Origin of the sequence: Actinomadura sp. NPDC049382 (genome assembly GCF_040677125.1) — a bacterium.
GTDB classification, from domain to species: domain Bacteria; phylum Actinomycetota; class Actinomycetes; order Streptosporangiales; family Streptosporangiaceae; genus Spirillospora; species Spirillospora geliboluensis.
The window spans coordinates 1-99,163 of sequence record NZ_JBFARO010000024.1 but is presented as its reverse complement, the minus strand read 5'-3'; the positions used below and the strand labels follow the sequence as shown (position 1 = coordinate 99,163).

At 73.2% G+C, this 99,163-nt stretch carries 84 protein-coding genes and 1 tRNA gene; 39 read left to right on the top strand and 46 right to left on the bottom strand.

Annotated elements, in window-relative coordinates:
* The 6 genes from AB0K34_RS17645 to ychF all read right to left on the bottom strand — a co-directional run.
* Window positions 1-1,902: type IV secretion system protein (locus AB0K34_RS17645; RefSeq protein WP_364549692.1), on the bottom strand; the 1,902-nt coding region annotated here is incomplete at its 3' end.
* Window positions 1,899-4,388, bottom strand: coding sequence for an ATP-binding protein (locus tag AB0K34_RS17640; protein ID WP_301175219.1), 2,490 nt, complete (start codon window positions 4,386-4,388; stop codon window positions 1,899-1,901). The genes AB0K34_RS17645 and AB0K34_RS17640, both read right to left, overlap by 4 nt.
* Window positions 4,389-4,611: 223 nt before the next feature.
* The gene (locus tag AB0K34_RS17635) at window positions 4,612-7,641 is read right to left on the bottom strand and encodes a TcpE family conjugal transfer membrane protein (RefSeq protein ID WP_364549690.1); all 3,030 of its coding nucleotides are present in this window, start codon (window positions 7,639-7,641) and stop codon (window positions 4,612-4,614) included.
* 42 nt (window positions 7,642-7,683) lie between these two features.
* Window positions 7,684-7,953 (bottom strand): hypothetical protein, encoded by a 270-nt coding sequence (locus tag AB0K34_RS17630; RefSeq protein WP_301177715.1) that lies wholly within the window; start codon window positions 7,951-7,953, stop codon window positions 7,684-7,686.
* 75 nt (window positions 7,954-8,028) lie between these two features.
* A complete protein-coding gene (locus AB0K34_RS17625) occupies window positions 8,029-9,054 on the bottom strand; it encodes a conjugal transfer protein (RefSeq protein ID WP_301177713.1) in 1,026 nt (341 codons plus the stop codon).
* A gap of 474 nt (window positions 9,055-9,528) precedes the next feature.
* Complete coding sequence (gene ychF, locus AB0K34_RS17620; RefSeq protein WP_138639179.1) at window positions 9,529-10,620, bottom strand: redox-regulated ATPase YchF; 1,092 nt, start codon at window positions 10,618-10,620, stop codon at window positions 9,529-9,531.
* Window positions 10,621-10,763: 143 nt separating this feature from the next.
* Here ychF and AB0K34_RS17615 point away from each other — a divergent pair, with 143 nt between their 5' ends.
* Both AB0K34_RS17615 and AB0K34_RS17610 read left to right on the top strand, forming a co-directional pair.
* Window positions 10,764-12,161, top strand: a complete 1,398-nt coding sequence (locus tag AB0K34_RS17615; protein WP_301177712.1) for a DNA recombination protein RmuC — start codon at window positions 10,764-10,766, stop codon at window positions 12,159-12,161.
* A 125-nt stretch (window positions 12,162-12,286) separates the two neighbouring features.
* Window positions 12,287-12,772, top strand: coding sequence for a DUF6542 domain-containing protein (locus AB0K34_RS17610; RefSeq protein ID WP_301177711.1), 486 nt, complete (start codon window positions 12,287-12,289; stop codon window positions 12,770-12,772).
* A 26-nt stretch (window positions 12,773-12,798) separates the two neighbouring features.
* Here the strand turns inward: AB0K34_RS17610 and AB0K34_RS17605 are convergent, their stop codons facing one another.
* Complete coding sequence (locus AB0K34_RS17605) at window positions 12,799-13,764, bottom strand: 4-hydroxy-3-methylbut-2-enyl diphosphate reductase (protein WP_301177710.1); 966 nt, start codon at window positions 13,762-13,764, stop codon at window positions 12,799-12,801.
* Between the two features lie 155 nt (window positions 13,765-13,919).
* On the opposite strand from AB0K34_RS17605, the gene AB0K34_RS17600 reads away from it, so the two are divergent.
* Window positions 13,920-14,879 (top strand): hypothetical protein, encoded by a 960-nt coding sequence (locus AB0K34_RS17600; RefSeq protein ID WP_301177709.1) that lies wholly within the window; start codon window positions 13,920-13,922, stop codon window positions 14,877-14,879.
* A 71-nt stretch (window positions 14,880-14,950) separates the two neighbouring features.
* On the opposite strand, the gene AB0K34_RS17595 is transcribed toward AB0K34_RS17600, so the two are convergent.
* Window positions 14,951-15,376 (bottom strand): MarR family transcriptional regulator, encoded by a 426-nt coding sequence (locus AB0K34_RS17595; protein WP_338072601.1) that lies wholly within the window; start codon window positions 15,374-15,376, stop codon window positions 14,951-14,953.
* A gap of 40 nt (window positions 15,377-15,416) precedes the next feature.
* Between AB0K34_RS17595 and xseA the strand changes: the two genes are divergently transcribed.
* Together xseA and AB0K34_RS17585 are read left to right on the top strand one after the other, a co-directional pair.
* Entirely contained in the window at window positions 15,417-16,631 is a 1,215-nt protein-coding gene (gene xseA / locus AB0K34_RS17590) for an exodeoxyribonuclease VII large subunit (RefSeq protein WP_301177708.1), read from the top strand.
* 10 nt (window positions 16,632-16,641) lie between these two features.
* Window positions 16,642-16,875, top strand: coding sequence for an exodeoxyribonuclease VII small subunit (locus AB0K34_RS17585; RefSeq protein ID WP_138639174.1), 234 nt, complete (start codon window positions 16,642-16,644; stop codon window positions 16,873-16,875).
* Between the two features lie 37 nt (window positions 16,876-16,912).
* Here AB0K34_RS17585 and AB0K34_RS17580 read toward each other — a convergent pair whose 3' ends face one another.
* A complete protein-coding gene (locus AB0K34_RS17580; protein WP_301177707.1) occupies window positions 16,913-17,737 on the bottom strand; it encodes a DUF4245 domain-containing protein in 825 nt (274 codons plus the stop codon).
* A 20-nt stretch (window positions 17,738-17,757) separates the two neighbouring features.
* Window positions 17,758-18,423, bottom strand: coding sequence for a TetR/AcrR family transcriptional regulator (locus AB0K34_RS17575; protein WP_138639173.1), 666 nt, complete (start codon window positions 18,421-18,423; stop codon window positions 17,758-17,760).
* Between the two features lie 194 nt (window positions 18,424-18,617).
* Between AB0K34_RS17575 and glpX the strand changes: the two genes are divergently transcribed.
* The gene (glpX, locus tag AB0K34_RS17570; RefSeq protein ID WP_138639172.1) at window positions 18,618-19,652 is read left to right on the top strand and encodes a class II fructose-bisphosphatase; all 1,035 of its coding nucleotides are present in this window, start codon (window positions 18,618-18,620) and stop codon (window positions 19,650-19,652) included.
* Between the two features lie 9 nt (window positions 19,653-19,661).
* Here glpX and AB0K34_RS17565 read toward each other — a convergent pair whose 3' ends face one another.
* A complete protein-coding gene (locus tag AB0K34_RS17565) occupies window positions 19,662-20,276 on the bottom strand; it encodes a DUF1707 domain-containing protein (protein ID WP_240808231.1) in 615 nt (204 codons plus the stop codon).
* An 85-nt stretch (window positions 20,277-20,361) separates the two neighbouring features.
* Between AB0K34_RS17565 and AB0K34_RS17560 the strand changes: the two genes are divergently transcribed.
* The 3 genes from AB0K34_RS17560 (at window position 20,362) to AB0K34_RS17550 (ending at window position 23,435) form a co-directional block, all read left to right on the top strand.
* Complete coding sequence (locus tag AB0K34_RS17560) at window positions 20,362-21,315, top strand: ABC transporter ATP-binding protein (protein WP_138639171.1); 954 nt, start codon at window positions 20,362-20,364, stop codon at window positions 21,313-21,315.
* Window positions 21,312-22,112, top strand: coding sequence for an ABC transporter permease (locus AB0K34_RS17555; protein ID WP_138639170.1), 801 nt, complete (start codon window positions 21,312-21,314; stop codon window positions 22,110-22,112). Before AB0K34_RS17560 ends, AB0K34_RS17555 begins: the two co-directional genes overlap by 4 nt.
* Window positions 22,113-22,205: 93 nt before the next feature.
* Window positions 22,206-23,435 (top strand): MFS transporter, encoded by a 1,230-nt coding sequence (locus AB0K34_RS17550; protein WP_171069243.1) that lies wholly within the window; start codon window positions 22,206-22,208, stop codon window positions 23,433-23,435.
* A gap of 339 nt (window positions 23,436-23,774) precedes the next feature.
* Here AB0K34_RS17550 and AB0K34_RS17545 read toward each other — a convergent pair whose 3' ends face one another.
* A complete protein-coding gene (locus tag AB0K34_RS17545) occupies window positions 23,775-24,005 on the bottom strand; it encodes a hypothetical protein (protein WP_176195278.1) in 231 nt (76 codons plus the stop codon).
* Window positions 24,006-24,034: 29 nt separating this feature from the next.
* Window positions 24,035-25,573, bottom strand: coding sequence for a PLP-dependent aminotransferase family protein (locus AB0K34_RS17540; RefSeq protein WP_364549685.1), 1,539 nt, complete (start codon window positions 25,571-25,573; stop codon window positions 24,035-24,037).
* A gap of 113 nt (window positions 25,574-25,686) precedes the next feature.
* Here AB0K34_RS17540 and AB0K34_RS17535 point away from each other — a divergent pair, with 113 nt between their 5' ends.
* The 4 genes from AB0K34_RS17535 to AB0K34_RS17520 all read left to right on the top strand — a co-directional run bounded on the left by AB0K34_RS17535 (window position 25,687) and on the right by AB0K34_RS17520 (window position 31,259).
* Window positions 25,687-26,628: an EamA family transporter gene (locus AB0K34_RS17535; RefSeq protein WP_138641981.1), complete on the top strand. Its 942-nt coding sequence runs from the start codon at window positions 25,687-25,689 to the stop codon at window positions 26,626-26,628.
* A 1-nt stretch (window position 26,629) separates the two neighbouring features.
* Entirely contained in the window at window positions 26,630-28,270 is a 1,641-nt protein-coding gene (locus AB0K34_RS17530; protein ID WP_301178082.1) for a fumarate hydratase, read from the top strand.
* A 167-nt stretch (window positions 28,271-28,437) separates the two neighbouring features.
* On the top strand, window positions 28,438-29,700 hold the full coding sequence (locus AB0K34_RS17525) for a serine/threonine-protein kinase (protein WP_138641983.1): 1,263 nt from the start codon (window positions 28,438-28,440) through the stop codon (window positions 29,698-29,700).
* A gap of 137 nt (window positions 29,701-29,837) precedes the next feature.
* Complete coding sequence (locus AB0K34_RS17520) at window positions 29,838-31,259, top strand: class II fumarate hydratase (protein WP_301178081.1); 1,422 nt, start codon at window positions 29,838-29,840, stop codon at window positions 31,257-31,259.
* A gap of 66 nt (window positions 31,260-31,325) precedes the next feature.
* Here the strand turns inward: AB0K34_RS17520 and AB0K34_RS17515 are convergent, their stop codons facing one another.
* The 4 genes from AB0K34_RS17515 to AB0K34_RS17500 form a co-directional block, all read right to left on the bottom strand.
* Window positions 31,326-32,255 carry a lytic transglycosylase domain-containing protein gene (locus AB0K34_RS17515; protein ID WP_364549682.1) on the bottom strand — a complete coding sequence of 310 codons (930 nt, stop codon included), beginning with the start codon at window positions 32,253-32,255 and terminating at the stop codon, window positions 31,326-31,328.
* Window positions 32,256-32,780: 525 nt separating this feature from the next.
* Window positions 32,781-34,193, bottom strand: coding sequence for a PhoH family protein (locus tag AB0K34_RS17510; protein WP_138637005.1), 1,413 nt, complete (start codon window positions 34,191-34,193; stop codon window positions 32,781-32,783).
* A 75-nt stretch (window positions 34,194-34,268) separates the two neighbouring features.
* Entirely contained in the window at window positions 34,269-35,156 is an 888-nt protein-coding gene (locus AB0K34_RS17505; protein ID WP_138637006.1) for an isoprenyl transferase, read from the bottom strand.
* A 179-nt stretch (window positions 35,157-35,335) separates the two neighbouring features.
* The gene (locus AB0K34_RS17500; protein ID WP_138637007.1) at window positions 35,336-35,857 is read right to left on the bottom strand and encodes a hypothetical protein; all 522 of its coding nucleotides are present in this window, start codon (window positions 35,855-35,857) and stop codon (window positions 35,336-35,338) included.
* Between the two features lie 116 nt (window positions 35,858-35,973).
* On the opposite strand from AB0K34_RS17500, the gene AB0K34_RS17495 reads away from it, so the two are divergent.
* Window positions 35,974-37,512 carry an MFS transporter gene (locus AB0K34_RS17495; protein WP_301177893.1) on the top strand — a complete coding sequence of 513 codons (1,539 nt, stop codon included), beginning with the start codon at window positions 35,974-35,976 and terminating at the stop codon, window positions 37,510-37,512.
* Window positions 37,493-38,131 carry a TetR family transcriptional regulator gene (locus AB0K34_RS17490; RefSeq protein ID WP_364549679.1) on the top strand — a complete coding sequence of 213 codons (639 nt, stop codon included), beginning with the start codon at window positions 37,493-37,495 and terminating at the stop codon, window positions 38,129-38,131. Before AB0K34_RS17495 ends, AB0K34_RS17490 begins: the two co-directional genes overlap by 20 nt.
* Window positions 38,132-38,338: 207 nt before the next feature.
* On the opposite strand, the gene AB0K34_RS17485 is transcribed toward AB0K34_RS17490, so the two are convergent.
* The 4 genes from AB0K34_RS17485 to AB0K34_RS17470 form a co-directional block, all read right to left on the bottom strand.
* On the bottom strand, window positions 38,339-39,529 hold the full coding sequence (locus tag AB0K34_RS17485) for a C40 family peptidase (protein WP_364549677.1): 1,191 nt from the start codon (window positions 39,527-39,529) through the stop codon (window positions 38,339-38,341).
* A gap of 205 nt (window positions 39,530-39,734) precedes the next feature.
* Window positions 39,735-41,720 (bottom strand): thioredoxin domain-containing protein, encoded by a 1,986-nt coding sequence (locus AB0K34_RS17480; protein ID WP_301177895.1) that lies wholly within the window; start codon window positions 41,718-41,720, stop codon window positions 39,735-39,737.
* Between the two features lie 42 nt (window positions 41,721-41,762).
* Window positions 41,763-43,121 carry an NAD(P)/FAD-dependent oxidoreductase gene (locus tag AB0K34_RS17475; protein WP_364549675.1) on the bottom strand — a complete coding sequence of 453 codons (1,359 nt, stop codon included), beginning with the start codon at window positions 43,119-43,121 and terminating at the stop codon, window positions 41,763-41,765.
* Between the two features lie 7 nt (window positions 43,122-43,128).
* Entirely contained in the window at window positions 43,129-44,082 is a 954-nt protein-coding gene (locus AB0K34_RS17470; protein ID WP_364549673.1) for a ribonuclease Z, read from the bottom strand.
* Between the two features lie 80 nt (window positions 44,083-44,162).
* Between AB0K34_RS17470 and AB0K34_RS17465 the strand changes: the two genes are divergently transcribed.
* The gene (locus tag AB0K34_RS17465; RefSeq protein WP_301177898.1) at window positions 44,163-44,636 is read left to right on the top strand and encodes a pyridoxamine 5'-phosphate oxidase family protein; all 474 of its coding nucleotides are present in this window, start codon (window positions 44,163-44,165) and stop codon (window positions 44,634-44,636) included.
* 3 nt (window positions 44,637-44,639) lie between these two features.
* On the opposite strand, the gene AB0K34_RS17460 is transcribed toward AB0K34_RS17465, so the two are convergent.
* The 3 genes from AB0K34_RS17460 to mca all read right to left on the bottom strand — a co-directional run bounded on the left by AB0K34_RS17460 (window position 44,640) and on the right by mca (window position 46,483).
* Window positions 44,640-45,305: a helix-turn-helix domain-containing protein gene (locus tag AB0K34_RS17460; protein WP_364549671.1), complete on the bottom strand. Its 666-nt coding sequence runs from the start codon at window positions 45,303-45,305 to the stop codon at window positions 44,640-44,642.
* A gap of 78 nt (window positions 45,306-45,383) precedes the next feature.
* Window positions 45,384-45,602 carry a hypothetical protein gene (locus tag AB0K34_RS17455; protein ID WP_364549669.1) on the bottom strand — a complete coding sequence of 73 codons (219 nt, stop codon included), beginning with the start codon at window positions 45,600-45,602 and terminating at the stop codon, window positions 45,384-45,386.
* 17 nt (window positions 45,603-45,619) lie between these two features.
* The gene (mca, locus tag AB0K34_RS17450) at window positions 45,620-46,483 is read right to left on the bottom strand and encodes a mycothiol conjugate amidase Mca (RefSeq protein ID WP_138637021.1); all 864 of its coding nucleotides are present in this window, start codon (window positions 46,481-46,483) and stop codon (window positions 45,620-45,622) included.
* A gap of 176 nt (window positions 46,484-46,659) precedes the next feature.
* Between mca and AB0K34_RS17445 the strand changes: the two genes are divergently transcribed.
* Both AB0K34_RS17445 and greA read left to right on the top strand, forming a co-directional pair.
* Complete coding sequence (locus tag AB0K34_RS17445) at window positions 46,660-47,043, top strand: DUF4307 domain-containing protein (RefSeq protein ID WP_138637014.1); 384 nt, start codon at window positions 46,660-46,662, stop codon at window positions 47,041-47,043.
* Window positions 47,044-47,254: 211 nt separating this feature from the next.
* Window positions 47,255-47,755 (top strand): transcription elongation factor GreA, encoded by a 501-nt coding sequence (gene greA, locus AB0K34_RS17440; protein ID WP_138637015.1) that lies wholly within the window; start codon window positions 47,255-47,257, stop codon window positions 47,753-47,755.
* A gap of 71 nt (window positions 47,756-47,826) precedes the next feature.
* On the opposite strand, the gene AB0K34_RS17435 is transcribed toward greA, so the two are convergent.
* The gene (locus AB0K34_RS17435) at window positions 47,827-48,303 is read right to left on the bottom strand and encodes an Lrp/AsnC family transcriptional regulator (protein WP_171069039.1); all 477 of its coding nucleotides are present in this window, start codon (window positions 48,301-48,303) and stop codon (window positions 47,827-47,829) included.
* Between the two features lie 134 nt (window positions 48,304-48,437).
* Between AB0K34_RS17435 and hppD the strand changes: the two genes are divergently transcribed.
* From hppD to AB0K34_RS17410, 5 genes are all read left to right on the top strand, one after another.
* Window positions 48,438-49,529, top strand: a complete 1,092-nt coding sequence (gene hppD / locus AB0K34_RS17430; RefSeq protein ID WP_171069040.1) for a 4-hydroxyphenylpyruvate dioxygenase — start codon at window positions 48,438-48,440, stop codon at window positions 49,527-49,529.
* Between the two features lie 353 nt (window positions 49,530-49,882).
* Entirely contained in the window at window positions 49,883-50,497 is a 615-nt protein-coding gene (locus tag AB0K34_RS17425) for an RDD family protein (protein WP_364549666.1), read from the top strand.
* Between the two features lie 77 nt (window positions 50,498-50,574).
* Entirely contained in the window at window positions 50,575-51,495 is a 921-nt protein-coding gene (locus AB0K34_RS17420) for an RDD family protein (protein ID WP_364549664.1), read from the top strand.
* 61 nt (window positions 51,496-51,556) lie between these two features.
* Window positions 51,557-53,167: a M1 family metallopeptidase gene (locus AB0K34_RS17415; protein ID WP_364549662.1), complete on the top strand. Its 1,611-nt coding sequence runs from the start codon at window positions 51,557-51,559 to the stop codon at window positions 53,165-53,167.
* 134 nt (window positions 53,168-53,301) lie between these two features.
* The gene (locus tag AB0K34_RS17410) at window positions 53,302-54,726 is read left to right on the top strand and encodes a M1 family metallopeptidase (RefSeq protein WP_364549660.1); all 1,425 of its coding nucleotides are present in this window, start codon (window positions 53,302-53,304) and stop codon (window positions 54,724-54,726) included.
* A 33-nt stretch (window positions 54,727-54,759) separates the two neighbouring features.
* On the opposite strand, the gene ilvA is transcribed toward AB0K34_RS17410, so the two are convergent.
* The 3 genes from ilvA to AB0K34_RS17395 are packed head-to-tail and all read right to left on the bottom strand — an operon-like array spanning window position 54,760 to window position 58,159.
* Window positions 54,760-55,983 carry a threonine ammonia-lyase gene (gene ilvA, locus AB0K34_RS17405; RefSeq protein WP_301178003.1) on the bottom strand — a complete coding sequence of 408 codons (1,224 nt, stop codon included), beginning with the start codon at window positions 55,981-55,983 and terminating at the stop codon, window positions 54,760-54,762.
* A 26-nt stretch (window positions 55,984-56,009) separates the two neighbouring features.
* Window positions 56,010-56,960 (bottom strand): ROK family protein, encoded by a 951-nt coding sequence (locus tag AB0K34_RS17400; protein WP_138637922.1) that lies wholly within the window; start codon window positions 56,958-56,960, stop codon window positions 56,010-56,012.
* Complete coding sequence (locus AB0K34_RS17395; protein WP_364549657.1) at window positions 56,957-58,159, bottom strand: FIST N-terminal domain-containing protein; 1,203 nt, start codon at window positions 58,157-58,159, stop codon at window positions 56,957-56,959. The genes AB0K34_RS17400 and AB0K34_RS17395 overlap by 4 nt, the downstream gene beginning before the upstream one ends.
* Before the next feature lie 243 nt (window positions 58,160-58,402).
* Between AB0K34_RS17395 and AB0K34_RS17390 the strand changes: the two genes are divergently transcribed.
* Genes AB0K34_RS17390 through AB0K34_RS17380 form a run of 3 tightly spaced genes read left to right on the top strand, consistent with a single transcriptional unit; the run spans window position 58,403 to window position 62,576 of the window.
* Window positions 58,403-59,836: a sigma 54-interacting transcriptional regulator gene (locus tag AB0K34_RS17390; protein ID WP_301177672.1), complete on the top strand. Its 1,434-nt coding sequence runs from the start codon at window positions 58,403-58,405 to the stop codon at window positions 59,834-59,836.
* 58 nt (window positions 59,837-59,894) lie between these two features.
* A complete protein-coding gene (locus AB0K34_RS17385) occupies window positions 59,895-62,009 on the top strand; it encodes a hypothetical protein (protein WP_364549655.1) in 2,115 nt (704 codons plus the stop codon).
* 27 nt (window positions 62,010-62,036) lie between these two features.
* Complete coding sequence (locus tag AB0K34_RS17380) at window positions 62,037-62,576, top strand: hypothetical protein (protein WP_364549653.1); 540 nt, start codon at window positions 62,037-62,039, stop codon at window positions 62,574-62,576.
* A gap of 27 nt (window positions 62,577-62,603) precedes the next feature.
* Here the strand turns inward: AB0K34_RS17380 and AB0K34_RS17375 are convergent, their stop codons facing one another.
* Both AB0K34_RS17375 and AB0K34_RS17370 read right to left on the bottom strand, forming a co-directional pair.
* Window positions 62,604-63,743 (bottom strand): alpha/beta hydrolase, encoded by a 1,140-nt coding sequence (locus AB0K34_RS17375; RefSeq protein ID WP_364549651.1) that lies wholly within the window; start codon window positions 63,741-63,743, stop codon window positions 62,604-62,606.
* A 91-nt stretch (window positions 63,744-63,834) separates the two neighbouring features.
* Window positions 63,835-64,983 carry a cystathionine gamma-synthase gene (locus AB0K34_RS17370; protein ID WP_364549649.1) on the bottom strand — a complete coding sequence of 383 codons (1,149 nt, stop codon included), beginning with the start codon at window positions 64,981-64,983 and terminating at the stop codon, window positions 63,835-63,837.
* Window positions 64,984-65,135: 152 nt separating this feature from the next.
* On the opposite strand from AB0K34_RS17370, the gene AB0K34_RS17365 reads away from it, so the two are divergent.
* Window positions 65,136-67,301 (top strand): MMPL family transporter, encoded by a 2,166-nt coding sequence (locus AB0K34_RS17365; RefSeq protein ID WP_364549647.1) that lies wholly within the window; start codon window positions 65,136-65,138, stop codon window positions 67,299-67,301.
* A 142-nt stretch (window positions 67,302-67,443) separates the two neighbouring features.
* Here AB0K34_RS17365 and AB0K34_RS17360 read toward each other — a convergent pair whose 3' ends face one another.
* Window positions 67,444-68,820 carry a cystathionine beta-synthase gene (locus AB0K34_RS17360; RefSeq protein WP_364549645.1) on the bottom strand — a complete coding sequence of 459 codons (1,377 nt, stop codon included), beginning with the start codon at window positions 68,818-68,820 and terminating at the stop codon, window positions 67,444-67,446.
* 183 nt (window positions 68,821-69,003) lie between these two features.
* Between AB0K34_RS17360 and AB0K34_RS17355 the strand changes: the two genes are divergently transcribed.
* The 3 genes from AB0K34_RS17355 to AB0K34_RS17345 all read left to right on the top strand — a co-directional run bounded on the left by AB0K34_RS17355 (window position 69,004) and on the right by AB0K34_RS17345 (window position 72,093).
* Window positions 69,004-70,116 carry an SGNH/GDSL hydrolase family protein gene (locus AB0K34_RS17355; RefSeq protein ID WP_364549643.1) on the top strand — a complete coding sequence of 371 codons (1,113 nt, stop codon included), beginning with the start codon at window positions 69,004-69,006 and terminating at the stop codon, window positions 70,114-70,116.
* Between the two features lie 338 nt (window positions 70,117-70,454).
* The gene (locus AB0K34_RS17350) at window positions 70,455-71,675 is read left to right on the top strand and encodes an acetyl-CoA C-acetyltransferase (RefSeq protein ID WP_138637930.1); all 1,221 of its coding nucleotides are present in this window, start codon (window positions 70,455-70,457) and stop codon (window positions 71,673-71,675) included.
* Window positions 71,676-71,865: 190 nt separating this feature from the next.
* On the top strand, window positions 71,866-72,093 hold the full coding sequence (locus AB0K34_RS17345) for a DUF4287 domain-containing protein (protein WP_089325573.1): 228 nt from the start codon (window positions 71,866-71,868) through the stop codon (window positions 72,091-72,093).
* 141 nt (window positions 72,094-72,234) lie between these two features.
* Here AB0K34_RS17345 and AB0K34_RS17340 read toward each other — a convergent pair whose 3' ends face one another.
* The 4 genes from AB0K34_RS17340 to AB0K34_RS17325 all read right to left on the bottom strand — a co-directional run bounded on the left by AB0K34_RS17340 (window position 72,235) and on the right by AB0K34_RS17325 (window position 76,043).
* Window positions 72,235-73,059 (bottom strand): Bax inhibitor-1/YccA family protein, encoded by an 825-nt coding sequence (locus AB0K34_RS17340; RefSeq protein ID WP_364549640.1) that lies wholly within the window; start codon window positions 73,057-73,059, stop codon window positions 72,235-72,237.
* A 283-nt stretch (window positions 73,060-73,342) separates the two neighbouring features.
* A tRNA-Leu gene (locus AB0K34_RS17335) sits at window positions 73,343-73,415 on the bottom strand.
* A gap of 166 nt (window positions 73,416-73,581) precedes the next feature.
* Entirely contained in the window at window positions 73,582-74,988 is a 1,407-nt protein-coding gene (locus tag AB0K34_RS17330; RefSeq protein WP_301178182.1) for an NAD(P)/FAD-dependent oxidoreductase, read from the bottom strand.
* A 233-nt stretch (window positions 74,989-75,221) separates the two neighbouring features.
* Window positions 75,222-76,043: a uracil-DNA glycosylase gene (locus AB0K34_RS17325; RefSeq protein WP_301178183.1), complete on the bottom strand. Its 822-nt coding sequence runs from the start codon at window positions 76,041-76,043 to the stop codon at window positions 75,222-75,224.
* A 151-nt stretch (window positions 76,044-76,194) separates the two neighbouring features.
* Here AB0K34_RS17325 and AB0K34_RS17320 point away from each other — a divergent pair, with 151 nt between their 5' ends.
* Window positions 76,195-76,950, top strand: a complete 756-nt coding sequence (locus tag AB0K34_RS17320) for a DUF2510 domain-containing protein (protein WP_301178184.1) — start codon at window positions 76,195-76,197, stop codon at window positions 76,948-76,950.
* Window positions 76,951-76,981: 31 nt separating this feature from the next.
* Here AB0K34_RS17320 and AB0K34_RS17315 read toward each other — a convergent pair whose 3' ends face one another.
* From AB0K34_RS17315 to eno, 4 genes are all read right to left on the bottom strand, one after another.
* Window positions 76,982-77,929 (bottom strand): Ppx/GppA phosphatase family protein, encoded by a 948-nt coding sequence (locus AB0K34_RS17315; protein WP_301178185.1) that lies wholly within the window; start codon window positions 77,927-77,929, stop codon window positions 76,982-76,984.
* Window positions 77,926-78,468, bottom strand: coding sequence for a DUF501 domain-containing protein (locus AB0K34_RS17310; protein ID WP_301178186.1), 543 nt, complete (start codon window positions 78,466-78,468; stop codon window positions 77,926-77,928). Before AB0K34_RS17310 ends, AB0K34_RS17315 begins: the two co-directional genes overlap by 4 nt.
* Window positions 78,469-78,486: 18 nt before the next feature.
* Window positions 78,487-78,960, bottom strand: coding sequence for a septum formation initiator family protein (locus tag AB0K34_RS17305; RefSeq protein WP_138634062.1), 474 nt, complete (start codon window positions 78,958-78,960; stop codon window positions 78,487-78,489).
* 76 nt (window positions 78,961-79,036) lie between these two features.
* Window positions 79,037-80,320: a phosphopyruvate hydratase gene (eno, locus tag AB0K34_RS17300; protein ID WP_364549637.1), complete on the bottom strand. Its 1,284-nt coding sequence runs from the start codon at window positions 80,318-80,320 to the stop codon at window positions 79,037-79,039.
* Window positions 80,321-80,521: 201 nt separating this feature from the next.
* On the opposite strand from eno, the gene AB0K34_RS17295 reads away from it, so the two are divergent.
* The 4 genes from AB0K34_RS17295 (at window position 80,522) to AB0K34_RS17280 (ending at window position 84,743) form a co-directional block, all read left to right on the top strand.
* On the top strand, window positions 80,522-81,574 hold the full coding sequence (locus AB0K34_RS17295) for an ABC transporter substrate-binding protein (RefSeq protein WP_301177739.1): 1,053 nt from the start codon (window positions 80,522-80,524) through the stop codon (window positions 81,572-81,574).
* Complete coding sequence (locus AB0K34_RS17290) at window positions 81,571-82,365, top strand: ABC transporter ATP-binding protein (protein WP_138634071.1); 795 nt, start codon at window positions 81,571-81,573, stop codon at window positions 82,363-82,365. The genes AB0K34_RS17295 and AB0K34_RS17290 overlap by 4 nt, the downstream gene beginning before the upstream one ends.
* Complete coding sequence (locus AB0K34_RS17285; protein ID WP_301177738.1) at window positions 82,355-83,251, top strand: ABC transporter permease; 897 nt, start codon at window positions 82,355-82,357, stop codon at window positions 83,249-83,251. Before AB0K34_RS17290 ends, AB0K34_RS17285 begins: the two co-directional genes overlap by 11 nt.
* 175 nt (window positions 83,252-83,426) lie before the next feature.
* A complete protein-coding gene (locus AB0K34_RS17280; RefSeq protein ID WP_364549635.1) occupies window positions 83,427-84,743 on the top strand; it encodes an ATP-binding protein in 1,317 nt (438 codons plus the stop codon).
* Between the two features lie 32 nt (window positions 84,744-84,775).
* On the opposite strand, the gene AB0K34_RS17275 is transcribed toward AB0K34_RS17280, so the two are convergent.
* The 7 genes from AB0K34_RS17275 to mfd form a co-directional block, all read right to left on the bottom strand.
* Window positions 84,776-85,132 (bottom strand): tetratricopeptide repeat protein, encoded by a 357-nt coding sequence (locus AB0K34_RS17275; protein ID WP_138634080.1) that lies wholly within the window; start codon window positions 85,130-85,132, stop codon window positions 84,776-84,778.
* A gap of 124 nt (window positions 85,133-85,256) precedes the next feature.
* Window positions 85,257-85,469: a hypothetical protein gene (locus AB0K34_RS17270; RefSeq protein ID WP_138634083.1), complete on the bottom strand. Its 213-nt coding sequence runs from the start codon at window positions 85,467-85,469 to the stop codon at window positions 85,257-85,259.
* A 125-nt stretch (window positions 85,470-85,594) separates the two neighbouring features.
* The gene (locus AB0K34_RS17265; RefSeq protein WP_364549633.1) at window positions 85,595-86,539 is read right to left on the bottom strand and encodes an NADP-dependent oxidoreductase; all 945 of its coding nucleotides are present in this window, start codon (window positions 86,537-86,539) and stop codon (window positions 85,595-85,597) included.
* Between the two features lie 123 nt (window positions 86,540-86,662).
* Entirely contained in the window at window positions 86,663-89,137 is a 2,475-nt protein-coding gene (locus tag AB0K34_RS17260) for a penicillin-binding protein (protein ID WP_364549631.1), read from the bottom strand.
* 103 nt (window positions 89,138-89,240) lie between these two features.
* Window positions 89,241-90,233, bottom strand: coding sequence for a MazG family protein (locus AB0K34_RS17255; protein ID WP_364549629.1), 993 nt, complete (start codon window positions 90,231-90,233; stop codon window positions 89,241-89,243).
* Window positions 90,234-90,238: 5 nt separating this feature from the next.
* Window positions 90,239-90,895, bottom strand: coding sequence for a hypothetical protein (locus AB0K34_RS17250; RefSeq protein ID WP_138634093.1), 657 nt, complete (start codon window positions 90,893-90,895; stop codon window positions 90,239-90,241).
* Between the two features lie 46 nt (window positions 90,896-90,941).
* The gene (gene mfd / locus AB0K34_RS17245; protein WP_364549627.1) at window positions 90,942-94,502 is read right to left on the bottom strand and encodes a transcription-repair coupling factor; all 3,561 of its coding nucleotides are present in this window, start codon (window positions 94,500-94,502) and stop codon (window positions 90,942-90,944) included.
* A 161-nt stretch (window positions 94,503-94,663) separates the two neighbouring features.
* On the opposite strand from mfd, the gene AB0K34_RS17240 reads away from it, so the two are divergent.
* From AB0K34_RS17240 to AB0K34_RS17225, 4 genes are all read left to right on the top strand, one after another.
* The gene (locus AB0K34_RS17240) at window positions 94,664-95,680 is read left to right on the top strand and encodes a methyltransferase domain-containing protein (protein WP_364549625.1); all 1,017 of its coding nucleotides are present in this window, start codon (window positions 94,664-94,666) and stop codon (window positions 95,678-95,680) included.
* A gap of 121 nt (window positions 95,681-95,801) precedes the next feature.
* Window positions 95,802-97,283: an adenylyl-sulfate kinase gene (gene cysC / locus AB0K34_RS17235; RefSeq protein ID WP_364549623.1), complete on the top strand. Its 1,482-nt coding sequence runs from the start codon at window positions 95,802-95,804 to the stop codon at window positions 97,281-97,283.
* A gap of 121 nt (window positions 97,284-97,404) precedes the next feature.
* Window positions 97,405-98,331, top strand: a complete 927-nt coding sequence (locus AB0K34_RS17230; protein ID WP_301178268.1) for a sulfite exporter TauE/SafE family protein — start codon at window positions 97,405-97,407, stop codon at window positions 98,329-98,331.
* A gap of 117 nt (window positions 98,332-98,448) precedes the next feature.
* On the top strand, window positions 98,449-99,163 hold a 715-nt coding region (locus tag AB0K34_RS17225), incomplete at its 3' end, for a hypothetical protein (RefSeq protein ID WP_364549621.1).

The following is a 99,163-nucleotide window of genomic DNA, read 5'->3' as shown; positions in this document are numbered from 1 at the left end:
TCCCGAGTTCCCGCCGCCGTCCGCCGCGCGGTCGCCGAGCGCGCCCGCGCGGGTCGGCAGGTTCAGCGGCGGCGCGCCGCGCCGGGACCGTCCCTGCGAGGCCGCGATGGCCCCGCCCGCGCCGCGCGGCTTCGCCGCGAGCACCGGTGCCTCCTCCGGCGACGGGCCCTCGCCCGCGCCCGCACCCGTCCGCCGGTCGGCGACGGCGACCGCGGTGCCGGTCGCGGCATCGCCCTGCGCCCCGGCGGCGGCCTCGGACGTCGCCTCGCGCTTCGCCCACTTGCCCAGCCGGTACCCGGCCGCGCCCGGCACGACGGCGGCCGCGACGCCGGTGGTGCTGCGGCGCGCCTCCGTGACCGACTTGTTGAGCTGCGCCTCGCTCTTCTCCCGCGACCCGACGGCCGAGTACCCGACCGCCGAGAACAGGTGCTGGAACGGTTTGCGGTAGATGAACGCCGCGAACGTCACCAGCGCGATGAGCAGCACCTGCAGGCCCCACGGCAGCGTCTCGCCGAGGATCAGGCTGTACGCCCACAGCAGCAGCGACAGCACACCGATCAGCGCCGCCTGTTTCAGCAGCATCGACAGCAGGAGTTCCAGCCATCGGACGGCGATGACCCGTCCGATGCCCGGATGTATCCCGATCCCGAGGAAGATCGGCCCGGCGACGAGCAGCAGCAGGAACGCGATCTTCACGACGATCAGCGCGATCGCGATGACCATGATGAGGAGCCCGGCGACCAGTGCCGCGAACAGCCCCCCGAACGCGACCGCGAGCCGGTTCTGCCAGTTCTTGCCCTGGAACAGCGAGTAGGACTGCGGGTAGTTGTCCTTGATGTTCTTCGTGACGTCCTTGTAGGCGTCGGCCTTCTTGCCGAGGTCGACCTTGTTGCCGCCGTACGTCTCCGGCAGGTCGACGGCCTGCGACCACAGCAGCTTGTCGGCGTTCTCCTTGACGATCTTCGCGTTGGGGTCGGTCGTGCCGAACTCGCCCTGCAGCCACGGCTTGCAGACCAGCGCCACCCACAGCCCGTTGGCGTTGCGCGTCGTCGCGTCGAGGTTCTGGGAGGTCGCCGGATCGGGCTTGCCGTCCGGCCTCGGTATACAGGTCCCGCCCTTGGTGTCGCTCTGGGGCAGCGCCGCGTTGAAGGCGGCGCTGGTCGCCTCGGACGTCTTCGTCCCGAGCGTGGTGAAGTCCGCCGGGCGCGCGATCAGCCAGACGAGCGCCACCATCGCGGCGACCATCCAGATCACGCCCTCGGTGACCTTGCTGGCCCGCTTGCGGACCAGCCCCCACCACGCGAGCCACATCGCGCCGAGGATGACCACCCACGACCAGTACCGCGCGTTGAACGTCTTGCCGATGTTGCTGATGACGCCGTCGACGGTGTCCTTCAGCCAGCCGAGCAGCGAGTCGGACGCCGCCGCCTGGTAGACGCTGATCGTCGTCCGGTCGACCGCCCGGACGATGGTGAACGTAGTGTTGGCGAGGGCGTTGCCCATCAGCGCCATGCCGTCCGAGCAGCCCATGTCGACCGCGTACCAGGTCTGCCCTGCCGTGCCGTACCGGTCGTAGTAGGTCAGCTGCTCGACCGGTGTCTTCTGCAGCTTCTCGTTCGGGTAGTCGGGCGGCTTGATCATGCCGTCCGTCCCCGACCCGTACTGCTCGGGGGGCGGGTTGTCCGCGGGACGGCACGCGTCGTTGGGCGACGGGAAGATCGGGTTGGCGCCCGCCATCGGGGACAGCCCGACCGTGAAGAGCGCCATCAGGAGCAGCACCACCGCGGAGCGGCGGGCGCGCGGACGGCGCCGGCGGCGGCCGGGGCGGTCGAGGACGGCGCGGTCGAGCCCTTCGCCGGGCGAACGCTGCAGGCGCGCCGTCCCGTGGCGGGGACTCCTCATCGGGTGACCTCCTCGGCCTCGGCCCCCGCGGCGGTGAGTTCGGACGTGCCCGGACGGGACCGGGTCGGGTTGGTGTCCAGCCAACGCTGCAGTTCCTCGGAGATCAGGTCGACGCCGATGCGCCCCGCTCGGCCGTCGAGGTCACGGAAGATGCATTCGCCGTTGCCGAGGTTGCGCAGCACGGCCTTGTGCTCGTCGGACGCCTCGACGCCGAGCAGCGACATGACGTTGCCGACCTCGACCCGTTCGGTGGAACGGAACGAGAACACCGACGACAGGCAGTTCGTCACCTGTTCGTTCAGCAGGTCCCCCGCGTTCTGGGAGACCAGGATCAGGGCGGTGTTCCGGGAGCGTCCCATGCGGGACACCTCCGGCACCAGCTTCGCGCCCTCGGGCGTCGAGGTGATCGCCCACGCCTCGTCCAGGAAGATCGCCTTCGGCAGCCGCCGGTCGAGGCCGTGCATGAGCCGCCGCGCGAACTGCGACACGAGGTACATCAGCGCCACCGACAGCCGCTGCTCGTAGGAGTAGTCCTCCCGCGAGATGGCGACGTCGGGCAGCGTCAGGCCGCCGAGCGTGAACACGGTCGTCCAGCCCTCGGTGTCGATGCGCTCCCCGCCGGACGGGTCGAAGCACAGCCGCGCGAGCCGCATCTCCGACATCGACCGGAGCACCGCGCCGAGGTTCTTGGACGCCGGGTCGGCCGCGGCCTCCAGATGGTCGACGACGCGCCCGAGCGACGGCCGCTCCGCGTTGGCGACCGCGCCGACCGCCTGGATCATCGCGGACTCGCGCTCCTCCGACATCCGCGGCAGCAGCAGCCGCAGCGTCTCGGTCGCCATCGTCTTCATCGTGGCGAGGTCGTCGCCGAACGAGAACGGGTCGAGCAGGCCGGGCGCCGCCGAGCCGAGCGGCAGGATGCGCGCCTTGCGCCCGCGCGCCTTCAGCAGCTCGACGAGCGACTCGGCGTCGCCCTTCGGGTCGATCGCCGCGATCGTCACGCCGCGCAGCGCCATCTGGTAGATCAGCAGCAGCGCCAGCGTCGTCTTGCCGCCGCCCGGCTCACCCGTGATCGCGACCGCGGTCGGCCGGTTGCGGGCCGCCGCGACGAGCGGGTCGAAGTGCACGATGGACCGGGCCCGGCCGAGCGTCTCGCCGATGTAGGGGCCGATCCAGCCCTCCTGCTCGTCGTCCGGCCGGTCGCCGAGGTCGACGGTCGCGACCGGCATGCCGCCCGCGATCGTCCGCAGCGGCTGCCGCTGCGCGTAGGCGTTCAGCCGGATCTGGTCGCCGGGCAGCGACTCCAGGAACAGCGAGAACTGGTCGCCGGTCGAGTTGACGACGTCGATGCCGATGTCGCGGTAGTGCTCGACGACCGCGTCCACCCGCTGGGCGAGCAGCTCCTCGGTCGGTGCGGACACGATCAGCCGGTGCCAGCCGTACACGAACGGCAGCCGCTCCTTGGTGATGCCGTGCTCCAGCATCCGGGCCGCGTCGATCTGCTCGGCGAGCGCGATCGGCGCCTCCGCGCCCGCCTCCCGGATGTGCTGGTCCATGTCGCGGGCGTGCGCGAGCTTGCGGGAGACGTCCTTGGACGCCTTCGCCGGCGGGATCAGCTTCATCCGCGCGCTGATCTCGACGGGGAACGGCAGCGAGTCCGAGTAGTGGAACCAGGGCTCGCCGTCCGGGAACGGCATCATGTCCGGGAACCGGGCGAACGACAGGTACGCGACGTACGACGCGGCCGTCGCGCCCCCGCCCGCGCCCGTGAAGTTCGGCTGCTCGATCCGCAGATAGGAGCGCCCGTTGTGGATCGCGCCCTCGACCAGCGACTCGATCTCGCCCTTGCCCCACGTCCGGCGCGGGACGGCGGACGGCGGCGGATCCGCCAGCGACCCCGACACCGCGTGCTGGAACAGCCACGCGACCTCCGTCGAGGTGGCGTGCCTGGCGTACAGGGCGGACCCGCCGAGCGCGCGCCCGACCCGTTCGGCCTGCTCCGTCCAGCGCGCGATCTCCTTCTTGTCGATCGCGTCGTCGTGCACGCCGAGGACGCTCTCGCTGCGCTTGTAGAACCCGAGCAGCTGCGCGAGGACGCCGCCGGACAGCTGCGCGCCCATCCCGCGCGGCCCGAGCCGCACCCCGAGGTAGACCTCCTTGGTCCAGAAGTCCTTCGCCCACACGTGCGCGTAGGTCTCCTCCAGGTACTCCCGCCATCCGGGGCCGCCGTCGGACGTCCGGTCCAGGGCGAGCGCCCACTCGGCCGCCGGGTACGTCCGGTGCGCGATCCGCAGGTGGATCTCGGCGTCCTGCATCCGGATGCCCGCGAGCGCGATCGTGATGTTCGTGGCGAGCGCCTCGCGCTCCTCCCCGGTGGTGAACTCGTACGACACCGTGGGGAGCCGGAAGTACGCCCAGGCGGCGCTGTCGGTGAACAGCACCCGGTCGTCGAAGTACCGGACGGCCAGCCGGCTGGACTTGCTCATGCCGTCCTCCCGCCCTCGGCCCCGACCGGTGCGCGCCGCTCGGCCGGACCGCCGCGCGCACGCCGTCCCGGACGAGGAGCACTCACTGATTCTCCCGGCGCCCGGGCGGCCGTGCAGGGCTGCCCGGGAGAGTGTTCACGGTCCGGACGGTCATGAACGTCAAGCCCGTCCGCCAGGGACGCCCGTTTCACTAGGGTCTCCGCTCGATGCCCGCGAGGGGCGCTCATCGGGTGGCCTCCTGCTCCTGCTGAAGCTCCTGGTAACGCTCGGGCATGACGGTGAAGCCGCCGGCGACGACACCGGCCAAGGCAAGGTAGGCACGCCGCGTCGGCGTCCGCAACGACTTCAGCTCGTTGCGCGGCGCGCGGTCCATGCTGAGGTGATCATCCCACGGGATGCGCACCAGGGCCCGGCACCTGCCGCGCGCCACGGCCTCGGCCTGCTCGACGTCGTCCATGCTGCGGCGGCTCACCCCGTTGATGACGGTCACGGCGCGGGACCGCAACTCCTCGTAGCCGTGGCCGTCCAGCCATTCGAACGTCATCGCGACGGCGCGCGGCGCGTCGGCGCTGGCCGGCGCCACGAGCACGATCTGGTCGGCGTACGGCAGGACCCGCGCGACCACGGCGGCGGCCGCGTCCAGCAGCGTCACCGAGTAGAACTTGTCGATCGTGCGGATCGCGAGCGCGTAGTCGCGGTCGTCGAGCGCCTGCAGCGGGTTCTTGCCCGCCGCGATCACGTCGAGCCCGGACTTGGCCTGCGAGGTGTACCGGCGCATCGCGGTGAGGCTGCCGACCTGGTCGGCGCGCGTGATGAGCCCGGTCAGCGTCTCGTTGGTGTCGCTGCGCGTCCGGCGGGCCAGCGCGCCCGGCCCGGGGTTCACGTCGATCGCGACGACGGGCTCCCCGTTGTGCTGCGCGAACGTGTGCCCGAGCATCAGCGCGGTGACGGTCTGCCCCGCGCCCCCGGTGCACCCGAGGACGACCACGTGCCGCGTCCCGTGGAACGGCTGCTGGAGCCGCTGCTGGTACTCGGCGTCGACCTCGCCGTGCCCGCCGCCGACGGCGTGGATGAGCCGCCGGAACCCGCCGGTGCTGACCTCGTGCTCCGGCCCCGGCGGCGTGATCGCCGGACCGGACGGCGGCGGCGCGGGCGGCGGCGGCAGCGGCCGCGGCCGCACGGGCGAGGCCGGCTGCGACCGCACCTCACGCGGCGGCGCCTGCTCCTCCACCGGCGGCGCCGGCGGCGGCACCTGCTGCGCCGCCGCAGGCTCGACAGGCTGCGGCGGGGTCTCGGCGGCCGGACGCTGCGGCCGGGACAACCCCTCCGACCACGGCTTAGGCGGCTCCCGCCGTGGCGCGGGCGGCACCGCTCGAGGCGGCGCCCCGAACGCCCCAGGCACCATCGGCACATCGGGCCGCGTCACCGGCGGCGCCCAAGGCGGCGGAGGAGGCACCGGCGCCCGAGGCCCGGCAACCTTCTTGTCCCCCGGCTCCCCACCGGACGCACCGCCCCCGGGAGCCGTCTCCTGGGCCCGCTGCCCGGACTCCACACCGGAACCGTCCGCAGGCACGGCCCCCGCAGGACTCGGCGCAGCGCCCGCCGCAGCAGCACCGGCCACCGGAACACCAGTCGGACGGCCAGGCTGCGCGGGGCCGGACTGCCGCGTCCCCTCAGACGGCACCGTCCCCGGCGCGGGAACGCCGGCCGGATCGGTGCTGCTCGACTGCCGCCCTCGCTCGGACGACGCCGGCTCTGACGTAGGCCCGCCCGTTGCAGCAGGGCCAGGTGCCGGAACACCGGTTGCGCGGATGGGATGCGTGGGGCTCTGCTGCCGGGTCGACTCAGGCTGCGTCGGCTCCGGGGAAGCCCCGCTCGCCGCACCGGCGCCGGCCGTGGGAACACCGGTCGCGGGGGTGGAGCCAGGCCGCGTTACCTCGGACGGCGGCGTCTCCGGGGCAGGACCGCCTGATGCAGCACGACCCGCCGCCGGAACACCGGCCGCAGGAGTGGCCCCCGGCTGCCGGGTCGTCTCGGGCAGCGCTGCCTCTGAGGCAGGACCGCCTGATGCGGGACGACCTGCCGCCGGAACACCGGTCGCAGGAGTGGAGCCCGGCCGCGTTGCCTCGGGCGGTGTTGCCTGGGGGGCGGGGGCGGGGCGGCCTGGCGTTGGGACGCCGGTCGCGGGTGGGGGGCCCGGCTGCCGTGTTGGCTCGGGGGGCGCTGTGTGCGGGGCGGGGCCGCCTGCTGTTGCACGGCCTGTCGCCGGGACGCCTGTTGCGGGGGTGGAGCCCGGCTGTCGTGTTGCTGCGGGCGGTGTCGTCTGCTGGGGAGGCGTGTTCGGCGCTGTGGGGTCGGCGGTGGGGGCGTTGGGCGCGGGTGCTGCGCTTCCGGGCGGGGCCGGGGCGTGCCGGGGTGGTGTGGGGGGGTGTGCGGGCTCGCGGGGGCCGTTGGCTATCTCTTCGGCGGCGCGGCGGATGTCGGCGGGGTGCTGCTGGGGGATGTCGGGACGGGTGGCGGGGGCGGCCTGCCAGATCTCGGCGGGGGCGCCGGGGCGGCGGACGCCGGAGGCCAGGGCGCGCTTGCCGGAGCCCGCCGGGGTCTCCAGCTGGGGGGTCGCCGGGGGGCGTTCCATGTCGGCGGTGGGGAGGGGCAGGACGTCGTCCTCGTGGAAGTTGTCGCGGGTGGTGCGGCGCCAGGGCTTGGGCGGGGCCGCGGCGGGCTGCTCCTGCTGGGCGGCGTACTCGACGAGGGGCGGGGGCGCCGCGGCGGTCGCGGGGCGGGGCAGGCGGGCCGGGAGCGGGGTGGGCTCGGGGTCGGCGTGCCGGCGCTTGCGGCGGGTCTTGATCGCGGCGCGTTCCGCCGCGGCGACCGGGGCGGGGCCCTCGGCGCGGCGCCAGACGCGGGCGACGATCACCACTTCGCGGGGTTCGCGGATCGGGGTGAGACGGCACCAGGTGCGGGGCTCGGCGAGGTAGCGGCTCTGCGAGAGCAGCAGCTCGGTCAGGCGCTTGCCCTCGATGACGGGGCGCGTCGCCAGCCAGGTCAGGACGCCCGGCGGGACGATGTACAGCACGTGCCAGGGCGACTCGAACGGGACGCCGACCAGCCTGAGCAGCAGGATCCAGGGCACGAACACGCCGAGGAAGACGCCGATCTGGACGAGCGGCAGCGGCATGGGCAGCCGCAGGTCGTACAGCTTGTACAGCCGCTTCTCGATGCGCCAGATGTTCGTGTACGTGGGCAGATCCACGCCCCTACTCCCCTCCCTGCGCGAGCGCCGAGCCTCCCCGGGTCAGGAGACGTCCACACCGAGGGCCGTGGCGATCGCCTTGGCCGTGGTCTCGATGATCTTCGGCACGTAGAAGATCACTCCGATGCCGATCGCCAGCACGATGAATTGCACGAATCGCGTGATCTCGCGGGTGAACAGGAAGAAGATCGCCACAATGGAGACGATCACGAGGAACAGCGGGCCGAATATCTGGCGGAGCCAATCGGCCAGCTGGTCGGTTTTGAGTTCGTCGTCGGGCGCCGCCAGGAGATCGAGCGGAATCGACGCCATGAGGTGATGCAGCATCGATGTTCTACCTTCCTCGGTCGGCGGATGCGGGGGTTCGGTTCTTCAATTCGCGGCCTCTCATGACGCGTTCGGTTCGGTGCTGCCGCGAATGTCGCGCACGAGCCAGGTCGTGCCCTTCTTGACCATGGTGAGCTGGTAGCTCTGCTCCAGCTCGCCGCCGCCGCCCCCGGCTGGCTGCCACACCACGGTCGCGGTGACGGACCGCTCGCCCTGGGCGCCCTTCGGCGCGATGACCTCCTTGACCTGCACGAACGTGACGGACTTGGCGAGGCCGGTGATGGTCGTCCCGGCGGAGAAGCGGGACAGGGCCTCCTGGTTGCCGGACGCGTACTCCGGGAAGAAGGTGCCGAGGAAGGGCTTGAGCTCGTTCTCGAGCGCGGTGTCGCGGTCGTCGAGGCCGCCCTGGGGAAGCTGCGCCTTGGTCGGCGGGGGAAGCAGGGCGGGGCGGGCGGACACGACCAGGGACCCGCTCTTGTCGGCGTAGACGGGAACGGCGAGCCGCAGCCACCGGTCGGCGGTGCGGGCGAGCAGTGTCACGGTCGCGTTGTTGGCGTCGCGGGCGTCGACTCCGGCGACCTGGACGGACTGCACCTGCATCTTCCCGACGCCGTTCCAGCCGAATTGCGCGTCGGCGCCGTCGGGCAGGAAGGTGCGCAATTGCGCCTCGCGGGCGGGCGCGGTCTTCTGGTCGTAGTTGAGATAGACGTTGGCGAACTGGATGGCGAACGCGCCCGCGGCGCTGCTGGGGAACCCGGCGCTGCGCGGCGGCTTGGACGGGGACGCGGCGCCGCCGCCGGAGTCGCCCGCGGTGAAGCGCTCGAAGGGGGCGCGGACGCCGTTGACGAGGATGACGAGGATCAGCGCCCACAGCACGGCGCGGCCGACCCACACCCACCAGCGCCCGCCGGACCCGCCCCAGCGGCCGCCCCGCGGGCCGCCGGCGCCGGACCCGCCGCGGCGGCCGTCCCGCTCGGACAGGTCCCACGAGGGGTCGACGGAGGACGCGAGCGCCCGGGCGGGCGCCGCGGTCTCCTCGACTACGGCGGTGTCACGGCCGCGTCCCACGGCCGACCTGCGAGCCATCCTGCCTCCGCTCGCGCCTCGCCCCCGGTCGGCGCGGTCCTGTGTGCCTGGTCATGTTCCGGTGGCTTTTCCGAACCCACCTTCGGGCCCAGGGTAACCACGGGCGTCAATTGTTCCAGCGCATCGCAGCGAAGCACAGCCCCGGCACGCGGTTGTGGATAATGCAATCCACCTCAACAGGAACGGGGAAGATTGCCAAACGGTGACGATCCCCTATCCAAGGCTCCGAAGAGTGCGCAGGTCCAGGTTCCGGACAAGCGGCGCGACTCGGTCGTTGCTTGGTGACCGGGTGGCGGTGACGGCCGCAATCCATTCCCGAAAGAAACCGACAAACTGGCTGATACGCGACATCACACAGCAAAACGGCAGCTCACCGGCCTCGTCCGCCCCAATGGCACCACGGAGACCGGCTGTTGCCAAAATCACACTGGTCACGGCCCTTGCCGGACCGTGACGCGCCCTCCACCGGGCCGGTCAGACGTTGAAGCGGAACTCCACGACGTCGCCGTCCTGCATCACGTACTCCTTGCCCTCCATCCGGACCCTGCCGGCGGTGCGGGCGGCGGCCATCGAGCCGGCCTCGACGAGGTCGTCGAACGAGACGACCTCCGCCTTGATGAAGCCGCGCTGGAAGTCGGTGTGGATGACGCCGGCGGCCTCCGGGGCGGTGTCGCCCTTGCGGATCGTCCAGGCGCGCGCCTCCTTGGGGCCCGCCGTCAGGTACGTCTGCAGCCCGAGGGTGCCGAACCCGATGCGGACGAGCTGCGACAGGCCCGACTCCTCCTGCCCCATGCCCTGGAGCAGTTCGAGGGCCTCGTCGTCCGGCAGCTCGATCAGCTCCGCCTCGATCTTGGCGTCCAGGAAGATCGCCTCGGCGGGCGCCACCAGGTCGCGCAGGCGCGCGCGCAGGGCCTCGTCGGTCAGCTCGCTCTCGTCGAGGTTGAAGACGTAGAGGAACGGCTTGGCGGTGAGCAGGTGCAGCTCGCGCAGCAGTGCCAGGTCGATGCCGGCCTTCTCCGCCCCCGCGAAGAGCGTCACGCCGTCGTCGAGCAGCTTCTGCGCGGCGTTCACGGCGTCGACGACGGCGAGCTTGTCCTTGTCCTTCTTGGTGCGCGCCTCCTTGTCGAGGCGCGGCAGCGCCCTCTCGATCGTCTGGAGGTCGGCCAGGATCAGCTCGGTGTTGATCGTCTCGATGTCGCGGGACGGGGCGACGTCGCCGTCCACGTGCGTGACGTCCGGGTCCTCGAAGGCGCGGATGACCTGGCAGATCGCGTTGGTCTCGCGGATGTTGGCGAGGAACTTGTTGCCGAGCCCCTGCCCCTCGGACGCGCCCTTGACGATGCCCGCGATGTCGACGAACTCCATCGTCGCCGGGATCACCTTCTGCGAGCCGAAGATCTCCGCCAGCGTGTGCAGGCGCGGGTCGGGCACCCCGACCACGCCGACGTTGGGCTCGATGGTCGCGAACGGGTAGTTGGCGGCCAGCGCGTCGTTCTTGGTCAGCGCGTTGAACAGGGTGGACTTGCCGACGTTGGGCAGCCCGACGATTCCGATGGAGAGGCTCACGGCGGTCAAGTTTATGGGCGCCCGGGCGCGCCGCGTACTGCCCGGAACGTCCGCGGGTTCCGCCGAATGTCCGGGACGGGGCGTCCCGCGGCATCCCGGCGCGTCGCGATCGCGCTTCGGCGCCGCGCTGTCACGATGAGCGGATGGACCTCGCGCTGTTCGCCGGCCTGCTCCTCGGCGCCGTGTTCGGCGCCGTCGCCGGGTACGCGCTGGCGACGGGCCGGCAGGGCGCGCTGATCGCGCGGGCGCGGGCGGCCGAGGAGAAGCTCGCCTACGCCGAGGACCGGATGGCCGAGCATTTCGAGAACCTGTCCGCGAAGGCCCTGGACGCCAGCAACCAGCGGTTCCTCGAACTGGCGGACGCGCGGCTCAAGGCCGCGGGCGTGGAGGCGGCGGGCGAGCTGCAGCGCCGCCAGCAGGCCGTCGAGCACCTGGTCGCGCCGCTCAAGGAGACCCTCGCCAAGGTGGAGGAGCAGCTCCGCGAGGTGGAGACGGGCCGCCGCGAGTCGCACGCGATGCTGGCCAAGCAGGTCGACTTCGTCCGGCAGAGCTCCGACCAGTTGCGCCGCGAGACCCAGTCGCTGGTGCGTGCGCTGCAGCGGCCCGAGGCGCGCGGCCGGTGGGGCGAGCTGCAGCTGCGGCGGGTCGTGGAGCTGGCGGGCATGGCGCACCACTGCGACTTCGACGAGCAGGCCAGCGCGGTCACGGCCGACGGGACGGTCCGTCCCGACATGGTCGTGCGGCTGGTCGGCGGCAAGAGCATCGTCGTCGACTCCAAGGTCTCGCTGGCCGCGTACCTGCAGGCCGCCGAGAGCGGCGACCCGGTCCGGCTGGACGCCCACGCCCGCCACCTGCGCGACCACGTCGAGCGGCTGGCGGCGAAGTCGTACTGGCAGGCGTTCAGCCCCGCCCCGGAGTTCGTCGTCCTGTTCATCCCCGGGGAGGCGTTCCTCGCCCCCGCGCTCGACCGCGACCCGGGCCTGCTGGAGTACGCGATGCGGCGGCGGGTGCACATCGCCACGCCGACCACCCTCATCACCATGCTGCGGACGGCGTCCTACGCGTGGCAGCAGGCCGCCCTCTCAAAGAACGCGCGCGCGGTCTTCGAGCTGGGCAAGGAGCTGTACGAGCGGCTCGGCACGATGGGCCAGCACGTCGACGAACTGGGGCGCGCCCTGACCGGGGCCATCAAGTCCTACAACCGGACGGTCGGTTCGCTGGAGACGCGCGTCCTCGTCAGCGCCCGCAAGCTGAACGAGCTGGGCGTGGTCGAGGACGGCTTGGAAGGGCCCCGTCCCGTGGAGGAGAGCCCCCGCGCGCTCTCCGCAGCGGAACTGACCGCCGAGGAGCACCGCCTGGAGGACGACCCCCTGGAGGACGATCCCCGGGAGGACGAGCGTGCTCAGCCCGCCCCGGCGCCCGAAGCGGTAGGTTTCGGCTCACAGGCCATTCCCGAGCAGGCCGACCGGCGCGACGCGCACGAGCGGGGCGAACCGGGCGGTGCGGGGCGCCGGTTCCCCGGAGCGAAGGGGTGGCGATGAGTTCATCGACGATACGCGGTGCGCAAGGCGGCGCCCCGCCGGCTCCGGAGGGTGCAGTGGGACGTCAGCACGGCGCCGCGGCACCGCGCTCGCGCGCGCGCTCGGCCGGCGCCGGAAGCCCGGTCATGCTGACCGGCCGCGGCGGCATCGTCGTGATGTTCGCCGCCGGGGTGCTGTGCGGGCTGCTGTCGCGCTGGTTCGGGGTGCCGCTGCTCGCCGGCGCCGGGTTCGCGATCGGGTGCGCGCTCGCCGCGTTCGCGACGCGCCCGGCCGACCTGCTCACGCTCGTCGTCAGCCCGCCGCTGGTGTTCTTCGCGGCGACGTTCACGGTCGTGTTCGCCACCGCGCTCGGCGACGGCTCGCTGCTGCGCGGCGTCACGGTCGGGGTGCTGACCGCGCTGGCGGCCACCGCGCCGTGGCTGTTCTTCGGGACGCTGCTGGTCCTCGTGATCTGCCTGGCGCGCGGGCTGATGACGAACGTCCGCGAGCTGCGCGACAAGCTCGCCGGGATGCGCCTGTTCGAGAAGGAGGAGAACGAGAACCCCGTCCGGTGGGACGAGTCCCCCGTGACGACGGGCGAGCGCCGCCTCCACCACGGCGAGGTGGACTGAGCGGCGCCCGCCGCGCGATGCCGCGTCTAGACGGGCGTGATGCGGAGGTCCTTGCGGAGCTCCTTCGGGAGGGAGAAGCGCATGTGCTCGGAGACGGACTCGATCTCCTCCGCCTCGCCGAAGCCGCGCTCGGCGAGCCAGGCGAGCACCTCCTGGACGAGCTCGTCCGGGACGGAGGCGCCGCTCGTGACGCCGACCGTGGTGACGCCCTCCAGCCAGGCGGGGTCGATGTGCTCGGCGTAGTCGACGAGGTGGGCGTCGTCGGCCCCGTGCTCCTTGGCGACCTCGACGAGCCGCACGGAGTTGGAGGAGTTCGTCGACCCGACCACGATGACGAGCTGCGCCTGCGCCGCCATCTCCTTCACGGCGACCTGCCGGTTCTGGGTGGCGTAGCAGATGTCGTCGGACGGCGGGTCCATCAGGTTGGGGAACCGCTCGCGGAGCTTCTCGACGGTGGCGACGGTCTCGTCGACCGACAGCGTGGTCTGGGAGAGCCACGCGACCTTGTCGGGGTCGCGGACGGTCACGTTGGCGACGTCGTCGGGGCCGTCCACGAGGTGGATGTGGTCGGGCGCCTCGCCGGTGGTGCCGATGACCTCCTCGTGGCCCTCGTGGCCGATGAGCAGGATGTCGTAGTCGTCGGCGGCGAAGCGGACCGCCTCCTTGTGGACCTTGGTGACCAGCGGGCACGTCGCGTCGATCGTGCGCAGGTTCAGGCCCGCGGCCTCCTGGTGCACGGCGGGTGCGACGCCGTGCGCGGAGAACACCACGATCGCCCCCTCGGGCACCTCCTCGGTCTCGTCCACGAAGATCGCGCCGCGCTCCTCCAGCGTCTTGACGACGTGGACGTTGTGGACGATCTGCTTGCGGACGTAGATCGGCGCCCCGTACTTCTCCAGGGCGATCTCGACCGTCTGGACGGCCCTGTCGACGCCTGCGCAGTAACCACGCGGCTTGGCGAGCAGGACACGGCGCTGGCTGTTGGCGGTCATGCCCCTATCGTACGAGTCACCGGATCGTGGGAGTGACCTGGCTGTGACCGACTCCACGGTGTCTTTGGACAGAAATCCACTAACCCGGGGTGACCGCGATCGCACCCGTGGGGCAGAGTGAAGTTCACCAGACGAGGCAGGAAGAGGAAGAGTCGATGACGAAATCGCCGCGCCGCCTCAAGGAGCAGGTCCGGGACACGGTGGGCGAGCAGGTTCGCGATCTCCCGCTGCACGCCGTCCGCCTGGCCATGTTCGGCGTCGGCCGGGCCCTGCTGCTCGGCGACCGGGTCACCAGGGACTACAAGGAGATCACCCAGGGCGGCGGCGTGAAGCCGGTGCTCGGGCGGCTGCGCGACGACGTGCAGGGCACGGCCGAGAAGGTCGTCGAGCGCGTCGTCGAGCGGGTGCGCGGCGAGGAGCCGGAGCCCGAGCCCGAGCCGGTCCGCCGCACCCGGCCCGCGGGGCGGACGGCCGCCGCGCGCGGCGAGGGCACCCGCACCGCCGGCGCGGAGATCTCCGTCGGCAAGCCCGGGGCCGCGACCAAGCCCAAGGCCGAGCCGAAGGCGGAGACCGAGGCCGAGACGGGCACGCGGCACCGGCCGAAGCACGCGCGTCCGGGCCCGCCGCCGAAGCCCGCGAAGCCCGGCGCGCTGGGCCGGCGGCACGCCAAGTCCGCGGAGGAGGCGCCGGCGGACGAGCGGGCGCCGCTCGCGAAGCCGGCCCCGTCGCCCGAGCCCGCGGAGCCGGCGCCCGAGCCCGCGCCGCAGGCCAAGCCCGCGCCGGGCGCGAAGCCGGCCGAGCCCGCGAAGTCCGAGGAGGCGCCCGCGGAGGCGTCCGACGAGGCGACCGCCGAGGCCGTCGCCAAGGACGAGAAGGCGTTCGAGCCGAAGCCGGAGACCAAGCCCGCCGCCCCGGCGGAGGCGGAGCACATCGCCGCGGACCTGCCCGTGCCCGACTACGACGCCGCCACGCTGCCGCAGCTGCGCGCGCGCCTGCGCGGCCTGACGGTCGAGCAGGTGAAGCTGCTGCGCGAGTACGAGCGCCAGCACGCCGCGCGCGAGGACATCATCCGCATGTACGAGCGCCGCATCGCCAAGCTCAACGGCCTCAACTGAACCGAGGGCACCGAGAACACCGGACGAGCGCACCGCGAGCCCCTGGGCAGGCCCCGGGGGCTCTCGGCGTCTCAGGGGCCGGTGAAGAGCTTGTCGAAGGCGGGCAGCGCCGCGGCGATCCGCGCGCGCTCGTCGCCCGACAGGTGCGCGAGCCGGTCGGCGAGGAACGACAGCCGCCGCTCCCGCCCGGCGGCCAGCAGCTCCCGGCCCGCCCCGGTGAGCCGCGCCGTGACCACGCGGGCGTCGGCGCCGTCCCGGCCGCGCGCGACGAGCCCGTCCCGCTCCAGCCGGTTGATCTGGGCGGTCATGGTCGGCAGCCGGACGCCGTGCTCGGCGGCGAGCTCGGTCATCCGGCGCGGCCCGTGCTCCAGCGAGCCCAGCACGGACAGCTGCTGGCTGGTGACCGGCTGGTCGGCTCCGGCCTGGCGCAGCATCAGCACGACGTGGCGCAGGCGCAGGTTGAGCTGCTCGGCGAGCTCGCGGTCGGATGCGGTCACGGATCACTCTCCTCGGGGTCGTAGTCAGTAGTGTTCCTGCATGGCGATGGAGACCACGGCCGAATCCCCGGTTCCGGTGCGGACGGTCCTGCAGGCGGTGAGCGGCTGGATCGGCCGGCTCGGCCGGATCTGGGTCGAGGGCCAGATCACCGACCTCAACGCCCGCGGCGGGACGGTGTACCTGACGCTCCGCGACCCGGTGGCGAACATGTCGGTGCGGGTCGTCGGGCCGCGCGCCGTGGTCGAGGCGGCGGGCCCGGCGGTGACCGACGGCGCCCGCGTCGTGGTGCACGCCAAGCCGGACTTCTGGATCAACCGGGGGACGTTCTCGCTCAGCGCGCTGGAGATCCGCCCGGTCGGCGTCGGCGAGCTGCTGGCCCGGCTGGAGCGGCTGAAGCAGGTGCTGGCGTCCGAGGGGCTGTTCCGGCCGGAGCGCAAGCGGCCGCTGCCGTTCCTGCCGGGGAAGATCGGGCTGATCTGCGGGCGCGACTCCGACGCCGAGCACGACGTCCTGCAGAACGCCCGGCGGCGCTGGCCCGCGGTCGCGTTCCGGGTGGAGAACACCGCGGTGCAGGGCTCGTACGCGGTCGGCGAGGTGATGGAGGCGCTGCGGGCGCTGGACGCCGATCCCGAGATCGATGTGATCATCATCGCGCGGGGCGGCGGCGCGATGGAAGACCTGCTGCCGTTCTCCGACGAGGCGCTGGTGCGGGCGGTGTCGGCGGCGCGCACCCCGGTGGTCAGCGCGATCGGCCACGAGCAGGACTCCCCGATCCTGGACCTCGTCGCGGACGTGCGGGCCTCGACGCCGACGGACGCGGCGAAGAAGACCGTCCCGGACGTGCGGGAGCAGCTCCAGCTCGTCCGGCAGCTGCGCGACCGGGGGCGGCGGTGCCTGTCGGGGGCCGTCGAGCGGGAGCTGGCGTGGCTGCGCGCGGTGCGGTCGCGGCCCGCGCTGGCCGACCCGGTGCGGGAGATCGAGCGGCAGTCCGAGCAGGTCGCGGCGCTGCGGGACCGGGCGCGGCGGTGCCTGTCGGGGGCGCTGGACCGGGCCGGGGACGAGCTGTCGCACACCCGCGCCCGGCTGCTGGCCCTCTCCCCCGCCGCGACGCTGGAGCGCGGCTACGCGATCGTCCAGCGCGAGGACGGGGCGGTGGTGCGGGAGTCGGCGGCGGTCAAGGACGGCGAGGCGCTGCACGTCCGGCTGGCCGACGGGCGCCTCGGCGTGACCGTGGCCGGCCGCGAGGGGTCTTAGGGTGGGGCAGGTGGCGGACGACAAGGAGACGGCGGAGAAGCCGTCGTACGAGCAGGCACGGGACGAGCTGACCGAGGTCGTCAAGCGGCTGGAGGCGGGCGGGCTGACGCTGGAGGAGTCCCTCGCGCTCTGGGAGCGGGGCGAGCGGCTCGCGGCGGTCTGCGAGGAGTGGCTGGAGGGCGCCCGCGCGCGGCTGGCCGCCGCCCTCGACCGCCCGGAGAACGGCGACGCCGCCCCGTTCTGAGGCGCGCGGGCCCGGGCGTCCACCCCGGGCCCGGCCGTCAGGAGCCGGGTGTCGGCGCCGTCGAGGGCGCCAGCTTCGCGCCGCCCTTGGCCTGCGCCTTGAGGGCCGCCGCGAGGACCGCCAGCTCCTCGTAGGACGCGGTGCCGGTCACGACGACGCTGCTGCCGTCCGGCAGGGTGCGGGCGAGGGTGTTCGCCTTCTTGTCCTTGCGGTGGTACTTCGTCCAGGTGACGTCGCCGACCTGCTGCGTCCCGGTCGGCTTGCCGCTGTTGGCCATGCGCGGGACGTACTCGGACGCCTTCTCGTCGCTCTGCTCCAGCGCCGCGTACTCGTCGCTCGGCGTCACGAACCCGAGGTGCCACGCGACGGGCGTGTCACCGCCCGCGCCGAGGCCGGTGAGCCGGGAGCTGTTCGGGCGCCAGCCGGCGGGCAGCCCTTCGGGGGCCCACACGGTGAAGGGCGCGTCGTTGCGCATCGCCCACAGCTGCGAGCTGTAGTCGACGGTCGGCAGGACCTCCTCGTCGCTGCGCGGCGACACCACGTAGACCGCCAGCACCAGCACCAGGCACGCGGCCATCGCGATCGCGAAGCCGCTGAGGCCGGTCGTGAGCCGCTTGTGCACGCCGGGGCTGACCTCGACGACGGGACGTCCCGCCGGCGCCCCCTGCTCGTCCCGGCCGCCCTGCTCCGCCTGGACGCCCTGCTCCGCCTGGACGCCGTGTTCTTCCTGGCCGCCCTGCTCCTCCCGGGCGCCGGTCTCCGCGGTCTCGGCCGCGGACGCCGCGCCGCCCGCGGTCTCCGCGGCGCTCTCGGGCGCGCTCTCCGGCGTGGCGGGGGCAGGGGACGGGGTCTTGTCGGTCACCCCTCCAGGATCCCCCACGGTCAGCGCTGCTCGGTACCGGGGTTGCGGATCGTGCCGACGATGCCCATGATCTTGTCGGCGAGGCGGCGGGCGGCGACCTCGTCGTCCAGCAGCGAGATCTCGGATACGGCGCCCGCCATCGCGCCGGTCAGCACGGTGACGAGGGCCTCGTCCACGCCGCCGTCGGCGGTGTGGAACAGCGCGGCGTTGCGCCGCGCCCACTTGTTGAGCCGCTGGCGCATGACGCGGTCGAACCCGGGCGGGCCGTCGCCGGAGATGAACAGCCGGGCGACGTCGCGCTCGTCGAGGCAGCCGTTCAGGTAGGCGCCCGCGCCGGCGATGAACTGCCGCATGGGGTCGGTCTCGCCGGCCTCGCGGACGGCGTTGATCGCGTCGCGGGTGCGCTCCTGCTGGCGGCCCTGGAAGTCCTCGAACAGCGTGAGGTACAGGTCCGCCTTGCCGTTGAAGTGGTGGTACAGGCTGCCGACGCTGGCGCCGGCCTTGGCGACGATGTCGGTCACCGCGGCCTGGGCGAAGCCCGACGCACAGAAGACGTCCCTCGCCGCGGCCAGCAGGGCGCCGCGGGTGGCGGCGCCGCGGTCGGAGGTCCGCGCGGGGGAGTCGGCGGACCGCGCGCCCCCGCCGCGGGCCGCCTCGCCGGACGAGACGTCGATGTCGCTGCTCATGACGCCTGAGATTACGCCCTCTCCCATGGGGAAACGATCCCTTGCCCGCGGGACCGTCAAATACCGGTGGCGCGGGCGGTCGGTACCGCGGGTGCCGGTACGCTCCGTTTCCCGGCTGGTCTGGTCCAATTTGTGACCCGCCGTCCGGTCACCGGAGAATCCGAGGCACCACCGAACGAAGGGGCTGCCCCGTCATGTCCGATGAGACCACCGTTTCCTCCCCGCTCACGACCGAGCCGTCCGCGCCGGACCGCAACCTGGCGATGGAGCTGGTCCGGGTGACCGAGGCCGCCGCGATGGCCGCCGCCCGCTGGGTCGGCCGCGGGGACAAGAACGGCGCCGACGGGGCCGCCGTGAACGCCATGCGCCAGCTGATCAACACGGTGTCCATGCGCGGCGTCGTCGTGATCGGCGAGGGCGAGAAGGACCACGCGCCGATGCTGTTCAACGGCGAGGAGGTCGGGGACGGCTCCGGCGCCGAGTGCGACGTGGCGGTCGACCCCGTGGACGGGACCCGGCTGACCGCGCTCGGCATGAACAACGCGATCGCGGTGCTGTCGGTGGCCCCGCGCGGGTCGATGTTCGACCCGTCCGCGGTGTTCTACATGGAGAAGCTGGTGACCGGCCCGGAGGCGGCGGACGCCGTCGACATCGAGCGCCCGATCGCCGACAACATCCGCGCGATCGCCCGCGCGAAGGGCTCCTCGCCGAACGACGTGACCGTGTGCATCCTGGACCGGCCGCGGCACGAGGGCATCGTGAAGGAGGTCCGCGAGGCCGGCGCGCGGATCAAGTTCATCCTGGACGGCGACGTGGCCGGCGCGATCATGGCGTCCCGGCCGGGCACCGGCGTCGACCTGCTGCTCGGCATCGGCGGCACCCCGGAGGGCATCATCGCGGCGTGCGCGATCAAGGCGCTCGGCGGGGTGATCCAGGGCCGGCTGTGGCCGCAGGACGAGGCGGAGAAGCGCAAGGCGGAGGACGCCGGGCACGAGCTCGGCCGGGTGCTGACCACCGACGACCTGGTGACGTCCGACGACGTGTTCTTCGCCGCCACCGGGATCACCGACGGTGAGCTGGTCGACGGCGTCCGCTACAGCAAGGGCACGGCGGTGACGCACTCGCTGGTCATGCGCTCACGCAGCGGGACGATCCGGACGATCTCCAGCGAGCACCACCTCGCCAAGCTCCGCGCTTACAGCGCGATCAACTTCGACACGGCGGTCTGACCGGCGGCGCTAGGCGCGGCGGCCCCGGCCGAGGCGATCGCGGACGCGGGTGCGCAGCGACCGCTTCGGCGCGCGGGCGCGCACCGAGGCGAAGATCATGGTGCCGCAGACCTCGACGGTGGGCCCGTCCTGCGCGGGGCGGGCCCGCAGGTCGCGGGTGCTGAGGATGCTGCGGCCGGTGACCCGCACGCCGACGCCCTCGGGGACGAGGAGCCGGATCCGGCCGCCGAGCACCAGCGGGTCGACCACGATGTGCCGGCGCTGCAGGACGGCCTCGCGCAGGTCGAGCTCGACCGTCCCGAACAGGGCCAGCACGGGCAGCTTCACGGGCACGACCCAGCGCCCCTCCCGGCGGGTGCGGCCGAAGAGGACCGTGACCGGGCGGTCGTCCACGAGGATGGGCTGCGCCTCCTCGGGGCCGAGGTCGCCGGTGAGGCCGGTCAGCTCGCCGAGGGTGCGGGCGGCGTAGGCGCGGGCGGTGCGCTCGGAGTGCTCGGCCATGCTGAGCCGCCCGTCGGCGACCGCCTCGCCGAGGACGGCGACGACGCGTTCCCGGTCGGCGTCGGACGCGCGCAGGTCGCGCACGCTGGTGGCCTTCGCGGCCGGGCGCTGGGGAACGTCCACATCTAGAAGATTAACCGCCGTCCGGCGCGGGGGCCGCCGAAAAACCTGTGGGGTTGTGTCCGGGCCTGTCCTTACTGTGAGGGGTATGACCTTGCAACGTGCCCAGATCGCCGCTGCCCGGGACGGGGCCGGCACGGCGGCGATCAGCCTGCGGGGCGTCGTGAAGCGGTTCGGCGACTTCACCGCCGTGGACGGGCTGGACCTGGAGGTCCCCACCGGGATCTGCCTGGGGCTGCTGGGCCCGAACGGCGCCGGGAAGTCGACGACCATGAAGATGCTGACCGCGCAGGCGATCGCCGACGAGGGCAGCATCGAGGTGCTCGGCTTCGGCGTCCCGCGCGAGTCCAAGCGCGCGCGGGCCGTGATGGGGGTCGTCCCGCAGCAGGACAACCTGGACGAGGAGCTGACCGCCCGCGAGAACCTGGAGGTGTTCGCGCACCTTTACCGGGTGCCCCGCAAGGAGCGGCGCCGGGCCGTGGACGACGCGCTCGCGATCGCGCACCTGACCGAGCGGCAGCGGACGAAGGTGGACGACCTGTCCGGCGGCATGCGGCGGCGGCTGCTGATCGCCCGCGGGCTGGTGCACCGGCCCGCCCTCGTCCTGCTGGACGAGCCGACCGTGGGCCTCGACCCGCAGGTGCGGGCGGAGCTGTGGGGGCTGATCGACGGGCTGCGCGCGGGCGGCACGACCGTGCTGATGTCCACGCACTACATCGAGGAGGCCGAGCGCCTCGCGGACGAGTGCGCGCTGATGTCGCACGGCAAGGTGATCGCGCGGGGCTCGCCGGCCGCGCTGGTGGCCGAGTTCGCGGGCGACCGGGTGGTCGAGCACTACGGGCCGCCCGACCGGCTGACCGAGGTGGAGCGGCTCGCGCGGGCCGCGGGGCTGCCGACGCGCCGCACGGGCCCGTCGGTGTCGGTGCTGAAGGCGGAGACCATCCCGCCCTCCCTGGAGGACGAGCTGGGCCCGGACGGCGTGCGCCGCGCCGCCAGCCTGGAGGACGTGTTCGTGGTGCTGACCGGGGAGCGTGTCGAATGACCCGGACGGAAGTGGAGCGGGCGCCGCGGCTGCGGCGGTTCGAGTTCGCGCCGGTGCGCGGCATCTGGCGGCACGAGCTGGCGCTCTACAAGCGGTACTGGAAGTCGCAGTCGTTCGCCTCGATGGTGGAGCCGACGTTCTTCCTGCTCGCGTTCGGCTACGGGTTCGGGTCGATGGTCGCGGTCATCGGCGACTACCGGTACCTCGACTTCGTCGCGACCGGCGTCGTCGGGACGGCGGCGCTGTTCACGTCGGTGTTCCCGGGCATGTTCAACGGCTACATCAGGCGGGTGTTCCAGCACACCTACGACGGGATGCTCGCGGCGCCGGTGGACGTCCACGAGCTGGTGACGGCCGAGGCGCTGTGGATCGCGGCGAAGTCGGCGGTGTACTCGTGCACGCCGATCGTGGTGGCGCTGTTCTTCGGCCTGGATCCCGCGTTCGGGATGCTGCTGGTGCCGTTCATCACGTTCTTCACCGCGCTCGGCTTCGGGCTGTTCGGCATGTGGACGTCCTCGGTCGTCCCGTCGATCAACTCGTTCGACTACGTGATCACCGGCGTGGTGACGCCGCTGTTCCTGATCGCCGGGACGTTCTTCCCGGTGGACGCGCTGCCCGGCTGGGCGCAGAAGGTCTCCTACCTGAACCCGCTCTACCACTGCGTCGAGCTGGTCCGGGACGCGGTGTTCGGCCTTCACCCGCTGGCCGACCTCGGGCATCTGGCGGGCCTGGTGGCGTTCGCGGCGCTGATGTGGGTCATCGCCGTCCGGGGGATGCGCAGGCGCCTCATCGACTGATCGCCCCCGGGAGACGATTGACCGGCGGCCCGCCCTGTCTCTACGCTGACGCGAATCTTATTCACGTTGTGCCTCGCAGAGAGGTCGGGCCGCATGACCCAGGGCATCACCGTACGGGACCGCCAGGCCCGGTCCGCCGCGTACACGGCGTTCGCCGTCCAGGGGCTCTGCTTCGCCTCGCTGGTGACGCAGGTTCCGCAGATCCAGAAGTCCCACCACCTCAGCGACGCCACGCTCTCGCTGGTGCTGCTGATGGTGCCGCTCGTCGCGGGGGTCGGCAGCGTCGCGTCCGGCGCCCTGTTCCAGCGGTTCGGCAGCGGCCCGGTGCTGCGGGTCTCCCAGCCCGCCGTCGCGGTCGTGATCGCGCTGATCGGCCTCACCGGCGACAACGACGTCGCGCTGTACGCCGCGGTCGCCGCGTTCGGCCTGTTCGTCGGCGCGGTGGACGCCTCGATGAACGCCCAGGCCATCGCCGTCGAGCGCCGCTACGGCCTCAGCCTGATCACCGGCTTCTACGCGGTGTGGAGCGTCGCCGGCATCCTCGGCGGCCTCTGGGCGTCGCTGTCCAACAAGATCGACCTGCCGCTGTCCGCCTGCTTCGCGATCGCCGCCGCCGCGGGGATCGCCGGGTCCCTCGCCACCGGGCACCGCCTCTACCGCCGCGCTGAGGAGGGCGACGGGCCGACCGCCGAGGAGCTGAAGGCCGCCGGACGCAGCGTCCCGTGGCGCCCGATCCTCATCGTCGGCGCCGCGATGGCCGTCGCCTACCTCGCCGACTCGGCGATCTCCAGCTACGGCGCCAAGTACCTGGACGACGAGCTGTCGGCGAGCGACTGGGTCGCGCCGCTCGGCTACGTCGCCTACCAGATCACGATGGTGGTCAGCCGGGCCGTCGCGGACCTCGCCGTCCGCCGCTCGGGCGCCGTCCGGGTGGTGCGGATCGGCGGCCTGGTCGGCCTCGTCGGCATGGCGGGCGTGGTCGCCGCCCCGAACGCGGCGGTCGCCATCGCGGCGTTCGCGCTCGCCGGCCTCGGCCTCAGCGTGATCGCCCCGGTCTCCTTCTCCGCCGCCGGCCGGGTCGACCCGACCGGCCTGGGCGTCGCGGTGGCCCGCGTGAACATCTTCAACTACGTGGGCTTCGTCCTGGGCGCCGCGGTCGTAGGCGCGATCGCCCCCCTGAGCGCCGACCACGGCCTACGGATAGCCTTCATCGTCCCCACGGCCTTGATCCTGGTCGTCTTCGCCACCGCCAAGGGCTTCGCCCCCAGCCCGGCGAAGGACACCGCTCCGCCCGCCCCCACAATGCAACGCCCAACAGTCTGACCCGAGCCCCACAGAACCACGGGGCGGGCGGCCGGAGGGCGCCCAACGCCCGGAGGTCGCCCGCCCCGCCGGCCGAGAGGCCGTTTCACGAGACGCGCCAGCGGATCGGGAAACGGCCTCTCGGCCGTAACGGGGGTTCCAGGGGGTCGCCCCCTGGCCAAACACAGTCACGGGTCGGGCGGCCGGAGGGCGCTCTAGCGCCCGGAGGCCGCCCGACCCGCCGAGCCGGGCGACCGCAGCGACACACGACAAACCCGCACGGTCACAAGAACCGAAACCGTGGCGTGAGGATCGACCGGCTCGTAACGGGGGTTCCAGGGGGTCGCCCCCCTGGGTTGATCAAGCGTCCTCTAGGAGGCGCAATGCCTTTTCGCCTTCTGCTTGGGCTTGTTCGGGGGTCAGGTCGGTCAGGGCGCGGCTGAGGGCCACTTCGGCGGCGTCCGCGGCGGCGCGGAGGGTCACCGCGTGCTCCTGCGCCCTTTCGAGGTCGCCCAGGCCGATGCAGTCGAAGGCCACCCGCGCATCGTGGCCGGCCATCTTCAGCTGCCGCGCGGCCTCATCCAGACTCATGCAAACCTCCTACTCCAGGGATGTCGGTCCTACCCACCGGCACCCTGGGTAATCGCTTGACCCAGCAGTTCCGCTGCTTTGACCAGGCGTGTCTCGCCCATTCCGGCGTAGCCGAGGACGAGCGCGGGCGGCGCGGCGGCGGCGCGCTCCGGCCACCACAGGGGGCGGGCGCCCGCGACGGCGACGCCGGCGCGGGCCGCGCGGGCGACGATCGCGTCCTCGTCGCTTCCGTCCGGCAGTTCCACGTAGAGGTGGATGCCCGCCGACACGCCGCGAACCCTCGCGCCGGGGAGATGTTCGGCCAGCGCGGCGGCGAGCACGTCCCGGCGGGCCCGGTAGCGGCGCCGCATGGTGCGCAGGTGCCGGTCGTAGCCGCCGCTGCGGAGGAACTCGGTCAGCGCGTGCTGCTCCAGGACGGGCGCGCCGAGGTCGGTGACGGCGCGGTGCTCGCGCAGCCGCCCGACGAGGGAGGGCGGCGCGACGGCCCAGCCCAGCCGCAGCGCGGGGGCGAGGGACTTGCTCACCGAGCCGAGCAGGACGACCCGTTCGGGGTCGACGCCCTGGAGGCAGCCGACGGGGTCGCGGTCGTAGCGGAACTCGGCGTCGTAGTCGTCCTCCAGGATCAGGCCGTCCACGTCGCGCGCCCAGGCGATCAGGGCGGCGCGCCGGGCCGGGGAGAGCACGACGCCGGTCGGGTACTGGTGCGCGGGCGTGACCAGGACGGCGCGGGCGCCGCTGCGGGCGAGGGCCGCGACGTCGAGGCCCACGCCGTCCACGGGGACGCGGGCGAGCCGCAGCCCGGCGGACTCCATCATCGGCAGCTGCCGGGCGCTGGTCGGGTCCTCCACCGCGAGCGTCCGGTGCCCGCCGGCGCGCAGCAGCGCGAGCAGCGCGGACAGGCCCTGCGCGACCCCGTTCATGATCACGACGCGGTCGGGGTCGGCGTGCGCGGCGCGGACCCGGCCGAGGTAGCCCGCCAGTTCCGCGCGCAGCGCCGGGACGCCGCCGGGGTCGGGGTAGCCGAGGGCGTCGTTCGGGAGGGTGCGCAGCGCGGCGCGGGCGGCGGCGATCCAGCGTTCGCGGGGGAAGGCGGACAGGTCGGGCCGGCCGGGGGTCAGGTCGTAGGACGGCGCGGGCGGCGGGTCGCCGGGCCGGGCCGCCGCGCCGTGTCCCGGCGGCGCGTCCTGCTGCGGGGTCCCGCCGTACTGCCGTGTTCCGGCGTACCGCGGTGTCTCGCCGTGCCGCGCGGACGTGTCGGGGCGGGGTGTCGCGCCGTGCCGCGGCGGCGCGCCGTCCGGCGGGGCGGCGGACGTGTCGGGGCGGGCCAGGGGTGCGACCCGGGTGCCGTCGCCGCGCCGCGCGATGAGGAAGCCCTCCGCGGTGAGCTGCTCGTACGCGGTGACGACGACGCCGCGGGAGACGTCCAGGTCGCGCGCCAGGTCACGGCTCGACGGCAGCCGGGTCCCGGCGGTCAGCCGGCCGGAGCGCACGGCCGCGCGGAACCCGGCGGCGATCTGCGCCGCCAGCCGGCCGGCGGACCGGTCCAGGGGAAGGTGAAGGTCGGTCACATGACCCTCAGCGCCAAGAGGGAGCCCGAGCGTCACCGGGCCGGTAATGGTCCACAGTAAAGCATGGCGATTGGCCCTGTTTGCAGGACCAAGCGCGCCTTAGCGTTCCGTCCATGAACACGTCTCACAGGCGCGGCGCGGTCGGCGCGGGGTCCGCGATGTTCCTCGTCGGCACGCTGACCGCCGTCTCGGCGACCATCTCCGGCTATCCGGTCTTCGGCGGCCAGGCGGTCCGGTACGCCGTCGCCGCGCTCATCCTGCTCGCCGTCGCGCGGTTCGCCGGCGGTCCCGCGCGGCGGCCGTCCGCGCGGGACTGGGCGCTGCTGGCGGCCCTGGCGGCGACCGGGCTGGTCGCGTTCAACGTCTGCATCGTGGCGGCCACCGCGGACACCAGCCCGGCCACGATCGGCACGGTGATCGCGGCGGTCCCGATCGTGCTGGCGCTCGCCGGGCCGCTACTGGAGGGGCGCAGGCCGGCCCCGGCGGTGATCGTGGCGGGCTGCGCGGTGGCGGCCGGCGCGGCGCTCGCGGGCGGGCTCGGCGGCGGGAGCGTCCGCGGGCTGCTGCTCTCGCTGGGCGCGCTGGCGGGCGAGGTGTGCTTCTCGCTGCTGGCCGTCCCGCTGCTCCCCCGGCTCGGCCCGCTGCGGGTGTCCGCCTACTCCGCCGCGCTGGCCGCCCCGATGCTGCTCGCCGCCGGGCTGCTCGCGGACGGGACGGCGGTGCTGCGCGTCCCGACCGCCGCCGAGGCGGCGGGCTTCGGCTACCTGACCGTCGTCGTCACCACGGTCGCGTTCCTGCTCTGGTACGACGCGATCGGCCGGCTCGGCGCCGACCGCGCCGGGCTGTTCGCGGGGCTGGTCCCGGTCAGCGCGCTGGTCACGACGGTCGTGCTCGGCCTCGGCCGGCCGGGCGCCGCCGAGCTGGCGGGGGCCGCGCTGGTCGCGGCGGGCGTCGTGGCGGGGCTGCGCGCGCGGGTCGCCCCCCGTGAACCCGCGCTCCGCGAACCCGTAGCCTGTGAGGCGGCCCCCATCGGAATCGCGCGAGGATCTGCCTGAGATGCCTGAATTCTCCTACACCGACCTGCTGCCGCTCGGCCCGGACGAGACCGACTACCGGCTGCTGACCTCCGACGGCGTGTCCGCGTTCGAAGCGAACGGCCGGACGTTCCTGCAGGTCGAGCCGGAGGCGCTGCGGCTGCTCACCGAGACCGCGATGCGCGACATCGCGCACCTGCTGCGCCCGGCGCACCTCGCGCAGCTCCGCCGGATCCTGGACGATCCCGAGGCGTCCCCGAACGACCGGTTCGTGGCCCTGGACCTGCTGAAGAACGCGGGCATCGCGTCCGGCGGCGTCCTGCCCATGTGCCAGGACACCGGCACCGCCATCGTGATGGGCAAGCGCGGCCAGCACGTCCTGACCGACGGGGCCGACGAGGAGCACATCTCGCGCGGCGTGTACGACGCGTACACGAAGCTGAACCTGCGCTACTCGCAGATGGCGCCCGTCACGATGTGGGACGAGAAGAACACCGGCTCCAACCTGCCCGCGCAGATCGAGCTGTACGCGGCCCCCGGCGACGCCTACAAGTTCCTGTTCATGGCCAAGGGCGGCGGCAGCGCGAACAAGTCGTTCCTGTACCAGGAGACCAAGGCCGTCCTGAACCCGAAGCGGATGATGTCCTTCCTGGAGGAGAAGATCCGCTCGCTCGGCACCGCCGCGTGCCCGCCGTACCACCTGGCGATCGTGGTCGGCGGGACGTCCGCCGAGTACGCGCTGAAGACCGCCAAGTACGCCTCGGCCCACTACCTGGACACGATGCCGACGGAGGGCTCCCCGCTCGGCAACGGCTTCCGCGACCTGGAGCTGGAGCTGCAGGTGTTCGAGCTGACGCAGAAGCTCGGCATCGGCGCCCAGTTCGGCGGCAAGTACTTCTGCCACGACGTGCGGGTGATCCGGCTGCCCCGGCACGGCGCGTCCTGCCCGGTGGCGATCGCGGTGTCGTGCAGCGCCGACCGGCAGGCCCTCGCCAAGATCACCGCGGAGGGCGTGTTCCTGGAGCGGCTGGAGACCGACCCGGCGCAGTACCTGCCCGACACCACCGACGAGCACCTGAACGACGAGGTCGTCCGGATCGACCTGAACCGGCCGATGGACGAGATCCGCGCCGAGCTGACCCGCTACCCGGTGAAGACGCGGCTGTCGCTGACCGGTCCGCTGGTCGTGGCCCGCGACATCGCGCACGCCAAGATCAAGGAGCGGCTGGACGCGGGCGAGCCCATGCCGCAGTACCTGCGCGACCACGCCGTCTACTACGCGGGGCCCGCGAAGACGCCGGAGGGCTACGCGTCCGGCTCGTTCGGCCCGACCACCGCCGGCCGGATGGACTCCTACGTCGAGCAGTTCCAGGCGGCCGGGGGCTCGCTGGTGATGCTGGCCAAGGGCAACCGGTCCAAGCAGGTCACGGACGCGTGCAAGGAGCACGGCGGGTTCTACCTCGGTTCGATCGGCGGCCCCGCCGCCCGCCTCGCCCAGGACTGCATCAAGAAGGTCGAGGTCCTCGAATACCCGGAACTCGGGATGGAGGCCGTCTGGAAGATCGAGGTCGAGGACTTCCCGGCGTTCATCGTGGTGGACGACAAGGGCGAGGATTTCTTCGCCGACACCACCGGCCCCGTCCTCAGCATCGGCAGGCGCTGACCCGCCGCGGCGGCTCTCGGGCGGTCCGCTGGGCGGGCCGTCCGGGAGGCCGCGGGGCGCCCGGCCGCCCGGGTTTCTCGTCAGTAGGTCACAGTATTGGGCCGAAAATATAGTTCCTCCTGAGGTCTCCCGGATGACCGCCTGGCCACTCCGGTATCTTTTCCGCCATGTCACAGTCAGAGCGCCTCGTTCTAGCGACGCGCTACCGGCTGGTCTCGGAAATAGGTCAGGGTGCCAACGGCATCGTCTGGAGAGGGCATGACGAGCTCCTCGATCGCGCTGTGGCGATCAAAGAGCTGCGGCTCCCCGAAGACCTCTCCGAGGACGACCGGGTGGTCTTCTACCGCCGCACCCTGCGGGAGGCGCGCGCGCCCGCTCAGCTGCGCACGCACTCCATCGTCGAGGTGTACGACGTCGTCATCGAGCAGGGCCGCCCCTGGATCGTGATGGAGATGATCGAGGCGCCGAGCCTCGAACAGCTCATCGAGCGGTCGGGCCCGCTCCCGCCCGAACGCGTCGCGCACATCGGCCGCGCCCTGCTGGACGCCCTCAACACCGCGCACAAGGCCGGGATCGTGCACCGCGACCTCAAGCCGAGCAACGTGCTGCTGGACGGCGACCGGGTCGTGCTGACCGACTTCGGGCTCGCGTTCTCCTCCGGCTCGGCGAGCCTGACCAAGACGGGCCACTTCATGGGCTCGCCCGCGTACGTGGCGCCCGAGGTCGCCGCCGGGGAGAAGGCCACCCCCCGGTCGGACCTGTGGTCCCTCGGCGCGACGCTGTACGCGGCGCTGGAGGGCCGCCCCCCGTTCGAGCGCGAGAACGTGATGGCGACGCTGTCCGCGCTGGCGAACGAGTCGACCCCGTCCCCGCAGAACGCGGGCGCGCTCGCGCCCGTCATCACCGGGCTGCTGGAGAAGAACCCGACCCGCCGGCTCAGCCACGCGCGGGCCGTCGACCGGCTGGAGCGGGCCCTCGCCGGGCCGCGCTCGGGCCGCCGCCCGCCGACGCCCCGCTACCGGCTGATGGCCGTGATCGCGCTGATCGGCGCGACCGTCGCGTCCTGCGGTATCGGCGCGACCGCGCTCATCGTCGGCATGATGCGGGAGAGCCCGGGGCCCTCCCCCACCGCCACCACGTCCAGCCCCGCCGGCTCGTCGCAGGCCGCCGCCCCGCCCGGCGTCGCGTCCGCCACGCTGGTCGTGCGGGCCCGCACCGACACGTGCAAGATCTTCGTGTCGGTGCCCGGCAACGCGATGACCGTGCTCAGCGACGAGACCCTGCACAAGGGCGACGCGCGGCGCTACGACCAGCCCCGCCTGAACGCGGTGGTCTACGACGCGTCCGCCTGCGACGTGTGGGTGAACGGCGAGCAGAAGCCGCCCGGGGCGCCCGGCGAGCGCAAGAACTACACCCTGAACAAGGGATGAGCCGGGGCCGGGGGACGGCCCCCGGCCGCACGCGACCCGGGTGCGGGCGGGGAGTGAGAACGCCCACCCCGGGGAATGCGGGAGCCACCTGACAGGCTGCCATGAAGGACGGCAGAAGGTTCGAAGGGGAGGCTTCCATGTCCGAGCAGGAGTTCCGGGTCGAGCACGACTCCATGGGCGAGGTGCGGGTACCGGCGGCGGCCCGGTGGCGGGCGCAGACCCAGCGCGCGGTGGAGAACTTCCCGATCTCCGGGCGGACGCTGGAGCCGTCGCACATCGCCGCGCTCGGCCACATCAAGGCCGCGGCGGCCACGGTCAACGCCGAGCTGGGCGTGCTCGACGCGGACGTCGCCGCCGCGATCACCGAGGCGGCCCGGGAGGTCGCGGACGGCCGCTGGAACGACCAGTTCCCCATCGACGTGTTCCAGACCGGGTCCGGGACGTCGTCCAACATGAACGCCAACGAGGTCGTCGCGACGCTGGCGCAGGAGCGGCTCGGCCGCCCCGTCCATCCGAACGACCACGTGAACGCCTCCCAGTCGTCCAACGACGTGTTCCCCTCCTCGATCCACATCGCGGCGACCGGGGCCGTCCTGACCGAGCTGATCCCCGCGCTGCGGCACCTGGAGGCCGCGCTGTCGCGCAAGGCCGGCGAGTTCCGGACCGTGGTGAAGTCGGGCCGCACCCACCTGATGGACGCCACGCCCGTGACGCTCGGCCAGGAGTTCGGCGGGTACGCGTCGCAGATGCGGCACGGCGTGGAGCGGCTCGAGGCCGTCCTGCCGCGGCTCGCGGAACTCCCGCTCGGCGGGACGGCGGTCGGCACCGGCATCAACACCCCCGAGGGCTTCGCCGCGCGCGTCATCGCGGAGATCGCGCGGGTCACCGGGCTGCCGCTGACCGAGGCCCGCGACCACTTCGAGGCGCAGGGCGCGCGGGACGGCCTGGTCGAGGCGAGCGGCGCGCTGCGCACCGTCGCGGTCGGCCTCACCAAGATCGCCAACGATCTGCGCTGGATGGGGTCCGGGCCGCGCGCCGGGCTCGCCGAGATCCGGCTGCCCGACCTGCAGCCCGGGTCGTCGATCATGCCGGGGAAGGTCAACCCGGTGATCCCGGAGGCGGTGGCGCAGGTCGCCGCGCAGGTCATCGGGAACGACGCGGCGGTCGCGTTCGGCGGCGCGTCCGGCAACTTCGAGCTGAACGTGATGCTGCCGATGCTGGCCCGCAACGTGCTGGAGTCGATCACGCTGCTGGCCAACGCGTCGCGGCTGCTCGCGGACCGCTGCGTGGACGGCATCGAGGCCGACGCCGACCGGATGCGCGAGTACGCCGAGTCGTCGCCGTCGATCGTGACGCCGCTGAACCGCTACATCGGGTACGAGGAGGCGGCGAAGGTCGCCAAGCAGGCGCTCAGGGAGCGCCGGACGATCCGCGAGGTCGTGCTGGAACGCGGCTACGTCGACGACGGGAAGCTGACCGTCGAGCAGCTCGACGCGGCGCTCGACGTGCTCGGCATGACCGGCACGCCGGGCGGCTGGCGCCCCCGCTCCCGCGGCTGAGGCCGCCGGCGGAGGCCGCGCGCGTCCCAGCGGCCCGTACGGGCGCCGGGACGCGCCGAGCCGGGATCAGTACCAGCCGACCGACTGGAAGTGCGACCAGCCGCCGCAGGGCGTCTTGTAGCGGTCCTTGATGTAGCCGAGGCCCCACTTGATCTGGGTGGTGGCGTTGTTCTGCCAGTCGGGGCCGGCGCTCCCCATCTTGGAGCCGGGCAGCGCCTGCGGGATGCCGTAGGCGCCCGACGACGGGTTGGCCGCGTGGGTGTTCCAGCCGCTCTCGCGCTCCCACAGGTTCACCAGGCAGCCGAACTGGCCGTCGCCGGTGAACCCGAAGCTCGGCATGAGCTTCTTGGCGATCTCCTGCGCCTCGCCCTTCGGCACCGGGTCGCCGACCGGGCCACCACCGCCGCCGGCGGCGCCGTCCTTCTTCTTCTCCGGCGTCTTGGTCGGGATCGGGGCGCCCTTGGGCCGCAGGGCCGGGCCCTTGCCGTCGTCCTCGCGCGTCTTGCGGGACGCGCGCTCCAGGGCCAGCTCGCGCCGCTGCTGCTCCAGCACCTTCGGGTCGACCTTGGGCGCGGCGGCGTCCGCCAGCTGCCGGGTCGGCTGGACGGTCGCGGCGCCGTCGCCGGAGTCGCCGGAGCCGCCGGTGAACGCGAGCGCGGCGACCGCGCCGCCGCCGATCACCACGGCGGCACCCGCCGCGACGGCGGCGATCCGCAGGCCGGTGCGCCCGCCGGAGCCGCCGCCGTGCCCGGCGGAGCGCCCGGCGCGGGCGCGGCCCGCGGGGCTCAGCGGCTCGGCGGAGTCGAAGCCGAGAGTGTCGCCGCCGGGAGCGGCGGCGCGGGCGGAGCCGGCGACGCGCACGTCGTCCTCGTGCGGCGCGGACGCCCGCGGGGCCTGCCCCTCGAAGGACGGCTGCCCGAAGGCGGGCTGCTCGAAGGGGGGCTGCGCGGGGGACGGCTGCCCCGCGGCGGGAGACGGCGCCTCGAAGGCGGCCATAGCGTCCGCGACGGGGGCCGGGAGGTCGAAGTTCTGTCGATCGTCTCGCCTAGGGGACCCGGGACGGTCTCCGTACAAGGCGGTCCTTCCGACGGTCGCACGCGCATGGACACGCGCACGAGCTGTTTCCACCCCGGCCCGGCGGACCGCCGGGGGTGCGCGGCTCCGGGCCCGGCCGGCGCCTCGTCCGGGGCGCGTCTTTCGGGGGGCCGCGCACCGGCCTGGCACCGCTCGGGGTGCTTACGAGGAGACACAATGCCGGAGGCCGCGGGCGGCTTCGCAACCGAAACGAGACCGATGCCGCCGACGGCGCCGTTGTCAACTCCCCCGCGGCGGCCCCGAAACGCCCGGCCCGCCTGCGCGTCTCCGCTATTGACGGTGTGACTGTGACCTTAATCACAACTCTACGGTACGAGGTTTGATGATCACGTTCCGTAGGGAAGGGATACGCGTGTTCTGAGACGACGAGACCCCGGCGGCCCGCAGCGGGCCCACCGGGGTCTCCTCATGCGCGCGGCGCCCGGATCAGACGCCCACGTCGCCCAGCATGTCGGTCACCAGCTCGGCGATCGGCGACCGCTCCGACCTGGTCAGCGTCACGTGCGCGAAGAGCGGGTGGCCCTTCAAACGTTCCACCACGGCCGCGACCCCGTCGTGCCGCCCCACCCGCAGGTTGTCGCGCTGCGCCACGTCATGGGTCAGCACGACCCGCGACCCGGCGCCGATCCGCGACAGGACGGTCAGCAGCACGCCGCGCTCCAGCGACTGCGCCTCGTCCACGATCACGAACGCGTCGTGCAGCGAGCGGCCCCGGATGTGGGTGAGCGGCAGAACCTCCAGCATCCCCCGGTCGAGGACCTCGTCGATGACCTCCGGCGTCGTCACCGCCGACAGCGTGTCGTAGACGGCCTGCGCCCACGGCGACATCTTCTCGTTCTCCGAGCCCGGCAGGTAGCCGAGATCCTGGCCGCCGACCGCGTACAGCGGGCGGAACACCACGACCTTGCGGTGCCGGCGCCGCTCCATGACGGCCTCCAGGCCGGCGCACAGCGCGAGGGCCGACTTCCCGGTGCCGGCCCGCCCGCCGAGCGAGACGATGCCGACGTCCTCGTCCATCAGCAGGTCGAGCGCGATCCGCTGCTCCGCGGACCGGCCGCGCAGCCCGAACACCTCGCGGTCGCCGCGCACCAGCTTCACCGACTTGTCCGGCAGCGTGCGGCCGAGCGCGGAGCCGCGCTCCGACAGCAGCCGCAGCCCCGTGTGGCAGGGCAGGTCCCGCGCCTCCTCCAGGTCGGCGGTTCCCGAGTCGTACAGCTCCTCGACGGCGCCGGCGGTCACCTCCAGCTCGCGCATGCCGGTCCAGCCGGACTCCACGACCGCGAGCTCGGCCCGGTACTCCTCGGCGGCGAGCCCGACCGCGGACGCCTTCACCCGCATCGGCAGGTCCTTGGAGACGAGCACGACGTCCCGTCCCTCGTGCGCGAGCCACCCGGCCACCGACAGGATCCGGGTGTCGTTGTCACCGAGCCGGAACCCGTCCGGCAGGACGCTCGGGTCGGAGTGGTTCAGCTCGACCCGGAGCGTGCCGCCCTGGTCGCCGAGCGGCCCCTCGACGGACACGGCCTCGTCCAGCCGCCCGTGCCGCAGCCGCAGGTCGTCCAGCGTGCGCAGCGCCTGCCGGGCGAAGTACCCGAGCTCGGGGTGGTGGCGCTTGGCCTCCAACTCGGAGATCACGACGATGGGGAGTACGACCTCGTGCTCGGCGAACCGGGTCAGCGCCCCGGGGTCGGCGAGCAGGACGCTGGTGTCGAGGACGTACGTGCGCCGCTCCCGGTCCTGGTGGGGGGACGACCCCCCACTCCCCCCGGAAAGGCCCGGGACCTTGGTTCCGGAGGAGTTCCCGGACGTGCCGGGACGGCGCGCGGAGGATGTGGCCACTCGATCTCCCTGGGAATGGGGAACCTACGGGTGGCGCCCAGGTCCGCCCAGGGGGCGGTGGTCCGCTGGGGACGGTCAGGTACCGTAGCGCCGGTGCCGCGCGGCGTAGGAGCGCATCGCCCGGAGGAAGTCGACCTTGCGGAAGTCCGGCCAGTGGACCTCGCAGAAGTAGAACTCCGAGTGGGCGCTCTGCCAGAGCATGAAGCCGGAGAGCCGCTGCTCGCCCGAGGTGCGGATGACCAGGTCCGGGTCCGGCTGGCCGCGCGTGTAGAGATGCTCCGCGATGTGCTCCACGTCGAGGGACTCGGCGAGTTCCTCGATGCTGGTGCCCCGGCTCGCCTGCTCGATGAGCAGTGAGCGCACCGCATCAGCGATCTCACGCCTACCTCCATACCCAACGGCGACGTTCACAATCAGGCCGGGAGCGCCGGATGTGGTCTCGGCCGCGTCTTTCAGGACACGTGCCGTCTTGTCGGGCAGGAGGTCGAGGGCGCCGACGGGCTTGACGTGCCAGCCGTCGGCGGCGAGCTTGCGGACGGTGTTCTCGATGATCTCCAGCAGCGGGTCGAGCTGGTCCGCGGGGCGGTTCAGGTTGTCGGTGGACAGCAGCCACAGCGTGACGACCTCGACCCCGGCCTCGGCGCTCCACTGCAGCAGTTCGGAGATCTTCTGGGCGCCGCGCTGGTGCCCGGTGTTGACGTCGGCCAGCCCCATCGACCTGGCCCAACGCCGGTTCCCGTCCAGTATCACGCCGACGTGGCGGGGGATGACGTCGGTCGGCAGGTCGGCCTCGACGCGGCGCTCGTACAGTCGGTAGACGACGTCGCGGACGGCCCCGTACGGGCCGCTGCGGCGGATCGCGGAGACGAGCCGCCCGCCCTCGGCGGGACGGCGGCGCGCGCCCTCGCTGCGCCCGCCGCGCGGCTGCCCGCTCCGCGGATTTCCCGTACGCCGAACCCCCATCTGGGCTTCCCTCCGAGCGACCCGTCCCTGCCGGGAAGAACGCTCAATTATGGCCCGGCGGGGACAGTTCTCCCGCCGATACGGGAAAGCCGGGTGCCGCGCGGCACGTCCGGTACGGGCCGTGGCCGGTTCCGGCGCGGCCCGGCGCGGCCCGGCGGGGCCGCGCCGGTCGGGCGGTCTCAGGCCTTCGGGCCGGCGGCGCGGGCGCGCTCGACGTGCTGCAGCGCGGTGCGCAGCTCGGCGAGCCACGCGTCGGTGTTCTTGCCGACGAGCCGGACGCACCAGGCGAGCGCGTCGCTGCGGCTGCGCGCGACGCCGGCGTCCACGAGCGTGTCCAGGACGCGCCGCTCGGGCTGCCGGAGCCGGGTCATGACCGGCACCGACAGGTGGGTGAACATCTCGCGCTCGCCGTCGCACTCGACGCCCCAGGAGACCTTGTAGCCGAAGCGCTGCTCGGCCTCGCGCGCGATGCCGATGCGGCGCTCGCGGGTCTCCTCGCGGAAGCGCTGGACGTGCCCGGCGACCACGCCGGACCGCTCCGCGCCCGACACCGCGGCGGCGGCGGCCGGCAGCGGCAGCCGGCCGATGACGCTGGCCTCCTCGCGGTCGAGGACGACCTCGGGCGCGCCTTCGAACCACCCGTCCGGAAGCCGCCCGGAGAACCAGCCGCGGAGTTCTTCCACCGCTTCACTCGTACTCATGTAATCAAAATTACAGCGCATACCCGGACGGGCGCCAGCCTTCCCCTCGATTGACACGCGACCTCTTTTGAGAGTTACTTTCATTTCATAGTTCGACTCATTTGGAGGTTGCTCTCATGTCCGTGGGGTACGCCCGGCGCTGGATCGGGCTGTCGGCCCTGGCGCTGAGCATGCTGGCGCTCGGCTTCGACCTGACGATCCTCAACGTGGCGCTGACGACGCTGTCGGAGGAGCTGGACGCGAGCACCAGCGAGCTGCAGTGGATCGTCGACTCCTACCTGCTCGTCTTCGCGGCCGTGCTGCTCCCCGCGGGGCTGCTCGGCGACCGGCTCGGCCGCAAGCGGCTGCTGCTGGCCGGCCTCGCCGTCTTCGGCGCCGCCTCGCTCGCCGGGGCGTTCGCGGGCGGCACCGGCGGCGTCATCGCCGCCCGCGCGTTCATGGGGCTCGGCGCGGCGGTCGTCCTGCCGCTGTCCATGTCGATGCTTCCGGCGATCTTCCCGCCGGAGGAGCGCACCCGGGCCGTCGCGATCTGGGCGGCCGCGAACGCGGTCGGGCTGCCGCTCGGCCCGCTGCTCGGCGGCTGGCTGCTGGAGCACTACTGGTGGGGCTCGATCTTCCTGATCAACGTCCCGGTGGTGGCGGCCGGCGGCCTCGCGGTCGCCTTCCTGCTGCCCGAGACCCGGGACCCGGCGGCGCCGCGCGTCGACCTCCCCGGCGCACTGCTGTCGATGGGCGGGCTCGTGGCGCTGGTGTACGGCGTCATCGAGGCGCCCGTCCGCGGCTGGGGCGACCCGGTGTCGGTCGCCGCGTTCGCCCTCGCCGCCCTCCTGCTCACCGGCTTCGTGGCCTGGGAGCGGCGCGCCGCGCAGCCGATGCTGAACCTGCGGCTGTTCCGCGACCGCGCGTTCGTGTGGGCGATGGTCGCCGCCGTCACCGCGAACCTGCTGCTCGGCGGGCTCCTGTTCGTCCTGCCGCAGTACCTGGAGGCCGTCCAGGGCAGCGACGTCTTCGAGACCGGGCTGAAGATCGTCCCGATGCTGGCGGGGCTGCTGGCCGGCGCGGTCGCCACCGACCGCGCGGCGGCCCGCACCGGACACAAGCCGATCATGGTCGCGGGCCTGCTGGTGCTGGCCGCCGGGCTCGGCTGGGCCGCGTTCACCGAGGCCGGCGACGGCTACGGCACCACCGTCCCGTGGCTCGTCGTCATCGGGCTCGGCTCCGGCCTCACCCTCATCCCGGCGATGGACGCGGTCCTCGCCGCCCTCCCCGCCGAGGAGGCCGGACGCGGCTCCGGGCTCGTCCAGACGCTCCGCCAGACCGGCGGGACGCTCGGCGTCGCCGGCCTCGGCAGCCTGCTGGCCGCCGTCTACCGCGACCATGTCGGCACCGGCCACCTGCCCGCCGACGCGGCCGCCGCCGCCCGCGACTCCATCGGCGGCGCCGTCCGCGTCGCGGGCCGCCTCGACGACGGGGCGCTGCTCGCGTCCGCGCGCGACGCCTACGTCCAGGGCATGGACGCCGTGTTCGCCGCGTGCGGCGCCGGCTCCCTCGTCGCGGCCGTCCTGCTGTGGCTGTTCATGCCGCGCCGTGGACGGGAGGATGCGGCCCCCGCCGCCGATGCCCGACAATCGGACCATGAGCCCGTCGTCCCCTGAGCACGCGATCGACCGCATGGAGGACCGGCTGGCCCGGCTGCCGCTGCGGGAGCGCAAGAAGCTGCGGACCCGGAGGGCGATCCAGGACCACGCCCTCCGGATGTTCGCCGAGCAGGGGTACGACGAGACGACGGTCGAGCAGATCGCGGCGGCGGCGGAGATCTCGCCGAGCACGTTCTTCCGCTACTTCCCCACCAAGGAAGACGTCGTGGTCACCGACGTGTACGACCCGATCATGGCGGAGGTCCTGCGCGACCAGCCGCCCGAGATGCCGCCGGTCGAGGCGCTGCGCGCCATGCTCCGGGAGATCCTGCCGCAGCTGTACGAGAGCGACCTGGAAGCCCTGAAGACCCGGCTGCGGCTCACCGCCGACGTCCCCTCCCTCCGCGGCCGCACGTTCGAGTCGATGCGGGCGACGTTCGAGATCCTCAGCGAAGTCTTCGCCGAACGGACCGGCCGCGCCGCCGACGACCCGGAGGTGGAGGCGTTCGGCTGGGCGGTCCTCGGCGTCCTCCAAGCCGCCCTGTACCGCCTGATCGACGGCAAGACCACCTACGAGGACCTCCCGGCCCAGATAGACCACAACCTCGAGTTCCTAGCCCAAGGCTGCCCGTTGTAATTCAGAGGCACCCCAAGAAGCCAGGAGTCCGGCCCCCGGCCACGGGCAGGCACGCGGAGCGAGCTCTGCGAGCGCAGCGGGCCTGCCCGCCGGTCGGCGGGCTGTTTCACGAGACGCGCCAGCGGATCGGGAAACGGCCCGCCGACCGTGACGGGGGTTCCAGGGGGTCGCCCCCCTGGGCCAACACAGCCGCCCCCCTGGGCGAACTCAGCCGCCTATCGCTCCGGCTACTTTTGCGGCGGTTTGGGGGTTGACCCTCACCGCGCCGCGCATGTTGCGGGTGTAGACGTTCTGGACCTGGACGACGGTGCCGCGGCGCGGGGCGGCGATCATCTTGCCGTTGCCCAGGTAGAGGGCGATGTGCGAGATGTAGCCGGGGGCCGTCGGGTCGTTCGCCCAGATGAGCATGTCGCCGGGCTGCGCCTTGCTGTAGGGGATCACCCAGCCGGCGCGGGCCTGGTCGGCGGCGACGCGCGGGAGGCGGATGCCCGCCTTGGCGAAGGCGTACTGCATCAGGCCGGAGCAGTCGTAGCCGCCCTCGGCCTCGGACTCGCCGCCCCACACGTACGGCCAGCCGAGCCGGGTGTAGGCGGCCTTGATCACCGTCTGGACCTGCTGGGCGGTCATGACGCGGCCGTTGGCGGTGGGGACGTCGCCGGCCTTCGGGAAGTCGATCTCCGGGTTGACGGCGACGGCCTTGGCCTGCTTCGGCAGGTGCTTGCGCAGCTTCTTGATGAACGTCTTCGGCTGGCTCTTCGGGACGCTGATCAGCATCGCGTTGCCGCTCGGCATGCCGAGGGCCTGCGCGGTGGTGTGCGAGATGACCGCGTCGACGTCGCTGATGCCCATGGTGGCGTAGGCGCCGACGCGCAGCTGCGACTGGCTGCGGGTGCCGCCGACCGGGACCTGGCTGCCGAGCTTGACGCCGCCGTCGCTGCCCATCGTGAAGGAGATCGCGACGTCGCCGGACGCCAGGTTGCGCCAGAGGGCGTCCGACTTCGCGGTCGGCTTCGGCGTGTAGTTGCGGAACGTGGACGGGTTCACGCCCATCAGCCCGACCCGCTTGCCCGCGACCATGCCCTGCACGGCGTCCACGACCTCGACGCCCTGCACGCCCTTGGCGCCGCGGACCTTGCGGACGAAGTCGTCCGGCAGGGTCGTCGGGGCCGCCACGAGCACGTGCGGGGTGAGCCGCCTGCCGAGCGGCGCGACCGCCGTGGGCGACAGGGTGGTGCTGCCGGACGCGGCCACGTAGCGGGCGCGCTTCTCCTCGGTCCGGCTTGCCTGCGCCGGGGGCCCGTCGTCGTGCGCGACGAGGACGGCCACGTTCGCGGCGAGGGTCGTCAGCACCGAAACGCCGATGATCGTCGGTAGGACCCGGCGGTTCGGCTTGCGCACTGCCACACTCCTCGAGGTCGCCCTGCCGGCTCCGCCGGCCCCGGGACACGACTATGGATCAGCCTGTCGGCCACCGTCCAGATACCCGGCCCGCCGCCTCGGCATCCTCGCCCGTCATGCCGCATCGGGTCAGTTCCGTCCCGGCTACTCAGTGGTAACACCAAGCGGGCACGAGATCAAGGTCACAGTGCCACAAAGTGGACCATCAGTCCAATTGCCCGCGGAGTTCGCGGGTCAGGTCGGCGCGCGTCGTCACGGGCAGGCGGCACACGAAACCGCGGCACACGTACGCCGACGGCACCCCGTCCACCAGGCCGCGTCCCTCCAGGAGCGGGACGCCCTCCGCGTCCGGCGGGCCGACGCTGACCACCGCGCCGGGCGCGACCGCCATCAGGGCCGTGCGGTGCAGCTCCCGAGTGCGCTCGTCGGCCGGGTCGCCGATCACCGCGATCTCCACCGGGCCGGTCGCGCGCGCCTCGGCCACGGCCAGGCCCCAGCCCGCGAACCGCGCGTGCTCGGCGGCGAGCGTCGTGGCGGGGGCCAGCGCGGCCTCGGCGGCCTGCCGGTGCCAGTCCGACCCGGTGAGCGCGGCGAAGGACAGCAGTGCGCCCGCCGCCGCGAACTGGCCGGACGGCGTCGCGTTGTCGGTCGGGTCCTGCGGGCGGCGGAACAGCCGCTCCGCGTCGTCGGCCGTGTCGTAGAAGCCGCCGGAGCCGTCCGCGAACCGTTCGAGGACGGTGTTCAGCAGCTCGCCCGCCATCCGCACGTGGTGCGGGTCGCCGGTGACGCCGTGCAGGGCGATCAGGCCCTCCGCCACGTCGGCGTAGTCCTCCAGGACGCCGGAGTTGGCGCCCGCGACCCCGTCCTTGGACGTGCGCGTCAGGCGTCCGTCGCGCTCGTGGACGTCCATCAGGAGGCGCGCCACCTCTTCGGCCGCCCGGACGAGGTCGGGACGGTCGAACAGCGCGCCGCACTCGGCCAGCGCGGCGATGGCGAGGCCGTTCCAGGCGGCCACGACCTTGTCGTCCCGCGCGGGAGGGATCCTGTGCGCGCGCGCCGCCAGCAGGGTCGTTCGGATGCGCTCGTAACGGTCGGCGTCTTCCGGGTCGGTCAGGAGTTGGAGCACCGACGTGCCGTGCTCGAACGTGCCCGTGACGTTGAAGAGGCGCTCGGCGAACGCGCCGTCCTCGTCGCCCAGCACCTCGTGGAGCTGCGCCGGCGTCCAGACGTAGTACTTGCCCTCGACGCCCTCGCTGTCGGCGTCGAGTGCTGAGGCGAGACCGCCTTCGGTGGTTCGCAGGTCGCGGAGCATCCAGTCGCACGTCTCCAGCGCGACGCGCCGCGCGAACGGCGTCCCGGTGAGCCGCCACCAGTGCGCGTAGACGCGCGCCAGGAGCGCGTTGTCGTAGAGCATCTTCTCGAAGTGGGGGACGACCCAGCCCGCGTCCACCGAGTACCGCGCGAAGCCGCCGCCGAGCTGGTCGTACATGCCGCCCCTGGCCATCGCCTCCAGGGTGTGCGACGCCATCTCGATCGCCCGCTCGTCGCCCGTGCGCGCGTGGTGGCGCAGCAGGAACTCCAGTGCCATCGACGGCGGGAACTTCGGCGCGCCGCCGAACCCGCCGCGCTCGGGGTCGTAGGCGGTGTCGAGCGCCGCCACCGCCCGGGCGAGCGCCTCCTCGCCGGGCGCCTCGTCGCCGGCCAGGCCCGACCCGCGCGAGGTGAGCGCCGCGACGACCTGCTGCCCCTGCCCGGCCACCTCGTCCCGCTGCTCCGTCCACGCCTTGTGGACGGCCTGCAGCAGCGCCCGGAACTGCGCGCGCGGGAAGTAGGTGCCGCAGTAGAACGGATGCCCCTCCGGGGTCATGAACACCGTCATCGGCCACCCGCCCTGGCCGGTCATGGCCTGGGTCGCCTCCATGTAGACGGCGTCGATGTCCGGCCGCTCCTCGCGGTCCACCTTGATGTTCACGAACAGCTCGTTCATGACCCGGGCGACCTCGTCGTCCTCGAAGGACTGATGAGCCATGACGTGGCACCAGTGGCACGCGGCGTACCCGACGGACAGCAGGACGGGGACGTCGCGGCGGCGCGCCTCGGCGAACGCCTCGTCGGTCCACTCCCACCAGTCCACCGGGTTCCCGGCGTGCTGGAGCAGGTACGGGCTTGTCGCGTCCTTGAGCCGGTTCATGCCCCCGATCCTGCCCGATCCGGCCTGCGCCTCACCCCCCGCCTACGCGGACAGATCGGCCAGGGCGGACTCGATGGCGCGGTGGAAGGTGGGGTAGGCGTAGATCATGTCGCGCAGGACGGCCGTGGGCGTCTCGGTGTGCACGGCGACGGCGAGGAAGCCGAGGACCTCGCCGCCGGCCGGGCCCGCGGCGGTGGCGCCGACCAGGGTGCCCCACTCGGGGTTCTCGACGAGCTTGACGAAGCCGTCGTTGCCGGCCTTCTGGATCCACCCGCGCGTCGAGTCGGGGATTTGCGCCGTGCCGGTGCGGACGGGCAGGTTCTGGTCGCGGGCCTGGGCCTCGGTGAGGCCGACCGAGCCGATCTCGGGGTCGGTGAAGGTGACGCGGGGCACGGCGCGGTAGGCGGCGGGCGGGCCCTCCTCGCCGAGGATGTCGCGGACGGCGATCGCGCCCTGGTACATGGAGACGTGCGTGAACGCGCCCATGCCAGTGATGTCGCCGATCGCCCACACGCCGTCTGCGGCGCGCATGTGGCCGTCCACGGAGAGCCGGCGGGCGTCCTCGTCCAGGCCGACGTGCGCGAGGCCGAGGCCCTTCAGGTTGGGGCGGCGGCCGGTCGCGACGAGGAGGCGTTCGGCGGGCAGGGCCTCGTCGCCGAGGCGCATCGTGAACTCGGTGCCGTCGTGGCCGACGCCGGTGACGTCCACGCCGGTGCGGACGCCGATGCCCTCGCGCTCGAAGACGTCCCGGATCAGGGCGCTCGACTCCGGTTCCTCGTTGAGCAGGAGCCGGTCGGCCGCCTCCACGACGGTGACGCGGGTGCCGAACCGGGAGAAGACCTGCGCCATCTCCGCGCCGACGACACCGCCGCCGAGGACGATCAGCGACGCGGGGACCTCGGTCGCCTGGACGGCCTCCCGGTTCGTCCAGAACGGCGTGTCCGCGAGGCCGTCGATGGGCGGGGCGGCCGGGGCCGTGCCGGTGTTGAGCAGGATGCCCCGGCGCGCGCGGAACACCTGGTCGTTCACCGTGACCTCGCCCGGCGCGGTGATGCGGCCCTCACCGCGCACCAACCGCACGCCCATGCCGGTGAGGCGGTCGGCGGCGGCCTTGTCGTCCCACGAGTCGGTCGCCTCGTCGCGGATGCGGGCGGCCACCGGACCCCAGTCGGGGGCGACGGTCGACTCCCCCGCCATCCCGGGGACGCGGCGGGCCTCTTCGAGCAGCCCTGCGGCGCGCACCATCATCTTGGTCGGGACGCAGGCGTAGTACGGGCATTCGCCGCCGACCAGGCGGGACTCCACGGCGGCGACGGACAGGCCCGCCTCCGCCAGCCGCCCGGCCGCGTCCTCTCCCCCGGGGCCCAGCCCGATCACCACGACATCGACTTCGTCAGCCATGCCGTGGTTACTGCCCCTGATCCCGTCCTGTTAGGCGGCGCGGCGGCAGCGGGATCCGGTCCAGGTCGTGGACCAGGGTGATGGCGCCGCCGAAGTGGGCGGACGCCTCGTCGGTGAAGCGGTGCTCGTCCTCGGCGCGGTACCGCTCGGAGAAGTGGGTGAGGACGAGGTGCCGGACGCCCGCCTCCGCCGCGACCGCCCCCGCCTGCGCCGACGTCAGGTGCCCGTACTCGGCCGCCAGCGCGGCGTCCTCGTGCAGGAACGTCGATTCGATGACGAGCATGTCCGCGCCGTCCGCCAGTTCCCGGACGCCGTCGCAGAGCCGGGTGTCCATGACGAACGCGACCTTCTGCCCGGGACGGGGCACGCTGCACTCGTCGAGGGTCACCGTGCGGCCGTCCGGCGCGGTGACGCGGCCGTCCTCCTGGAGCCGCCGGATCAGCGGCCCCCGGACGCCCCGCGCCGCCAGCTCGCCGGGCAGCATGGTGCGGCCGTCCGGCTCCTCCAGCCGGTACCCGTACGCCTCGACCGGGTGCGACAGCCGCCGCGCGGTCAGCGTGAACGGGGCGTCGCCGGTGTCGAGCCGCATCCGCTCGCCGGAGACGGGCCGCTCGCGGATGACGTCGGTGTCGCGGAAGACGGCGGCGTGCCGCAGCCGCTCCCAGTACGGGGCGCCGCTCGCCGGGAACGCCGCGTCCACCGGGTGCTCGACGCCGTCGCGGGCGATGCGCTGGACGACGCCGGGCACGCCGAGGCAGTGGTCGCCGTGGAAGTGCGTCACGCAGATCCAGGTCACGTCGTTCGCGGCGACCCCGGCGCGCGACATCTGCCGCTGCGTCCCCTCGCCGGGGTCGAACAGCACGCCGTGGCCGTCCCAGCGCAGCAGGTACCCGTTGTGGTTGCGGTTCTTGGTGGGCACCGCGCTGGCGGACCCGAGGACGATCAACTCGCGCACCGACATGCCCCCATGGTGCCGGGTGCGGGAGCCGTGCAAGCGCTTGGTTATTCTGTGCGCGATACACGCGACCCAGGGAGGGCCCGTTGGCCGGCAAGCGCGACAAGATCAAGATGACGCCGGAGGAGGTGGCGTCCTACCTCGCGGACAACTTCAAGGTCCAGGTCGCCACCGTGGGCAAGGACGGCGAGCCGCACCTCGTCACGATGTTCTACACGCTGCTCGACGGCAAGATCGCCTTCACCACGTACAAGGCGTCGCAGAAGGTGCTGAACCTGCGCCGCGACCCGACCATGACGTGCCTGGTCGAGGACGGCGTCGAGTACAACGAGCTGCGCGGCGTCGCGCTCTACGGGCGCGGCCTCGTCATCGAGGACCCCAAGCCGCGCAGCAAGGTCGGCATGGTCGTCGGCTCGCGGATGGCTGGGCTGCCCGTCCCGGAGATCGGCGAGCCCGTCGACCCGGTGATCGCCGAGGGCATCGAGCAGGCGCTGGCCAAGCGCGTCCTGATCGTCATGGAACCCGACCGCGTCGTCAGCTGGGACCACCGCAAGGTGTAGGCGCTAGGGGGCGCCGTCCTCCAGGGCCAGCACGGCGGCGCGGCCGAGCGCGGCGCCCTCGGCCGCGTGGTCGCCGCGCTCGCGGGCGGCGTCGGCGATGTGCACGAACATGCCGGCCTGCTCGCCGACCTCGCCCCGCCGCCGCACGATGTCCAGCGCCTGGCCGAAGAAGTTGATCGCCGCGACGGGCCGGTGCGCGCGCAGGTAGGCGTCGCCGAGCGCGGCGAGCACGCGTGCGCGTTCGGCCTCGTCCTCGGCCTCGGTCAGCCGCTCCCCGAGCACCTCGGCGGCCTCCGACCAGCGCTCGCGGTCGAGCAGGGCGGCGCCGAGGCCGCCGGGCTCCGCCGCGCCGCCCGCCTGGACGAGGGAGTGGTCGAGGAGGCGGCGCAGCGCGGCGTTGCGGCCGTCCTCGGTCTCCTCGTGCTCGGCCCGCTCCCGCGCGAAGCCGAGGACGGGGCCGGGCAGCCGGAACCGGTCACCGGACGCGGCGACGAGGCCGTGCGCGGCCAGCGTCTCCAGCAGCCCGCGCGCCTGGCTCTCCGGCATGTCGGCGAGGGCGGCGGCCGCCGCCGGGCCGATGTCGTCGCCGGGCGGCAGGCTCAGCAGCCTGAGCAGCCGGGCCGCCGCCGGAGCGAGTTCCCGGTAGGCGTCCTCGAAGTTCGCGCGCACGTCGAGGGTCCTCCCCGGCCGCGACCGGATCGAACCGGGGAGGCGGCGCCGCGCTCGGGCGCGGCGCCCGCCGCCCGCTCAGGCGTCGTCGTCGGCGGCGGACTTCGCCGCCGGCGCGCTGTCGGCCGCCTGCGCGCGTTCCCACGCCTGCTGCTTCAGGTCGGCCTCGCTGGGCGCCTGGATCTTCTTCATCTGCCTGCCCATCGAGCGGATCAGGAAGACCGTCGCGGCCACCAGGGCGAGGAACACCACGAAGCCGAGGACGCCGGGACTGACCGTGTCATCGTTCAGCGGCATGGCGTAGAGGGGAGGCATTACAGACACACCTTCTCCCGGATGCCGGCGAACAGGTCGTCCTCCGGCACCTCGGTGTCGACGAGGGACCTGGCCAAATGGTAGTCCTCGGTCGGCCATGCCTCGCGCTGGACGTCCATCGGGACGACGAACCAGAACCCGTTGGGGTCGATCTGGGTGGCGTGGGCGAGCAGGGCGCGGTCCCGCGTCTCGAAGTAGTCGGCGCACTCGACGCGCGTGGTCACCTCCCACGTGGCGCGGGTGTCGTCGCCGTCCTCGAAGCGCTTCATCCAGTCGCCGTAGGGCGACTCCAGGCCGGCGTCCTCCATCGCCGTGTGCAGGGCGAGGATGCGCTCCTTGCTGAAGGTCATGTGGTAGTAGAGCTTGAGCGGCTGCCAGGGCTCGCCCGCGCCGGGGTAACGCTCCGGGTCGCCGGCGGCCTCGAACGCCTCCACCGACACCTCGTGGCACTTCACGTGGTCGGGGTGGGGGTAGCCGCCCTTCTCGTCGTAGGTGAGGATCACGTGCGGGCGGAAGTCGCGGACGGCGCGCACCAGCGGCTCGGCGGCGGTCTCCAGCGGCTCCAGCGCGAAGCAGCCTTCCGGGAGCGGCGGCAGCGGGTCGCCTTCCGGGAAGCCGGAGTCGACGAAGCCGAGCCAGCGCTGCTCCACCCCGAGGATCTCGCGGGCCCGCGCCATCTCCGCCTCGCGGACCTTGCCGATGTCGGCCTTGACCTCCGGCCGGTCCATCGCCGGGTTCAGGATGTCGCCGCGCTCACCGCCCGTGCAGGTGACGACCAGCACCTCGACGCCCTCGGCGACGTACCGCGCCATCGTGGCCGCGCCCTTGCTGGACTCGTCGTCGGGGTGGGCGTGCACCGCCATGAGGCGCAGCGGCTCGTCGCCGCCGCAGGGCCGGTCGAGCGTCGTACCGTCGATGACCTCGGACACGTGGGGATCTCCCTCTCCGGACTCTTGGCGGCCCCCGGTTCGAGGCATGCGCCAGCACAGACGAGAATTGTCCCTGACAACGTCCGCACACCGCACGGAGATTCCCCGCCATGACGACGAGCGTGTCGAAACCCGCGGCCCCGGCCGAGCCCCGGCGCGGCCGCGCCGGAATGGTGGTCGCCGGGCTCCTGGCGGCGCTGATGGCGGTGGGCATCGGGGTTCTCGCGATGCACTCGGGGCAGACTCCGGGGATCGTCCCGCAGACCGTCTCCTACGACATCACCGACACCTCGGTGAAGATCAACTACACGGTGGCCAAGGGGAAGGGCGACGCGGTCCGCTGCACGGTCGACGCCTACGACACCGACTTCGCGATCCTGGCGGAGACGACGGTCTCCGCCCCGGCCGGGAAGTCCGGCGTCTCGGGGACGGAGACGCTGACGACGCCGCGGCGGGCCACCGGCGCCCGGATCCACGACTGCGTCAAGGAATGACCCGGCCGGGCCCGGCGGACGCCCGGCCGGCCGCCCGGCGCGCCGGGTGAGCGGCGAACCGCGATTGGCGGATTGCGGACGCCGAGTTCAGGGAACCTTTACCCGCACACACCGGATAGGCTAGAGGTTTCACCCGGCCGCACTTCATGTAGATGTGACACCCACCCGCTGTGGGCGGGTGAGGATCGCAACATGTGGATGAGGAGTACCCGTGACCGAGACCCGCGCTGACAACGTCACCTGGCTCACCCAGGAGGCGTACGACCGGCTCAAGAACGAGCTGGACCACCTGTCGGGCCCGGGCCGCATCGAGATCGCTCAGAAGATCGAGGCGGCGCGGGAGGAGGGGGACCTGCGCGAGAACGGCGGCTACCACGCGGCCAAGGAGGAACAGGGCAAGATCGAGGGCCGTATCCTCCAGCTCCAGAGCATCCTGGAGAACGCGCGCGTCGGCGAGGCCCCGCGCACGGAGGGCGTCGTCGGTCCCGGCATGACCGTCACGATCTCCTTCGAGGGGGACGACGAGGAGGTCACGTTCCTGCTCGCCTCCCGCGAGGAGGTCGGCGCCCCGATCGACGTCTACTCGCCCAAGTCGCCCCTCGGCGCCGCCATCGACGGCAAGAAGGTCGGCGAGAAGGCCAGCTACACCCTGCCCAACGGGCGCTCCATGAGCGTCGAGATCCTCGACGCGACGCCGTACGGGGGCGCGTAGCCCCCCGGCCGGGCCACTGCGGAGGTGAGAGCCGCCGGACGGAGCGATCCGCCCGGCGGTTTTTCGTTGCGCTAGCCCCGCTGCGCGGCGGCCGCCTTGACCAGCGGGAGGGTCCGGTAGGGGATCTGGGTGGCCAGGGAGATGACCGAGGAGGCGCGCTCCACGCCCGCGACGTCCACGATGACGTCGATGACGCGCTGCAGGTCGGTGTTGCTGCGGGCGACGATGCGGCACAGCATGTCGCCGGGGCCGGTGATGGTGTGCGCCTCGATCACCTCGGGGACCTGCGCGAGCCGGGCGGCCACCGGGTCGTGCCCGCCCGCCTGCCGCAGCTGCAGGGTGACGAACGCGGTCACCCCGTAGCCGAGCGCCGCCGGGTCGATCTCCGGGCCGAACCCCGCCACGACGCCGTCCCGGGCCAGCCGGTCCAGCCGCGCCTGGACGGTGCCGCGCGCGACGCCGAGCCGTCGGGACGCCTCCAGGACGCCGACGCGCGGCTCGGCGGTGAACATCTCGATCAGGCGGGCGTCCAGCTCGTCGATCGCCACCGCGCCTCCCGTCGTCCGTGACCGTGGTCACCCTGCACAGAATTACCGGCCACTTCGGGGGGTCACTATACAGATTGTCCAGTGATTCGCACCACTCTTGCGCACCTTGTAGTCGTATGCCGAGATTAGTGGGCATGGATGAGTTTCCGGTCAAGGGTATGGACGCCGTCGTCTTCGCCGTCGGCAACGCCAAACAGGCCGCCCACTACTACTCGACCGCGTTCGGGATGCGCCGGGTCGCCTACCGCGGCCCGGAGAACGGCAGCCCCGACGAGGCGGTGCACGTGCTGGAGTCCGGCAGCGCCCGGTTCGTGTTCCGCGGCCCGGTGAAGGCGGGCACGGAGATCGGCCGGCACATCGCCGCGCACGGCGACGGGATCGTCGACCTCGCGATCGAGGTGCCCGACGTCGAGCACGCCTACCGGCACGCGCTCGCCAAGGGCGCCACCGGGCTGGAGGAGCCGCACGTCCTCGCGGACGAGCACGGCAAGGTGACGATCGCGGCGATCGCCACGTACGGCGAGACCCGGCACTCGCTGGTCGACCGCTCCAACTACACCGGCCCCTACCTGCCCGGGTTCGCCGCCGCCGACCCGATCGTCGCGCCGCCGGAGAAGCGCTTCTTCCAGGCCGTCGACCACTGCGTCGGCAACGTCGAGCGCATGGACGAGTGGGCCGACTACTACCACCGCGTCATGGGCTTCACCGACATGGCCGAGTTCGTCGGCGACGACATCGCGACCGAGTACTCGGCGCTGATGTCCAAGGTCGTCGCGGACGGCAGCCGCAAGGTGAAGTTCCCGCTGAACGAGCCGGCGGAGAGCAAGCGCAAGTCGCAGATCGACGAGTACCTGGAGTTCTACGGAGGGCCGGGCGTGCAGCACATCGCGCTCGCCACCAACGACATCCTCGCGTCGGTCGACCGGATGCGCGCCGCCGGCGTGGAGTTCCTGGAGAGCCCGGACTCCTACTACGAGGACCCCGCGCTGCGCGAGCGGATCGGCGAGGTGCGGGTGCCGATCGAGGAGCTGCAGAAGCGCCGCATCCTGGTGGACAGGGACGAGGACGGCTACCTGCTGCAGATCTTCACCAAGCCCGTCCAGGACCGTCCGACCGTCTTCTTCGAGCTGATCGAGCGGCACGGCTCGCTCGGGTTCGGCAAGGGCAACTTCAAGGCCCTGTTCGAGGCGATCGAGCGGGAGCAGGAGCGCCGCGGCAACCTGTGAGGCCCGCTCCGGACTCTGGGGGTCCGGGCCGGTTCCGCCCGCTCCGGGAGAGCGGACGGGGCCGGCCCGGGCTTTCCGGTGTCCTGGACGTGACCACCAGCAGGCACACTGTGGGGCCATGAGCGAACCACCACAGAACCCCCGGCCCCCGGACGAGGAGACACCCGCGCAGGGCGCACCGGACGCGCAGGCTCCGGAAGCGCCCCCGTCCCCCGAGCGTCCGCCGCCCTACCAGGGCACGTACGGCACCCAGCCCGGCGCGGCCCCGCCTCCCCCGGCGGGCGGCTTCGCACCGCCCGGCGGCGCGCCCCGCACCCGGCTACGGCCCGCCCCAGCCCGGCTACGGCCAGGGCGTGCCCGGCGGGCCGCTGCCGCAGGCGCCGCCCCTGCCCGGCTACGGCGTCCCCGGCGGCCCCCAGGAGCAGCTCGCCGGACGCCTCGCGCGGCTCGGCGCGGGGATCCTGGACAGCATCCTGCTCGGCATCCTCGCGATGCCCGCCGCCCTGGCCGCCATCCGCTGGGACAAGATGCAGGAGTCCATCGACTCCGGCGAGCCGATCACGAACCCGATGGACCTCTACAACATCCCGGTGCTGCTGGCCGGGTACGCGGTCGTCTTCGTGGTGGGCTTCGCGTACTACACCGTCCTGCACGTGAAGTGGGGCCAGACGCTCGGCAAGAAGGCGTTCGGCATCAGGGTCGTGCAGGCGTCCGACCGCTCCGCGATCACCTGGGGCCAGGCGTTCGCCCGGCAGGGCTTCGTCTACGCCATCGCGATCGTCACGCTGGTGCTCAACTTCCTGACGCCGGCGGCGGGCATCCTCGGCCTCGTCGGCCTGCTCGACAACGCCTGGATCCTGTGGGACGAGCGGCGGCAGGCCGTGCACGACAAGGTCGCCGGGACGATGGTCACGAAGGCGACGCCGTGGACGCCGAACCCGTACGCGCGGCCGCCCGGCAAGTTTTGATCATCTGAAGGTGAACGTTTCGGGCGCTCCCGGACGCGACGATGTTTGGACGGCGGTCGCGTGGCCACGCTGACGACATGACGCAACCGCCGAGAGACCCCGCGTCCGGGGGAGAGCCGGAGGACGACCGGCCGCAGGGGCACGAGGAGCCCGGACGGCCGGGACCGTACGAAGGGGGTCCCTACGGCGGCCTCCCGCGGTACGGCGAGCAGCCCCCGGAGGGGCAGCGACCGTACGGAGAGCAGCAGGGCCAGGGAGAGCAGCCGGGCTGGGAGCAGCCGGGCTACGGCCAGCAGCAGGGCTATGGCCAGCAGGGTTACGGCCAACAGGGCTACGGGCAGCAGGGTTACGGCCAACAACAGGGCTACGGGCAGCAGGGCCAGCCGGGCCGGCAGCCCTACGGCGAGCAGCAGCAGTACGGGCAGCAGCCCTATGGCCAGCCGTCCTACGGGCAGCAGCCCTACGGGGGCCAGGCCGGGTACGGGAGCGTGCCGGGGTACGGCGGGGGCGGCTACGGGGCCCCGGCCGAGCTGGCGAGCCGGTGGGCGCGGCTCGGCGCCGGCATCCTCGACCTCATCATCATCGGGATCGTGGCGGGGCTCGTCTCCATCCCGTTCATCGACTGGGACCGCGTCGTCGACCCCGAGCCCGGCTCGTCCTTCTACAACGGCGCCCAGGTCGGGACGAACGCCGTCAGCGTCGTGCTCGCGTTCCTCTACTTCTGGCTGATGCACGCCAAGTGGGGGCAGACGCTCGGCAAGATGCTGCTGCGGATCCGCGTCGTCCGCGCCGACGACGGGCAGGCGATCACCACCGGCCAGGCCGTCGGGCGCTCGGCGTTCTACAGCGTGCTCGGCGGCATCTGCGGCTGCATCGGCCTCATCGACATCCTGTGGATCCTGTTCGACCAGCGCAAGCAGGCGCTGCACTGCAAGGTGGCGCAGACCGTCGTCGTCAAGGCCGAACCGCACGCGCCCAACCCCTACGACTTCCGCTGACCGGGGTCCGGGGCGGGCGTCCGAGTTGCCCGGCGGGCTTCGCTACGGGCAGGCTGGGCGCGTGCATACGGCCGGAAACTCCCCCAGTCCCCGCCCTCACGGGTCGCGGGCCGTCCGCGGCGCCGCGGGACTGGCCGCCCTCGCCGTCGCGGCGTCGCTGACCGCAGCCTGCCAGGGCTCCCTCGGCGGCGACGACCCCGGCGGGCCGGGCGGTTCGCCGACGGGCGCGGTGACCGGGCCGGCGGGCCCGACGACCGCGGGCGACGCCTACGTGCCGGGCGACGGCAACGGCGGGTACGACGTCAAGCACTACGGGCTGAAGCTCACCATCACCCCGGACGGGCCGAAGCAGCTCGCCGGCACCGCGACGATCACCGCGACCGCGACCGAGCGCCTCGCCCGCTTCAACCTCGACCTCACCGGCCTGGACGTCGCGTCCATCAAGGTGAACGGGGCGGCCGCGCGGCACCAGCGCGGCGGCGAGGAGCTGGAGATCACCCCGGCGAAGCCGCTGGCGAAGGGCGCGGAGTTCACCGCGGTCGTCGAGTACTCGGGCACCCCGGAGCCGACGAACGACCCGGTGCTCGGCACCTACGGCTGGATCCGCACCCGGGACGGCGTGTTCGTGGCGTGCCAGCCGAGCGGCGCGCACACCTGGTTCCCGAGCAACGACCATCCGAGCGACAAGGCCACCTTCGACTTCGAGATCACGGTGCCGCAGGGGCTGACGGCGATCGCCAACGGCGAGCCCGAGTCGCCGGTCACCGGCACGGACGGGACGCCCGGTGCGCCGGGTGCCCCCACGGCGCCCGGCGTGCCGCCGGGCGGCGGCCCCGGCTCGGGCGGCCCCGGCGACGGCGGTCCGGGGATCGACCCGGTCGCCTGGCACGGCACGGCCAAGCGCGCGATGACGACGTCGAAGTGGCGCGTGAACAAGCCGATGGCCACCTACCTCGCGACCGTGGACGTCGGCCGGTTCGCGGTGCGGACGGGCAAGACGCCGAGCGGGATCCCGGTCATCACCGCGGTCGACCCGACGCTGCCCGGCGTCAGCATCGACCAGTTCCACAAGCTGAACGGCGACATCACCGAGGAGTGGTCGAGGCTCTTCGGCCCCTACCCGTTCTCCTCCACCGGCGGCCTGATCGACAACGCCGAGGTCGGCTTCGCGCTGGAGACGCAGACCCGCCCGGTGTACGGGGCGTTCGGGCTGCAGCCGACGATCGTCGCGCACGAGCTGGCGCACCAGTGGTTCGGCGACAGCGTCAGCCTCACCCGCTGGCAGGACATCTGGCTGAACGAGGGCTTCGCGACCTACGCCGAGTGGCTGTGGGACGAGAAGACCGGCGGCCAGACCGTCCAGGAGCACTTCGACGAGGCCTACGAGGGCATCGGCGGGCAGGAGCTGTGGAACGTCCCGCCGGGGAACCCCGGCCGCAAGCAGATGTTCGGCCGCTCGGTGTACGACCGGGGCGGCATGGCGCTGGTCGCGCTGCGGAACCGGGTCGGCGAGGACGTCTTCTACAAGATCCTGCAGACCTGGACGAAGGAGCGGGCCCACTCCAGCGGGACGACGAAGCAGTTCGTCGCGCTGGCGAACCGGGTCTCGGGCAAGAAGCTCGACGCGTTCTTCGACGACTGGCTGTACAAGAAGGGCCGCCCGGCGAAGTGAACGGCCGGTCCCGGCCACGGGATCGGCCATGATCAGGCGAATTCGATACCAAATCGCGCTTGCCCCGGCCCACCTCGCGAGAAAGTCTTGATCACGGTAGTGACGGCTTACCGAGGTAACCGAGGACGAGGTCGATGAGCAGAACTCCACGAGCCCTGGCCGCCGTGTCGCTGGGCGTCGCCGCGAGCCTCGCGGTGACCGCGGCGCCCGCGGGCGCCGCCGCCGCGCGCTTCACCCCGGGCGCGCCCGGGGCCGGCGACCCCTACTTCCCGGACATGGGCAACGGCGGCTACGACGTCGCCCACTACGACATCGGGCTGAAGTACGACCCCGCCACGAAGGGGATCCAGGCCGTCACGAAGATCAAGGCGAAGGCGACGCAGAACCTGTCCCGGTTCGACCTGGACTTCCTCGGCCCGCTGAAGATCTCGTCGCTGACGGTGGACGGGCGCAAGGCGTCCTACACGCGCACCGGCGCGCAGGAGCTGGTCATCACGCCGCCCAAGGGGCTGCGCAAGCACCGCCACTTCACCGTGACGGTCGCGTACTCGGGCGTCCCGCAGACGATCGACGACGCGACGCTGGGCACGTCCGGCTGGGTGCCGACGCCCGACGGCGCGGTCATGCTGAACCAGCCGTTCGGCGCCGCCACCGTCTTCCCGGTGAACGACCACCCGACCGACAAGGCGACGTACACCTTCACCCTGTCGGCGCCCAAGGGCCTCACCACGCTCGCCAACGGCGACCTGCGCGGCACCTGGGCCAAGGGCGGCTGGACGACCACCCGCTGGGACGTCCGCAACCCGATGGCGAGCGAGCTGTCCATGCTCGCGATCGGCAGGTACGACGTGCTCAAGGGCCGGACGGGGTCGGGCATCCCGAACCTGACGGCCACCGACCAGGCCATGGCGATCAAGCCGGCGGACGCGAAGAAGTTCCACGACCAGACCGCCCAGGTCACCGACTTCCAGGCGTCGGTCTACGGGCGCTACCCGTTCACCTCCACGGGCGGGATCGTGGTGAAGGCCGGCGTCGGCTACGCGCTGGAGACGCAGGGCCGCCCCGTGTACGACCTGGGGCGCCGGCCCGGGAGCATCCCGAGCGGCACCCTCCTCGCGCACGAGCTGGGCCACCAGTGGTTCGGCGACTCGGTGTCCCCGGCGAAGTGGGCCGACATCTGGCTGAACGAGGGCTTCGCCACCTACGCCGAGTGGATGTGGTCCGAGCACGCCGACGGCGTGCCGATCCAGAAGAGCTTCGACGGCGTGTACGCAACCCCGGCGGACGACGGCCTGTGGAAGGGCAGGGTCGCCGACCCGGGCCGCGACCACATCTTCGACGGGCTCGTCTACGACCGCGGGGCGATGGCGGTGCACGTGCTGCGCACGACCATCGGCGACGGCGACTTCTTCCGGCTGCTGAAGGCGTGGCCCGCCGCCCACCGGGACGGCAACGCCTCCACGGCGGACTTCGTCCGCTTCGCCGCGCGGCTGTCCGGAGAGAACCTGGACGGCTGGGCCAAGGCGTGGCTCTACTCCGAGGGCAAGCCGGCCCTGTGAGCCGGGCCCGTGTGAGCCGGGCACCGTCCGGGCTCAGCTCAGGGTGAGCGTGTAGCCCTTCTCGCGCAGGCGGCCGATCACGTCTTCGGAGTGGTCGGCCCCTCGCGTCTCCAGGTGCATGAGCACCTCGGCCTCCTCGACGTGCAGCCGGGCGGCGACGCGCTCGTGCATCACGTCCAGGACGTTGACGCCCAGCTCGGCGAGTTCGCTCAGCAGCGTCACGAGGGCGCCGGGGCGGTCCTTGAGCCGGCAGCGGACGACGAGGTACCGCCCGGCGCCGGCGAGGCCGTGCCGCAGCACCTTCGACAGCAGCAGCGGGTCGATGTTGCCGCCGGACAGCAGCACCACGACCGGCGGCTCGAACGCGTACATGTGCTCCAGCATCGCGGCGACGCCCGCCGCGCCGGCCGGCTCGACGACCTGCTTGGCGCGTTCGAGGCAGAGCAGCAGCGCCTGCGAGATCGACTCCTCGGTCACGGTGACGACGGCGTCCACGAGGCCGGTGAACAGGTCGTAGGTGAGGTCGCCCGGGCGGCCGACGGCGATCCCGTCCGCCATGGTCGGCTCGATCTCGACCTGGACGGGCTTGCCGGCGGCGAGCGAGGGCGGGAACGCCGCCGCGCGCTTGGCCTGCGCGCCGAGGATCTTGACCTCCCGGCCGCCGGCCTCCTTCAGCACGCCCTTGGCCGCCGCGGCGATGCCGGACAGCAGGCCCCCGCCGCCCACCGGCGCCACGATGGTCCGGGCGGCCGGGCACTGCTCCATGATCTCCAGCCCGATCGTGCCCTGCCCGGCGACGACGTCGGGATGGTCGAACGGGTGGATGAACACCGCGCCGCACTCGTCGGCGTACTTCTGCGCGGCGATGAGGCAGTCGTCGACGGTCGGGCCGGGGAACACGACCTCGGCGCCGTAGCCCCGGGTCGCGGCGATCTTGGGGAGCGGGGCGCCGGTCGGCATGAACACGGTGGCCTTGCAGCCGAGCATGGACGCGGCGAGCGCGACGCCCTGCGCGTGGTTGCCGGCGCTCGCCGCCACGACGCCGCCGGCCCGCTCGGCCTCGCTGAGCCGGGCGATCCGCACGTACGCGCCGCGGATCTTGAACGAGCCGGTGCGCTGCAGGTTCTCGCACTTGAGCATGACGGGGCCGCCGAGCTGCTCCGACAGGACCCGGGAGGGGATGAGGGGGGTGGGGACGGCCACCGCGCGCAGCAGCTCGCGGGCGGCACGGACGTCGTCGACGCTGACGGAGGTCATGGTCCGATCCTCGCACCCCCCGCCCCTCAGTCCGCACTCCAGTAACGATCTTGCTCGTGGATCAGCGCGGCGGCGCCGACGAGCCCCGCGGTCTGGCCGAGCGCCGCCGGGACGATCCGGGCGCGGGTCGCGAACTCCATCCGGGCGTGCGCCGCGAACGCCGCCCGCATCGGGTCGAACAGCAGCGGCCCGGCCTGCGAGAGGCCGCCGCCGATCGCGGCGACCTCCAGGTCGCACAGGTGCGTCGCGGACGCGAGCGCGATCCCGATGGCGCGCCCGGCGCGCCGCATCGCCGACCCGGCGACCGGGTCGCCGCGGCGCGCGTCGGCGGCCAGCTCCACGCCGGTGGCGGCGCCGTCGCCGGGCCGCCACCCCTGCTCCCGCGCCCACGCGACCAGCCCGGGGCCGCGCGCGATCGCCTCCAGGCAGCCGCGGCCGCCGCAGGCGCACGGCGGCCCGTCCGGCTCGACGACGACATGGCCGATATGCCCGGCGTTGCCGCTGGCGCCGTCGACGAGGTGGCCGTCCAGGATCAGCCCGCCGCCGACGCCCGTGGACACCACCATCCCGAGGACGTTGCCGTGCCCGCGCCCGGCGCCGAGCCAGTGCTCCCCGACCGCCACGCAGATCGCGTCGTTGTGGACGCGGACGGGCAGCCCCGGATGGCGGGCGCGCAGCCGCTCGCGCAGCGGGAACCCCCGCCACGCCGGGATGTTCAGCGGGGACACCTCGGCGGCGGGCCAGGTCATCGGGCCGCCGCAGCCGACGCCGACGCCCGCGAGCGGCGGGTTCCCGGCGCCGGCGACGAGCTTGCCGAGCAGGGCGTCCAGCGCCCGCCACAGCTCCTCGCCGTCCACGCCGGGCGCGTTCGGGGTCGGGGCGCGGTCGTGGGCGGCGACCCGCCCGTCCGGGTCGACGAGGGCGGCGGCGAGCTTCGTCCCGCCGATGTCGACCGCGAGCACGGGGCCCGCGGTCATCGGGCGTCCTCCACCCGGTCGCCCAGCCGGTCCCCGGCGCGGCCGAACGCCAGGATCGACGCGGTGAACCCGTGCACGTGGTTGCGCCCCGAGACCGGGCCGATCTCGCCGGCGGCGAAGAAGCCGCCCACCCCGGCCGGGCCGAACGCGCGGTCGAGGACCTTCGCGTCGTGGTCGGAGTCGGGGAACATCGCCTGCCCGCGCCCGTTGCAGGAGAACAGCAGCGCGCCCTCGACCGGCGCCAGGTCGAACCGTTCGAGCAGCGCGGCGAGGTCCTCCTCGGCGGCGCCCGCGTCCCGGACCTGGAACCGGACGGTGCGGCCCACGTCGACCACGTCGCCGATCGCGATGGCGCCGCTGTCGGGGTCGGCGCCCACCACGCCGCGGACGAGGAAGTCGCCGTGCTCGTGCTCGTCGGCGTACTCGTCCATCGCGACGCCGATCAGCAGCCCGCGCCCGGCGAGCTCCTGCTCCTCCTCCGGCAGCCCGAGGACGATCTGCTCCAGCTTCTCCAGCGCGGGCACGCCCGCCAGCTCGTAGAGGACGTTCTCCTCGGCCTTGGTCACCACCATGTCGGGCCCGATCGGGCGGGCGCCCTGGCTGACCACGGTCGCGGCGGCGACGGACCCGCCGATCACCACGCCGACCGCGCCGTCCCGGTAGACCTCGCCGCCGACGAACAGCCGCGCGTCGCCCTGCCCGCCGTCGCCGGGGCCGCCGCCCTCGGCGAGCCCGCCGACCAGCGGCAGGCCCGGCAGCGCCTCGTCGGAGCGCTCGACGAACGCGTCCACCGGGAAGCTGTAGGGGTCGGCCAGCAGGACGCCGACCACGTCGTCGTCCTGGCCCTCGGGCATCCCGACCACCACGAGGCGGTCGTCGGCCTTGAGGGTCTCCAGGCGGAACGCGTCGAGCCGGGCGCCCGGCAGCACCGCCGCCCAGGCGCTCACCGCGCCGCGCTCCTCCACCCCGCGCCCGGCGCCGATCACCCCGGACGCGCTGCACCCGAGCAGCATCGTCGGCCCCGCCGCCTGCTCCGCGGCCACGACCGCCGCCTCGATCTCGTCCGGGTCGTCCCCGGTGACGAACACGCACACCAGGTCGGGCGCCGCGCTCAGCGGGGCGAGCGCCTGCTCGACCGCCGACGCGGCGGCACTGGACAGATCGGGTCCGAGGGCCAGGCCATCACCGAATCGCGCCATCGGCGCCGCCTCCCTCACCGCATTCACCGGCTCCGTTCACACTCCCAGTGTCCCCCGCGGCGCGCCGTCCACCCAAACACCGGCGGGACGGGCATGGCGGGACGATTCCCCAGGCTCGCCCTCGGCCGCATTCCAGGCCCTTCCGGGAGGATTCCGGGCGGATCCGCAGGCCGATCCGCGGTCCGGCGGGAATCCGCGGGCCGAGGGTGCGAGTCCCGGCGACCGCGACGTAGTGTCGATCTCGTGCGTCCATCCACCCGTGAAACCACTCCCTCTGGGACAACACTGGGCGAGCTGCGCGCCGGCGGCCACGTCCAGCTCTCCGTGAAGGCCGAGATCCGCCGCAACCTCCTCGACCGGCTGCGATCCGGCGAGCCGCGCTTCCCGGGCATCCTGGGGTTCGACGACACCGTCCTCCCCCACCTGGAGCGCGCCCTGCTCGCCGGGCACGACCTGGTCCTGCTGGGCGAGCGCGGCCAGGGCAAGACGCGGCTGATCCGCACCCTGGCCGGGCTGCTGGACGAGTGGACCCCGGTGGTGGCCGGCTGCGAGATCAACGACCACCCGTACGCGCCGGTGTGCGTGCGCTGCCGCCGGCTCGCCGCCGACCTCGGCGACGAGCTCCCGGTCGGGTGGCTGCACCGCGACGACCGCTACGGCGAGAAGCTCGCCACCCCCGACACCAGCGTCGGCGACCTCATCGGCGACGTCGACCCGATCAAGGTCGCCGAGGGCCGCACCCTCGGCGACCCCGAGACCGTGCACTTCGGGCTCGTCCCGCGCACCAACCGCGGCGTCTTCTCCATCAACGAGCTGCCCGACCTCGCCGAGCGCATCCAGGTCGCGCTGCTCAACGTGCTGGAGGAGCGCGACGTCCAGATCCGCGGCTACGCGCTGCGGCTGCCGCTGGACGTGCTGCTCGTCGCGTCCGCCAACCCCGAGGACTACACCAACCGGGGCCGCATCATCACCCCGCTGAAGGACCGCTTCGGCGCCGAGATCCGCACCCACTACCCCCTCGAACTGGACGCCGAGCTCGCGCTGATCCGGCAGGAGTCCGACTTCGCCGACCTCGCCGGGCTGCCCGCCGAGGTGCCCGACCACCTGATCGAGGTGATCGGCCGGTTCACCCGGCTCGTCCGGGAGTCGACGGCGGTGGACGCGCGGTCCGGCGTGTCGGCCCGGTTCGCGCTCGCGGGCGCGGAGACCGTCGCGGCGGGCGCGGTGCGCCGCGCCGCGCTCACCGGCGAGGAGCACGCCGTCGCGCGGGTCTGCGACCTGCCCGCGGTCGTCCCGTCGCTGATGGGCAAGGTCGAGTTCGAGGTCAGCGAGGAGGGCCGCGAGCAGGAGGTGCTGGAGCACCTGCTGCGCCGCGCGATCGCCGAGACCTACCGGCGCACGCTCGGCGCCGCCGACCTGACCGGCCTGCTCGACAAGTTCGACTCCGGCGAGCGCGTCGAGTCGGGCGAGCTGGTGCCGGCGGCGGAGCTGCTGCGCCGCGTCGGCCAGGTCCCCGGCCTCGCCAAGATCATGGAGCGGCTCGGCCTCAGCGGGGAGTCCCCCGGGCAGGCCGCGGCCGCGCTGGAGTTCGCCCTGGAGGGGCTGTTCCTCACCCGCCGGCTGTCCAAGGACGTCGCCGAGGGCCGGCCCGACGGGACGGCCACCTACCGCACCTGACCCCGAGCCCCTCGACCCGGTCGTCCGCTCAGCCGGTCTCCACGCGTAAGGAACATCGATGAGCCGATATCGCTACGGGGCCTACGAGGACGGGCCCGACCCGCTCGCCCCGCCCTACGACGTCCGCGACGCCCTGGACGCGCTGGGCGACTCGGTCCTGGAGGGCACCCGGGCCGACGACGCGCTGCGCGAGCTGCTGCGGCGCGGCCTGCCGGGCGCGCGGAACCGCCGCGGGCTCGACGACCTGCTCCGCCAGGTGCGGGAGCGGCGCCGCGCGCTGCGCGACCGGGGCCGCCTCGACGGCACCCTGGAGCAGGCGCGCGCGCTGCTCGACACCGCGATCGGCCAGGAGCGGGCCGAGCTGTTCCCCGACCCGGGCGACGAGGCGCGGCTGCGCGAGGCGGAGCTGGACACGCTGCCGTCCGACACCGCGCAGGCGATCCGCCGGCTGTCGGACTACGACTGGCGGTCCGACGCGGCCCGCCGCACCTTCGAGCAGCTGAAGGACCTGCTGCGCCGCGAGGTGCTGGACGCGCAGTTCCAGGGCATGAAGCAGGCCCTGGAGAACCAGGACCCGGCCGCCATGCAGCGGGTCAAGGACATGATGGCCGAGCTCAACGGGATGCTCGACCGCGACGCCCGCGGCGAGCACACCCAGGAGGACTTCGACCGCTTCATGGAGCGGTACGGGGACATGTTCCCCGACGAGCCGCGCGACCTGGAGGAGCTGGTCGACTCCCTCGCCCGCCGCGCCGCCGCGATGGACCGGCTGCTCGCCTCCCTCAGCCCCGAGCAGCGCGCCGAGCTGGGCGGGCTGATGGAGCAGGCCATGCAGGACGCGGGCCTCGCCATGGAGATGGCCCGGCTCGGCGACGCGCTGCGCACCCGCCGCCCCGACCTCGGCTGGGGGCGGCCCGAGCAGATGACCGGCGACGACCCGCTCGGGATGGGCGACGCCACCACCGCGCTCGCGGAGCTGGCCGACCTGAGCGAGCTGGAGGCGGCGCTCGGCCAGGACTACCCCGGCGCCCGGCTCGACGACATCGACGAGGACGCCGTCCGGCGGGCGCTCGGCCGGCAGGCCGTCGACGACCTGGACGCGCTGCGCCGCATCGAGAAGGAGCTGGAGCGGCAGGGCTACCTGCGCCGCAACCGCGGCAAGCTGGAGCTCACCCCGAAGGCGGTGCGGCGGCTCGGCGAGACCGCGCTGCGCCGGGTGTTCTCCCAGCTCGCCTCGGGCCGGCCGGGCGACCACGACCAGCGCGACGCGGGCCAGGCGGGCGAGCTGACCGGGGCGAGCCGGGAGTGGCGGTTCGGCGACGAGCAGCCCCTCGACGTCGTCCGGACGGTGAGCAACGCGATCCGGCGCAGCGCCATGGAGGGCGGCACGGGCCTCGTGACGCGTCCGGCGGCGACGGCGCGGGTCGTCGAGCCGGGCCCCGCCGAGCCGGGCACCGCCGAGCCGGGCCTGGTCGAACCGGGCACCGCCGACGTCGCCGAGATCACCGGCGCCGGCGCGGGCATCGGCGCGGGCCCGCGGCCGAACGGGGTCCGGCTGGGCGTTGACGACTTCGAGGTGCACGAGACCGAGCGGCGCACCGGCGCGGCGGTCTGCCTGCTGGTCGACCTGTCGTACTCGATGGTGCTGCGCGGCACGTGGGCGGTCGCCAAGCAGACCACGCTCGCCCTGCACACGCTCGTGACCAGCAAGTTCCCGCAGGACGCGATCCAGATCATCGGGTTCTCCAACTACGCGCGGGTGCTGCACCCCGAGGAGATGGCCGGCCTCGACTGGGACATGGTGCAGGGCACGAACCTGCACCACGCGCTGATGATCGCGGGACGGCATCTGGACCGGCACCCCGACTTCGAGCCGATCGTGCTCGTCGTCACCGACGGGGAGCCGACCGCGCACCTGCGCCCGGACGGCAGCTCGCTGTTCGACTACCCGCCGTCCACCGACACGCTCGTCCTCACCCTCGCCGAGGTCGACAAGATGACCCGGCGCGGCGCCGGCATGAACTTCTTCATGCTCGCCGAGGACCGGCGGCTCGTGTCGTTCGTGGAGGAGGTCGCGCGGCGCAACGGCGGCCGGGTGTTCGCGCCCGACGCCGACCGGCTCGGCGAGTACGTCGTCAGCGACTACCTCCGGGTGCGGCGGGGCCGCCGCTGACCGCGGGCAGGGGCTAGGGTCGGCGTCATGTCGACTTCCGATCGCATCCTGCTGATCCTGCACATCGGCTTCGCGATCTTCACGCTGGGCCCGCTGACCGCCGCGACCATGTCCACGCCCCGCTACATCCGCAAGCGGAACGCGCCCGTGGTCCGGTTCCTCAACTGGACGACCCGTGTCTACGGCCTCGCGACGCTGGGCATCTTCCTGTTCGGGCTGGGGCTCGCGGAGGGGAACTTCGCGCAGGCGTGGCTGACGGTGTCGATGACGCTGTTCATCGTCGCGCTGGCGCTGCTACTGATCATCGAGCGCGACCAGCGGAAGGCGGCGCGGCTGCTGGAGGAGGCGGCCGGCGGCGCGGGCACGGCGCCCGCCCCGCAGCCCGCCACGGCGGCGGAGGCCGAGGCGGAGAAGAGCGAGCCCGAGGCGGACGGCGCGTCCCCCGCCCCGGCGGCCGCGGCGGGCGGCGAGATCGCGCAGGTGGAGCGCGGGCGGCTGGCCGCCCTCTCCGGCGTCGTCGCGCTGCTGTGGCTGGTGATCCTCGTGCTGATGGTCTGGAACGGCTGAGCCGCCCGCTCCGGCGCGGCCCGCCCGCTACTTCTTCAGGTGGCTCTTGAGCCAGCTCACGATCGTCGGGTAGGTGTCCGGGTCGGTCAGCAGCTGCGAGGCGTGCAGCCGGCCGTCGACCGTCTTCACCGTCGTCTTGACGCCCGCCGCCCGCAGCGCGGACGCCAGCCCGGTGCTCTGGGTGACGGGGACGAAGTCGCCGGAGCCGTGCATCAGCAGCATCGGCGCGTCCCCGCGCGAGACGTGCGTGAGCGTGCTCGCGTCGTCCACCCGCGGCCAGCAGTCCGTGCCGGTGCCGGGCTCGCCGCCGGGCTCCGCGCCCGGGCCGGTCTCGGTCTCGGCGCCGGTGCCGGGCGCGGCGCCCGGCGTGCAGTCCAGGAGGTCGACCACGGCCCGCCGCAGCTTGCGCTGGGTGGCGGTGGCGCCCGGCTTCGCGCCGTCCTTGAAGGCGAGGAACGGGTTGTTCGGCGGCGACAGCGCGACCACGCCGCGCACCCGCTGGGTGCCCTTGCCGAGGGTGCCGAGCTGGGTCGCGAGCTGCCCGCCGGCGGACGAGCCCATCACCGCGACGCGGGACGGGTCGGCGTTCCACAGCCGGGCGTGCTTGCGGATGAAGTCGAGCGCGGACAGCGCGTCGTCGCGCTGCGCGGGCCAGTGCGCGCGCGGGGCGAGCCGGTAGTTCGCCGACATGACGACGAACCCCTCCTCGGTCAGCCGCCGCGCGACGTACTTCCAGCCGCCGCCCTTGTCGCCGTGCAGCCAGTAGCCGCCGTGCAGGAACAGCACGACCGGGCGCGCCTCGGCGCCCGCGCCCTTGTCACGCCAGTAGGCGTCGATCTTCTGCGCGGCGTCGGCGCCGTAGGCGTAGGTGCGGAACTTCGGCAGCTCCGGGGTGACCATGACCGCGTGCGCCGTGGCGGTCGCGTCGTCGGGCTCCCCGTCCTGCCCGGTCGCGCCGTCGCCGGGCGACGCGGTGGACGGCGCCGACGGCGACCCGCTCCCGGTGCCGCCGGAGCCGGTGCCCGCGGAGGGGCCGCCCGGCGGCGCCGACGGGACGTCCACGGACGGCGTCGGCGCCGGGGCGTTCGCATGGGCGCCCCCGGGGATCGCGACGGCGGACACGCACGCCGCGGCGAACGCCGCCCCACAGACCAGTACTTTGCGCACCCCGGGCCCCTCCTTTACGAACCTGGCGCGCTGAGTATAGATGTTTTGATCAAGTGGGGGCGGGAACGGGCGGGGGACTCTCAGCCGGCGTTCAGCCGAGCGCCTGCTCCAGATCGCGCCGCAGGTCGTGCACGTCCTCGATCCCGACGGAGAGCCGCACCAGGTCGGCGGGCACTTCCAGCGGCGATCCGGCGGCCGACGCGTGCGTCATCCGGCCCGGGTGCTCGATCAGCGACTCGACGCCGCCGAGCGACTCGCCGAGCGTGAACAGCTTCGTCCGCTCGCACACCTGGACGGCGGCCTCCTCCGACTCCATCCGGAACGAGACCATGCCGCCGAACGCCTTCATCTGCTTGGCGGCGATGTCGTGGCCGGGGTGGGAGGGCAGCCCCGGGTAGAGGACCTGGCGGACTGCCGGGTGCCGGGTCAGCATCTCGACGATCCGCTCGGCGTTCGCGCAGTGCCGGTCCATCCGCACGCCGAGCGTCTTGATGCCGCGCAGGGTGAGCCAGGAGTCGAACGGCCCGGCGACGGCGCCCATGGCGTTCTGGTGGAAGGCGAGCCGCTCGCCGAGCGCCGGGTCGGCCGTGATGAGCGCGCCCCCGACGACGTCGGAGTGCCCGCCGATGTACTTGGTGGTCGAGTGGACGACGGCGTCGGCGCCGAGGTCCAGCGGGCGCTGCAGGTACGGGGAGGCGAAGGTGTTGTCGACGACGAGCAGCGCGCCCGCGTCGTGCGCGACCGCGGCGAGCGCCGCGATGTCGGCGATGCCGAGCAGCGGGTTCGTCGGCGTCTCCACCCAAATGATCTTCGTGTCGGGGCGCACCGCGGCCCGCACCGCGGCGATGTCGCCGAGCGGCACCGGGTCGAACGCGACGCCCCACGGCTCGGCGACCTTCGCGAACAGCCGGTAGGTGCCGCCGTAGGCGTCGTCCGGGATGATCACATGGTCGCCGGGCCTGCAGACCGCGCGCAGCAGCGCGTCCTCGGCGGCGAGCCCGGACGCGAACGCCAGTCCTCGCGCGCCGCCCTCGATCTCGGCCAGGCATACTTCCAGCGCGGTACGGGTCGGGTTGGCCGACCGGGAGTACTCGTAGCCCCCGCGCAGGCCGCCGACGCCGTCCTGCTTGTAGGTGGAGACCTGGTAGATCGGCGGGACGACCGCGCCGGTCGCGGGGTCGGGCTCCTGCCCGGCGTGGATGGCCAGGGTCTCGAACCCGTGCTGAACCTCGTTGTCCATGGGTACGAGGCTATCCACCCGCCGCCCCTCCTAGAGGAGGAGGCACTCCCCCGGAGGTATCAGCCCCCATTTCAGCGCAGCGGGTGACCCCATCGGGCTTCGCGATCTCTACCGTTTTAGAGGTATCCCAACGACCTTGATTAAGGAAGCCCATGTTCGCTCGGCTCGCGCGCTTCGTCGTGAGACACCCGTGGTGGACGATCGTGGCGTGGCTCGCCGCCGCGGTCGTGATCATCGCCTTCTCCCCCAAGCTGACCACCGAGTCGGACCAGGGCGAGTTCCTGCCGTCGAAGTACGAGTCCGTCCAGGCGGCCGAGCTGGCGGAGAAGGCGTTTCCGGAGCAGGCCGACCTGTCCGCGCTGATCGTGGTGCAGCGGTCCGACGGCGGGAAGATCACCCCTGCGGACAGCACCAAGGTGGCGGCGGCGGCCAAGAACCTGACGGCCAAGAAGTACCCGACGGTCCAGGGCTTCGTGACGGGCCCCCAGGCGGTGGCGCCCAACAAGTCCATCCAGCTGATCACCGTGCCGATGGAGCAGGCGACCGGCGACGCGGCCAAGGATCAGAGCCAGGCCATCAAGGACATCCGCACCCAGCTGCCGAAGGAGCTGGGCGGCGGCCTGGAGGCCAAGGTCGGCGGTGAGGTCGCCTCGTTCGTCGACAACGAGGACTCCTTCACCCAGTCCTTCGCGCTCATCACCATCGCCACCTTCGCGCTGATCATCGGGCTGATCCTGCTGATCTTCCGGGCGCCGCTCGCGGCGATCCTGCCGATCATCGTGATCATCGCCACCGAGCAGGTGTCGATGGGCCTCATCGGGGCCGCGTCCAAGCTGCTCGACTTCTCCGGCGACGACAGCCTGCAGATCATCCTGACCATCGTGCTGTTCGGCATCGGCGCCGACTACTACCTGTTCCTGCTGTTCCGCTACCGGGAGCGGCTGCGCGCCGGCGAGGACCGCAAGACCGCGCTCATCTCGGCGGTCGAGCGGGTCGGCGAGGTCATCACCTCCGCCGCGGCCGCCATCGCGGTCACGTTCCTGGTGCTGATGCTCGCGTCGTTCGGGATCTTCGCCGCGTGGGGCCCGTCCCTCGCCATCGGCGTGCTCGTGATGGGCGTCACCTCGCTGACGCTGTTCCCGGCGATCCTGTCGCTGCTCGGCCCGGCGGTCTTCTGGCCGTCCAAGTCCTGGAAGAAGCAGCCCAAGGCCACCGTGTCCAACCGGCTCGGCCGGATGGTCGGCGCCCGTCCGGCGCTGGTCGCCCTGGGCGCGGGCGCGCTGCTGGTGGCGCTGGCCTCCGGCGCGCTCGGCTTCAAGTCCGACTACGACTTCCAGTCCAGCTTCCCGCAGGACACCGAGTCCGCGCAGGCCACCAAGGACCTGCAGAAGGGCTTCCCGGCCGGGCAGACCGTGCCGGTGCAGGTCATGGTCCGCTCCACCGACGGGCAGCCGCTCACCAAGGCCGAGCTGGACGCGTTCGGGCAGCAGGCCAAGTCGCTGCCGGGCGTCGGCGGCGTGCAGCCCGCCGAGCTCGGCAAGGACCCGAAGCTCGGCCGCGTCGACCTCGTGCTGAACGGCAACCCGCGCGACAACGACTCGATCAACCTGGTGAAGAACGACCTCGGGCCGGCCGTCCACAAGATCGCGCCGGAGGGCACCCAGCTGTACGTGGGCGGCGAGACCGCGATCTACAGCGACATCAACCGGGTGGTGAACCGGGACCTGTCGGTCATCCTGCCGGTCGCCGGCGTGCTCATCGCGCTGATCCTGTTGATGCTGCTGCGCTCGGTGGTCGCCCCGCTGTACCTCGTCCCGGCGGTGCTGCTCGGCTTCGCCGCGACCCTCGGCTCCGCGGTGTACGTCTTCCAGGGGCTGATGGGCGAACCCGGTGAGATCTTCCACTTGCCGATCATGCTGTACCTGTTCGTGCTGGCCATCGGGACCGACTACAACATCCTGATGACCGCGCGGCTCCGCGAGGAGGCGAAGGAGGGCCACGAGCCGCGCAAGGCCGCCGCGCTGGCGGTCGAGCACGGCGGCCCGACGGTCGCCGCGGCCGGGCTGATCCTGGCGGGCACGTTCTCGGTGATGCTGCTGGCGAAGGTCTCGATGCTCCAGCAGATGGGCTTCTCCATCGCGCTCGGCATCGCGCTGTCGGCCTTCGTCATGGCGATCTTCCTCGTGCCGGGCCTCACCGCGCTGCTGGGCCACCGGGCCTGGTGGCCGGGGCACGGCGACGTGGCGAAGAAGCAGAAGAAGCCGGTCGGCCCCGCCGACACGCGCGAGGACTTCGTCCCGTCCGGGTTCCGCCAGTAGGAGCCCCCAGATCGTCGGGTTGCGGAGCCCGGCCCGAAACGCCGCCCACCGGTCGGGCTCCGCAATCCGACACCCCGCAAGAGAAGAGAAGGCCCGGAGACCGTCGAGGTCTCCGGGCCTTCGGCGTTCCGCGGCCGGTCTGTCAGCCGGTGGAGGACGCGAGGAAGGACAGCAGGTCCTGGCGGGTGACGAGGCCCTTGGGCTTGCCGTCCACGAGGACGACCGCCGCGCCGGACTTCTCCAGGACGCCCACGGCCTTGCTCACCGGCTCGCCGTACCCGAGCGTCGGGAGCGGCGCCGCCATGTGCAGCTCGACGGGCTCGGACATCTTGGCCTCGCCCTTCACCATGATGTCGAGCAGGTCGCTCTCGCCGACCGAGCCGACCACCTCGGCCGCCATCACCGGCGGCTCCTCCTTCATCACCGGGACCTGCGACACCTCGTACTCGCGCATGATGGAGATCGCGGTCTGCACGCTCTCATGCGGGTGGACGTGCACGAACTCCGGCAGCGTGCCGCCCTTGCGGGTGAGCACCTCGCCGACCCGGGCCTCCTCGGTGTTCGGGGTGAGGAACCCGTAGTCGGCCATCCAGCCGTCGTTGAAGATCTTGCCGAGGTAGCCGCGGCCTCCGTCCGGCAGCAGCACCACGATCACCGCGTCCGGGCCGGCCTTCTCGGCGACGCGCAGCGCGGCGACCACCGCCATCCCGCAGGACCCGCCGACGAGCAGCGCCTCCTCGCGGGCGAGCCGCCGGGTCATCAGGAAGGAGTCCTTGTCGGACACGGCGATGACGTCGTCGCAGATGTCGCGGTCGTAGGTCTCGGGCCAGATGTCCTCGCCGACGCCCTCGGTCAGGTAGGGGCGGCCGGAGCCTCCCGAGTAGACCGAGCCCTCCGGGTCGGCGCCGATGATCTGCACCCGGCCGCCCGACACCTCCTTGAGGTACCGGCCGGTGCCGCTGATCGTGCCGCCGGTGCCGATGCCCGCGACGAAGTGGGTGATGCGGCCCTCGGTCTGCTCCCACAGTTCCGGCCCGGTCGTCTCGTAGTGCGACCGCGGGTTCTGCGGGTTGGTGTACTGGTTCGGCTTCCAGGCGCCGGGGATCTCGGCGGCGAGCCGGTCGGAGACCGAGTAGTAGGAGTCGGGGTGCTCGGGGTTCACCGCCGTCGGGCAGACGACGACCTCGGCGCCGTACGCGCGCAGCACGTCGATCTTGTCCTTGCCGACCTTGTCGGGGCAGACGAAGACGCAGCGGTAGCCGCGCTCCTGCGCCACGATGGCGAGGCCCACCCCGGTGTTCCCGGAGGTCGGCTCGACGATCGTGCCGCCCGGGCGCAGTTCGCCGGACTGCTCCGCCGCGTCGATCATGCGGACCGCGATGCGGTCCTTCACCGACCCGCCCGGGTTGAAGTACTCCACCTTGGCGAGCACCTGCGGCCGCAGGTCCCCCGTCACCTTGCGCAGCCGAACGAGCGGGGTGTTGCCCATCAGTTCGACGAGCGAGTCGTGTACGTGCACCGCGACATCCTTGTCGTTCAGTGATTGATCTGAGCGCCGCGCCCCGGTCGCGCCGCCGGTAACGCGGCGGAGCGGGCGCGGCTCCGGAAGGTTTCCCGTTTCCGACGTTAGCCGAGATCCAGCGGGCAGGCATCAAAGCGTCATCGCGCGGGTAGAAAGATGATCACGGAGGGTCAAGGCAGCATGTTGAGAGCATTCACCGCGCGCCGGATCGCGGCGGCCGCGGCCTACGGCGGCGGTGGCATCACCGCCCTCGGCGGCATGACCTTCGGCCTCATCGTCGTCGAGGCCAGGCTCGCCCGCCGGATCATCCAGGCGACGCCCAACGGCGACCCGCCCGCCGCCGACGGCCTCTACGGCGCGCAGGCGGGCGGCGACCCGCTGTCGCTGGTCATGCTCGGCGACTCGACCGCCGCCGGCCTCGGCGTCCACACCCCGGCCGAGACGCCCGCCGCCCTCCTCGCCGGCTGGCTCGCCGCGACGGCGGGACGTCCCGTCCGGCTGACCAACGTGGCCCTCTCCGGCGCCCGGTCGCAGGCCCTGCACGGCCAGGTCGACCGGGCCCTGCAGACCCGCCCCGACCTCGCCGTCATCATGATCGGCGCGAACGACGTGACCGGCCGGATCGGGCCCGCCGAGTCCGTCCGGCACCTGGCGGAGGCCGTCCGGCGGCTGCGCGCCGCGGGCGCCCACGTCGTCGTCGGCACCTGCCCCGACCTCGGCTCGGTGAAACCGCTGATGCAGCCGCTCCGCTGGTTCGCGCGGCGCGCCTGCCGCCAGCTCGCCGCCGCGCAGACCATCGCCGTCGTCGAGCACGGCGGCCGGTCGGTCTCCCTCGGCGACCTGCTGGGGCACGAGTTCGCCGCGGACCCGCTGTCGATGTTCAGCGAGGACCGCTACCACCCGTCCGCCCGCGGCTACGCCGCCGCGGCCGCGGCCGTCCTGCCGTCGATGGCGGCGGCGCTCGGCCTGGAGCCGGACCTGCCCGGCGCGGCCGCCCGCCCGGTCGCGCAGGCCGCCGCCGAGGCCGCCGAACGGGCCGGTACCGAGGTCAGCGGCGCCTCCGTCGCGGGCGACGACCGGGGCCCGCGGGGCCGCTGGGCGACGCTGCGGTACCCGCTGCACCGCCCGCTGCGGCGGGCGCTGGTCCGCCCGCTGTCGACCGGCGCCGCCGCGCTCGCGGCCGTCGCTCCGGCGCGCCGGCTGGCGCGCTGCGCGACCGGCATCGCCCAGGCCCGGCAGCGCCTGCGGGACCGCCGCGCGCGGCGCCCGGTCACGGAGACCGGCGGTGGCTGAAACGGCCCGCGGTGGCTGAGCCGACCGGAGCCCGCCCGGTCACCGGTAGGCGGGCCCCGGCGCCGCGGAGCGCCGTCCGGCCGGCCCGCAGCCCGCGCTTGCGGCGGCCCGGCCGGTGGCACGGCTCACAGCCTCGGACGACGCACGTCCCGGGCTCATGGGGCGGCCGTCACCGCGGCGCCGGGATTCGCCGCACCGGCGTAAGTCGACACTTATTGGACGCGCCGTCGACTAAGCCCGGGGGCCGCCGTGTACGGGGCGGTCGCCAGCGGTTAGATTGACCGGGTGACCGGTGAGTAAGTTGACACCGTTACGGCCGCTGAGACAGGAGACCCGCTATGCCCGAGGCAGTCATCGTCGCGACCGCGCGCTCGCCCATCGGCCGCGCGTTCAAGGGGTCGCTCAAGGACATCCGGCCCGACGACCTCACCGCCCAGATGATCACCGCCGCGATGGCGAAGGTCCCGCAACTCGGCCCGGACCAGATCGACGACCTGCTGCTCGGCTGCGGGCTGCCCGGCGGTGAGCAGGGCTACAACATGGCCCGCGTCGTGTCCGTCCTGCTGGGCTGGGACAACGTGCCCGGCGCCACCATCACCCGGTACTGCTCGTCCTCGCTCCAGACGACCCGGATGGCGCTGCACGCGATCAAGGCCGGCGAGGCCGACGTGATCGTCTCGGCCGGGGTGGAGACCGTCAGCCGCTTCGCCAAGGGCAGCAGCGACGGCCTCCCCGACACCCAGAACCCGCTGTTCGCGGACGCGCAGGCCCGCACCGCCACGGCGGGCGAGGGCGGCGCGCCGGTGTGGCACGACCCGCGCGAGGACGGCGCGCTCCCCGACATCTACATCGCGATGGGGCAGACCGCCGAGAACGTGGCCGGGCTGCGCGGCGTCAGCCGGCAGGCCCAGGACGAGTTCGGCGTCCGCTCGCAGAACCTCGCCGAGAAGGCCCTCGCCAACGGCTTCTGGGAGAAGGACATCACCCCCGTGACGCTGCCGGACGGCACCGTCGTGGCCAAGGACGACGGCCCCCGGCCCGGCACCACCTACGAGAAGGTGTCGCAGCTCCAGCCGGTGTTCCGCCCGGACGGGACGGTCACCGCGGGCAACTGCTGCCCGCTGAACGACGGCGCCGCCGCGGTCGTCGTGATGAGCGACACCAAGGCCGCCGAGCTCGGCATCACGCCGCTGGCCCGGGTCGTGTCGACCGGCGTCACCGGCCTGTCCCCCGAGATCATGGGGCTCGGCCCGGTCGAGGCGTCCCGCAAGGCCCTGGCGAAGGCCGGCATGACGATCGGCGACATCGACCTCGTCGAGATCAACGAGGCGTTCGCGGCGCAGGTGCTGCCGTCCGCCGAGGACCTCGGCATCGACCACGACAAGCTGAACGTGAACGGCGGCGCGATCGCGGTCGGCCACCCGTTCGGCATGACCGGCGCCCGCATCACCTCCACGCTCATCAACGGGCTCAAGTTCCACGACAAGCAGTTCGGTCTGGAGACGATGTGCGTGGGCGGCGGCCAGGGCATGGCGATGGTTCTGGAGCGCCTCTCCTAGTCACTCTCCGGGTGGCCCGTGCGGCACGCCCCCATGGGGCGGGCACGCGGGCCACCTGCGCTTTTCCGGGGAATATCCCCGTTACAAATGATCTACGTAACGCAAAAGATAGGTCCCCGTTAGGGTCTTGTCACATGCGGAGAGGTGTTGCAGAGTCAGCAGGAAGAGCCCCGCGACCTGGAGGTGCCAATTGTCACTGAACCACTCGCCGGAGACGCACAGCAAGCTGATCGCCCGGATTCCGCAAGTCACAGGACGTGACATCCCCGAGTGGTTCACCGCCATCGAGAACGGCCCCTCGTTCACCCGCTGCGAGGAGCGCAGCACCTGGCTGGCCGAGGAGCACAACCTCTCGCACGGCTATGCCGCGGCCCTGGTGCGCGAGCACGAGCGCACCCGGCGCGCGCGCCACTACTGACGAAGCACGCCCTCGGACCCGGTGGGGTCCCGCCGGCGGATGCCCCCGCAGTCGTGCCGCATCGTCCGCCACGACCTCGGCGCAGAGATCCCACACGGATCAGCCCCGCACCGTCCGGCGCGGGGCTGATCATTGCGCGGGCTAGTCGCGCCCGCTGAAGTAGCTGAGCAGCCGCAGGATCTCCAGGTAGATCCACACCAGGCTCAGCACCAGACCGAACGCGCAGTACCAGGCGAACTTCTCCGGCGCCCCCTGGCGGACGCCCTGCTCGACGGCGTCGAAGTCCAGCAGCAGGAAGAAGCAGCCGACGAGGATCGCGACCACGCTGAAGACGTAGGCGAGCGGGCTGCCCGGGTCGCGGATGCCGATGCCCTGGTCGCCGCCGAACAGGTGCACGAGCAGGTTGATGAACATCAACCCGATGAGCGCGGCGCCCGCGGCGATGACGAACTTGGCGAACTTCGGCGTGACGCGGACGATGCGCAGCGCGTACGCGGCGAGCGTGGCGGCGAACGCCAGCGCCGTACCGATCACGGCCTGGAAGACCACGCCGTGGTACAGGTCGTTGTAGGAGTGGCTGATGATGCCGACCGCGACCCCGTAGACCGCGGCGAACGACAGCACCAGGGGCGCGTTCGCCTTGCGGCCGAACGTGATGAACGCCCAGATCCCGAGCTCGGCGACGAGCGCGAGCACCAGAACCGGGACCGCGATCGAGGTGGGAACCGCGACCCACGAGACCGCCGCGGCGAGCACCAGAACGGCCAGGCTGAGGAACCCGCGGACGACGACGTCGTCCATGGTCATCGGCCGAGTGGCCGGCGGCGCATACCCGGGCGCCTGGTAACCCGGAGGCGCCCCGTACTGCTGCGCCCCGTACGCGGGCGCTCCATATCCGGCAGCGCCGTACGCCGCGCCCCGTTGATCGAAGGCGTTCCCCCGGAACGCGGGGTTTCTACTCTCCATCAGAGTCTCCACTTTCGGCCGAGGTGGCCCTCCAGTGTAAACGCCGAACCCCCCGCATGATCAGGGTGGATGGCCCCCACAACCACCCCGAAACACACAAAGCCGATCCCGAACACATCCAATGCTCGAACCCCGGCCACAGGAACACGGGACGTGCGGCCGGAGGGCGCCCTAGCGCCCGGAGGCCGCACGTCCGGCCGTGACGGGGGTTCCAGGGGGTCGCCCCCCTGGGCCAACACAGCAAACGGGGGTTCCAGGGGGTCGCCCCCCTGGGTAAACACCGTGCCCCTGGTCGGACTCGAACCGACACAATGGCTCTTTTAGGGAGCCTGCCTCTGCCATTGGGCTACAGGGGCGGCGTCATCATATCGAGTCAGGGGCTGACAGAGGCCAGTCCTTTCACGGGGTTGCGGCCAACGGCCGGGTCCGGCCAGTTCGACAGGGCCAGTCAAGAAGGGCCGTGGAGACGGCGGGTCGCGGCGGCCGGGCCGTGTTACCCCGTTTCACCTCGGCGGACGGCGATCAGACCGCCACGTTCTCCGTCGTCTTACCGGCGGCGAGTTCGAATTCCTGACGCGGCCGTTCCAGCTCGGCGAGCGAGACGATTTCCCGGCGGAAGAAGAACGCCAGCGTCCAGTCCATGGTGATGCGGAACTTGCGGTTGACGGTCGGCATCCGCGACAGGTGGTAGGTGCGGTGCATGAACCACGCGGGGAGGCCGCGGAGCTGGAGTCCGTAGACGTTCGCGACGCCCTTGTGCAGGCCGAGGCTCGCCACCGAGCCGACGTAGGCGTGCTTGTAGGGCTTGCGGGGCTTGCCGCGCACGTCCGCCGCGATGTTGTCGCCGAGCCGCTTGGCCTGGCGGACGGCGTGCTGCGCGTTGGGGGCGGTGAATTCGCCCTTGCCGCTGAGGTCGGGGACGGCGGCGTTGTCACCGGCCGTGTACACGTGCTCTAGCCCCTCGACGGTGAGTTCAGCGGTGGCCTTCAGGCGTCCCTTGTCGTCGACCGGGAGGTCGGTCTCCTTGAGGAGGGGGTGCGGTTTGACGCCGGCCGTCCAGACGAGCGTGCCGGCCTCGAACTCCTCGCCGTCGCTCAGCACGATGCGCCGTTTCACCGCGGATTTCAGCAGCGTCTTCATTTTGACCTCGATACCGCGGGCGCGCAGCGCCTCGGCCGTCCAGCGGCCCATCTCGGGGCCCACCTCCGGCAGGATCCGGTCGGTGGCCTCGACCATCACCCAGCGCATCTCGCGCGGGTCGATGGTGGGGTACCACCGGCACGCGTCCCGCGCCATGTCCTCCAGTTCGGCCATGGCCTCCACGCCCGCGAATCCGGCGCCGACGAACACGAAGGTCAGCGCCCGCTTCCTGACCTGCTCGTCGTCGGGGTTGGCGGCGGCGATGTCGAGCTGGTGCAGGACGTGGTTGCGCATGAAGATCGCCTCTTCGACGGTCTTGAAGCCGATCCCGGATTCGGCGAGCCCCGGGATGGGCAGGGTGCGCGAGATGGAGCCGAGCGCGACGACGAGCATGTCGTAGGGGATGTCGCGTTCGGCGACGCCGTCGGTCCGCGTGCCGGCCGGGCAGAGGGTGACCCGCTTGGCGGCGTGGTCGATCCGCGTCACGAAGCCGTTCACGATCCGGCAGCGGTTCAGGACCTTGCGCAGCGGCGCGACGACGTGCCGGGGCTCCAGGTTCCCGGCGGCGGCCTCCGGGAGGAACGGCTGGTAGGTCATGTAGGACTGGGGGTCGATGACGGTGACGGCGACCTCGCCCCGGCGCAGCTCCCTGCGGAGCCGCCGCTGCAGGCGCAGCGCCGTGTACATGCCGACGTACCCGCCGCCGACGATCAGGATTCGCGTCGTGGACCCCCCGCCGCGCGCCGCGGTCCCCGCCGGGCCGCTCGGCCGAACTGTTGTGGAAGACATGTCGGGAGCGATACCCGCATGCCCGGCGCGCGAACTTCACCGGCCCGTCCGGCATCTCACCCGATGTACCGCCCGAAAGGCGGCGGGCCAGGGCCGGACGGGGGCGCCAAGCGGCCGCGGGCGGTGACCGGGACAGGGGCCGGTCACCGCTTCCGGACCGCTTGGCCAAGGCCCTGCCCCGCCGTCGGATCGCACGCGGGTGCGCGCGGCAGGGCGCGCCGCCCGGAGCCGGGCTAGCGGTAGTCGCGGGCGCGGGTGAGGACGGTGTCCAGCATCTCCTCGGTGACTCGGCCGGTGAAGGTGTTCTGCTGGCTCGGGTGGTAGCAGCCGAGCAGCAGGACCGGGTCGCGCCGCGTCACCGCGGGCGGCGGCGCCAGCTCGGCCTCCGCGCCGTGGCCGAACTTCGGCCGCGGGCGCGGCACCTCGTAGCCCGCCTGCTTGAGCGCCGGCCACACTCCCTGCCAGGCGAAACCGCCGAGGCACACGATGCAGCGGACGCTCGGCGCGACCATCTCGACCTCGCGGGCCAGCCACGGCAGGCAGGTGGTGCGCTCCAGCGGCGTCGGCTTGTTGTCGGGCGGCGCGCAGCGGACGGTCGCCGCCATCCGCGCGCCGATGAGCCGCTGCCCGTCGCCCGCGTGGACGCTGGTCGGCTGCGACGCGAGCCCCACCCGGTGCAGGGACGCGAACAGCCAGTCGCCTGACCGGTCGCCGGTGAAGATGCGCCCGGTGCGGTTGCCGCCGTGCGCGGCCGGCGCCAGCCCGACGATGAGGACGCGCGGCTCCGGGTCGCCCCAGCCGGCGATGGGCCGCCCCCAGTACTCCTCGTCGGCGAACGCGCGGCGCCGCTGGACGGCGACCTTCTCCCGCCACTCCACGAGCCGGTCGCAGGCGCGGCACACCGACTGGCGGGCGCACAGCTCGGCCAGGTCGGGGGCCTTCGCGGCCAGCTCGACGACCTCGCCGGTGCCGTGCGCGACGGGGGTGTCCGGGGCGGCGGGGTCCTCCGGCCATCCGGAACCGGGCGGCACGAACGGGGCGTTGGCGGTCGGCATACCATCGATCGTCCCACGCCGTGCCGGGTCGCGCGGCGGTGGCCGGGTTCCGCCGGTGGCGGGTGCGGAGCGGGCCCGGTCGGTACGATGCGTTCGCCGGTCGGGGAGGCGGGTGTCCGGCACTGCCATTGGGCGAAAGCGGGAGGCGGGAGTGTCGAAACCGGGCTGGTACCCCGACCCCTACGGCACCGGGAGCCTGCGCTGGTGGGACGGCCGGACCTGGACCGAGCGCCTCAACCCCGAGCCGGACCGCCCGCCCCGGCTGCGCCCGCCCGCCCGCGCCGAGGTCGCCGAGCCGCACGCCGCCCCCCACGTCCAGCGGCCGAGCTGGGAGCACGCCCCGTCCGACCGGGCGCTCGCCGCGGTCGTGCGCGGCCTGCAGCTGCACGCCGACGAGCGGGCCGTCGTGTACGGGAACGCGTCGTTCCCGTGGCCGCGGGTGGAGTGGGTGGCGTACTGGGCGGCCGAGCGCCCGGCCGGTTCCGGCCACCGGCCCTGCACGCAGTGGATCTTCCAGGCGGGCCGGTTCCCGTTCCGCGGCGGCCCGCGCGTCGAGGTGGTGATCGAACCGGACGCGCTGCCGGGCCGCGACGGCGAGCCCGAGCAGGTCTGGGGCCGGCTGATCCAGCTGTGCCAGGAGCACTGCGAGCGGCGGCTGGTCGCCGAGCTGGCCGGCCGGGTCCGGGCCGGCGACTCGGTGGACGTGGCGCAGGGCCTGACCGTCCACCCGGGCGGGGTGCGCGGCAACCGGGTGTCGCTGAGCTGGTCGTCGATCTCCGGCGCGGTCGTCGACCGGGGCCGGGTCTGGATCCAGCAGGCCGCCGGCGGCTCCCCGATCCTCTACGTCCCGCAGCAGAACCCGAACGCGGTGCTGATCCCCGCGCTGCTGGCGCACCTCAAGCGGTAGCGGTCGGCGCGCCTGCGCGCAGCGCGACCCCTCAGAGCAGGGACCAGGCGATGCCGTCCAGGATGTCGTGCTCGCTGACGACGACGGCGCCGAAGCCGTACTCGCGCATGATCCGGTCGAGGATCAGCGCGCCCGCGCCGATCACGTCGACGCGCCCCGGGTGCATGACGCCGAACCCGGCGCGCTCGGCCCGGGTGGCGTGCAGCAGCCGGCGCGTCACCTCGTGCACCTGGGTGGCGGTGATGCGCGACAGGTGTATCCGGGACGCGTCGTACTCCGGCAGGTCGAGCGCGATCCCGGCGACCGTGGTGACGGATCCGGCGAGGCCGACGAGCGTGCGCGCCTCGTCCACCGGGACGCGCTCGCGGACGGCGGCGAGCGCGGCGTCGATGTCGGCGGCGGCGTTGGAGATCTGCTCGGGCGAGGGCGGGTCGTCCTTCAGGTGCCGCTCGGTCATCCGCACGCAGCCGATGTCGATGGAGCGGGACGCGTCGGCCGACGAGCTGCCGAGCACGAACTCGGTGGACCCGCCGCCGATGTCGACGACCAGGTAGGGGCGGGCGGGGCGCAGCTCGGCCAGCTCGCGGGTGGCGCCGAGGAAGGACAGCTCGGCCTCCTCGTCCCCGCTGATCACCTCGGGGACGACGCCGAAGATGTCGACGACGCCGCTGACGAAGTCGGCCCGGTTCGCCGCGTCGCGGGTGGCGCTGGTCGCGACCACCCGGGTCTTGATCGGGCCGTGCCCGGCGCGGTTGCCGTGCCGGTCGATCAGCTCGGCGTAGCCGCGCATCGCGGTGAACGTCCGCTCCAGCGCGGCGGGCGAGAGCCGGCCGGTCTCGTCGACGCCCTCGCCGAGCCGGACGATCTCCATCCGGCGCTCGACGTCGGTGAGCCGCCCGCCGTCCTCGCCCGGCACGATGTCGGCGATGAGCAGCCGGACGGAGTTCGTCCCGCAGTCGATGGCCGCGACCCGTGTCACGCGTCCTCCCCCGGTTCGGTCCCGTCGCCCGGCTGGGCCGCCGGCACGTCGACGCAGGGCCCGGACCGCCACCAGTCGGGCAGCGCGTCGAGGGCCTCCCGGCCGAACGGGTTCGCCCCCGGCACCGCGAGCTCGTGCGCGACCAGGGCGTGCAGGCACTTGACGCGGTCGGGCATGCCGCCCGCGCTCTGCATGCCGGCGGGCAGCGGTTCGACGCCCTCTTCGCGGGTGGCCTCGTCCCTGCGGCGCAGGTAGTCCTCGTGGGCGGCGGCGTAGGCGTCCTTGAGGGACGGGTCGTCCGCGAGCCTGGCCTGCATGTCCCGCATGATGCCGCTGCCCTCCAGGGTGCCGATGGCCGAGGCGGCCTTCGGGCAGGTCAGGTAGAACAGCGTGGGAAAGGGCGTCCCGTCGGGCAGCCGGGGCGCGGTCTCGATGACCGCGGGCCGCCCGCACGGGCAGCGCGCCGCCACCGCGCGCACGCCGCGCGGCTCGCGTCCGAGCTGGGCCGCGACGGCGGCCGTGTCACCTGCTTCGATCATCTGTCCCCACCCGCGAAATCAGCGCGGCCGGTCGGCGGCCTCCACCGAACGCCACAGCGTCTCGTACCAGGGCGGCTTGCGCGCCGGTCCGCCCCGCTGCGCCTGCCGGCCCTCCGCACCGCTGCCGTCTAGCACGATGTAGCACTTTACGTCAGGACGGCAGTAATGGAGCCTTCGCGTGGCCTCACGCTCAATGTACGACTTATCACCTAGTTGTTGCTTGCGCAGGGCGAGCTGCTCCACCTGCCGGCGCGCCACCGCTTCCTGCTGCCGCAGGTCGGCGATCTCCTTGCGCTGGGCGATGTACTCCCGGACGGGGTAGGCGAGGCTCAGCGCGATCGCGCACATCACGACCGCGAGGATGGCGGCGCGGCTGGTCAGCGCCGGGTTGCCGCGGCGCCCGCCGGCGCGGTCGCCGGTGTCGCCGTCCGCGGCGCCGTCCCCGGCCGCGCGGCCGCCTTTGCGGCCGGTCCGGTCGTCATCGTCCGCCATCGTGTCCCCTGCCTCCGGCTCGGCCGCCCGGGGCCCGGCGGGACGCGGTCGCGCCCGCCGGGGCCCGGGCCTCGGCTCAACCCCGCGCGTCGAAGCGCGGGAACGCGGCGGCGCCGGCGTAGCGCGCGGCGTCGTCCAGCAGCTCCTCGATGCGCAGCAGCTGGTTGTACTTGGCGACGCGGTCGCTGCGGGCCGGGGCGCCGGTCTTGATCTGGCCGCAGTTGGTCGCGACGGCGAGGTCGGCGATCGTGGTGTCCTCGGTCTCGCCGGACCGGTGGCTCATCATGCACTTGTAGCCGCTGGTCTGCGCGAGCGAGACGGCGTCGAGGGTCTCGCTGAGCGTGCCGATCTGGTTGACCTTGACCAGCAGGGCGTTGGCGGCGCCGGACTTGATGCCGCGGCCGAGCCGCTCGGGGTTGGTGACGAACAGGTCGTCGCCGACGAGCTGGACGCGGTCGCCGACGGCGGCGGTGAGGCCCTCCCAGCCGGCCCAGTCCTCCTCGTCGAGCGGGTCCTCGATGGAGACCAGCGGGTAGCTGCTCAGCAGCTCGCCGTAGTAGGCCGCCATGTCGTCGGCGGACCGCTTGGTGCCCTCGAAGGCGTACTGGCCGTCGGCGTGGAACTCGCTGGCGGCGACGTCGAGCGCGAGCGCGATGTCGCGGCCGGGGGTGAAGCCGGCCTTGCGGATCGCCTCCAGGATGAGGTCGAGCGCGTCCCGGTTGCTCGGCAGGTCGGGGGCGAAGCCGCCCTCGTCGCCGAGGCCGGTGTTCAGGCCCTTGGACTTCAGCACCGACTTCAGCGCGTGGTAGGTCTCGGCGCCCCAGCGCAGCGCCTCGGCGAAGGTGGCCGCGCCGATCGGCGCGATCATGAACTCCTGGACGTCGACGTTGGTGTCGGCGTGCGCGCCGCCGTTCAGGATGTTCATCATCGGGACGGGCAGCAGGTGCGCGTTCGGGCCGCCCACGTAGCGGAACAGCGGCAGGCCGGCGGAGTCGGCGGCGGCCTTGGCGACGGCGAGGCTGACCCCGAGGATCGCGTTGGCGCCGAGCGCGGACTTGGCGGGGGTGCCGTCCAGGTCGACCAGGAGCTGGTCGATCAGCCGCTGGTCGGACGCCGGGTAGCCGACGAGCTTCTCGTCGATGGTCTCGTTGACGGCCTTGACCGCGTTGCGGACGCCCTTGCCGCCGTAGCGCTCCCCGCCGTCGCGCAGCTCCACGGCCTCGAACTGGCCGGTGGAGGCGCCGCTCGGCACGGCGGCGTGCGCCTCGGTCCCATCGGCGAGCAGGACCTCGACCTCGACGGTCGGATTGCCGCGGGAGTCAAGGATCTCCCGGGCGAGTACGGCCTCGATCGACGACACGGGGAACCCCCTGAGGAAAAAGCGGATGGTCGGTGCGGTCACCGAGCCTATCCGCGCGGCCCCCGCGCCGACCAACGGGCTCGCCGTTCGCATAGAGGACAGCCGTGACGAAACCGTTCCTGAACGGGGGCTTGACGCGGGACTTGCCCGGACTATCTACTATTCAGGTCTATCCGACTTGATTGATAGGGAAACAAGGCAATGCTTCGAGGACTCACCGGGCGCATCACCGCGGCGGCACTGGCCGCCCTGGTCACGGCGGGCGCGCTCGGCGCCTGCGGCGACGGCGGGGGGACCGGCGACGGCGGCGGGTCCGAGGCTCCGCTCAGGCTCGGGTACTTCCCGAACATCACGCACGCCACCGCCCTCGTCGGCGTCGAGAAGGGCATCTTCGCCAAGCACCTCGGCACCGCGCCGAAGACGGCGACGTTCAACGCCGGCCCCGCCGCCGTGGAGGCGCTGTTCTCCGGCGCGATCGACGCGACGTTCGTGGGTCCCAACCCGTCCATCAACGCCTGGTCGAAGTCGCACGGCAAGGCCGTGCACATCATCTCCGGGGCGGCGTCGGGCGGCGTCTCCCTCGTGGTCAAGCCGGGCATCAAGGGCGTCCAGGACCTGCGCGGCAAGCGCATCGCGACCCCGCAGCTCGGCAACACCCAGGACGTCGCGCTCCGCTACTGGCTCAAGCAGAACGGCCTCACCGCGAACAAGGACGGCAGCGGTGACGTGAAGGTCGTCCCGCAGGAGAACGCGCAGACGCTCCAGACGTTCGCGCAGGGCGACATCGACGGCGCCTGGGTGCCCGAGCCGTACGCGTCCCGGCTGCTCCTGGAGAGCAAGGGCGAGCGGCTGCTGGACGAGAAGTCGCTGTGGCCGGGCGGCAAGTTCGTCATCACCAACCTCCTCGTCAGCCAGGAGTACGCGAAGAAGAACCCGGAGCAGGTCAAGAAGCTGCTCCAGGGCGTCGTCGAGGCGACCGACTACATCAACCAGAACAAGGCGGACGCGGAGAAGGTCACCAACGACGCGCTCACGAAGCTGAGCGGCAAGCCGCTCAAGCCGGACGTGCTGGCCGCGGCGTTCAAGGAGATCGACTTCACCGTCGACCCGGTCGCGTCCTCGCTCACCGCCGGCGCCCGGCACGCCGAGGAGATCGGGCTGCTGGAGAAGACCGACCTCGCCGGCATCTACGACCTCGCGCCGCTCAACGAGGTGCTCAAGGCGGGCGGGAAGCCGCAGGTGGGCGACCGATGAGCGGGACGGCGGCGGTCCGCCTCGACGGCGTCTCCAAGGCGTTCGGCGGCGGCCGGTCGGCGCTGCTCGCGCTCGACCGGGTCTCCCTGGACGTGGCGCCGGGCGAGTTCACCTGCCTGCTCGGCGCGTCCGGCTGCGGGAAGAGCACGCTGCTCAACCTGGTCGCGGACCTGGAGGAGCCGAGCGGCGGGACGATCGACACCGCGGGCGCCCGCGTGGCCCTGATGTTCCAGGAGCCCGCGCTGTTCCCCTGGCTGACCGTGACGGGCAACCTCGAACTCGCGCTCAAGATGCGCGGCGTGCCCCGCGCGGAGCGGCGCGGGCGGGCGGCGGAACTGCTCGACTCGGTGCACCTCGGCGGCTTCGCGAAGAAGCGCCCGCACCAGCTGTCCGGCGGCATGCGGCAGCGCGTCGCGCTCGCCCGCGCGCTGTCGCTCACCGAGGGCGCGGGCGGCGGGGACGGCGAGGCCGCGGACGGACGGCGGACCGTCCTGCTGATGGACGAGCCGTTCGGCGCGCTCGACGCCATGACCCGCGACCTCCTGCACGACGAGGTCGAGCGGATCTGGCGCGAGCGGAACCTGACCGTGCTGTTCGTGACCCACAACGTGCGGGAGGCGGTGCGGCTCGGCGACCGGGTCGTGCTGCTCAGCAGCCGGCCCGGCCGGGTGGTGGAGGAGTTCCCCGTCCCGATGGGCCGGCCCCGGCGGATCGACTCGCCGGAGGTCGCCGCGCTGGCGGCCGCCATCACCGACCGGCTGCGCGAGGAGGTCGTCCGGCATGGCGCATGAGGTGCTGAAGAAGGGCGGCCCGGGGGACGGCGGGCCGGCGTCCCGCCGCGAGCGGGAGCTGGCCGGGCTCGACGCCCTGGAGCTCGGCGGCGGGACGCGGGTCAGGCTCGCCCGGCGGGCCTGGTCGGCGGCGTGGCCGATGGCCGCGGCCGTGCTCATCGCGCTCGCCGCCTGGCAGGCGGTGGTGTGGAGCGGCTGGAAGGACCCGTGGGTCCTGCCCGGCCCGCGCGACACGCTCCCGGTGTTCTGGGACCAGGTGACGAGCGGCCGGTTCTGGGAGGCGGTCGCGCTGACGATGCGCCGCGCCCTGGTCGGGTTCGCGCTCGCCGTCGCCGCCGGGGTGCTGACCGGCGTGCTCGTGGCGCGGTTCCGGGTGCTGCGGCGCGCGTTCGGGTCGCTGATCACGGGCCTGCAGACGATGCCGTCGATCGCGTGGTTCCCGCTCGCGATCCTGCTGTTCCGGCTGAGCGAGAGCGCGATCCTGTTCGTGGTGATCCTGGGCGCGGCGCCGTCGATCGCCAACGGGCTGATCGCGGGCGTCGACTACACCCCGCCGATCCTGCTGCGCGCGGGCCGGGTGATGGGGCTGCGCGGCGTCCTGCTGTACCGGCACCTGATCATGCCGGCGTCGCTGCCGGCGTTCGTGGCCGGGCTGAAGCAGGGCTGGGCGTTCGCCTGGCGCAGCCTGATGGCGGGCGAGCTGCTGGTCATCATCGGCGACACGACGTCGCTCGGCGTGCTGCTGTCGCAGGCCAGGGAGCTGAACAACACCGCCGACATGATCTCCTACATGCTGGTGATCCTGATCATCGGGATCGTGATCGACCAGCTGTTCGGGGTCGCGGACGGCGCCGTCCGGCGGCGCTGGGGCGTGGACGCGGCATGACCGGGTTTTACCCGTCCGCCGCGGTGGCGTTTGCCCCGTTCCGGCAAGAAATCCCGGGTACCAGCAGGAACGTACCCGGGAGGTCGCCATACGCTTCCGGCTTCCCCGGCCGTCCGCGGGACTGAGCCACTGGATCTGGCGGGCCGTCCTGCGGCGTCCGGAGATCCGGATCCGGGTGACGCTGGCGGCCGCGCTGGTCGCGCTGGTGCTGTCGGGGGTGCTGTGCGCGGTGCTGCTGACGCTGCTCAGGCAGCAGGCGCGCACGGACACGATCCACGACCTGGCCCGCGACGGGCGCCGGGTGGCGACCGCGCTCAACATCGGCACGCTGCACCGCCCGATCCTGGCGCCCGGCGGCGAGCTGCTGCAGGTCACCGACCTGCGGCACCGGGTGGTCGCGGCGTCGCCCCGGATGGCCGGCCGGGCGCCGGTGCGGCTGCCGCCCCTCCCGCCGAACGACGACCGCCGCGACGCCCGCACATGCGGGATCGACGCGCCCGGCGGGCACTGCTTCCTCATCGTCGAGTACCAGGTCGGGGTCGGGCCGTCGGCGAAGCTCGTCTACTCGCTGGCCCCCGAGCCGGGGCTGTTCCCGCAGCCGCTGGCGGCGGCGCTGCTCGGGCTCAGCGTCCCGGTCATCACCTGCCTCGTCGGCTACGCGACGTGGCTGTCGGCGAACCGGACGCTGCGGCCGGTCGACGCGATCCGCCGGGAGCTGGACGAGATCACCGCCACCGACCTGGAGCGCCGGGTGCCGGTGCCGGCCCGCCGCGACGAGGTGGGGCTGCTCGCCGAGAGCGTCAACGCGACCCTCGACCGGCTGGAGCAGGCGGTCGCCCGGCAGCGGGGGTTCGTCTCCGACGTGTCGCACGAGCTGCGCAGCCCCCTCACCGCGCTGCGGATGGAGGTCGAGCTGGCGCTGACGGCGCCGGAGGACGCCGACGTGCCGGAGACGCTGCGGGCCGTCCTGGAGAACACCGAGCGGCTGTCGGCGGTGGTGGACGACCTGCTGGCGCTGGCGCGGCTGGAGGCCGACCGCAACTTCCCGCGCGAGGCGGTGGACCTGACGGAACTGGCGGACGAGGAGGTCCTGCGCCGCCCGCGGCGGACGCAGGTGACCGTCCTGTCGGAGGGTTCGGTGACGGTGGAGGGGGGGCGCAGCGAGCTGGCGCGGCTGCTGACGAACCTGCTGGACAACGCCGACCGGCACGCGGCGTCGGAGGTGACGATGATCCTGCGCGCGGAGCTGCCCGCGACGGCCGTCGTCGAGGTGATCGACGACGGTCCGGGCGTCCCGCCGGAGGACCGGGAGCGGGTGTTCGAGCGGTTCACCCGGCTGGCCGAGGGCCGGCACCGCGACGCGGGCGGCACCGGCCTCGGCCTCGCGATCTCCCGGGACATCGCGGTCGCGCACCAGGGGTCGCTGATCCTCACCGACCGCCTGGACGGCCGCAGCGGCGCCCGGTTCGTCCTGCGCCTCCCCCGCCGGTGACCCGGCGGTGGCGCACCGCCTCGGCGGCGGTGTCAGGCGAGGTCGGCGGCGGTGACGGAGACCTCGACGCCGGGCGCGGGCTCGACGCCCATCGCACGGGCGAGCTTGCGGAACCTGCCCGCGTCGGCCGCGCGGCCGCGCCGCTCCAGCGTGCGGGCGAGCGCCTCGTGGGCCCAGCCGTTGCAGGGGTCGAGGTCCACGAGCCGGCGGAAGACGGACTCGGCGCGGCCGAGCTGCGCGCTGTGGAAGTAGGCGCGGCCGAGCAGCTCGACGGCGGCGCGGTTGCCGGGATCGCCCTCGACGATCGGGGCGAGCAGGCGCGCGGCGCCGGCGTAGTCCTTGGCGTCGAAGAAGAGCGTGGCGCGCTCGAACTCCTCGTAGACGGTCATCCCGGCCTCCCCTCGGTTGCGTGATACAACCCCGCTAACCGGGAGCACCCCGCGTTTGTTCCCGCGGGTTCACGGCCGGGCTCACAAGGGCTCACAGGGGCTCATGGCCGGGTCGCGGCCGGGCTCAGCGGAGGCCGAGCGAGTCGCGGAGGCGTTCGCGCTCGTTCTCCAGCAGCTCGATCTGCCCCTCCAGCTCCTCCCGCTGGGCGAGGTACTGCCCGGAGTCGACGAAGTCGCCGGCGTCGGCGGGCGGCGCCGGCAGGTCGGCGCGGAGCCGGGCGAGCGACTCCTCGACCTGGCCGAGCCGTTCGCGCAGCTCCTCCTCGGACTGGTTCATCTGGTCCTCCCGTCGTCGGGCCGCCCGCGCGGGCGGCCCCTGCATGCACCTCTGCATGCCCGCCTCCCGCCGGTATGCACGCCGTCCCGCCGTGAGACGCCGATCACGGCCGGGCGCGGTCCCGGTCAGATGCGGATCACGGTCTTGCCGCGGGCGCCGCCGGCCCGGTTGGCGGCCAGCGCGTCGGCGGCCTCGGCGAACGGCGCCTCCCGCTCGATCCGGACGCGCAGCTCCCCCGCGTCGATGAGGTCGGACAGCCGGTCCAGCAGCTCCGCCGACGGCGCGACCTCGAAGTTGATGCCGCGCAGCTCCCGCGCCGCCATCGCGTCCGGGTTCACCGCCCAGACGGTGCTCAGGTAGGTGCCGCCGGGACGCAGCAGCTGCGCGAGGTGCTCGACCGCGGTCGTGTCGCTCGCCATGTCGAGGATCGCGTCGACCCCGCCCGAGTGGACGGCCAGCACCTGCCCGTTGAGGTCGCTCTTGGAGTGGTCGACGGTCTCGTCCGCGCCGAGGCGCCGGATCGTGCCCGCCATGTCGTCGCGGGCGGTCGCGATCACCTTGGCGCCCGCGCGGGCGGCGAGCTGCACCGCGCTCTGCCCGGTGCCGCCGGTCGCACCCACGACCAGCACGGTCTGCCCGGCGTCGACGCGCGCCCGGTCGACCATGGCGAGTGCGCTCATGCTCGCGATCGGCACCGCCGCCGCCTGCGTGTAGATCATGCCCTCCGGCATCTTCGCGACCGGCCCGTCGTCGCGGGCGATCGCGTACTCGGCGTAGCTGCCGAGGCCGCGCTCGGGCGCGCCGAAGATCCCGTAGACCTGCTCCCCGTGCCGCAGCCGGGTCACGCCGTCGCCGACCGCGTCCACCACGCCCGCGCCGTCCTGGCCGAGGATCAGCGGGAACGACGCGTCGACGGAGTCCTTGAGCAGCCCGTCGGCGATCTTCCAGTCCATCGGATTGAGCCCGGCCGCGATCAGCTTCACCAGGATCTCGCCCGGCCCCGGCTCGGGGCGCGGCAGATTCATCGGCGCCGGCGTGGCACCGTACTCGGACACGGCGATGGCTCGCATGACGATCGTCCCCCCGATCGGATCCCGCGGGGGCCCGGACGCCCCCGCCCGAGCTCTACCCGATCATCGCGACGATCACACGGACCCGCAGGTCGGAAGGGTCGCAGGCGGGCGTCGCCGGGGTCAGGGCGACGGCGGCCGGGCCGGGTCGCCCGGCAGCGGCGGGATCGTCGCCGGCGGGCGCGGCGGCAGCGGGCCGTCCGGCCCCTCCGGGTCTCCGGGCTGCTCGGGCCGGTCCGGGCCGCGGCTGGCGCGCAGCGTGATGGTCGTGCCGGGCTCGGCCGGGCCGGGGGCGGGCGACATCTCGGCCACCGTCCCCTTCGGGTACTGGTCGGACGCCACCTGCGCGCCGATGTTGGTCGTGAAGCCCGCCGCGCGGAGCTTGGCGACGGCGTCCTTCAGCTTCATCCCGCGCACGTCCGGCACCTTCACCCGGTCCTCGCCGGACCCCTTGCTGAAGTAGTGCGACGGCGGCCGGTGGAACGACGACGGCGCGGTGTCGCGCAGCGCCCCGCTCATGCTCTGCTGCCAGATCGGCGCGGGGATCGTCGCCCCGAACACGGCGCCATAGCACCGCCCGTCCATGCAGAGGTTCCCCATCGGGTGCCGGTAGCCGCCGCGCGGGTCGCCGACCCAGACGGCCGACGCGAGGTCCGGGGTGTACCCGGCGAACCAGGCGGCGGAGAAGTCGTCGACGGTGCCGGTCTTGCCGGCGGCGGGCCGGCCGAGGCCCATGCCCCGCGCCGTGCCCTTGGTGAGGACGCCCTGCAGCACGTAGTTGACGGCGTCGGCGACGTCCTCGTCCAGCACCTGCTCGCAGTCGCGCGGCGGCACCTTCAGCCGGTGCCCCGCCGCGTCCTTGACGGACTTGATGGCGATCGGCTTGCAGTACTCGCCGCGCGCGCCGAACGCGGCGTAGGCGGCGGCGAGCCGCAGCGGGGAGACGGGGTTGAAGCCGAGCGTGAAGGCCGGGTACTGCTCCAGCGGCTTGCCGTTCGCCTGCTTCATCCCGAGCCGCTCGGCCATCCGGACGGTGTCGCAGAGCCCGACCTCCTTCTCCAGCGCGAGGAAGAAGGTGTTGACCGAGTGGTGCGTGCCGGTGACGAGGCTGAACTGCCTGCCGCCCTCGCCGTCGGCGGCGTTGCGCAGCGAGGCGTTCGGGTCGCCGACCCGGTCGCCGTCGCAGTTGCGGAAGCCGACCGGGGTGTAGGCGCGCGGCGCCATCAGCCGGGTGCCGAACGGCATGCCCTCGTCCAGCGCGGCGGCGAGCGTGAACGCCTTGAACGTCGACCCGGCCTGCATGCCGATGCTGGAGCCGTGGCTGGCGTCGGCGGCGAAGTTGATCCAGGTCTTGCCGCGCTCCTTGTCGGGGCCGAGGGCGCGGTCGACGACCATCGCCTTGATCTCGCCGGTGCCCGGCTCGACCATCGCCTCGGCGGCGGCCTTGTGCGCGGAGTTCTTCGGCGGGACGTGCCGGTCCACCGCACGCTGCGCGGCCTTCTGCGCGCGCGGGTCCATGGTGGTGCGGATCGTGAGGCCGCCGCGCTTGAGCAGCTTCTCCCGGTCCTTGGCGGTCTTGCCGAACACCGGGTTGGTGAGGATCTCGCGCTGCACGTAGTCGCAGAAGAACGGCGCCCTGCTGGACACGCAGCCGCTGCGGATGTTGTCGATCTTCAGCCCGATGGGGCGGCGCTTGGCCTCGGCGGCCTTGGCGGCGTCGATCCAGCCGAGCGCGGCCATCCGGTCCAGGACGGTGTCGCGGCGCTTCCGGGCCTCGCCGGGATGCCGGGTCGGGTCGTAGGCGTAGGGGTAGCGGATGATCCCGGCGAGCAGGGCCGCCTCGGGGAGGTCCAGCTGGGACGCGTGCTTGGAGAAGTAGTGGCGGGACGCGGCCTCGATGCCGTACGCGCCGTCGCCGTAGTAGGCGATGTTGAGGTAGCGGCGCAGGATCTCGTCCTTGCTGAACTTCTCCTCCACCGCCACCGCGTACCGCAGTTCGCGGACCTTGCGGGCGGTGGTGACCTCCTTGGCCGCCTCCCGCTCCTCGTCGTTGTCGGCCTGGGTGAGCAGGAGGTTCTTCACGTACTGCTGGGTGATGCCGGAGCCGCCCTGCGTCACCTGCCCGCTGCTGAGGTTGCTGGCGAGCGCCCGCAGCGTGCCCTGCAGGTCGATGGCGCCGTGCTCGTAGAAGCGGCTGTCCTCGATGGCGAGCACCGCCGTGCGCGCGACGGGCGCGATCTTGTTGAGCGGGACGTCCACCCGGTTCTGGTAGAAGAACGTCGCGATCTTGGAGCCGTCGGCGGCGAGGATCGTGGACCGCTGCGGGACGCCGGACGTCGTCAGGTTCACCGGGTCGCTGTCGAACCAGCGTGCCGTGTCGCGGGCGCCGACGCCCGCCGTGCACGCGGTGGGCAGCAGCATCAGCGCGACGATCACCCCGGCGAGGCCGCCGAGCGCGCCCAGCCCGCGCAGCGCGCGGAGCTTCTCGGCGCGGGTCGTGGACGCGGTGAGGATCCGGTGCGCGCGGCGGCGCGGCGGAGCCGGGAGACCGCTTCCCGCATCGCGATTCCCTGGATCACCATCCGCCCCGGTCGGCACGCGCCTAGAGTAAACGCGCCTTCGCGGACGGACCACCCCAATGCCGATGTTCCGCCATAATCCCGACGATCTACGCCTGTGTGATCCGGGCTCCCCCCGTGGATCAGGCGCGCTGCCGCCGTCGCTCCCACGCTTGGACACGTTCGCGGAATACCCGGGAAACGGCGCGCAACTCCGCTTCGGGGTCGGCTCCCCGCTCCACCGCCTCGCCGACGAGGGCGAAAAGCCGCGAACCCAGGTCATTCTCCCCGGCCGCGTCGTCCCCCGCCCCGGCAAGGCCGACAGCGAGGTCGGCCGGCGCCTCCATGCGCGCCGCACGGCGCCGCAACTGCGCCGCCAGCGACAGCGCGGGCTGCCCCATCGGCACCCCGTCCAGCGCGGACGCCTCCGCGCCGCTCTTCGCCGCCCGCTCGGCCGCCTTGATCTGCTCCCAGTTCGCGTTGACCTCGTCGGCGCCGGAGACGGTCACGTCCCCGAACACGTGCGGATGGCGGCGGACCAGCTTCTCCACGATCGCGGCGGCGACGTCGTCGATGGTGAACGCCGTCTCGTCGTCGCGCTCGGCGGCCACCACCGAGTGGAACGCCACCTGCATCAGCACGTCGCCGAGCTCCTCGCGGAGCGCGCCAAAGTCGCCCGACTCGATCGTGTCGAGGACCTCGTACGCCTCCTCCAGCAGGTACGGGACGAGCGTGGTGTGCGTCTGCTTGCGGTCCCACGGGCATTCGCGGCGCAGCGTGTCCATGACCGAGACCAGGTCGAGCAGCCGCGCGCCGGGCAGGTCGTAGGAGCCGTGCAGCACCTCGACGTCCAGCGGGTCGTTGACGACGAGCGTCCCGACCTCGCGCATCAGGTCCTCGTCGCCCTCCGGGGCGGCGACCCACACGACGTCGGCGGCCCGCGCGTCCGCGACCAGCCGCGCCGCGTCGGGCTCCGCGACGGTCTCCACCGCGACCCCGGCGTCGCGCAGCGACGGCAGCAGCGGATGCCCGTCGCGCAGCCGGACGGCGCCCGCCGAGCGGAGCGCGTCCCACGCCCGCCAGGTCAGCAGCCCCGGCGCGACCCGGTGCGTGGTGGCCAGCAGTGTCAGCGCCATGCGCCTCAGATACCCGAGTCGGGGCTGGACAGCCGGTAGGTGATCGGGGCGATCTCGAACTTGCCCGGGTCGTAGGTGCCGTAGCGGGGGTTGACCTCGACGTGCATGCCGTTCGCGGTCTGCTGGAACAGCTCGTTCCACCGCCGGCCGGCCTGCTGCGTCGCGGGGCTCAGCTGGTTGCCCATGTCCGCGCCGAACCGCTGCATGACCGCCGCCTGCGTCGCCACGAGGCGCGCGAGGTCGCGGGTGTGCGCGCGGGGCAGCCCGCTCGCCAGCGTGATCGAGGCCGCGCCGCCGCGCCCGTCCAGCGCCTGCACCGCCGTGTCCACCTGGCCGTCGGTGACCTTCACCCCGGCCCGCTCGGCGACCTCGCCGGCGACCCGGAAGTTGATCAGCAGGGTGAGCGCGCCCTGCAGGTCGGACTCGGACTCGCCGGCGAGCTGCTGCCCCGGGTTCGCGGGGTTGGCGCGCAGCTCGTTGGCCGCCGGGTCCGCGCGGAACTGGGTGCGCCAGTCGCGGACGGTCTGGCTGAGCTCGGTGACGGTGATGCGGTCGTCGCCGACGAGGGCGGCGGTGCCGACCTTCGGGGAGCCGCCGCAGCCGGCCAGCGCGCCGGCCGCCAGCGCGACCGCCACCGCCGCCTTCACGGACTTACCAGGCACGGAATCCTCGTCTCGTCATGGGTCATCTGGTCGGGGCGGGCCCAGGCTACCGCTTGGCGGCGGTGGACGCCGGTTCCAGGAACAGCGCCTCGACCAGGTCGGTCGCCCACTTCAGCAGCTCCTGGTCGCGCAGCGGCCGGCCGCCGAGCGGCGCCGTCTTCGGCATCGGCACCAGCAGCGTGTCGGTCGCGGGCTTCAGGATGCTCTTCGGGTACAGCCGCTGGAGCCTGACCTGCCGGGAGTCGGGCAGGTCCACCGGCGTGAACTTCACGAAGTTGCCCTGGAGCGTGACGTCGCTCAGCCCCGCCCGGCGCGCCTTCGCCCGGAACCGCGCCACCTCCAGCAGGTTCAGCACCGGGACGGGCAGCGGGCCGAACCGGTCCTTCAGCTCGTCGTGCACGGCGCCGATCTCGTCGTCGGAGGTGATCGCGGCGATGCGGCGGTAGGCGTCCAGCCGGAGCCGCTCCCCCGGCACGTACTCGTGCGGCAGGTGGGCGTCGACGGGCAGCTCGACCTTCGTCTCGACGGCCTCGGCCGCGCGGGTGCCGCCCTCCTTCAGGTCCCGGACGGCCTCCCCGACCATCCGGACGTACAGGTCGAACCCGACCCCGGCCACGTGCCCGGACTGCTCCGCGCCGAGGATGTTGCCCGCGCCGCGGATCTCCAGGTCCTTCATCGCGACGTACATGCCCGCGCCGACCTCGGTGTGCTGCGCCAGCGTCGCGAGCCGCTCGTGCGCGGTCTCCGTCAGCGGCTGCTCCGGCTGGTACAGGAAGTAGGCGTACGCGCGCTCCCGGCCGCGCCCGACGCGCCCGCGCAGCTGGTGCAGCTGCGACAGCCCGTACATGTCGGCGCGGTCGACGATGAGGGTGTTGGCGTTCGGCACGTCCAGCCCGGACTCGACGATCGTGGTCGCGACGAGGACGTCGTAGTTCTTCTCCCAGAAGTCGACCATGACCTTCTCGAGCTCGTTCTCGTTCATCTGCCCGTGCGCGACCGCGACCCGCGCCTCCGGGACGAGCCGCGCCAGGTTCGCCGCGACCTTGTTGATCGACCGGACCCGGTTGTGCACGAAGAACACCTGGCCCTCGCGCAGCAGCTCGCGGCGGATCGCGGCGGCGATCTGCTTCTCCTCGTACGGGCCGACGAACGTCAGCACCGGGTGCCGCTCCTCCGGCGGGGTGAGGATCGTCGACATCTCCCGGATGCCGGTCAGCCCCATCTCCAGCGTGCGCGGGATCGGCGTCGCGGACATGGCGAGCACGTCCACCTGCGTGCGGAGCCGCTTCAGCTCCTCCTTGTGCTCGACGCCGAACCGCTGCTCCTCGTCGATGATGACGAGGCCGAGGTTCTTGAACCGGGTCTGCGACGACAGGATGCGGTGCGTGCCGACGACGACGTCCACGGTGCCGTCGGACAGGCCGCGCAGCGTCTCCTCGATCTCCTTGTCGGTCTGGAACCGGCTGATCGGCTTCACCACGACGGGGAACGCCGCGAACCGCTCGCTGAACGTCGACATGTGCTGCTGCACCAGCAGCGTCGTCGGGACGAGCACCGCGACCTGCCGGCCGTCCTGCACCGCCTTGAACGCCGCCCGCACCGCGATCTCGGTCTTGCCGTAGCCGACGTCGCCGCAGATCAGCCGGTCCATCGGGACGGGCTTCTCCATGTCGCCCTTGACCTCGTCGATGGCGGCGAGCTGGTCGGGCGTCTCGTTGTAGGGGAACGCGTCCTCCAGCTCGCGCTGCCAGGGCGTGTCCGGCGCGAACGGGTGGCCGGGGCTCGCCATCCGCGCCGAGTACAGCCGGATCAGCTCCCCGGCGATCTGCTTGACCGCCTTGCGGGCGCGGGACTTGGCCTTCTGCCAGTCGGCGCCGCCGAGCCGGTGCAGGCTCGGCGCCTCGCCGCCGACGTAGCGGGTCAGCTCCTCCAGCTGGTCGGTCGGGACGAACAGCCGGTCGCCCTTGGCGTACTCCAGGATGAGGTACTCGCGGGTGGCGCCCTGCACCGTCCGGCTGACCATCTCCACGTACCGGCCGACGCCGTGCTGCTCGTGCACGACGTAGTCGCCCGGCTTGAGCTGCAGCGGGTCGATGCCGCCGCGCCGCCGCGACGGCATGCGCCGCGCGTCCTTCGTGGACGACTTCTGCCCGGACAGGTCGGTCTCGGTCAGCACCGCGAGCTTGACCGACTCCCAGACGAAGCCGTTCTCCAGCAGGCCCGTCGCCACGGTCACCACCGACGGCTCGGGCGGCGCCGCGAGGTCGGCGCGGCGCGCGCCGATGCCCTCCTCGCCGACGAGCTGGACGAGCCGCTCGGCGGGCCCGTGCCCGGCGGTGACCATCACGACGCGCCAGCCGCCGTCGATCCAGCCCTTCAGGTCGCCGACGACGCGGGACGTGTCGCCCCGGTACGCCTCGGCCGGCACCGCGCCCAGGCTCAGCGCGTCGCCCTCCGGGTTGAGCGCAGTCACGCTCCAGCGCGGCAGCCCCAGCTCGGTGCTGTGCTCGCGGACCTCCTCCAGCGAGCGGAACGCGGCCGCGCCGAGGTCGATCGGCGCCTCTCCCCCGGCGGCGGCGTTGACCCAGCTCGCCTCCAGGAACTCCTGGCTCGTGCGGACCAGCTCCACCGACCGGGTCCGGATCCGCTCCGGCTCGCACACCAGCAGCGCCGACCCGTCCGGCAGCAGGTCGGTGAGCAGCTCCATCCGCTCGGCGAGGACGGGCGAGAACGCCTCCATGCCCTCGACGGTGTCGCCGTCGGCGATCCGGCCGAGGATCTCCGCCAGCGCGGGATGCTCCTCGGCGAGCAGCTTCGCGCGCTCGCGCACCTGCTCGGTCAGCGGCAGCTCGCGGCACGGCGGCGCCCACAGCCCGCCCTGCGCGACCTCCAGCGACCGCTGGTCGGCGGCCTTGAAGTAGCGGATCTCCTCGACGGTGTCGCCCCAGAACTCCACCCGCAGCGGGTGCTCCTCGGTCGGCGGGAACACGTCCAGGATGCCACCGCGCACCGCGATCTCGCCGCGCTTCTCCACCAGGTCGACGCGGTGGTACCCGGCCTCCACCAGGTTGCGGACGGCCTCGTCCATGTCGGCGTCGGCGCCGGAGACGAGCCGCACCGGCTCCAGGTCGGCGAGCCCGGCCACGATCGGCTGCAGGACGGCGCGGACGGGCGTCACGACGACGTCCAGCGCGCCGCCCTTCGCCGTCCCGTCCTGGGCCTCCTCCTCGGTGGGCGGGCCGCCGGCGTCCGGGTGGACGAGGCGGCGCAGCACCGCGAGCCGCTGCCCGACGGTGTCCGAGCGCGGCGACAGCTTCTCGTGCGGCAGCGTCTCCCACGCCGGGAAGTGCGCGACCCGCGCCGGGTCGATCAGGCTGGACAGCGCGGCGGTCAGGTCCTCGGCCTCGCGCCCGGTCGCGGTCACCGCGAGCACCGTGCCGCCGCCGTTGCCGTCGCCGCCCTCGCGGAGCGCGCGGCTCAGCGCGGCGGCGAGGACCGGCCAGAGCGCGCCCGGCGCCACGACCTCCTGGTCGGCGCGCGCCCGCCGCAGGGCCCGCTGCAGCCCGGAGTCGGTACACGCAAGGTCAACAAGTCCAGAAAGCGTCATCTTCGCCCGCACATTCGCCGAATAACCCCGAGGCAGGGCAGCCCGAAAAGCCGGAAATCCACGCGGACCCCGGTAACGCCTACCAGAGTACGCGACACCGCCGCGCCCAAGAATGCACAAATCGCGGACGGAGCGCAGTCAGACGATTACGCTGCGGAACTGTGACCGATCTGCGTACGCCGCCGGTCAGCGACGGCGATCTCTTCTCAGAACGCGCCCGTCAGTACGCCCTAGAGAAGCCCCTGCAGCGGATCCACGTCCTGGAGGCGGGCTGCGGCTGGGGCACGGGCCTGGACCTCGGCGACCACGACCACCACGTCACCGGCGTCGACATGGAGTCCCCGGAGCTGCGCGCCTACACCTGCGAGCGGCCCGACCTCGACACCTGGTACCTCGGCGACCTGCGCACCGCGCCGATGCCGCCGCGCGCCTTCGACATCGTGCACGCCTCGTACCTGATCGAGCGCGTGCCGCACGCCGAGCTGGTGCTCGACCGGTTCGTCGCCGCGCTGAAGCCCGGCGGGCTGCTGCTGGTCCACCTGCGCGACCGCAACACCGCGTTCGCGTTCCTGGACCGCACGCTCCCCCGCTGGCTGCGCACCGGCCGCCGGGGCCGCCCGCGCCCGGTCCGGGCGCCGCGCGCGGGACGCGGCGTCCGCGGCGGGCGGGGCCCGCGCGGCGCGCACGCCCGCGTCCCCAGCCCGGGCGACGAGCGGGTCGCCGGGCCCGAGACGGGCGCCGGCGCGCGGGCGGAGGTCCGCGCCGAGCCGGTGCCGGAGGCTCGTGTGCCGGAGGCCCGTGCTCCGCAGACCCGCGCCCCGGAGACTCTCGCCCCGGAGGCCCGTGCTTCTGAGGCCCGTGCTTCTGAGGCCCGTGTGCCGGAGGCGCGGTCCGCCGTGCGGCCGGTCCCGGTCGTCCGGACGAGCCCGCCGCCCGCGGTGTACGGCAAGGTCGCGTCTCGCGCGGGCATGCGCTGGTACTGCGTGATGCGCGGGCTGGTGATCTCCGAGGAGTACACGTCCCGGCAGGCCATCGACGCGCTCGGCGCGGGGACCGGCGTCGCCGAGGTGCTGTGCCGGCTGGTGTCCGCGCTCACCCGGGGCCGCCTCACCGCCGACCACAGCGAGATCACCCTGGTCATCCGCAAGCCCGAGAACCGGTTCGCGCGGGTCATCTGACCGGGCCGCCGGGCGGGGCGGGTGTGCGCGGGTCGGGGCCGGCGCAGTATTTTTCCTGCGGAAACTCCCACTGACACGGACGAGCCCGGCTCCCCGCCGCCGGGCGGGATCGGAGATCGCGGTGACCGCCGAAGCCGGCCTTCCCGACACGCTGCGCGACCTGCCCGCCTGCACCCCCGACCCGGTGGAGCTGGCCGACCTGGAACTGCTCCTCGCCGGGGCGTACCGCCCGCTGACCGGCTTCCTCGGCTCCTTCGACACCGCGATGGTGATCGCCGGCGGCCGGCTGTCGGACGGCACCCCGTGGCCGGTCCCGGTCACGCTGACCGTCCCGAAGGAGCTGACCGGGCAGGAGCGGGTCGTCCTGCAGGACCCCGAAGGCGTGCCGCTCGCCGTGCTGACGGTCGCCGAGGCGTGGCAGGACCCGACCACCCAGGCGTGGCGGCTCGCCGGTCCGCTGGAGGGCCTGCGCGCCCCCGCGCACGGCCCGTTCCACGGGCTGCGCCGCCGCCCCGACGAGCTCGACCCCGTCGAGGGCCCGCTGCTCGCCGTGGCGACGCGCGAGCCGCTGCACCGCAAGCAGCTCGGCCAGCTCCGCCAGGTCGCCGAGAGGCTCGGCGCGCAGGTGCTCGTGCTGCCATTGCTCGGCGGCGAGCACGACGAGTCCCTCGTCCGCGCGCTGCTGGGCGTCCGCAAGGAGCTGCCGGACGGGGCCCGGATCGTCCCGGTGCCGCTGCCCGCGCGCGGCACCGGCGCCGAGCAGGAGGAGCGCGACGTCCGGCTGCGCGCGCACGTCGCCGCCGCCTACGGCGCCACCCACCTGCTCGCCGAGGCCGAGCTGGACGGCACCGCGATCCCGCTGGTCGTCCCCGAGCCGTGGGCCTACGACGCCGACGTGGAGGTGTGGCGGCCGGTCGCGCGCATCGAGCCCGACCACGTCCAGGCCGAGCTGACGCGGGAGCGGCTGCACGAGCTGCTGGACGCGGGCGAGCCCGTGCCCGACTGGTTCACCCCGCCGGCCGTCGCCGCCGAGCTGGCGCTGGCCCGCCCGCCGAAGCGCTCGCGCGGGATCACGGTGTTCTTCACCGGGCTGTCGGGCTCCGGCAAGTCCACGATCGCGCGCGGCCTGTCGGACGCGCTGATCGAGCGCGGCGGCCGGACCGTCACCCTGCTGGACGGCGACGTCGTGCGGCGGATGCTGTCGGCCGGCCTGACGTTCTCCCGCGCCGACCGCGACCTCAACATCCGCCGGATCGGGTTCGTCGCCGCCGAGATCACCCGGCACGGCGGCACCGCGATCTGCGCGCCGATCGCCCCGTACGCGGCGACGCGCGCCGAGGTCCGCCGGATGGTGTCCGTGGTGGGCGACTTCATCCTGGTGCACGTCGCGACGCCGCTGGAGGAGTGCGAGCGCCGCGACCGCAAGGGCCTGTACGCCAAGGCCCGCGCGGGGCAGATCCCGGAGTTCACCGGCATCTCCGACCCCTACGAGGAGCCGGACGACGCCGACCTGACCCTCGACACCTCGCGGATGGCGCCGGACGAGGCGGTCGCGCAGGTGGTGGACCTGCTGGTGGCCGGGGGCTGGGTTCGTCCCGCATAGCGGGCCTTTGCCTCACCTATCCCATTAGTCCCGTTTGCCCCTTGCTAGCCGGGTTACCACGCCCGAGTGGCGTCCTCTACCCTGTTAGCGAGTTTTCCTACATGTCAGGTAGGTCATGCCGATGGACTTCGATTGGACGATGGCGCTGGGCTCGTTCCTGGTCGCCATCATCGTCGGGCTCACCGGGATGGGCGGCGGCGCGCTGATGACGCCGATGCTCGTCACGTTCTTCGGCGTCAGCCCGCTCGCCGCCGTGTCCAGCGACCTCGTCGCCGCCGCCGTGATGAAACCGGTGGGCAGCGCCGTCCACTACCGGCAGGGCACGATCAACATGCGGCTGGTCGGCTGGCTGTGCGCGGGCTCGGTGCCCGCCGCGTTCTCCGGCGTGCTGCTGGCGAAGGCCCTCGGCCACGGCGACTCCGTCGAGGACCTGATCAGCAAGGCCATGGGCGTCGCGCTGATGATCGCGGCGATCGGGCTCGTGCTGCGCGCCTACCTGGCCCACCGGGGGCGCGCGGGCGGCGCCGGGGACGAGACCCCGGAGGTGACGGTCCGGCCCGTCCCGACCGTGCTGATCGGGATCGTCGGCGGCCTCGTCGTCGGCATCACCTCGGTCGGGTCCGGCTCGCTGATCATCGTCGCGCTGCTCGCCCTGTACCCGACGCTGAAGGCCAACCAGCTCGTCGGCACCGACCTGCTGCAGGCCGTCCCGCTGGTGTTCGCCGCCGCCATCGGCCACCTGCTGTTCGGCGACTTCCGCATGGAGGTCACCGCCGCCCTGCTCGTCGGCTCCATCCCCGGCGTCTACCTCGGCTCCAAGGTCTCCTCCCGCGCGCCGGGCGGGCTCATCCGCCGCGTGCTGGCGCTCGTCCTGGTCGCGTCCTCGCTGAAGATGTTCGGCGTCGGCGCCGTCCCCCTCGCCTGGACGATGGTCGTCCTCACCGCCGCGACGGTCGCCGCCTGGCTCGTCCTGCGGCGCCGCCCGTCCCCCGCCGCGGCCGCCGAACCGGCCGGCCTGACGCGGGCGGAGTCGCCCGCCGCCCGCTGAGCGCGACCGGTTCCGGACGCCGGTCCCCGGGGGGATGGCGCGAATCGGCGATGGGGCGGACCGGTGATCCATAGAATCGGCCCATCAGTCCTGTTCATCCCCCCGAGGAGGCCGTCCGTGCCGTCCCTGCCGGTCCGCCGCGCCGCGATCCCGATCGCGCTGGCGGCCCTACTCGCGCCACTGGGCGCCCCCGGCGCCCTCGCCGCGGCCCCGAGCGGCGTCGAACTCGAGGCCGTGGCCGAGAGCCTCACCGAGAACGGCGGGCTCTACATCGCCCCCGGCGTCCGGGACCTCAGTGACGACCAGCTCGACAAGCTGCGCGGACCGCTGGAGCGCGCCCGCCTCCCGGTGTACATCGCGATCTTCCCGGCCGGGACGCTCCCCGAGCGGGCCACCGCCTACAACCGGCTGATCGTGGACATCTACCGGGAGGTGAAGCGCAAGGGCACCTACGCCGTCGTGGTCGGGCGGACCGTGCGCGCCTACTCGTGGAGCGTCTCGCCCGGCACGACCAGGAAGGCGTGGGCGGGGGCGAAGAAGAACGGCGGCGGCAGCCTGATCAACGAGCTCTCGCTGTTCGCGCGCAACGCCGGCACCGCGGCGCCCGGCGCGCCCGGCCCGGGGCCGGAGATCGGCGCGGAGAGCCCCGTCGCCACGCCGCCGCCCACGCCCGACGAGAAGGCCGCGACCGACCCCGGCAACGCGTCGGTGCCCATCGACGAGGACGGCGGCACGCCCGTCGGCCTGATCGCGGGCGGCGACGAGCTCCTCGACGGGGACGCCGGACGCCTCGAACGTCTCCACGATCATCCGCGCGCCGAACGCGGTGGCC

Bases quoted from the DNA above. Each gene is read 5' to 3' on its own strand.
- AB0K34_RS17355 (WP_364549643.1), top strand. From the start codon at position 69,004: ATGTTGAGAGCATTCACCGCGCGCCGGATCGCGGCGGCCGCGGCCTAC.
- AB0K34_RS17475 (WP_364549675.1), bottom strand. From the start codon at position 43,121: ATGGCTGACGAAGTCGATGTCGTGGTGATCGGGCTGGGCCCCGGGGGA.
- AB0K34_RS17325 (WP_301178183.1), bottom strand. From the start codon at position 76,043: ATGCCGACCGCCAACGCCCCGTTCGTGCCGCCCGGTTCCGGATGGCCG.
- AB0K34_RS17305 (WP_138634062.1), bottom strand. From the start codon at position 78,960: ATGGCGGACGATGACGACCGGACCGGCCGCAAAGGCGGCCGCGCGGCC.
- AB0K34_RS17230 (WP_301178268.1), top strand. From the start codon at position 97,405: ATGGACTTCGATTGGACGATGGCGCTGGGCTCGTTCCTGGTCGCCATC.
- AB0K34_RS17380 (WP_364549653.1), top strand. From the start codon at position 62,037: ATGTCGACTTCCGATCGCATCCTGCTGATCCTGCACATCGGCTTCGCG.
- AB0K34_RS17560 (WP_138639171.1), top strand. From the start codon at position 20,362: ATGACCTTGCAACGTGCCCAGATCGCCGCTGCCCGGGACGGGGCCGGC.
- mfd (WP_364549627.1), bottom strand. From the start codon at position 94,502: ATGACGCTTTCTGGACTTGTTGACCTTGCGTGTACCGACTCCGGGCTG.
- AB0K34_RS17505 (WP_138637006.1), bottom strand. From the start codon at position 35,156: ATGGGGGTTCGGCGTACGGGAAATCCGCGGAGCGGGCAGCCGCGCGGC.
- mca (WP_138637021.1), bottom strand. From the start codon at position 46,483: ATGGCGGTGCACGCCCACCCCGACGACGAGTCCAGCAAGGGCGCGGCC.
- AB0K34_RS17605 (WP_301177710.1), bottom strand. From the start codon at position 13,764: ATGACCGCCAACAGCCAGCGCCGTGTCCTGCTCGCCAAGCCGCGTGGT.
- AB0K34_RS17330 (WP_301178182.1), bottom strand. From the start codon at position 74,988: ATGTCTTCCACAACAGTTCGGCCGAGCGGCCCGGCGGGGACCGCGGCG.
- AB0K34_RS17525 (WP_138641983.1), top strand. From the start codon at position 28,438: ATGTCACAGTCAGAGCGCCTCGTTCTAGCGACGCGCTACCGGCTGGTC.
- AB0K34_RS17290 (WP_138634071.1), top strand. From the start codon at position 81,571: ATGAGCGGGACGGCGGCGGTCCGCCTCGACGGCGTCTCCAAGGCGTTC.
- AB0K34_RS17420 (WP_364549664.1), top strand. From the start codon at position 50,575: ATGACGCAACCGCCGAGAGACCCCGCGTCCGGGGGAGAGCCGGAGGAC.
- AB0K34_RS17370 (WP_364549649.1), bottom strand. From the start codon at position 64,983: ATGGACAACGAGGTTCAGCACGGGTTCGAGACCCTGGCCATCCACGCC.
- AB0K34_RS17470 (WP_364549673.1), bottom strand. From the start codon at position 44,082: ATGTCGGTGCGCGAGTTGATCGTCCTCGGGTCCGCCAGCGCGGTGCCC.
- AB0K34_RS17445 (WP_138637014.1), top strand. From the start codon at position 46,660: ATGACGACGAGCGTGTCGAAACCCGCGGCCCCGGCCGAGCCCCGGCGC.
- AB0K34_RS17265 (WP_364549633.1), bottom strand. From the start codon at position 86,539: ATGCGAGCCATCGCCGTGTCCGAGTACGGTGCCACGCCGGCGCCGATG.
- AB0K34_RS17275 (WP_138634080.1), bottom strand. From the start codon at position 85,132: ATGACCGTCTACGAGGAGTTCGAGCGCGCCACGCTCTTCTTCGACGCC.
- AB0K34_RS17520 (WP_301178081.1), top strand. From the start codon at position 29,838: ATGTCCGAGCAGGAGTTCCGGGTCGAGCACGACTCCATGGGCGAGGTG.
- AB0K34_RS17530 (WP_301178082.1), top strand. From the start codon at position 26,630: ATGCCTGAATTCTCCTACACCGACCTGCTGCCGCTCGGCCCGGACGAG.
- AB0K34_RS17610 (WP_301177711.1), top strand. From the start codon at position 12,287: ATGCTGACCGGCCGCGGCGGCATCGTCGTGATGTTCGCCGCCGGGGTG.
- AB0K34_RS17340 (WP_364549640.1), bottom strand. From the start codon at position 73,059: ATGGAGAGTAGAAACCCCGCGTTCCGGGGGAACGCCTTCGATCAACGG.
- AB0K34_RS17410 (WP_364549660.1), top strand. From the start codon at position 53,302: ATGAGCAGAACTCCACGAGCCCTGGCCGCCGTGTCGCTGGGCGTCGCC.
- AB0K34_RS17490 (WP_364549679.1), top strand. From the start codon at position 37,493: ATGAGCCCGTCGTCCCCTGAGCACGCGATCGACCGCATGGAGGACCGG.
- AB0K34_RS17455 (WP_364549669.1), bottom strand. From the start codon at position 45,602: ATGCCGCTGAACGATGACACGGTCAGTCCCGGCGTCCTCGGCTTCGTG.
- AB0K34_RS17500 (WP_138637007.1), bottom strand. From the start codon at position 35,857: ATGAGTACGAGTGAAGCGGTGGAAGAACTCCGCGGCTGGTTCTCCGGG.
- ilvA (WP_301178003.1), bottom strand. From the start codon at position 55,983: ATGACCTCCGTCAGCGTCGACGACGTCCGTGCCGCCCGCGAGCTGCTG.
- AB0K34_RS17400 (WP_138637922.1), bottom strand. From the start codon at position 56,960: ATGACCGCGGGCCCCGTGCTCGCGGTCGACATCGGCGGGACGAAGCTC.
- AB0K34_RS17625 (WP_301177713.1), bottom strand. From the start codon at position 9,054: ATGGCTCGCAGGTCGGCCGTGGGACGCGGCCGTGACACCGCCGTAGTC.
- AB0K34_RS17550 (WP_171069243.1), top strand. From the start codon at position 22,206: ATGACCCAGGGCATCACCGTACGGGACCGCCAGGCCCGGTCCGCCGCG.
- AB0K34_RS17630 (WP_301177715.1), bottom strand. From the start codon at position 7,953: ATGGCGTCGATTCCGCTCGATCTCCTGGCGGCGCCCGACGACGAACTC.
- AB0K34_RS17350 (WP_138637930.1), top strand. From the start codon at position 70,455: ATGCCCGAGGCAGTCATCGTCGCGACCGCGCGCTCGCCCATCGGCCGC.
- AB0K34_RS17270 (WP_138634083.1), bottom strand. From the start codon at position 85,469: ATGAACCAGTCCGAGGAGGAGCTGCGCGAACGGCTCGGCCAGGTCGAG.
- AB0K34_RS17310 (WP_301178186.1), bottom strand. From the start codon at position 78,468: ATGATCGAAGCAGGTGACACGGCCGCCGTCGCGGCCCAGCTCGGACGC.
- hppD (WP_171069040.1), top strand. From the start codon at position 48,438: ATGGATGAGTTTCCGGTCAAGGGTATGGACGCCGTCGTCTTCGCCGTC.
- AB0K34_RS17495 (WP_301177893.1), top strand. From the start codon at position 35,974: ATGTCCGTGGGGTACGCCCGGCGCTGGATCGGGCTGTCGGCCCTGGCG.
- AB0K34_RS17365 (WP_364549647.1), top strand. From the start codon at position 65,136: ATGTTCGCTCGGCTCGCGCGCTTCGTCGTGAGACACCCGTGGTGGACG.
- AB0K34_RS17575 (WP_138639173.1), bottom strand. From the start codon at position 18,423: ATGAGCAGCGACATCGACGTCTCGTCCGGCGAGGCGGCCCGCGGCGGG.
- AB0K34_RS17480 (WP_301177895.1), bottom strand. From the start codon at position 41,720: ATGAACCGGCTCAAGGACGCGACAAGCCCGTACCTGCTCCAGCACGCC.
- AB0K34_RS17615 (WP_301177712.1), top strand. From the start codon at position 10,764: ATGGACCTCGCGCTGTTCGCCGGCCTGCTCCTCGGCGCCGTGTTCGGC.
- AB0K34_RS17555 (WP_138639170.1), top strand. From the start codon at position 21,312: ATGACCCGGACGGAAGTGGAGCGGGCGCCGCGGCTGCGGCGGTTCGAG.
- AB0K34_RS17535 (WP_138641981.1), top strand. From the start codon at position 25,687: ATGAACACGTCTCACAGGCGCGGCGCGGTCGGCGCGGGGTCCGCGATG.
- AB0K34_RS17515 (WP_364549682.1), bottom strand. From the start codon at position 32,255: ATGGCCGCCTTCGAGGCGCCGTCTCCCGCCGCGGGGCAGCCGTCCCCC.
- AB0K34_RS17395 (WP_364549657.1), bottom strand. From the start codon at position 58,159: ATGGCGCGATTCGGTGATGGCCTGGCCCTCGGACCCGATCTGTCCAGT.
- AB0K34_RS17545 (WP_176195278.1), bottom strand. From the start codon at position 24,005: ATGAGTCTGGATGAGGCCGCGCGGCAGCTGAAGATGGCCGGCCACGAT.
- AB0K34_RS17285 (WP_301177738.1), top strand. From the start codon at position 82,355: ATGGCGCATGAGGTGCTGAAGAAGGGCGGCCCGGGGGACGGCGGGCCG.
- xseA (WP_301177708.1), top strand. From the start codon at position 15,417: ATGGCGATGGAGACCACGGCCGAATCCCCGGTTCCGGTGCGGACGGTC.
- AB0K34_RS17640 (WP_301175219.1), bottom strand. From the start codon at position 4,388: ATGAGCAAGTCCAGCCGGCTGGCCGTCCGGTACTTCGACGACCGGGTG.
- AB0K34_RS17295 (WP_301177739.1), top strand. From the start codon at position 80,522: ATGCTTCGAGGACTCACCGGGCGCATCACCGCGGCGGCACTGGCCGCC.
- AB0K34_RS17385 (WP_364549655.1), top strand. From the start codon at position 59,895: ATGAGCCGATATCGCTACGGGGCCTACGAGGACGGGCCCGACCCGCTC.
- glpX (WP_138639172.1), top strand. From the start codon at position 18,618: ATGTCCGATGAGACCACCGTTTCCTCCCCGCTCACGACCGAGCCGTCC.
- AB0K34_RS17255 (WP_364549629.1), bottom strand. From the start codon at position 90,233: ATGGCGCTGACACTGCTGGCCACCACGCACCGGGTCGCGCCGGGGCTG.
- AB0K34_RS17600 (WP_301177709.1), top strand. From the start codon at position 13,920: ATGACGAAATCGCCGCGCCGCCTCAAGGAGCAGGTCCGGGACACGGTG.